Consider the following 114525-nt stretch of genomic DNA (forward strand, 5'->3'; position numbering starts at 1 on the left):
CCCCCCCCCCCCCCCCCCCCCCCCCCCCCCCCCCCCCCCCCCCCCCCCCCCCCCCCCCCCCCCCCCCCCCCCCCCCCCCCCCCCCCCCCCCCCCCCCCCCCCCCCGCGTCGGGTCACTGCGCCGGGGGACCCAGCGGGACGGGCTCCGGCCCCCCGACGATCGGCGCGGTCACCGTGCCGATCCGCTCGACCGTCACCGTGACCTCCACGCCCGGCCGCAGCCACGGGTGCCGCTCCTCGCCGTGCAGCGACCGCAGCTCCAGCAGGCACCCGCTGCCGACCGTGCCGCTGCCGACGACGTCGCCCGGCCGCAGCTCGGTGCCGCGCGACGCGTAGGCGAGCATCTGCCCGAACGACCAGCGGATGTCGGCCCAGCTGCCGCCGCCCTGCTCGACGCCGTCGACCGCGGCCGCCATCCGCAGCGCGTAGCCGGCGCCGGAGCGGTGCGGCTCGAGCTCGTCGGGCGTGACCAGGACCGGACCGAGCGTCGTCGCGCCGTCCTTGCCCTTGGCCGGGCCGAGGCCGACCTGGGACTCCACGCCCTGCACGTCGCGGGCGCTCCAGTCGACGAACACCGTGTAGCCGGCGATCGCGGCCTCGGCCTGCTCCGGCGTGAGGTCCGACCCGCCCCGGCCGACGACGGCCGCGACCTCCACCTCGTAGTCGAACGCCGCCGAGCCGGGGGAGACCGGCACCGGCTCGCCGGTCCCGCGCACCGCCGCCGGGTTGGTGAAGTAGAAGACCGGCTGCCGGAACCAGACCGGCGAGACCTCCCGGCCGAACGCGGCGGCGGCGTTGCGCGCGTGCTGCTCGAAGGACAGGAAGTCGCGGACCGACGGCGGCCGCGGCACCGGCGCGCGCAGCACCAGCCCGTCCTCCGGCACCACCTCGGCCGGGATGCGCCCGGCCGCCGCGGCGAGGTCGGGGAGCAGGTCGGCCAGCGCGGCGTCGAACCCGTGCACCTGCCCGTCGCGCAGCAGCCCGGCCCGCTCCGCGCCGTCGGACGGCGAGACGTAGGTGACCCAGCGCATCAGCTCTCCTCCCTCACGCCCGGCAGCCGATGGGACCGCCGTGGAACGCCACCATGTCCGGCCAGATCCCGGTCAGCGGCAGCCGCTCGCCCGGCGGCCGCCCGTCGAGCTCGGCGTAGGCGCGGTGCAGGTTGCCCACCAGCCGCTCGGACTCCTGCCACCCGGCGTAGGGGTTGTCCGCGTGCCGCCGCGCGGTCTCCAGCGGCGACCACCCGGCCGCGTGCCCCTCGCGCGCGGTCGCGTCGACGAAGGCGGCGTAGCCGGCCAGGTCGTCGAGCAGCCGGGGGACCTCCTCCCCGCGGCACACCGGGCCGTGCCCGGGCACCAGCACGTCGGGCTGTAGCGCGCGCAGCGCCTCGATCGCCCGCGGGTAGCCGGCCACGCTGCCCTCGGCGAGGAACGGCTGGCCGCCGGCGAAGGCGATGTCCCCGGCGAAGGCCACCCGCTGCGCCGGCAGCCACACGACGACGTCGCCGCGGGTGTGCGCCGGCCCGACCGCGTGCAGCTCCACCGCCCGCTCGCCGAGGTGCAGCGTCAGCGCGCCGGTGAACGTGACGTCGGGCGGGCGCACCTCCAGGTGCCCGTAGTCCGGGCCGGTGAGGACCTGCGCGGCCAGCAGCCCGGCGGCGAGCTGGTCCTCCCGCGCGTGCACGTGCCCGACCACCGGGGTCTCGGCGGGCACCAGCCAGTTGCCGAAGGTGTGGTCGCCGTGGTGGTGGGTGTTCACCAGCGCCCGCAGCCGGCCCGGCGCCACCGACCCGACGGCGGCCAGCAGCGCACGGTTGCGGGCCTCGGTCGAGGTGGTGTCCACCATCAGCCCCGTGCCGTCGTCGCCGGTGACCACGCCGGTGTTGTTGATCATCCAGCTGCCGTCGGGCTGCACGTAGGCGAAGACGCCCGGTGCCACCTCCTGCAGCGCCGCGGCCTCGATCGACGTCGTCACGCCGTCACTCTGCTGGAGCCCAGGTGGCACGGAAAGTCGGCGGGCTCCTCGGGTAGGTGCTCCAGCGTGCTCGTGCTCTGCCCACACCGGCGGGGCAGAGCACGAGCACGCGGCAGGGACTCAGTCGCCCTTGACGTTCACCACCTGGCGCAGCGTGTGCCGGATCTCGACCAGGTCGGCGGCGTCGGCCATGACGACGTCAATGCTCTTGTACGCCTCGGGGTGCTCGTCGAGGAAGGCGTCCGAGCGGCCCCAGGCGATGCCGCTCATCCGCCGGTCGAGGTCGGCCCGGCTGAACCGCTTGCGCGCGGCCGACCGGGAGAACGCCCGCCCGGCACCGTGCGGCGCGGAGGTCAGCGACGCGGCGTCGCCCCGCCCGACGACGACGTAGGACGCCGCGCCCATCGAGCCCGGGATGAGCCCCCACTGGCCCGGGCGCGCGGCGATCGCGCCCTTGCGGGACAGCCACACCTCGCGGCCGTAGTGGGTCTCCCGCTCGGTGTAGTTGTGGTGGCACTGGACCACCTGCTCCCGCCGGACCTCCTCGGTCAGGCCATGTCCACTCATGAAGCGGGACACCTGGTCGGCGACGCGGTCCATCATCTCCTCGCGGTTGAGCGCGGCGAACCGCTGCGCCCAGCGCAGCGCCTCGACGTACGCGTCGAACTCCGGCTCGCCCTCCTCCAGGTAGGCGAGGTCGCGGTCGGGGACGGCGGCGCCGCGGGCCCGCGTGCGCTCCTGCGCCACCCGGATGTGCTTGGACGCCAGCTTGTTGCCGACGCCCCGCGAGCCCGAGTGCAGGAACAGCCACACCCGGTCGGCCTCGTCGAGGGACACCTCGATGAAGTGGTTGCCCGAGCCGAGCGAGCCCAGCTGCAGCGCCCAGTCGCGCACGACGCCGTCGGCCTGCTCGGCGCCCGGCATGCCGCGGAGCTCCTCGACCCGCGGCGCGGCCGTGTCGCGCACCTTCCGGTTGGCGCGGCCGGCCGACAGCGGGACGGCCCGGGCGATCTGCTCGTGCAGCACGGCCAGGTTGCGGCCGCGGACGTCGTCGCCGGTGAACTGGGTGCGCACGGCCATCATCCCGCAGCCGATGTCCACGCCGACCGCCGCCGGGATGATCGCGCCGTCGGTCGGGATGACCGAGCCGACGGTCGCGCCGAGCCCCAGGTGGGCGTCGGGCATGAGCGCCACGTGCGGGTGGATGAACGGGAGCGAGGCGGTGCGCTCGGCCTGCTCGCGGGTCGCGTCCTCGAGTATCGAGGCCCAGCTGAGCAGCCTCTCGCTGATCTTCTCCATCGTCCTTTCTCTCTGTGGGTGCAGGGCCCGGTCCCCGCGGTGGAAGGGAGGGCCGGAGCAGTCAACGCGCTCGGCTCGCGCAGCGCGACCGCATTACCCGGGGACCCCGCGGCGGGGAACTCCCTCGGCTTCCGGGCGGCACGGCACTAGCCTCGGCACCCTCGCGCGACCACCTCGCCGTGGCGCGCGGCGGCCCCCGTCCGCGCCGCGGTGCCCCGCCCACCGTCCGAGGGGAGACCGGGATGACCACGACACTCGGCGCCGCCGAGCTGGCCGAGCGCTACCTGCGCGGCTGGCAGGACCACGACGGGGACGCCGTCGCCGCGACCTTCGCCGACGACGGCGTCTACACCGACCCCTCGTTGCCGGAGCCCCTGCCGAAGGGCGCGGTCGCCGGGTTCGTCTCCGGCTTCCTGGCGGCCTTCCCCGACCTGACGCTGACCGTCGAGGACGTCGTCGGCGAGGGCTCCCGGGCATACGTCCGCTGGCGCCTGCAGGGCACCAACAGCGGCGTGCTGCCGGGCCTGCCGGCGCCGACCGAGCGCCGGGCCGACCTGACCGGGGTCGACCTGATCGAGACCGGGCCGGCGGGCATCACGCGCGTGGTCGGCTACTTCGACCAGCTCACCCTCCTGCAGCAGCTCGGGCTGCGGCTCGACGTCGTCCCGGGCTGAGCCGGGGAGGCGCCTCCCGGACCGCCGGCGGCGGCGGTCCGGGACCCCGGCGTGCCGTTTCCGTTCCGCGGGCCCCGGGCAGCCCTCGTGCGACCGCTGGACCCGACAGTGAGGACGCACGCGATGCAGGTCGGACTGAAGCTCGCCACCGAGGCCTTCCCGCCCGAGGAGATCGTCCGCCAGACGGTGCGGGCCGAGGAGGCGGGCTTCGACTTCGTCGAGATGAGCGACCACTACCACCCGTGGCTCGACGTCCAGGGGCACAGCGGCTTCACCTGGTCGATGCTCGGCGCGATGGCCGCGAAGACCGAGCGGATCGGCCTGGTCACCGGCGTGACCTGCCCGATCATCCGGTACCACCCGGCGGTCATCGCCCAGGCCGCGGCCACGGTGCAGATCCTCGCCGAGGGCCGGTTCACCCTCGGCATCGGCGCGGGGGAGCGGCTCAACGAGCACGTCGTCGGCACCGGCTGGCCGGCGGTGCACGTGCGGCACGAGATGCTCCGCGAGGCGCTGCAGATCATCCGGCAGCTCTGGCAGGGCGGCTACCAGACCTTCGAAGGGAAGTACCTGCAGCTCGAGGACGCCCGGGTGTTCGACCTGCCCGACGAGCTCCCGGTCATCGCGGTGGCCAGCGGCGGGCACAACGCCTCGGAGCTGGCCGCCGAGTACGGCGACGGGCTGTTCGCCACCGAGCCGCGCGAGGACCTCGTCGCCGCCTTCCGCGACGCCGGCGGCAAGGGCCCGCTCTACGCCGAGGTGCCGATGGCGTGGGCGCAGGACGAGGAGTCCGCCGTCGAGGAGGCGCTCCGGACCAGCCGCTGGGCGCTCACCGGCTGGAAGGTCATGAGCGAGCTGCCCAACCCGGTCAACTTCGACGCCGCCAGCCAGACGGTGAAGGCCGAGGACATCCGCGGCCAGTTCTCCGTCGGGCCGGACATCGAGAAGCACCTGCAGCAGGCGCAGCCCTACGTCGACGCCGGCTTCGACCACCTCGTCCTGCAGAACGTCGGCCCGGACCCCGACGGGTTCATCGACGCCTGCGCCGGCGGGCTCATCGAGCGGGTCAGGGGACTCGCGGCGTCCTGACGCCGTCGTCCCTGCCGGGTTCCGCAACGGACCTGCCAGGGTGCGCGGCGGGCGGGGCGGGAGGACGCGACGGCGGTCCCGGTGGCGGCACACTCGCCGGCCGTGACCGCCTCCCTCCCCGCCCTGCCCGACACCACCGCCTGCCGCCTCGCGCGGGAGGTGGTGCAGGAGTTCAGCTCACCGGCGCTGGTGAACCACTGCCTGCGCTCCTACCTGTGGGCCGCCGACCACGCGGCCCGGCACGGCATCGCCTTCGACGAGGAGCTGCTGTTCGTCGCGGCGATGGTGCACGACATCGGCCTGGTTCCGGTCTTCGACAGCGCGACCGTGCCGTTCGAGGAGGCCGGCGGAGCGGTCGGCTGGGTGTTCGCCGCGGGCGCGGGCTGGCCGGCCGCGCGGCGGCGCCGGGTGGCGGAGATCGTCGTCGCGCACATGGCGCCGGAGGTCGACGCCGCCGCCGACCCGGAGGGGCACCTGCTGGAGCTGGCCACCGGCCTCGACATCTCCGGCCGCGACCCGGACGCCTGGCCCGCCGACCTGCGCGCCGCCGTCCTCGCTGAGTACCCGCGGCTGGACCTGATCGGCGAGTTCGTCGCCTGCTTCGAGGACCAGGCCCGCCGCAAGCCGGACTCGCTGGCCGGCCGGTTCTCGGCGAACGGCTTCGCCGCCCGCGCCCGGGCCAACCTGCTGGACACCCAGGGCCTGTCCTGCGGATCGTGTGCGCCCTGACTGCTGCCGGTGTCCCTGAGCGGCCCACTTAGGGACATGGCTCCGCGTGCAGATTGAGAGTTGAACACCACGACGGTTGACCGTCGTCGCGCCCCGGGAGGCGCCGTCGTGTGCGGACGTGTCCCACAGGGCCGCTCCCCCATGCCCTTGCCGCCCTCTGCGATCAAGCCGGCGTGAGGGACTCACCCCACCGACGTGGACCGCCTCCCGCCGCATCGAGTGGAAGCGGGTCGGGTGACCCCGTCACTGTCGCGGTCGCCGGCAGCCGCGCCCGGATAACGCGACAGACAACGACCTTCGACTGCTACAAGCCCGTGGCTTTGGTACGCCCCTGCAGAGCCCGCAGGACCGCAGGGGCGTCATCCGCGTCTGACTTAGTCGCCGCGGAGCACGGCACACGCCTCCTCGAGGTCGTCCTCCGTGTTGTGCTGCGGCTCGAAGAGCACCTCGCCGGTGTCCGGGTTGACCCGGAGGATGCCGGTGAAGCCGAAGGGCACCTGCCCGATGACCGAAAGGACGAGGGTGCCGTCGGCTTCCTGCCGCAACAGGTCGGCACCGACGTCCTTGAGCCGGTAGGACCCGTTCGCCGACGTCGCCGTGACGGTGAGGTTCACGGTCGACAGCTCGAGGGGGCTGTTCCCGCCGCCGTTGAGTTCGCGGGTGATGATCTGTCCGCGGATCGTGGTGGTGACGTCCACGCCGCACTCTCCGCTGAGGAAGTCGTCGGCGAACGTGTCGTCCACCGGGATCCGCTCGATGACGGGAGGTGCCGCCAGGGCGGGCGTCGCTCCGCCGACGACTGCCGCCGCGATGCCGACCGTCACGGCGATACGCCTGGTGAGCTGGGACATGTCGACCTCCCAATCCCGGGGCCGGGTCCGGCCCGCGCGAAGGGGACTGTGGCCCTGCCCTCCCCGACGCGGGACGGGTCGGATCCGGCCTCCACGACGGAGCGTCACGAGACTCGGCGCGCCGTCGCGCGGAGTGCCCCTGGCGGTCGGCGTCGCGGTCGGTTCCGAGGGCTGATCAGCCGGTGGCGCCGTCGTGTCGGCAGTGTTCAGCGGCACCACGACCCCACCCGGTGACGATTGGCTCCTCGCGGATGGTCACGAAGCTGCCATCCGCTCGGTAGAGGTGACCGCCTCCCTCCCGGTACGCAGCCAAGCGCGGATCGAAGTCCTCGGGCGGCGCTGAAGGCGGAGTCGCGAACAACCGCCGTGATGCTGCCAGCACTTCACCCCTTCGGCGTTGATGGCTCTCAGGTGTCTCTGAAGCCGCCTTCAGGGACAGGGCCGGCGGCGCACGAAATCCGCAGGGCAGGCCCTGGTCCCCGCGCGAGCTCGTGCTCTGCGCACAGGTGTGTGCAGAGCACGAGCGTCCGCAGGAGCGGTGGGTCCGTCCTCAGCCGCGGTCGAGCAGGCGCAGCGACGGGCGGCTGGTCAGCCGCTTCTCCAGGCTGACGCAGTGCCGGCCCTCGGGGTCGAGGCGGAAGTCCAGCCGGTCGACCAGCGCCTGCATGAGCGTGAGCCCCGCGCCGCGCTCGCCGTCGAGGCCCGGCCGGGTGGCCGCCTCCGCGTGGTCGAAGCCGGTGCCGTCGTCGACCACGGTGATCCGGCACAGCGCCCGGTCGATCTCCACCGACACCTGGTACCCGGCGTGGTCCCCGGCGTGCTGGACGACGTTCGCGCAGGCCTCGGTGAGCGCGAGCGTCGTCTCCTCGACGACCGTCTGCTCGATCCGCAGGTGCTGGAGAGCCTGCCGGCACAGGCCGCGGACGAAGGGCACGCTGTCGACGTCGACGGGCAGCCGGACGGTGAACGCGATGTCCATGCCGAGCCCCCTCCCGTGACGGCGCGTACGCTCCTCGGGTCCGTTCCGGGTACCGAGGGAGCCTGATCGTGCTGTTCGCCGTCGACCGCGTGGCGGTGAACGGGCGGCCCGGGCTGAGGGTACGCGGTGAACTCGACATCGCCACGGTGGCGCTCCTCGCCGCGTACGTCGACGACGAACTGGCAACCCACCCGCGGTCCCTGGTCATCGACCTGACCGGCACCGTCTTCATGGACTCCTCCGGCGCCCGGCAGCTGGTCCGTGCCGCCAAGCAGGCCGCCGCGGCCGGGACCGCGCTGCAGGTCGTCTGCCCGCGGGACAACCAGCCGGTGCGCATGGTCATCGACCTGCTGGACCTGTCCCGCCTGGTGCCGGTGGTCGAGACGGCGAGCCTGACCGACGGGGAGGTCGGGTCGTAGGGTCGGCCGCGATGACCGCGACCGAGAGCCCCGCCGCGACCCCGCCGTCCCCGGGTCCCGACCCGCTCCGCAGCCGGGTCGACGACGAGGCGCTCGCCCGCTGCGCCGAGGAGCCGATCGCGGTCCCCGGCGCGATCCAGCCGCACGGCGCGCTGCTCGCCGTGACCGAGCCCGACCTCGCCGTCGTCGTCGCCTCGGCCAACGCCGCCGACGTCCTCGGCACCGACCCGACCGGCCGCACGCTGGCCGACCTGCTGACCTCCGCCCAGCTCGACCGGCTGCGGGCGGCGCTGGCCGCGGACCTCGCCGAGGCCGGCCCGCTGCGGGTGGCGCCGGCCGGCAGCGAGCTGGACCTGGTCCTGTCCCGCAGCGGCGACCTGCTGGTCACCGAGTGGGAGCCGGTCGCCGGCGCCGGGCAGGCCGGCGCGGCCTGGCACCGGCGGCTGCCGACGGTGCTCCAGCGGCTGTCCGCGCCGACGTCGCTGGAGGGGCTGACCGCCGTGCTGGCCCGCGAGGTGCGGGCGCTGACCGGCTTCGACCGGGTGATGGTGTACCGCTTCGACACCGAGTGGAACGGCGAGGTGGTCGCCGAGGACCGGCGGGCGGACCTCGAGCCCTTCCTCGGCCTGCACTACCCGGCGAGTGACATCCCCGCCCAGGCCCGCGCGCTCTACGCCACCAACTGGATGCGGCTGATCCCCGACGCCACCTACACGCCGGTGCCGCTGGAGCCGCCGCTGGTCCCGGGGACGGAGCGGCCGCTGGACCTGTCCGGCGCGATGCTGCGCAGCGTCTCGCCGGTGCACCTGGAGTACCTGGCCAACATGGGCGTCACCGCGTCGATGTCGGTGTCGCTCATCGACCGCGGCAGGCTGTGGGGGCTCATCTCCTGCCACGGCTACAGCGGTGCGCACCGCCCCTCCTACGCCGACCGCACCGCCGCGGAGTTCCTCGGCCGCACCGCCTCGCTGCTGCTGCACACCACCGTCGAGGCCGGCGAGCGTGACCGGGTGGTCGCCGTCGCACAGCGGGAGGCGGGGCTGGTGGCCGCGATCGGCCGCACGCCGCGCACCCCCGCGGCCGCGCTCGTCGACGGCGACCTCACGGCGCTCGACCTGCTGCCCGCCGCCGGCGCCGCGGTCCGCCTCGACGGGCGGCTGCACCTGCTCGGGCGCACCCCGCCGGCCGACCGGGTCGCCGCCGTCGTCCCCGCGGTGCTGCGGGCCGGCGGCGCCACCGACCGGCTCACCCTCGCGCTGCCCGGCTTCGACGACCTCGCCGACGACGCCAGCGGCGTGCTCGCCGTCGAGGTCGGCGGCGGGCGCGGCGACTTCCTCGCCTGGTTCCGCCCCGAGACCCCGCGCGAGGTCAGCTGGGGCGGCGACCCGGCCACGTCGAAGGTCACCGACGGGCGGCTGTCCCCGCGCCGGTCGTTCGCCCGCTGGACCGAGACCGTGCGCGGCACCGCCCGCCCCTGGCACGAGCACGAGGTCGCCGCCGCCCGCGCGCTGGCCACCCACCTCGGCGAGGCGGTGCTCGCCCGCGCCGGCGAGGACGACCGGCTCTCGGCCGCGCTGCAACGCACCCTGCTGCTCGAGGAGCTGCCCAAGGTGCCCGGCGTCGCGCTCGGCGCGCGGTACCGGCCGAGCGAGGCCGACGTCGTCGGCGGCGACTGGTACGACCTGGTGCCGCTGCCCAGCGGGCGGCTGGCCGTGGTGCTCGGCGACGTCGCCGGGCACGGGCTGACCGCCGCGTCGGTCACCGCCCAGCTGCGGCACGCGCTGCGCGCCGCGCTGCTGCGCGACGAGGGCCCGGCCGCGGCGCTGGCCGAGCTCAACCGGCTGGTCGCCGCGCTGCTGCCGGGGGAGATGGCGACCGCGCAGGTCGTCCAGCTGGACCCGCGCAGCGGGGAGCTGGCGCTGGCCAACGCCGGCCACCTGCCCGCCGTGCACGCCCGCGCCGGTGCGGCGCGGCTAGTCACCGACGGCCGCGGGCCGGCGCTCGGCATGCTCGACGACGCCGACTACCCCGAGGTGGCGCTGCGGCTGGACGCCGGCGACCGGCTGCTCCTCTACAGCGACGGCCTGGTCGAGCGGCGCGACCGCCCGCTGCCCGAGGGCATGGAGGCGGTGCGCGCGGCGGTGGCGGGAATCGCCGGGGAGCCGCAGGAGGTCGTGGACGGCGTCGTCGCGGCGCTGGACCCGGCGGGCACCGACGACGTCACCGTGGTGGGGCTGGCCCGGGTCTAGCCCGGGCCGCCGCCGCGGACCAGGTAGCGGTAGGCCGGGGAGTCCGGCGTCAGGTGCTGGATGCGCAGCGGGCTGGCGGCGATCCGGTCGAGCAGGCCGGGCAGCGCGGACGCGGTGCCCAGCTCGATGCCGGTGAGCGCGGCGCCGGTCTCCCTGTTGTCCCGCTTGACGTACTCGAACAGCACGATGTCGTCGTCGGGGCCGAGGACGTCGTCGAGGAAGCGGCGCAGCGCGCCGGGCTCCTGGGGGAACTCGACGAGGAAGTAGTGCTTGAGGCCCTGGTGGACCAGCGAGCGCTCGATGACCTCGGCGTACCGGCTGACGTCGTTGTTTCCGCCGGACAGCACGCAGACCACCGTCTGCCCCGGCTCGACCCGCACGGTGCCGCCGGTGAGCGCGGCCGAGGCCAGGGCGCCCGCGGGCTCGGCGATGATCCCGTCGACCTGGTACAGGTCGAGCATCTCGGTGCAGACCTGCCCCTCGGGGACGGCGACCAGCTCGGCGCCGCAGTCGCGCACCAGCGGGTGGGTGACCGTGCCGGCCCGCCGGACCGCCGCGCCGTCGACGAAGGTGTCGATCTCCGGCAGCTCGACCGGCCGCCCGGCGGCCAGGGCCGCGGCCATGCTCGCCGCGCCCGCCGGCTCCACCCCGACCAGCCGGGTGCCGGGGGCGGCCTGCGCGAGCCAGGTGCCGCAGCCGGCCAGCAGCCCGCCGCCGCCGAGCGGCAGGACGACGACGTCGGGCGCGCTGCCGCCGAGCTGGTCGAGCACCTCCACCGCGACGGTCGCCTGCCCGACGACGACCGGCCAGGCGTCGAAGGCCGGGACCAGCGTGGCGCCGGTCGTGCGGGCGTGCGCCGCGGCGGCGGCCGCGGCGTCGTCGTAGGTGTCGCCGGTGACGACCAGTTCGACCGTGTCCCCGCCGAGGGCCTGGATTCGGGCGCGCTTCTGCCGCGGCGTCGTGCCGGGGACGAAGACCGCGCCGCGCACGCCGAGCGCCCGGCAGGCGTACGCGACGCCCTGGCCGTGGTTGCCGGCGCTCGCGCAGACGACCCCGGCGGCGCGGGCGGCGTCGTCGAGCCGGCTGATCGTGTTGTAGGCGCCGCGGACCTTGTACGACCGGCCGACCTGCAGGTCCTCCCGCTTGAGCCGGACGTCGGCGCCGGTGAGCGCGGACAGCCGCTCGTTGCGCTGCAGCGGCGTGCGCTCGGCGACCCCGGCCAGCCGGCCGACCGCGTCGCGCACGTCGGCGGCGAAGTCCCGGATCACGGCCGCCTCGGTCGTCCCGGAGGTGCTCACGGTGCTCCATCCTGCTCCGGCGGCAGACATGGCCATCTCTGCCGCCCTCAGGCGGTGAGGCGGCCGTCGTCGCCGGCGGTGACGCGGCCGGCGGCGGTGACGCGGGCCAGCGCCCCGGCCAGCAGCGGCGCCAGCGACGGCGTGCGGCGGCGGTAGCCGAACACCTCGGCGGTGCGCAGGAACAGCTCGTCCTGGGTCAGCCCGCCCGACGCGCGGCACAGCGCGACCATCGCGTTGCCGACCTCCTGCACCGGCACCTGCTCGAGCGGGCGCGCGGTGCTGGTGGCCTGGCGGCGGAACGCGGTCCAGGTCTCCCGGTCCAGCGTCTCGGGCCAGACGACGTCGCCGTCGAGCGAGCCCTCGGGCAGCAGGGCCAGCAGCGCGTCGCGGCGGGCCTCGCTCACCCGGGTCAGCCCGAACGCGCCGGCGGCCAGCCGGACGAGGCGGTCGCGGTGCACCGGCCCCTCGGCCCTGACCCCGGCGGTCAGGACGCGCTTGACCAGGCGGGCGTTGCGCGGGTCGGCCAGGCCGTCGAGGACCTTGCGGTCGCCCGCGGGCTTGGGCGCCCACGCGCGGAAGCGCAGTTCCTGCGTGGGCTCCTCGACGGGGTCGGGGACGACGGTCAGCGGCACGGGCGTCACCGGCGTCGTCACCACCGGGGCCTCGACCGGCGCGTGCCGCGGCACCGGCAGCGCGGTGACCGCGGCGGACACCATCGAGCGCAGCGTCGGCAGCCCGCGCGGCTCGGGGTCGGTCTCCGGCTCGGCGGCGGGCTCCGGCTCCGCCTCGGCGACGGGGAGCTCGACGACGGGGGCGGCGACGTCGTCCACCACGGTCAGCGCGGCGGCCGGGGGAGCGGGCGCCGGCTCGGGGACCGCGGCCACGGCGGCGACCAGGCGGTCGAGGACGGCGTCGCGTTCGCGCAGCCACGAGGGCAGCCACACCCGCTCGACCGCGGGCCAGCCGAGCATCCCGGACAGCACCTCGACCGGGAGGCCGTCGCGGTCGCCGACGGTGCGGCGGCGCGCCCACTCGGGGCCGTCGAGCAGCACCGCCACGACCGGGCTCTCCGGCGCGGAGGGCCGGGCCACGGACAGGTCGACGCGGAACTCCGACAGCCCGACGTCGGTGCGCACCGCCAGCCCCCGCTCGCGCAGCGCCGCGGCGATCTCCTCGCGGTGCCGGTCGGGAACGGACGGCCGCCGGGCCTCGCGGGGCAGCGCGTCGGTGCCGAGCGCGGCCAGGTCGAGGTAGGCGCGCAGGTGCTTGATGCCCAGCGACGACGTCTGCTCCGCGCGCAGCGCCGAGGGGTCGAAGGAGGAGAAGACGACGACCTGCCGCCGGGCGCGGGTGATCGCCACGTTGAGCCGGCGCTCGCCGCCCACCCGGTTGAGCGGGCCGAAGTTCAGCGGCAGCACGCCGCGGTCGTCGGGGCTGAAGCCGGTGGAGAACAGCACGACGTCGCGCTCGTCGCCCTGCACGTTCTCCAGGTTCTTGACGAACAGGCCCTCGCCGTCGGTGCGGTCCAGCGCCTCGGCCAGCCGTTCGTCGCCGGCGTCGCGCAGCAGCGACTCGATGTAGGCCCGCTGCTGGGCGTTGAAGGTGACCACGCCGATCGACGGCACCGCGTCCGGCGAGGCGTCGAAGCGGCGGCGGACCTCGGCGACGACCGCCTTGGCCTCCATCGGGTTGGTCCGCAGCAGCCGGCCGGCGCCGGCGCGGTGGAAGGTGCCCTGCACCCGGACCAGCGAGATGCCGCGGCCGTCGACGTCGGCCGAGGGCCGCCCGTGGGTGGGCGCCGGGAACGACGACAGCCGGTTCTCGTAGTAGTGCGCGTTGCTGAAGGCGATCAGCGACTCGTCCTGGCTGCGGTAGTGCCAGGACAGCCAGTGCCGCGGCACCCGCGCCTGCACGCACTCGGAGAGGATCGACTCCTCGTCCTCGACGGCGGTGCCGAGCAGCTCGGCGAGCTCGTCGTCGAGGACGGAGACCGGCTCGGCGAACGATGTCGGGGGCATCTGCTCGCTGTCGCCGACGACCACGGCCGCCTTCGCCCGGCCCAGCGCGCCGACGGCGTCGGCGACGCGGATCTGCGAGGCCTCGTCGAAGACCACCAGGTCGAACAGCCCGGCCTTCGCCGGGAAGAACCGCGCCACCGAGTCGGGGCTGACCAGCACGCACGGCATGACCCCGGTGACCAGGTCGCCGTACTCGGCCAGCAGCGCGCGCACGCCCGGCCCGCGGCGGGAGCGGCCGAGCTCGCGCTGCAGGGCGCCGAGCCGGTCCTCGGCGTCGCCGAGGTCCCGGCCGGCGAGCACCTCGGCGGGCAGCGCGGCGGTCAGGTGCCGGCGCACCGCCCGGGAGGCGGCGGTGAACCGGGTGATCGCCTTGCCGTGCGCGGCCTCGTCGAAGCCGTCCAGCCCGGTGGCGGCGCGGCGCTCGGCCGTCGACGCGGCGGCCAGGCCGTGCTCGAACGCGCGCGGGGCGTCCTCGGCGGGCAGCCGGCCGGACACCAGCGCGGCGCGGGCCTCGGTCAGCCCGGCGGCGCGCAGCGGCTCCAGGGTGTCGAGGAACTCCGCCCAGCGGCGCAGCGAGATCAGGCCGCTGTGCTCGACGCCGCGCTCGGGGCGGGTCATCGCCCAGCGCAGCACCACGCCGTCGTCGCCGCACCAGGCGGCCAGCGCGGCCGGGGTGCTGGAGCAGACCCGCAGCAGCGCGTCGAGCCCGTCGCGCAGCCGGCGGACGGCGGTGGCCGCGGCGGCGTCCGGACCGGGACCGGCGACGACGTAGCGGCGCAGCGCGACGGCGAACTCGCGGGCGCTGTCGACGACCGCGCCGGCACGGCGCAGCCCGGCGACCTGCCCGTCGAGCAGCGTGGGGTCCAGCAGCGGGTTCCAGCCGGCCGGCACCGACAGCCCGGGGATCACCGAGGCGCGGGCGGCGATGCCGGTGGCGGCGGTCTGCAGCCGCCACAGCGAGGCGGTGAGCTCGGCGACGTCGCGCAGCTTGACCGTCACGCCCGGGCGCAGCACCGGCGCCAGTTGCGCCCGCACCGCGCGCAGCCCCTGCCGGCGGGCCCACCAGCGGGCGGCCTGCGCGGTCTGGGCGGCGACGTAGAGGTCGGCCAGCGGCAGCGCCAGCGCCTCGGGGGTCGCGAGCTCCAGCCCGGGGTGGACGGCGGAGGTGAAGGCGGCGACCTCGCCGAGCACCGTCGTCGTCGCGGTCGTCCAGCGCTCGGTCGGCACCTCGTCGAGGACGTCGAGGCCGACGGCGGGGCCGGACAGCAGGTGGGCGAGGTCGTCGAGGTCGCCCGGGGTGCGCACCTCGCGCAGCGCCCGCGCCAGGTGCTCCTCAGCCGGCAGCGCGCGCATGGCGGCGTCGACCTCGGCGGCCGCGGACTGGGCGGCGCGCAGGTCGACCCGCGCGGTGTCGACGAACGCCCACGGGTGCCGCGGCGAGGGGCGGACCAGGTCGGCGACGTCGGGCAGCAGCGCCAGCGCGCGGCGCACCTCGGCCAGCGTCGCGGCGGGCGCGGCGGCGGCGAAGGTCTGCGGCACCGGCAGCTGCGGGACGTCGCCGCCGAGCGCGAGCTGCGCGGTCCGCGCGGAGTAGTAGGACAGCCCGGCGGCGTTCGGCGCGTGCAGCCGGTAGGCGTAGCGGGCCAGCGTGCGGCGGGCGGCGCGCAGGTCGTCGCCGTCGGCGGCCAGGCCCTGCTCGTCGACGGCGACCGCGTGGTCCAGCGCCGCGCGCACCCGGGCGCGGACCTCCGCGGCGCGGGCGCCCCGGTCGTGCAGGTCGAGGGCGAACGGGCCCATGCCGACCGCCTCGAGCCGCCGGGCGACGACGTCGAGCGCGGCCCGCTTCTCGGCCACGAACAGCACCCGCTTGCCGTCGGCGACCGCGCGGGTGAGCAGGTTGGTGATGGTCTGCGACTTGCCGGTGCCGGGCGGGCCCTCGAGCACGAACGTGCGCCCGGCGACGCCCTCGGCCACCGCCCGCAGCTGCGAGGCGTCGGCGGGGACGGGGCAGCGGGCGGCCAGCTCGTCGAGGTCGACGTCGGCGGCCGCGGCCGGCACCGGGTCGGTGAACGCCTCGGTCGGGGCGTGCACGAGGTGGTGCACCAGCGGGTTGGCGGTGAGCTCGGCCCAGTGCTCGTCGAGGTCGCGCCACAGCCGGTACTTGGCGAACTGCAGGACGGCGAGGTCGGCGGTGGCCTCGACGCGGAACGGCAGCCCGGCGTCGGCCAGCGCCTGGCGCACGGCGGTCAGCGCGGTGTCGACGTCGATGCCCTCGCCGTCCAGCCCCGGCACCGTCAGGCCGTGCACCTGGCGCAGCTTCTCCAGCAGGCACCAGTTGGGGCTGGCGGCGGAGGACTCGTCGGCGGTGAGCCGGTAGGCGCCGGTGCGGCCGGCGGGGGAGAGGACCACCGGCAGCAGCACCAGCGGCGAGCGCAGCGACCGGCCGTCGAGCTCCCAGGCCAGGCTGCCGATCGCGACGTGGAGGTTGTTGGCGCCGGTCTCCTCGCGGACGGTCCGCGCCCGGTGCGCCAGCCCGCGCAGCCGGGGCAGGTAGCCGCCCTCGGTGACGTCGGCGTGCACCGTGCGGCGCTCGACCAGCGCCTCGCCGAGCAGGCCGACCGGTAGCTCGCGGGCCGAGCGCACGCCGCGCTCGACGTGGACGGCGGCCAGCCGGTCGCCCGGCAGCAGGGTGACGGCGTCGTCGCCGGCGAGCAGGTCGGCCAGGCCCGCGAGGTAGGCGTCGGGGACGACCAGCGGCAGGCCGGCGCCCTCGGTGTAGTTGATCAGCCGGTTGCGCAGGCTGAGGTCGAGCAGGCTGTTCTTCCACTGCTGCACCCGCGGCGGCACGCCGGGACGGCCGCCGGCGACCGGGGCGGCGTGCCGGCCGGCCGGGCGGGCGGCCGGGTCGTACTCGGCGGCGCGGTACTCGATGACCTGCACCGAGCCGTCCGGGCCGCGGGTGCGGGCGGGCAGCGGCAGGATGCCGTCGCGGCGGGCGCGGTGGACGTCGGTGACGCCGACGACGCGGTCCAGCGCCCCGGGCAGCCAGGCGTCGTAGGCGGCACGGTGCAGCCGCTCGGGGTCGGGGTCCTCGGCGCTGCGGCTGGTGAGCAGCGTCGTCTCCACCAGCCGCACCAGTCCGAGGTCGACCAGGTTGACCAGCGGCGCGACGTCGGTGGTGGCCGCGCTCTCCGCGGTGCGCTCCTCGCGCCAGTAGCCGAGGAAGGCGTGCCCCTCGGCCACCCACAGCAGCGGCCGGACGCCGGCGGCCTCGAGCGCGGCGGCGAGCACGACGACGGTGTCCAGGCAGGTGCCGACCCGGCCGTCGAGGACGTCGCCGGGGGTGCGCACCTTCTGGCCGATGTCGGCCCAGCTGGCCGGGGGCTCGCTGTAGCGGATGCCGCGGGCGCGCACGGCCGCGGCGATCGCGGCGACGATCTCGTCGACCCGCTCGGGCCCGGCCTGGTAGCCCTGCACCGACGGGTCGTCGGTGCGCTCCTCGAGCACCGCGGCGGCCTCGGCCAGCAGCGCGGTCACCGCGGGGTGGTTGGGCAGGACGTGCGCGGCGAGCATCTCCAGCGCCAGCGGCACCGGGGTGGCCAGCCACTGGCTGGCGGCGAGCACCTGCACCGGGACGGCGGTGCCGGCGACGTCCACGCCGTCGACGGCGACGTCGATCTCGATCGAGCCGGGCCGCTGCTCCTCGATCTGCAGCATCGCGGCGGGGTCCATGACCAGGCCGACGTCGCTGAGCACGGTGGTGGTGCCGGCGTCGAGGTCGACCAGCAGTTCGACCGGGCTGCCGATGGGGCCCTCGGCGTCCTGGACGCCCAGGCGCACGGTGGCGCCGCGGACGGCCGCGCCGTGGTTGGTGAACGCCAGCCGCGACACGACCGGGACGCGGTTGTGCGCGAGGGCGTAGGAGAGCACCGGCGTGCTGGTGGCCGAGATCGCCACGGCAGCCCGGACCCCGTCGTGCGGATGCGGGCGGGTGTCCGTGGTGCTCATGCCGTTCTGTCTACCGGTCCGGACGGACCGGTCCGGTCATCCGCGTGGAGCGTCTGGGGCGGGTGTGACGGGAGGGCCGAGACGTTGCCGGGCGGGCACGGGGGAGCGGGTCGGTGGCCGGAACGGGGTCGTCCCGTCCGTACGTTCGGCCGGGTGCGCACCGCTCCCGAGCCCCCGCCCGACGGTCCCTCCGACGGCCTCTCCGGGGACCTCTCCGGCGGGCTGCTCGACGGGCTCTCCGACGGGCTGGACACCGACCGGCTGCCCACCTCCTCGCGGCACCGGGCGGCCCGGTCGGCCGCCCGCCGGCGCTGGCTCGCGGTGGTCGGCGCGCTCGCGGTGCTGCTCGCCGTCGGCGGCCTGGCGGTGCTGGTCGCGCCCGCGGTGAGCGGGACGGCGGTGGACGCCGCGCCGCCGGTCGTGCGGACGCCCGCGCCGACCGCCCCCGTCGCGCGCCCGGCGTCGCCGACCCCGTCGTCGGCCGTGCCTCCGCCGTCCCCGACCTCCCCGGCCGCCGTCCCCGAGGTGGTCGCCGAGGTGGTCGCCGAGGTGCCGGCCGCCGTCCCGTCGGCGGCACCCGCCGCGACGACGACGGCCGTACCCGTCCCGGCCGCGGAGCCGCTGGTCCCCTGCGACGACCCGCCGGGCCGGGGCCAGGACGGCCGCGGCAACGACCGGGGCAACGGCGACCGGGGTCCGCGCTGCCCGTGACAGGCTGAGCCGGTGCCGAGACGGAGCGCGGGGGTCCTGCTGTACCGGCGCACGTCCTCCGTGGAGGTGCTGCTCGGTCACATGGGCGGGCCGTTCTGGGCGCGCAAGGACGAGGGCGCCTGGTCGTTCCCGAAGGGCGAGTACGCCGACGGCGAGGACCCGCTCGCGGTCGCGCACCGCGAGTTCGAGGAGGAGCTCGGCAGCCCCGTGCCGGCGGCGTCGCTGGTGCCGCTCGGCGAGCTGCGGACGAGCGGCAAGGTGCTCACCGTGTGGGCCGGCGAGGGCGACCTCGACGCGGACGCCGCCGTCAGCAACACGTTCACGATCGAGTGGCCGCCGCGGTCGGGGCGGCTGCAGGAGTTCCCGGAGATCGACCGCGCCGCCTGGTTCGGCGTCGACGAGGCGCGCAGCAAGCTGGTGAAGGGCCAGGTGCCCTACCTCGACCGGCTGCTGGACCTGCTCGCGGGCTGACCCCGCGCCGCTCGTCGGCCTGCTGCTGTCTCCCGTCCCTCGAGACGACGTCAGGTCGACGTCGTGCGCTCGGTCCCACGTCGCATCGGGCGGGGAGCCGGCACACGGCTGGGGTCGGCGTGACTGCTGTGCCCGTGTCGCCGGTCGCGTCCCGACGTTCCGGTACGGCGCTGCCTAGCTTGCTGCGACGCCGACGGAGACACCGCCGGCCCTTCCGAATCAGGGGACCATGACCACCTCTCCGTTCCCGGGTGCGCATGCGCAGCAGCCCGGCTACGCGGCCACGCCGTACTCCCCGTACGGCCAGGCTCCCTTCGGCCAGGCGCCGGCCTTCCCCGGCTACACCGGCCAGCCGATGCCGCCCGTCCCGGTGAGCGCGCAGTACCCCCAGTCCGGTCCGATCGGCAAGGTCCGCAGCACCGGCATCGCCATCCTGCTGCTCATCGTGACCTTCGGGATCTACAGCCTGGTCTGGTTCTACTGCGTGCACGACGAGATGAAGCGGCACAGCGGTCAGGGCCTCGGCGGCGGCCTGGCCCTGGTCATCGCGATCTTCTTCGGCATCGCCTCGCCGTACGTCGTCAGCAGCGAGGTCGGGAACCTGTACGCGCGGATGGGCCGCCCCAAGCCGGTCAGCGGTGCCACGGGGCTCTGGTACTTCCCGGGCATCTTCCTGGTCGTCGGCCCGATCGTCTGGTTCGTGAAGACCAACGGCGCGCTCAACGCCTACTGGCGGTCCCTCGGCGCCGCCTGAGCCGGACCGCTCGTCGTCGGCGGCGCCGTCCGCACCCGCGGGCGGCGCGGCCTACGCGTGACGAGGCGCCCCCAAGGCCCGAGGGCCGGTCACCACATCCGCGGGACCGGTGACGGCCGGCGCTTGACGGAGCTCACCCGGCGGGCCCAGGTGAGCGCGTCATCCCGCCAGGCGTCCTCGCGCTTCCGGCTGTCAGGTGCCTTCTTGAGCGGTACGCACGGTGTCTGCTCGATGAGGACCTTCACCGGGGCAAGAAGGTCTACTCGCGGATCCCCGCGGAGCAGCAGCCGCGCGGCGACCGTCTCGGCCCATGTCGTGCGCCGCTCTTCGCCAGACCCGGTCAGCCAGTCGGCCGCCCAGTCCTCACGCGGCCATGAGCGAGCGCGGGCCCCTCGGCAGAGCAGGTTGGCTGCAAGCTTGGTGCGCGCGGCGGGGTCGGTCTGCCCAGTGTCGAGGCGGGCCCAGCCGTCCCCCCATGGCATAGAGCCATCCCAGACGGACGCCGGCAGTCCCTGTAGTGGCAACACCCGGACGTCGACCCGCAGTAGCGCCTCGGCAGCCGGGATCAACGCCGAGCGCGACCGCGCGGCGGACATCTTGATCAAATCGGGGAACAGTTGCTTCAGTGACTTCACCAGCACCTCACCTGATGCGCCACCAGACTCACCCTTCCACGGGCCGGACCGCAGTGGGCACTTCCTCATGCTGGTGCCGCGCAAAGAGCCTCTCCAGCGTGCTGGGGATCGTCTCCCGCGAGTAAAGCCGCTCGACCGCCGCCCGGGTCATGACGCTCGGCGGAGTCCGTTGCAACACCCCGGCGAGCGTGGCGGCGAACGCCAAGTCCGGGGGAAGTACGTCCATGAGCACGAGGGCGGTGGGGAGGTCGAGCGGCGGGCGCCGATAGATCTCATCGATGGCCCTTCCAACCCAGCGGTCCATCCCAGTGCCCTCGTTCACCGCAGCGCAGTGGACCGTACGGAGGAAGGCCGCCGCCCGCTCCAGCGGCGTGATGTCCTGGTCCCGGCGCACGTACAGCCGGTAGGCAGCGCGCTCCCACTCAACCGGTCCCGTCCTGCGCAGCGCCTCGGCCGTCAGCTCCCCGGCCGGCAGCGACAGCGACCCGAGCCACTCGTGCATGGCCGTCGACAGGTTCTCTCCCGGCAGCGCGATGCCGTGTTCCAGCTGTGGTGTCGTGGCCAGTTCGGGGACCACCGAGTCCCACAGCCAGGCTGGTATCGGCGGCCAGCCGCTCCTAGCTGGGTCGGTGGCCGATTCGAGGAGCTTGGGTACGAGCAACTCTCGCGCCAGCTCGACCGCCCGCAACCGCAGGTCCAACGGGCTCGCGGCGCCGTCCATCAGACCGGTGATTTCCAGAAGTGCGCGCGCCGAATCGGCCGCCGCCATCACCCACTCCAGGGCACCGCCGAGCACCTTGTCGAGCTCTCGGCGCGCCGCGGGGTAAGTCATCGCCAACAGCTCCGGCAGCGTGTGCTGGTGCCGGTCCAAGACAGCCGGCGAGGTCAGCGCGGCGTGCAGCCGCTCCAACGAGGCCACGTATGCGACCACGTTCGATGGATGTGACCTCTGGAAGATCAGCTCCGTTACCTGCGACGGGGGACTGATGTGACGGCGCAGCCGCTCCAGCAGCCGTTCGGCTGTCTTGCTCCCCATCTGAAGTGCCGCGGGCCAGTGATCGAGCACCAGTGCAGCTGCGTCTCTTCCGAGGTCTCCAAACTCGTCCACGTCGTCGAGCAGTAGGACGGCTGCTGCGAGAGCCCAGGCTGGTCGATCAGCGGTGGAGTCCCCAACCTCGACGGCCAGCCGCTCAATACGTCGTGTCACCTCCGGCAACAGATCGGCGACAATGACCGTCTCGGCCAGGCGTGCCCATGGACCGGGGATTGGGGCGGGACCCGACCGCAGAGCCCACTCGTCCTGGCCGTTCCGTATCGGCTCCTCGTCGTCCGCCAGGACGGTGTAGCCCTGTGCGGCCAGCGCTCGCGGGGCGACCCTTCCCAACACTGGTACGCCTACGATGGCGGACGGCTCTGTGATTCCGAGGGGCCGGGCATCGAGTCGCTCGTACGTACTGAACGGCAGACGCCAGGCCGCGGACGGCAGCAACAGCCGGCCGACCAGGAACGCCCAGTGGGCCGGTGCCGAGACCTCCGTACCGACCACAGCCAGCGGGGCTCCACTGGTGAGGTAGCGCTCCACCGCGGCCAGGACCATCTCGCGCTGCCCAAGGTGGGCCCTGTAGAAGGCGGTCAGGCCGTCGTCGTCGAGTGGTCCGCGGTGGAGCGATGTGGCTGGATGGGGGCCGGATGCGGCTGTCCATACCTCGGCATCCCACAGGTCTGCGGGACGCAGGCCGTTGACGCCGACCGAGGACGGGTTGACCAGGAGGGCCGCCATCCGCAGACGCACCACGCTCGACGGGTCCGGAGGTGCTGCCGTCATCGCTCGCAGGCAGACCAGCCCGCCGTCACCCATGGGCGAGAGGCGCAGCCGGTACGGGCGAAGCACGCCACCGACCGGTCGGGGGGAGATCGACGCTGGGGGCACAGCTGACGCGGGGTCGTTGAGGACCTCACGCACGACTTCGACAGGCAAGTCCCGTGTGCCCTGTTCCAGCTCCCACTGGAGCGGAGCCTGCGTCCCCGGCCGCCAGTCGGCCCTGGCGACGACGTAGCCGTGTAGGGGATCACTCATCGATGTCGCTTCACAGGTGACGGCCGGTCGCGCTGCTCGGCGACAAGTCGACGGATCCGCTGGACGGCATCTCGGCGCCATTCCTCCTCATGGCGCTCGGAGTCGGAAGCAATCTCGGGTGGCTTCTTGGGTGTCTGTTCGATGAGTGCATGCACCAGGGCCACGACGTCAATCCGCGCGTCTCCCGGCAATAGAAGTTTGGCTGCCACGGCCTCAACCCGGAGCCTGTGCCGCTCTCTGCCGGTCTGCGTGAGCCAATGCGAAGCCCAGTCCTCTCGCGGCCATGCCCGTGCGCGCGCACCACGACACATGAGGTGAGCCGCCAGCATTGTCCTGATACCAGGATTGGTCTCGTTGCCATCAAGACGGGTCCATCCGTCCTCCCATGGCATGTCCCTATCCCAGGTGTACTGCGGAAGATGGGTCATCGGCAGCGCCCGGACATCTACTCGCAGCAACGCCTCGGCGACAGGTGCCCGTGCGGACTGCGATGGTGACGCAGATGCTGCGATCAAGAGTGGCAATAGCTGCTTAGGAGTGGCGACCAACACTTCGTCAGGGGCGGTCCTCGCCTCGGTTAGGGCAAGGGAACGCTTGGGAGCGGCAACCGGCGCCTTCGTTAAGAGAATCGGCACTGCGACGGCCCTCATCTCTGGATTGTCGACGCGCTGATGCCGCTCCAGCAGCTTTTCGAGCGTCTTTGGCGCCGCTTCACGCTGGCTCAGTCGCTTGACGGCATTCTGTGTCGTAGCGTCGGGGATGGGGTATCGCAGCAGCACCGCGCCAAGAACGGAGGCGAACGGAATGTGGGAGGGGAGCGCCTCCATGAGTATCACAGCTGTAACTGCGTCGAGCGGTGACGACCGCGGATAGGCCATCTCAGCCGCTTTATGAGCCCATCGGTCGATCGACATGTTCTCATTGATCGCCGATGAGTTGACTGTGGCGAGGAAGGCCGCGGCGCGCTCCAGCGGCGTGATGTCGGCTCGTTGGACGAATAGTCGGTAGGCAGCGCGTTCCCGTTCAACCGGACCCGTCCTGCGCAGCGCTTCGACGGTCAACTCGCCAACCGGCACAGACAGCGAGGCAAGCCACTCGTGCGTGGCCGCCGAGAGATTCTGCCCGGGCAGCTTCATGCCGTGCTCGAGCCGCGGCGTCTCGGCCAGGGTCGGCACCAGCGCGTCCCACAGCCAGGTCGGCACCGGAGGCCATCCTCGGCGGGCGGGCTCGGTGGTAGGGGCGAGCAGCCTCGGTACCAGCAACTCCTGCGCCAGCTCGACCGCCCGCAACCGCAGGTTTACCGAGCTCGCGCCGACGTCCACCTGGCCGGCAATCTCCAGCAGCGCGCGCACTGGGTCGGCCGCCTGCGTCACCTCCTCCAGTGCACTGTCGGAAACCTCGTCGAGCTCGCGGGGCGCCGCGGGGGGTGCCCCCGCCAGCGGCCCTTGAAGTGGATGCTTCGCGAAGTCCACGGGTGGTGTCAGCGCCGTCCGGACTGGCTTCACCCATGCCTGCTGAGCTACCACGCCGTCGGGACGACCGTCGGCATGCTTCAGGAGCTGCTCCGCGGCCCGCGACCCAGAAGCGGCGAGCTCTCGGACCCGTTCCAGCAGCCTGTCGAAGGTCGTCCCGGCGTCGAGGCCGGTCGGCCAGTGGTCGGCAACGACGGCGGCAGCATCAAAGCCGAAGGACTCGGGCAGATCTTCGTCCAGCAAGACCGCGGCTCCGAGGGCCCACAGTGGCTTGTCGACGGCCGTCGCGCCAACGTCCTCTGCCAGGGCCTCCACTTGTTCGGCCACCACGGGCAGGAAGTCAGAGGTGATGACCGACTCTGCTAGCCGCGCCCACGGTCCCGCGGCCAGCTCCGTGCCGTCATGCAGAGCCCAGCCGCCGTGGCTCGTGCGTACGGGCTGCTCAGTGTCATGGACGACGGCGAACTTGCTGCCGGGCAGAGTTGTGGCGACTCCGGCGTCAGCCGGCGGCACCCCGACGATGACAAAGGGCCAGCCGTTCGCCGTGCGGGCGTCGCGGAGTCGCTCGTAGGTGCTGAACGGCAGCCGCCAGGCTGAGGCCGGCAGGAGGAGCCTTCCAATCAAACCCACCCAGGTCGCCACCGAGGAGAACGACTCGTCTCCGACGATGACCAGCGGGCCGGCGTCACCGCGCAGATGTCGCTCGACCGCGGCTAGCACGAGTTCAAGTTGGTTCCGGTGAGCGCGGGTGAAGGCGTCCAGGGCAGCGTCGTCGAGCGGCCCGCGGGTCAGGTCTTGCAGCCGCTCGTCGAGCTGACTCTCCTCCGCTGCCCGAGTCCCCAAGGGCCGGAGCCACAGGTCGGCGTCCCACAGGTCCGCCGGCCGGATGGGCTTCTCCCGCTCATCGGTCAGTCCTCCGCTCGAGACCACCAGCCCGTGGGCGAACAGGTTGGGCCGCCCCGAGTAGTCCGGCCCGGCCGCAACGATGGAGCTCAGGCAGACGAGGCGCTCGGGACCGTCGAGCAGGTCGAGCCGGAGGCAGTGCGGCAGTGCGTCGACGTCGGCCTTCGACGCGAGCTCTGGCAATGCCGGCGGCACAAAGCCGCCGACATTGCGGGCCGCCCGACGGATGACGTCGTCGGATACCGAGTCGTCCTTGGCGACGGCCGACACCTTCCAGCCGGCGCCGATGTCGAAGGGGCCACGCCGGCTGGAGGCCGTGTAGGTGAACTGGGCGTGCAGCATTTCCGCGGCCTCAGCGCCCCGGCCAGCGGCTGGCGACCAGCCAGCGCAGCGGATCGGGCACGCGGAAGGAGGACACGCCTGCCTCCGACAGGGTCGCGCCGGCGGGCGAGTGACCCAACGCGGACAGCGCGAAGTACTCGACGCGCGCGAAGGACCCCTCGGCCAGGGCGAGGAACTGCATTGCACTGAGCCGCAGCAGGAGGCTGCGGGTCTCCTCGTGCACCTGGTACCGGTCGAACGGGTCAAAGGCCAGGGAGTCACCCGGCGTCCCGTCGCGCATCAACGCGGACCCACCGTTGAGGAGCCCGGACAGGTCGGTGCCGGGGGTGTCCACCGCCTCGTGGATTCCGTCGAGCTTGCTGACCGCGACGAGGAGCGGCATATGTAGAGGTCCTGGGTGGTTCGTGCGGCGCCGGATCTCTGTGATCACGTTGTTCAGGACGGTCAGCGGGTTGCCGGCCACGGGTGGCAATGGGATCTGTCCCTGGAGGAAGTCTCGGACGTCGGGGATCTGCAACGGGTCGAGCAGGAACAGCAGGGCATCGGTCCGTGACATGGTCGGCCCGTAGTCCGACAGGGCGCCTGGCCGCTCGACGTCCTCGCCGGCGACGTCGTAGAGCGCGAGGGTGCGTGCGCGGCCGCCCCAGTGGTCGAGGGTCATCAACATCGGAGCCAGCAGCTCGGGATTTGCCTCCACGGTGACCGTCGAGGGAAGGGCACGGCCGTCAGTGAGGAACTCGCGCATGGCGTGCAGGCGACCGATGGTGTGCGAATCCAGCGGTGTTGCCGGGGCGCCGGTCGCCGGACCCCAGACCTTCTCGATCCAGTCGCACAGCCGGACCAGGAACGTCGTCTTCCCCGTGCCGCGCGCGCCCACGACGGTGACGCTGACCGGGTCGGTGGCCGCCGCGTGGGATTGCAGCGGTGAGTGGCAGGCTCTGCAGACGACCTCGCGAGAGGGTGTGGCGCAGGTCGGGCAGGCCACGCTGTCCATCCCCGGTGCCGAGGAGGGGAACAGCGGCCGGTCCTCGGTCGTCTCGCCAAGGAAGCCAGACAGCACCGGGTCGAGCGCGGGCCGACAGGTCCCCGTACAGCGGAACAGCGCCGGCTGTGCGTCCTGGGTGGCGCCGCACGTCACGCAGCGCACCTGACCCGGGTGCAGGGGCATGGATGCGGCGGCGGGCAGTCGCGTCGCGATCGGCGGCGGGACGACGGCGGGCCAGCCGACCTGTGAGTGCTGGGCGAACAACCGGGTGTAACCCGGCACCTCGGGCGGAAGATCGGCGTCCACGGGCGTCCACTGGTGCGGCACCAGGGTGTTGGCCCGGATCCCGATGAGGTGCGGCGGGCGTTCCAGGTCCTCCCCATTGAGCGGCATCCGGTCCTGCCGGGTCACGAAGGCGACCCGGGCGTCGTCCTGCCACGGTCGCTCGACATACAACGACAGCTGGCGGCGACGACTCATCCGGCCGACCCGGTCGACTCGGTAGAGGAGAACCCAGCGGCCGGGATAGGTGACCACTGTCGTCGGGCCGTGCGTCCAGGCACCGCCGGACCGTACGGAGCCGCGCAGGTGCAGGTCGCAGCCGCCGACGGGCAGGTGATCCAGGCGCATCCCGCCCAGTCGCCGGTACTCCTGCTCGGAGATGCGCATCGCCGGTGTGCCTTCCGGGGGACCGCCGATGCCGCCGCGCTCCACCTCGACGAAAGTCGCGCCGACCGGCCAGGCAAAACGCAGGAGCTGCCAGCCGACTCGCTCGGTGAGCGTGACGTCGCGCGGCGCGCCGAGCAGGTCGACGACCGCCGCCGGCCCGACCGCCGCCTGGTCACCGATCAGCGTGACCGGCGTGTACGCGCGGCGGGCGCCCTCGGCCTGCCGGAACGGGATTCCCGGCACCATGGACACCGGCCCCTCTGCGAGCACCGGCTCACCCACCGGCCGTCCCAGGGGCAGCACGTCGAGCTGGCCGCGGCTGATGACTCGTCCGGTGGCGGCGTGCTCGGGCTTGTCACCGGCCTCGTAGACGACGACGGTGCCCAGGTCCGGAGTGGTCCACCGCAGCTCGACCCGCGCCATCGCCGTCTCGCCGGAGACGGTCGCGGCCAGGTCGGTCACCGGCTGCGGGACTGCCGGGATGGTGGCGACGGCCTCGATGCCCGTCGACAGGTGGGTGGCGGAGCCCTCCGTGAACTGGGTGAGGACGCGGTACTCGTAGCGGCGGCCGGGGAGCACGCCGGTGTCGCGGGCATAGGCGGGGGTGCCGACGATCTCCCGCGCGGCGTCGAAGGTGGGCGGCAGCGCCTCGTCGGGGAGGCTGCGCAGCACCCGCACCCGGCTGACGCCCTGGGGGGCGGTCCAGCTCAGCACCACCGCGTCGTTGTGGACGCTGACGTGCAGGTCGGCGACCTCGGGCACGACCCGGCCGGCGGCGTGGTGCACCGCCTGCACCGTCGGCAGGCTCCCGGGGGCGTCGGCCGAGTAGCTGAACACCGAGACGAACGGTCCCGTGCCGGCCGGGACGGACGCGCGCGGCTCGGTGGTCACCAGCACGCGGGTGCCCGCGCTCGGCCGGGGCGGGATGCCGGTGGAGGAGGCGACGAGCAGGTAGACGACGGACCGTCCCGAGGCGTCCACCACCGGCCAGGAGATGTCGACGGTCTGGTCGTCGATGCGGTGGGTGGACACCTTGTCGCCGCGGGTCGCCCACTGGTCGACGTCGTCGGAGAACGCCTCGGGGCCGGGCAGGCCCGGGTCCTGGGCCACCGGCGCGGGCTCGGGCTCCGGGGCCGGGACGGGAGCCGGGGGCGCCGGGGCAGCGGCGGCCGGGCGTTGCGGAGTGGGAGCCGGCTCGGGGGCGGCAACGGGCGCTGTGGCCGGCGCCGGGTAGGCGGGCGGCGGGAGCGTGCCCGCGGCGCTGCGGGAGGCCGCCTGCTCGGGGGACGGCCCGCGGCGGTGGCGCCGCGCCGTGGGAGGCGGAGGCGTGGCCGGCGCCGGCGGGATGCTGTCGACGACACGGCCGGCCGGCTGGTCGTCGACGCGGGTCAGGAAACCCATGGCGCCGCCGGACGCGGGCGCGGCGGCCGGGGGCGCGGGGGGCGTCCCGCCACCGTTCTCGCGGACCAGTCGGGCCAGCTCGTGCACCGACGACGGCGCGAGCGTGATGCCCTTGTCCCTCAGCAGATCGGCGAGCTGGTCGGGGTCCCCGACGCGCGACCGGGCGATGAGCAGCAACACGCCGTCGCTCGCATCGGGAGCGACGCCGTGCTGGTCACGCGCGGTGCGCAGCGCGCTATAGAGGGCTGACGCCACGGGGACTCCTCGTGTGGTGCGGGGACGGGACGGCGGGGGAGGCCGCCCCTGAGGGGACGCGCGGATGGGCCGGCAGCGAGCCCAGGCGGGCCGGCGCTCTGTCACACTGCGGCGGCGTCCGGCCGGGTGGCCGGGACACGGACGATCCGGATCCGGAGGGGGAAGCTACCCGATGACGGTGCTCATGACGGTCAACCAGCGCGAGCCGCTGCCGGGCGCCCAGTGCCTGGTCGAGTGGCAGGGGCTGCGGCCCGGCGACGAGGTCGCTGCACACCTGGTGACCGGCTCCGGACAGCACCTGCGCTTCCCCGACGCCGAGGTCCCCGGTCTGCGCCGCCAGCCCTGGGCCGACAACACCTGGCTGCTCGACGCCGGCGCGCTGCCCACGGGGTGGCAACGGCTGGACCTGGTGGTCACCGCGCCGGCGGCGCACCCGCTGTCCCTGTCGCTGGTGGTGCGCACCGGCCCGGGCGCCGGCGCGGAGGAGGCCTTCCAGCACCCCGGCCTGGACACCGTCGGGGGCACCGCGACCGTGGCGCTGAGCCTGGCGCCGACCGACACGGGCTACGCCGTCCTGCCGCAGCAGGTGCCCTACGTGCCCACTCGCGACCCGTGGCTGCGCGGCGGCGGACCCGCGCCCACGCACGTCGAGGTCCCGCAGGCCCTGCGCGAGGCCACGGCGCTGGCCGGTCACGCCGGCCTGGTCGCCAGCGGCGTCCCGGTGACCGCGGTGCTCGACCTGTCCGCGTCCATGCGCCCGCGACTGGTGGCCGGCACCGTGGCCAGCGTCCTGGGCGCCGTCCAGGCCCTCGCCGCGGCCGCCGACCAGCCCGCCGTCACGGTGGTGGCGGTCAGCGACCGCTCTGAGCCGCCGCGACAGCTCGGCCTGGCTGACGACCCCGAGGAGTTCCTCCGCGCCTGGACCGCCGAGATCGGCCTCCGCACCGGGTCCCGTGCGGTCACCACGGTCGGCGACGGTCGACCGGGTGTCGTGGTCACGGTGACCGACCAAGAGGGCGGGTCCGCGGCGTCCGGCTACCGCGTGGTGCTGGCCGCGCCCGAGCCGGGTCGCACCGTGGCCGCGAGCGGCCTGGGCACCGTCGTCGTCCCGGAGCCCCGGCCCGACGCAGCGGCGGTGGTCAGGGCGCTGGCGCACGCCTCACCAGCCTCCTGAGCCCGGCCGCGGGCCGGGACCGGCGAACGGGTCGGCCGGACCGGCGAAGGGATCCGGCGCCGCGAACGGAGCGCGCGGCGCGAACGGGTCCGCGCCGGCCCGCGGCTGGGGCAGGCCCGGCTGGGGCAGGCCGGGCGTCAGCGGCTCCGGCACCCGGCCCCGGACGCCGGTGACGACCAGCGCGGTGCTCCAGGCGAGCAGCGCGACCGCGACGCCGAGCAGCAGCCACCACGACGTCCCGACCTCGACCGCTGCGTCGAGGGCGTCGGCCAGGCCGGTGGAGTCGGCGAGCACCCGCAGGGTGTCGCCGACCAGCAGCGCGCCGACGGCCCACAGCAGCCACCAGGAGGCGCACCAGGCGACCGCGACGGCGGCGACCCGGCTCGGTCGGCGCCAGGCCAGCACGGCGGCGCCCAGGAGCACGAGGACGGTGACCCCGGTGACAGTGGCCAGGCCGAGGTCTCGGACGGTGAAGGACACCTGCCCGGTGACGACGGCCAGCCGGGTGTCGCGCAGGCCGGTCACCACGACGACCGCGACGGCGCCCAGGACGGCGAGGCCGGCGGCCGCCTCCCGGGCGCCGCGCACCCGCCACGGCGCGGCCGGCCGTGCGCGCACGCCGGCGGTGCCGCCGTGGCGGACGACCTCGACCACCAGCAGCACGACCAGGCCGACGCCGGGCAGCACCGCCCCAAACAGCAGGCCCTGCCAGGCCGGCCGGCCCAGCGCACCGGCCACCGCGACGCCGGCCAGAGCCCAGAAGACCGCGGTGGCCAGCCACATGAGCAGGAAGAGCTGACCGGTCAGCGCCAGCAGGTCCCACAGCACGCCGGTCAGCTCCTCGTGCCGATGCCGCGCGACACCGGTGCCGGCGGCTCGGGCTCCTGGGGCGTGGACGGGGTGAAGTGCGCGACCTGGTCCAGCGTGAGCTGGCGGGTGAGGTCGAGCCGGGCGACGAAGCGGTCCATGCTGCGGCGGCCGGCCGCCGGGACCACCCGCAGCTGGGTGGCCGTACCGGGGGGCACCGGGACGCCCACGGCGGCGAGCACGGTGGACTCGACCTGGTTGGCCAGCATCACCGCGCCGGTGGAGCTGAAGCCCTCCCGGTCGAGGTGGGTGGCGCTCCCGAGCACCGGGGACAGGAACGCCGGGCCGGACACGGTCTCCTCGCGCATGCCCGCAGTCACCGCCACCGTCGGGTGGACGACGGCCAGCGACCACTCCAGTCCGCGCTCCGCACCCAGCCGGGTGAGCCAGTCGACCAACCGCGCGTCGGCGGCGGCCGCGGCGGCGTGCCGGTCCCCGGGCGTGCCCAGTGTCCGCACCAGCTCGGTGAGCGGTCCCTGGTCGGAGTAGCCGGTGTCGCTCCAGACGGTGGTGTGCTCGGCTCGCCCGTACCGCTGCGAGCGGGCGGCGAGTGCGGCCTCGATGCGGGCCTGCAGCTGGGCGCCGAGCCAGCCGACGTGCACCTGGGCCCGGCGCGCCTCGTGCACCAGCTGCACGTGCTCGTCGGCCGAGAAGCCGGCCGAACCGACTGCCAGCGACAGTGGCAGCGTCCCGGACAGGCCGGTCGGGTAGGCGGACTCCTCGTCAGCGGTCCCGGCCGCGCCGAAGGGGTCGTGCACGACGCGGGAGAGCACCCGGGTCCACAGCCGGCTCTGCCGGTACAGCACGCCCAGCCGCTGCACCTCGCGTGCCACGTGGGCGACGTGCTTCTGGGCCCACTCCCGGCGTGCCCGCTGCTCGTCGCGCTCGTGCAGCCAGGTGAACAGCTCCTTCTGCCGGCGCATGAACACCAGCGCGGAGCTGGTAAACCACACGACCAGCAGGCCGACGCCGACGAGGCTGCCCACGAGGACGGAGAGCACCTCGCCGACGACCAGCCCGACGACCAGCAGCAGGGCGGCCACCACCGCGGCCAGGGCCCCGAGCACGAACCGGCGGGTGCGCCGCTGGGTCTCCAGGATGCGCGCCGGCGGCTCGTCGCCGCCGGTGTCCCCGGCGGTGCCGATCGCCTCGCTCAGCGTCCGGCGGGCCTGCTCGAGCTCCCAGGACAGCGACGAGCCCAGCGTCCACGTGAAGCTGCGCTGCTTGGCCATCCAGGTGCCCAGCGACCGCAGGGTGCCGTCGAGGACGGCGTAGCGGGACGGGTCGTTCGTCCCTGCGCCGGGCCGGTCGCGCTCGCCGGTCAGCAGCCGGTGGGCCTGGGCGGCGAGGTAGGGGTCGTCGGGGTGCACCTCGACGGCGCCGGCCTCCGGCAGGGCACCGACCGGCAGCCGGTGCACGGGCTCGGCCGGTGGCGGGACGATGAGCTCCGGCCGGTCGAGCACCTGCCGGTCCTGGCCGAAGTGGGGCATCCGCACGCTGGGGTGCACCGCCGACCCGTCGGCCAGACTGACGCCCACCGCCGTGACGTCGTTCCAGAACGCGCCGGCGTCGACCGTGGCGACCTCGCTGCCCGGGGACACCTGGGCCGACAGCCGCGTCGCCTCGTCGATGAGCACGCTGATGTCGTCCTCGTCGGCCGACTGCGGCGGACGGTTGGCCGGCCGGACGCCGAGCACCAGCACCTCGTAGCCCGACCGGTCGCCGAAGAGCCGGTCGTTGGCCCACCCGGCGATGGCGCCGGCGGTCCGGTGCACGAGCCCTTCGACCCACGCCCTCGGGGCGTTCCGGATCGCCGCCCACAGGAAGGAGAGGAACATCCGCACCGCCTGCAGCAGCCCGACGCCGGTGCGGGGAGCGGGCGTGAACGGCGGCGGGGCGGCGAACCGGGTCAGGCCGCGGTGCAGCTCCAGGACGGCGGTCGCCGCGGCCTCCGCGGCGGGCAGCGCCTGCACGTCGGGGACGTCGGTGAGCCGGTCCCCGCGGGGCGTGCGCGCCCGGGGGAGCGCCCCCTCGGCCCGGTACACCTGCTCGGACAGCCCGGTGAACACCGCCTGGGAGTCCAGGGTCCGGGCGAAGGCGCGGGCGACGGTCACCTGCGTGCCCGGCCAGACCTGGGTGCCGTCGAACGGCGCCTCGGCCATCGCGGTCCACAGCCCGGCGACGGTGGCCAGCCCCGAGGCGGCGTGCGCGGCGAGCTCCCCGGCCGGCACCGGCCGGCTCACCGCGGTCGGGCTCTGCCCGTCGCGCGCCTGCAGCAGGACGTTGGGCCGGGACCCGACGACGGCTTCCTCGGGGACGGGTGTCGCGCCGGTGGCGGGGACGAGCAGGTTGACCAGGGGCGCGTGGCCCAGGCCGATCCGCTCGAGGAGGGCCAGGGCCGCGGTCGTCGCCGGGACGGCGGGCCGCGGCGCGGTGCCGGCGTCGTCGGTGAAGACCTGCACCAGCACCACGCGCGCCCCCGTGATGCCAGAGACGGCCAGCCACTGCTCGGCCGGGGACGTGCGCGCGCCGTCCCGGTCGACGACGGTCAGCTGCGGCGGCCCGGACGGCTGGTCCAGGTCGATCCACACCGACGGGCCCAGCAGGTCGGCCGCCGTCCAGTCGCGGACGACCTCGCGGACGTCCGCCGCCGCGCCGCCGCCGAACCGGCCGAGGACGACCGTCGTGGGGCCGGAGCCGGGGGCGGTCACGCGCGCGTCCGGGTGATGCCGCTGGCCGCCTGCGGCGCCAGGGCGAGCCCGGTGTAGTCGGGGAGCTCCAGGTTGGCCAGCAGCTGGGAGCTCGCGGTGAGCAGCTGCGGCGCGATCTCCCAGTCCCGGGGCACCTTCCAGAAGTTGTGCGGGCTCACGGTGCTGAACTCCCCGCGCGGACCCGGCACGGACGCGTCCGGCGGCAGCAGGCTCGTGGCGTCCTCACCCAGCGACGCGCACCACTCCCGGGCCTCGGCCAGCCGCTGCTCCGGCGTCGCCACGACCGGGGCCTCCCCCCAGGGCAGCGCGCCGCTGCGGGTCCGGCCGTCCCGGATCCAGGTGAGCAGCGCGTCGTTCGGCTGCCGCTCGTCGGCCGACTGCAGGAACCGGCCGAGCTGGAAGAGGGCCTGGTAGGGCTGCAGCGCCGGCAGCTGGGTGTTGCCGTCGCACAGGGCGATCGCCAGGGGCAGGGACTCGACGACGGCGGCCAGCAGGCCCCAGCCGGGCGCGTCGCGGGCCGGGTCCTCGGCGCCGAGCAGCGGGTGCGGCAGCCGGGTGAAGGCGCGCAGCTCCTCCGACCAGACGGCGACCCCACCGTCGAGGATCGGGCCCTCACCGGGCACGAGCACCTCGCCGGTGAGCCGGCCGACCAGCCAGCCGGTGATCATCGACTGCAGCCAGGTGCGGGAGACCGGGGCGTAGTCGGTCAGCGACCGGCCGCGGCGCCAGCGCCAGAAGCTGCCGCGCAGCTGCGGCGAGTTCGACTCGGTCCACTGCTTGCGGATAGGCCGCTGCAGCGACGAGAAGACGACCGGGTTGTAGATGCCCGCGTAGTTGCCCAGGATGTCGATCCGGCTGCGGGACACCTCGGTCACCGCGCGGTGGAGCCGCTCGACGGCGTCGTTGTCGCTGGCGCCGCGGCGCAGCGCGTCGGCCATCCGCTCGACGACGTCCCGGTGCCCCGCCAGCGGCACCTCGCCGAACTGGTAGGTCACCTCGACCCGGACGTCGTGCACCGCCTGGACCATGCTGGTGTCCACGGCCACGAGCGGGGCGGCCAGCTGCAGGGCGGCCTCGAAGCGGTCGACGAAGTGGCGGGCGAGCGCCTCCCGCTCGTGGACGCCGGCGCCCTCGCGCTGGAGGTAGGCGTCGAGGCCCTGGGTGATGAACTTGCCCATCACCTCGTCGGCCCGGTTGACCCATGCGCGGGCGCCGTCGAGCACGGCCGTGTGGTCCAGCTCGACGCGGTAGGTGGCCCGGCGGGACGGGTTGACCGAGGCCAGCGCCTGCGGCCACCACTCCGAGCGGCGGCCGATGCGCACCGGCGAGCCGTTGGTGTCGATCCCGGTGAGCCGGTCGGCGGAGCGGACCCGGGTGCGGACGTCGGCGTGCAGCCACGTCAGCACCTCGAAGACGGCGAGCTCCTCGGCGCGCTCGGCCGAGGGGGCGCCACCGCCGGGGGCGAAGCCGTTGTAGTTCTGCACCAGCTGGTCGGCGAAGGACCGCGGGTAGGTGGCGATGTCCTCGAGAAGGACCTCGTTCTGCGCGGTGGCGAACCGGCCGGGGACGTCGTCACCGACCGGCCACTGCTGCACCTCGGTCGTCGCCACGGTCGACACCGGGGCGTTGCCGACGGTCGCCCGCTCGGCGGCCTCGAGCGCCTCCCGGGCGTGCTGCAGCCCGGTGCGCAGGGGCGGCAGCAGGTCGGTGCCGAGCTGGGCGAGCAGGTCGCCGGCCAGGGCTGCGCCCTTGCGGACGAACAGGTCGGCGAAGTGCTGCCGGATGCGGGTGGTCGCGCGGCCGACGACGCCGTGGTTGGCATCGATGGCGGAGGTGACCGTCTGCAGCTCGCCGGTGACGTCGGCGGCGATCTCCTGCGGGTGCAGGGTCGTGGCCGAGTTCCGGGTCAGCTGGTCGGCGGCGGCCTGCAGGTCGCCGGCCAGCGTCTCGAGCACCCGCTCGGCCACCGGCAGCCCGCGTTCGCCGGCGACCCGGAGCGCGGCCGTCTCCAGCCGCGCCTGGACGGCGGGCACCCACCGCACGGCGGCCTCGCGCAGCTCGGCCTCGGCGTCGCCCACCACCTGGTGGAAGGACGAGCTGATCAGGCCGGCCAGCTGCTGGGCGAAGTGCGCGCCCTTGGCCGCGTAGCCCGGCGCCATCGCCGGCGCCACGGTGGACTGGGTGGAGGTGGCCGCCAGGTTCTCGCGCGCCTCGGCGGCCCACACGTCGTCGACGAGGAACCGCAGGTAGCTGGTGTCCCGCAGGCGCAGGTCGGGCAGCCCGGCCCACTGCAGGAACTGCGGGTAGTACTCGGCCGCGGTGGCGGCGACCGCCTGCTGGGGGCTGCGCTCGCCGGTGTGCACGGTGACGTCCCAGTGGCCGCGCAGCAGCCGCTCGAGCCCGCGGCGGGCCAGCCGCTGGGCGGCGTACTCGGCGTACCGGTCGCGACCCAGGCCGAGGGAGGCGAAGCCGATGGAGCCGAAGACCAGCGGCTCCGTGGTCTCGCCCTCGGCGCCGTGGCGGGCGGGCTGGACGCTGAGCTGGGTGCGGTCCTGCAGCGAGGTGGCCGCGGACTCCAGGTTGCCGATGGCGTAGGCCTTGAGGCTGGTCTGCTGGGACTCGGAGACGAACAGCGAGGACAGCGACCGGGCGAACCCGCGGTAGACCGTGTCCGAGGCGCCGTCACCGAACCGGGCACCGGTGATGCCGTTGTAGGCGCCGACGGGGAAGGCGAGCAGCGGCCCGCGGCCGGGCTTCACCGGCTGGGGGACGCCGCCGTAGACCGACCACTCCTGGGGGGTCCACGGCGTCTGCCGGGCGGCCATTGACGACATGAGCTCGGCGACCGTGCCGAGGGCGTTGGCGTTCACCCCGGCGCGCCGGTTGGCCTGCAGCCGCTCGAACACGTCCGGCGTGTAGAGGAAGGCCAGGGCCTGCTCGGCGGGGAAGTTCGGCACCTGCCCGGCGACGGCGCGCAGCAGGTTGCAGACGTCGAGCGTCATGGACGCGCCGGTGCCGCCGGCCAGCGACGAGACGACGAAGACCAGCGTCCCCTGGGACGGCTTGTCGTCCAGCTTGAGCAGGTTCGTGAGCGCGCGCAGGTCGCTGTCGGCCGCGCCCTGGTTGAGCCGCTCGGCCACCGGCACCAGCCGGTCGTAGACCAGGCCGGCCCGGGCCAGGGTCAGCAGCCGGCCGACCGCCCGGTACTGGCCGGCGCCCTCGGTGATCGGCGTCGTCACCTTGCCCGGGTCGGGCCGCCAGCGGGCCAGCTGGCGCAACTGGCTGCCGGTGGGCTGGGACGACAGCGTGGTCTGCAGCGCCGAGTCGAGGACGGCGTAGCTGTCGGTGGGGTTGCTCACCGGGATGTACGTCCCGCCCTGCGCCGGCACGGTCTGCGGCAGGCCGGGGCCGACGCCGTCGGGCGCCGAGGGGACGTCGATGTGCACGAACTCCCAGCAGCGCGGGAGGTGGTCGGCGGTCCAGCCGACCGTGCTCAGCTCCGAGCGCAGCTGGTCCATGAGGAACTGCAGGGTCTTGCCGCCCGAGCCGCCCAGGCCGACGACGCAGATCTTGTACACGGGGTCTCCAGGTCAGTGCGTGGTGCGCGGCGCCGTCAGCGCCGGAATGGGTCGGAGGAGGGGGACGGCCACGGGGAGCCGTCCCCGCCGGCGAAGGGGTCACGCGCCGGCGCTGCCGGCGTCGCCGGCGGCCACGAGCTGCCCCCGCCCGGCCACGCCGGCGCGGGGCTGCCGCCGAACGGGTCCGGCGCCGGGCCGCCGCCGGGCGGGGTGCTCCCGCCGGAGGGGCCGCCGAACGGGTCCGGCGGGGGTGGGGGAGCCGTCGGGGCGTCGGCGCTCTCCTGGGCCGCGGCCCGCAGGCTGTCGACGGCGCCGGCGCCCTCCGCGCGGGCGCGGGACAGCAGCGCCTCCCGCTGCTCGCCGGTGGCCGCCGCGTCGACGACGAGCAGCAGCCGGGCCGGCACCTCGGCGGCGTCGGAGGCCGCCGTCGCCCGGTCCAGCAGCACCGTCCAGCTGCCGGCCAGCGCGAGCGGCAGCCGCGCGGCGAGCGACTTCGGCGCCCTCCCGCCCGGCGCGCCGGACACGCCGACCCGCGCCGGGTCCTCGACCTCGGCGTAGCCGGCCTCGGTGATCTTCACGCCGGCGCGGGCCCGCACCGGGACCCCCGAGAGCACGGCCTGCTTCCGGCCGCCGGCCGGCGGCGGGACCGGGTCCCACGCGCGGTCGAGCGCGGCGCCGGACAGCCCGCCCGGGCCCACCCGCACGTCGAGCAGCGTCGACTGCAGCGGCTTGTCGGGCAGCTTGGCGGCGATCCGGCGGCCGAGGAGGAACACCAGCACCGGCAGGCCAATGCCGAGCACCAGCGCCCCGATCAGGGCGCCGAGGAACACGCCGGTGTCGGCCCGCCGGACGAGCTCGGCGGCGTAGGCCACCCGGACGTCGACCGCGCGGTCCTCGCGCTCGGCGCCGTCGACGCCCTCGGGCGCGGCGCGCAGCACCAGGTCACCCTGCAGGTCACCGGCGTCCGCGACGGCGCTCGAGAGCTGCACGGTCAGCTCGGCGGTCTCGCCGTCGGCCACCTCCAGGCACTCCGCTGCGCTGCGGTACGGCGAGATCACGGTGACCCCGTCGACGCCGGCCGGGTGGACGTCGAGGGTCGCGGACTCCACCCACACGCAGCCGGGGCCGGTGACCGGGATCCTCACGGTGTCGCTGGGCCCGGTGCCCTCCAGCCGGCCGAAGTCGACCGGGTCGGCGGCGACGGTCGGGAAGCCCAGCGGCGGGAGGACGTCGACCTGCGCGGTGCGTACCTGCGGCTGCAGCACCTGGCCGCTGACCGTGGTGACCGCGAGCGAGGTGCGCAGCTCGGCGGGGCCCGGCGGGAAGTCCGCGGGCACCGTCAGCAGTACGAGGCCCAGCTGGGGACCGGGGACGGCGGTGGCCAGCACGGCCTCGGTGCCGTCGTCGGCGCGCAGCGCGACGTCGAGCGCCAGGGTGGGGGCCGGGTCGCCGAGCGTGGCCGATGTGCCGTCCGACCGGACCAGCGCGAACGACAGCGGTCCGACGTCCTCGCCGACCCGCCACTCGACGGGGTCGCCCGGGCCGACGACCGCGGCCAGGTCCGCCTGGATGGTCAGCTGGGTGCGGGTGACGGCGTCGGGGTTCTGGCCGGTCGGGTCGACGAAGACCACCTGCCAGGGGCCTGACCAGTTGGCGCCGTCGGCCGGGATCGACGCGTCGACCGAGAAGGCGCCGTCGGCGTACCACGTGTAGTCGAGGCCGACCGCACCGGCGGGGAGGACGCCCGCGGGCCGGGCCGCGTCGTAGCGCAGCAGCTGTGACTGCGGCACGCCGGGCGGCTGGACGTAGACGTCGATCCCCGCCGCGTCGGACGTGCCCACGAGGTGGATGGAGGTGATCGAGGCGTCGAGGGTGAAGGTGTGCGCCTGCTGCGGGCAGGCCGTGCCCACGCAGACGCTCTTCTCGACCGGCGCCTGCGGCGGGTTGGCCGGGTCGCCCACGGCGTCGAAGGCCAGCACCAGGTCCTGGACGTCGTCGGCGGGGAGGAACAGGCCATAGGGGGAGGCCTGGCCGCACGGTTCCGGCCCCGCCGACTCGGCGATGCGCCCGAGCAGGCCCAGGTCGACGCCGTCGCCGGACAGGCCCAGCGCGATGAGCAGGATGCGCTCCTCGCGGAGCTGATCAGCGACGCCGCCGGGCCGGCAGAGGTCGGTCCGGCCGGCCTCGGCCACCTGGGCGGCGGCCTCGTCGGAGGTGATCGGGACGGTCTCCGCGCCGGGGATCGGCAGGGTCTCGCCGTACTGCCGGCGCTCGGCGTCCGTCTCACGGGCGGACAGCTCGTACTGCCCGTCGGTGAACAGCACCAGCGCCTGGCAGGGACGGGCCGACCCGGGGTCGCGGTGGTCGACCAGCTGCTGGCGGGCCGTGGTCAGCGCCGTCCAGTAGTCGGTCTCGAAGCCGTCGTCGCGGCCGGCGAAGTCCGCGACCGCAGCCGACGCGTCGGGCAGGGAGCCCTCGGTCAGCGGCGACCAGTCCAGCGCGCCGCGGACCCCGGCGGAGAAGCCGCTGACGGCGAGGTCGATGGTCGCGCCGCTACGGGCGGCGGTGTCGGCGAGCCGGGCCAGCAGCAGCTGCGCCGCGGCGACCCGGGTGTCGTCGGGGTCGGTGCGGCCGAGGCTGCCGCTCTCGTCCACGAGCAGCAGGACGTCGGCCTGCTGCTGGTCGGCGAGGCAGGCGCCGAGGTCCTGCAGCGCGGCGGTGCCCACCGGGGACGGCGCGGCCGCCGCCGGGCCGGCGAGGCCGGTGAGCGCGAGGACGGTGCCGACGCAGACCAGCAGGAGCGCGGCCGCCCGGCGGGGGAGTGCAGCGGTCACGCGAACACCTCGAGGCGGGAGAACCAGTCGGCGAACAGCCAGGCGTGCGCACCGGCGGCGAGCAGGGCGAGGACGACGGTGCCCAGCCGCAGCGCGCTGACCAGGCCGTCGCGGCCGAGGTACCAGGCGGAGGCACGGCGCCGCGTGTCGGCGAGGGTGGCGGCGATGAGCAGTGCGGCGGCGCCGAAGGTGGCGACCGCCCAGCCGAGGACGTGCCAGCCCCACCCGTCGAGGAACAGCAGCGGCACGGTCACCAGCGGGGCGAGCAGCGCGGCGCCCAGCAGGGCGACCGGCGGCGTCGCCCGCTCGGCCGGCGCTCCGGCGGGCGTCGGACCCCACGGGGAGCCGGTGCTCCCGAGCGGGCCCGGGGCGGGTGCGTCGGGGGACGGGAACCCGCCAGGGGACGGAAAGCCACCCGTCGACGGGAATCCGCCGGGCGAGGGGAACCCGCCCGGCGTGGACGCGCCTCCCGTGGGTCCGGACGGCCACGCCCCCCAGGAGCCGGCCCCACCGGGGCCGGTCACGCGGCGCCCTCGGCGGTCGGCCGCGGGCCTGTGGGCACGCGAGGGACGAGCATCGGTTCCCCCCGTCGGTGGACCCCACACGGGGGTCCGGGTCGGTCGAGTATCGGTATCGGCCCTGACGGCGACCTCTGAAGTCGTCCGCGGCCGTGGTCTGTGCCGGTCAGCTCGGGAGGCCCACCGAGCGCAGGAGTCCTGCGCGGCCCTGAGCGAGGCCCTGGCCGATCGCGCGGACCTTCCACTGGCCCGAACGGCGGTACACCTCGGTCACCAGCAGGCCGGGGGCGTCGGGAAGGTCCTCCACCGGGTAGGCGGCGAGCGGCTCGCCGGACGCGGTGCGCACCGTCGCCGTCAGTCCGGTCAGCGCCCGCGCGCCGGGCCCGGGCGCGTCCAGCGCGAGGACGACGCTGACGACGTCCTCCGGGGTGGCGCGCAGGTCCACGAGCACCTCGAAGCGCTCACGGTCGCCGGTCGGCGTCGGGCGCTGCCAGGTGACCTGGTGCGCCGGGCTCAGCGCGCGGCCGCGGTCGTCGCAGGCGACCGCGGTCAGGACGGCGGGCACGCCGGCACCGCGCCAGGCGAGCTCGACCCGGACCTCGGCGGTCGGCTGCTGCGTTGCCGAGCGCAGCGGTGCGTTGGCGCCCCGCACCAGCGTGGTCGTCATGCGCGGCGTCCTCCTGTGCAGTGCCGGGCGCTCTCCGCGCCGGCCTCGGGGAGAGTAGGTCGGGAACCAGCCGGTGTCGCTGATCCCGCACGCGCCGTGACCCTCTGGTGTCAGATGGTGAGACAGGTGGGGTGGAGGAGGGGCGCGCGACAGGAGGGGACCGGAGCGTCCGTAATCCCACCCCCTGTCGGCAGGCGCTCGTAGCTTTCCGGCGTGCTGGAAGCCGGAGCCGTCCCCGTCGCACTGTCCAAGGGCCAGAACGCCGCCCTCCCACCGGAGGTGCTGCGACTGCGCGTCGTCGTCACCTGGGACCAGCAAGAGGAGGACGCCGACGTCGACGCCTCGGCGTTGCTCCTGGCCGCCGACGGGCGGGTGCGGTCCGACGACGACCTCGTCTTCTACAACCAGCCGGCCTCGCCCGACGGCACCGTGCAGTACCTCGGCCAGACCAGCACGGACGCCGGTGTCCAGGCCGGTCTCGCGCTGGACCTGGAGGGGCTGCCCGAGGACGTCGTCCGCGTCGCGGTCACCGCGAGCGTCGGCACCGGCACCCTGGGCCGGCTCTCCGGGCTGCGGATGCAGGTGCTCGACGGGACCGGCGTGCCGTTGTTCGGCTACGCGGTCGGTGACGTGGGAGCCGAGGCCGCGCTCGTGCTCGGTGAGGTGTACCGGCGCGACGGCGCGTGGAAGGTGCGCGCCGTCGGCCAGGGCTGGGACTCGGGACTGGCCGGCCTCGCCGAGAGCTTCGGCGTCACGGTCGAGAAGGAACCGCAGGCGGAGGAGTCCGTCCCCGAGGTCCCTGCGGAGGAGGCGCCGGAGCCTCCCGTCGAGGACGAGCCGGTGGCGGACGAACCCGCCGACGAGACCGCCGAGGAACTGGTCGAGGTCCAGGAGATCGAGGCCCCCGGCGCGGACCGGCCGCTGGCCGTCGTCATCGACCTGCCCACACCCCGCGCCACGCCGGTCGCCTCGGGAGCCGCGCCGCGTCCCGCGCCGGCCGCGCGCGGCGTGCGGACCCGCAAGCGGGCGACGCCCGCGGTGACCAAGCCCGCGCTCAAGCTGGCCGGCGACGAGTCCTGGCAGCCGGCGCGGCTGTTCTCGGTGTCGGGCGTCGGCAACGCGGAGGAGCAGGAAAAGCGCGCCACCTCGGCGCTCATGGCCACGATGATGGGTGTCCGGGCCTTCGGCCGGGGCATCACCGCCCGGCTCGGAGCACCGGCCGGGACGGTCGAGACCTACCTCGAGGTCGGCTTCCCGCGCGGCGAGACCACGGTGTTCCCCGACGGGGTCATCCGGGTCGCCCGGGGCAGCAGGGTGTGGACCTGCCTGCTGGAGACCAAGACCGGCAGCGGGCAGCTCCGCCGTGACCAGGTGGAGAACTACCTCGACGTCGCCCGTCAGCAGGGGTTCGACGCGGTGGTCACCCTCTCCAACGAGATCCCGCCGGGCGTGGGGGAGCACCCGGTCGTCGTCGACCGCCGCAAGCTGGCCAAGGTCGCGCTGTTCCACCTGTCGTGGGCGGAGGTGCTGCACGAGGCCCAGATGGTCCTCGACCACCGCGGGGTCGACGACCCGCTGCAGGCCTGGGTCCTCTCGGAATTCGTGCGCTACCTGGAGCACCCCCGGTCGGGTGCGGCCGGCTTCGACGACATGGGTGCGTCCTGGGTGCCGGTCCGCGAGGCGGTGTCCGCCGGCACGCTGCGGGCCAACGACCGCAAGGTGCCCGGCGTCGTCGACTCCTGGATCCGGCTCATCCGCCACCTGAGCCTGCGCCTGTCGGCGGAGCTCGGGGTCACCGTCACCCACGTCCTCCCGCGCAAGCTGGCCACCGACCCCGTCGCCCGGACGCGGGCCGGGATCGAGGCGCTGGCATCCACCGGGTCCCTGAGTGCCACGGTCAAGGTCCCGGGAGCCATCGGCCCGCTGACCGTGGTGGCCGACCTGCGGACCGCCCAGGTCCGGGTCAGCACCCGGGTGGCGGCGCCACAGGAGGGCACCGGCCAGCGGCGCATCTCCTGGCTGCTCCGCCAGCTCAAGGACGCGCCCGACGACCTCCTCATCGAGGTCGCCTTCGCCGGCGCCCGGGAGACGACCTGCGAACAGCTGCGCGACGTCCGCGAGAAGCCCGCGGCACTCACCGGCTCATCGGGTTCGGAGGTCTCCACCTTCACCCTGACGTGGACCCAGCCCATGGGCGCCAAGCGGTCGGGTGTGCGCGGGGCCTTCATCCCGAGCGTCACGGGCACCGTCGAGGGCTTCTACGGCCAGGTGGTCCAGCCGCTGCGGCCGTGGGTCGCCCCGGCTCCCCAGCTGCCCGACGACGTCGCCCCGCGCGTCACGGCGGAGGACGAGGGCCGGGCCGTGGAGGACGCCGGCTGACGTGAACGGGTGTCGACCTGCTGCTGTCTCCCACCCGCTGAGGCGGCAGCAGGTCGACATCCGGCGCCGAGTGGTCGCTCGTCGGGGTCGTCGAAGTGCGGTGACCCCGACGTGCGACCACTCGCCGGCGTCAGAACGGAGGACGCAGGCTGACCCAGCGCCCGTCGTCGACCTGCTGCGGTCTCCGGCCCGCTGGGGCAGCAGCAGGTCGACACGCGGCGCACGGCGTCCCCGGGGGCCGGACGGTGCCGGACGGGGGAACGGGGTGGGTCGATCGTGTGACGTCTCGTCCCAGCGTCGCGCCGGGTCTCGCGCCGCGGGCGGGGCGCCGCCATCCTCGGCGGACACCGTCCCGGGAGGTCCCGTTGAGCACCTCGCACAGTGGCCCTGACCAGGCCTGCGCGCCCACGTCCCGCCCCGTCGCGACCACCGTCCTGCGCCGCCGCCCGGGGTGGGGGAGCGGTCCCGCCGCGCCGTCGTCGCCGGCTTCGGTGACGGATCGCTGACGAGACGTCACACCCGTCCCACGGGCGGGCGCGACGTCGCAGGTGGGTGGCATCTTCTGGCTCCCGAGTCCTGACGGACTCCCGAGCGAGGAGACCCGCGTGCTGTGTGACACCTGCGCCGCCGAGACCCACCCCGGCCCGGTCTGCGCCCGCTGCGCCGCGCTGGCGCAGCTGACCCAGCCGGTGCTGCGGCTGGAGACCCGCCGCCGGCCCCCGGTGCCCCCGGCCCCGGCGCGCTGAGACGCCGCACCGGCTCCGCGGCGGTCCCGCGGAGCCGGTGCGACCCGCACGTCAGCCGACCCCGGCCGGCTCCGGCACCCGCGGCCGCGGCGACGGCGAGGCGTCCGGCTCCGCGCCGTCGGACTCGCGGATCCCGTAGCGGGCGTAGAGCCGGCCCAGCGGCCCCGGCGCCCACCAGTTGGCCCGGCCCAGCAGCCGCATCGTCGCCGGCACCAGCAGGGTCCGGACGACGGTCGCGTCCACCACGATCGCGATCGCCATCGCGACGCCGATCATCTTGATGAAGGTGATCCCCGAGGTGGAGAACGCCCCGATCACCACGAGCAGCAGCAGCGCCGCGCTGGTGATGATCCCGCCGGTGCGCTGCAGCCCGGTGGCGACGGCGGTGGTGTTGTCGCCGGTCAGGTCGTACTGCTCGCGGATGCGGGACATGAGGAAGACCTCGTAGTCCATCGACAGCCCGAACACGATGGCCAGCACGAGGATCGGCTGGGTCGCCTCGATGAACCCGGTCGGCGTGAAGCCCAGGACGCCGGACAGGTTGCCGTCCTGGAACACCCACACCAGCGCGCCGAACGAGGCGCCCAGCGACAGCACGTTCATCAGCACCGCCTTGACCGGCAGCACCACCGACCCGAAGGCCAGGAACAGCAGCACGAACGTCGCCGAGACGACGATCAGCGCCATCCACGGCAGCAGCGAGCCGAGGCTGTCCAGCAGGTCGGTCATCACCGCGCTCTCGCCGCCGACGAGCACCTCACCGCCCGGCGGGGCGGGCACGGCGCGGACGTCGGCGACCAGCGCGCGGGCGTCGGCGTCGACCGGGTCGCCGTCGTAGGCCACCGACACCCGCGCGGTCGTGCCGGCCGCGCCGGTCACCGTCGCGCCGTCCACCTCCGGGAGCGCGGCGACGTCGGCCACGTAGCCCTCGAGCGCGGCGGCGCCGGCGGGGGAGTCGACCGGGTCGGCCAGGCCGACCACGGCGGTCACCGGGCCCGACGGGGCGGGCGGGAAGTCCCGGTCGATCGTCTCGGCCACCACCCGGCTCTCCGTGCCGGCGGGCAGCGCGCGGACGTCGATGGCGCCGAACTGCACCCGCAGGAACGGCAGCGCGAGCACCAGCAGCAGCCCGACGACGGCGACGGTCACCAGCACCGGCCGGCGCATGACGCCGCGGGCGATCCGCTCCCACGCGCCGCGGCCGGGCTCCGGGTCCCGCACCCGCCGGCGCCACGGCACCGCCAGCGCGTCCACCCGGGTCCCGAGGACCGCCAGCAGCGCGGGCAGCAGGGTCAGCGCGGCGAGCATGGCGACCAGCACCGCGCTCACCCCGCCGAAGCCCATCGAGCGGAGGAACACCTGCGGGAACACCACCAGCCCGGCCAGCGACAGCGCCACGGTGATCCCGGAGACGGCGACCGTGCGGCCCGCCGTCGCCATCGTGCGGGCCAGCGCGTCCTCCACCGTCGCCTGCCGGCGCACCTCCTCGCGGAACCGGCTGACCACGAACAGGCCGTAGTCGATCGCCAGCCCCAGCCCGAGGATCGTCACGATGTTGACGGCGAACACCGACACCTCGGTGAACAGGCTGACCGCCCGCAGCGCGGTGAACGCCCCGAGGATCGCGGTGACGCCGATGGCCAGCGGCAGGCTCGCGGCGGCCAGGCTGCCGAACACGACGACGAGCAGCACCGCCAGCACCGGCAGCGAGATCATCTCGGCGCGGGCGATGTCGGCGCTGACCCGCTCGTTGATGTCGCGCTCGACCGTGGTCGCGCCGCCGATCGACGTCTCCAGGCCCGGCGCGGACAGCTCCTCCTCGACGACGTCGACGGCGTCGGTGCGCGCGTCGGCGTCCCCGGCCAGCTGCAGCACGGCGTAGGTGGACCGGCGGTCCTCGCTCACCAGCGGCTCGGCGCCGGTGTCGAACCAGGTCGTGGCCCGCTCGACCACGCCGTCGGGGAGCGCGGTCAGGGACGCGGCGACCGCGTCCCGGTAGGCCGGGTCGTCGACGGTGAGGCCGTCGCTGCGGTACAGGACGACGACGTCGGAGGCGTCGCGGCCCAGCTCGCGGACCGCCAGCTCGGCGGCCCGGGCGCTCTCGCTGCCCGGGTCCTCGAAGCCGCCGCTGGTCAGCCGGCCGAAGACGCCCGTGCCCCACACACCCGCGACGACGACGGCGACGGCGCTGAGCGCCAGCACCCACCGTCGCCGTCGGTACACCACTCGGCCGAGGGCCTCGAACACGGCAGCCCCTCCCTCTCCCGGTAAGCTGGGTGAACAGCGTTAGCGAACGGCGATAACTCTGCATACGCCGTTCACTGACGTCAACCCCGGGAGGTGGTCGGCCGTGGCGGAGCCGGTGAGCAGGCGCGAGCGGCTGCGCGCCGAGACGCTGCGTGACATCCGGAGTGCGGCCCGCCGCGTGCTGGTCGAGCACGGGCCGGACGGGCTGGCGCTGCGGGCGATCGCCCGCGAGGTCGGGCTGACCGCGCCGGCGCTGTACCGCTACTACGCCAGCCGCGAGGAGCTCGTCGAGCACGTGGTGGCCGACCTCTACGACGAGCTGTGCGACCACCTGGAGGCCGCCCGCGACGCCGTCGTCCCGCCCCGGCCCGGCGCGCAGCTGCTGGTCACGGCGCGCGCCTTCCGCGCGTGGGCGGTCGGCCACCCGGCCGAGTTCGGGCTGCTCTTCGGCTCCGCGGCCGACGGCGTCGTCCCGGACGAGACCGGCGAGGGGCCGGCCGCGGTCGCCGCCCGCCGCTTCGGCGGGGTCTTCGCCGCCCTCCTGGCGGCCGTGTACCTCCGGCGGCCGTTCCCGGTCCCGGCCGACGCCGATCTCGCCCCCGACTTCGAGGAGCAGTTGCGCGCGTGGTGCGCGAAGCTCCCGGTCGAGCTGCCGCTGGGCGTGATGGCGGTCTTCCTCTCCTGCTGGGTGCGGCTGTACGGGCTGGTCTGCATGGAGGTGTTCGGGCACCTCAAGTTCGCCCTGATGGACGCCGCGCCGCTGTTCGAGGCGGAGATGCGGGCGATCGGGGAGCAGCTCGGCATCTCGGCCGAGTGGGTGCCGCCGGCTACGTGACCCAGCTCACTGCTAGCAATCCGCTTGCTGTTGTTAGCAGTACCCGGTGGCGGGGCAGGAAGGGGGCGTCAGGTCGTCCCCGATCGTTGGAGTCCCCGCCGTGACCGACAACGAGAACGCCAAGATCGTCAACCAGCTCCGTGCGCTCGTCCTGCTCAGCCAGACCGAGGAGCAGATCGCCCGCACCCGGGTGCTGCAGGCCCGGACCGACGCCGTCCGCCGCGAGCTGACCCAGAACGCCGACAACGCCGCCGAGCGCACCCGCCTCACCACCGCCGTGCTGCGCGACCTCGGCGGCGTGCCCGACGTCGTCACCCCGGCCCTCGGCCGGCTGGCCGCCCTCCTCAAGGCCACCTTCGAGCAGGCCGCGCCCATCGAGGAGGCGCTGCTGCAGGACCTCACCCTCGAGCACCAGCTGCTCGACCGCGCCCTCTACCTCAAGGTGCTCGGCCAGAAGGCCGGCCTGGAGGAGGTCGTGCGGCTCGCCGAGGGCCTGGTCACCGCCCACGAGGCGACCGTCGACTGGCTGCGCGTCGTGCTGGCCGAGGAGGCGCTGGGCGGCCCCGCCGCGCTGCGGCCCACCCCGTTCCAGCAGGTCGCCGGCGCCGCCAGCCGGGCCGTCGTCGCGCCGTACCGCTTCGTCGCCAACCGGGTGAACGGGGCGCTCGACACCGCCGAGCAGCGGCGGCAGAAGATGGGCGAGGAGCTCGGGCAGGCCGCGGACAGGGCGAGCGGCCTGGCCGGCGCCGTCCGCGAGACCCTGGGGGCCGGCCGGAGCGCCGCGCTGCGCCGGGCCGAGCGGGTCGCCGGCCGGGAGGGCAACCGCGAGGCCGCCGACGCCGCCCGGGCCGCCCGCGAGGAGCTCGGCGACGTCTCCGCCGACGAGCTGCCCGTCAAGGGCTTCGACTCGATGTCGACCCCGGACGCCGCCGAGGCCGCCAAGGCCCTGCGCGACCCGCGCCAGATCAACGTGCTCATCCGGTACGAGGAGACGCACAAGAACCGGCCGGACGTGATCAGTGCCGCGCAGGTGGCGCTGGCCGCGGTGGCCAAGGAGGCCGTGGGCGTCGAGGACGAGTGACGCCCGGCTGACACGCTCCGGAGGGCCCGCACCCACCCTGGGTGCGGGCCCTCCGCCGACCGGGGGAGATCCGCGTCGCAGCGGGTCGCGACCGTCCGCCTCCTCGGGGAAGGTGGGGGGCATGCAGATCACTCCCGAGGCCCTGGAGCAGGAGTTCTCGCTCCAGACGGCCGCCACCCGCCTCGACTTCCTCAGCCGGCGGGACTCCGGGGCGACGACTCTCAACACCGTCCGGGACCGGGACGACGACGACTGGACCTCGCTGCTGAGCCAGCAGACCTCCCTCGACGTGCCGGAGTCCCTGGAGATCCTCGCGCTCGGCGAGGTCATCGCCCGCAAGGCCCACGACAGCCAGCTGACCGGCTTCCGCGCCGCGCTGCGTGGCGGGGCGAGCTGGGAGCAGATCGCCACGGCGCTGGGCGTCTCCCCGGACGAGGCCTGGGAGGCCTACCACCGGGCCATCGAGCGCCAGGAGCGCAGCGCCGCCCTCGCGCCCGACGAGGCCGCCTCCGCCCGCGAGCTCGCCGGTGGACGCCCCAGCTCGTGACGGACCGACGCGAGGGCCCGGCCGCCGCGGCGGCCGGGCCCTCGTCGTTCAGCGGACCTCGACGCCCCGCCAGAAGGCCACCCGGCCGGTGATCTCCCTCGCCGCGTCCCTGGGCTCGGGGTAGTACCAGGCCGCGTCGGGGTTGGTCTGCCCGTCGACCTCGAGGGAGAAGTAGGACGCCCGGCCCTTCCACGGGCAGGTGGTGTGCGTCGACGACGGGCGCAGCACGTCCGCGCGCACCGACTCACGCGGGAAGTAGGCGTTGCCCTCGACGGTGACGATGTCGTCGGACTCGGCGATGACGGTCCCGTTCCACGTGGCTGTGGTCATGCGGCGATCGTGCCGCCCGCCGCCGTGCCCCGCAGGCGTACCGGCGGGCGCGCTGGGCATGTGTGGGGAGAGAGGGCGCAGCACACGCGGCCCCGTCCGTCCTGCACGAGGAGCCCGCCCATGTCCCAGGCCGCCCGCCCGCCCGACCCCGACGACCCGCGGCGGGGCATGCAGCCGCGGCCCAAGCGCGGCCGGGCGGTGCTCCTCGGGACCTTCCTCGGCCTGATCGTCCTGGTGTTCGCCTTCATCCTCCTGGTCAGCCAGTGCGGCACGGGGGACGACGACGAGGTGTACGAGGACGACCCGGCCGGCGCCCCGGCGAGCGTCAGCGTGGTGCTCGACGACCCCCTCCCGGCCCCGCTTCCGACCTGACCCGCGCGGGGGAGGCTGCGGCGCGTCCTCCTGACCTGCGCGTTCGCCGTGTGTGAGGGTGCCCGTCGGACCGCGTGCCATCCCGGCGCCGGTCGGAGCACCGAGGAGCACGTGATGACGAACCCGGGACAGCCCGGCACCCCGCCGCCGGCAGGGGGCCCGCAGCCCGGCCGGCCCGTTCCGCCGCAGGACACCCCGCAGCCGGGGAGCTGGCAGCCGCCCGCCGGTGACCAGCCCGGGCAGCCCGGCGCGTGGGGTCAGCCCCAGCCCGGCCAGCAGGGGTACGGCCAGCCCGGTCAGCCGGCGTTCGGTCAGCCGGCGTTCGGTCAGCCGCAGCCCGGTCAGCCGCAGCCCGGTCAGCCGCAGCCCGGTCAGCCGCAGCCCGGTCAGCCCGCGTTCGGCCAGCCCGGCGCCCCGGGGCAGTTCGGTCCCGGCCAGCCCGGTCAGCCGGGGCCCTTCGGCGGCCCCGCGCCGGCCGGCAAGCCCGGCAAGGGCAAGAAGATCGGCAGCGTCGTCGCCGCGGTCGCCGTCGCCGGCGGCCTCGCCGCGTTCCGCTTCATCGACTTCGGCGCCCCCGAGGTCGGCGACTGCGTGCAGCGCACCAGCGGCACGGACGTCGACGTCGTCGACTGCGACGACTCGGCGGCCGAGCTGCGGGTGGTCGGCATCGAGGAGGAGGAGCAGACGGAGAGCGAGTACCTCGCCGACCCCGACACCTGCATCGACTTCGCCTCGGCCACCGACGCCCTCTGGTACGGCAGCACCGGCGACGAGGGCACGGTCTACTGCCTCGAGCCGGTCGCCTGATCCGGCCTGCACACGACGAGCGCCCCGCCGGCCCGGCCGGCGGGGCGCTCGCGCGTTCTCAGCGCTCGAGCAGGGCGAACGTCGCGACGGCGTGGGCCAGCGCCTTCCCCTCCTGCTCGACGTCGGCCTCGCAGATGGTCAGGTGCTCGCCGCGGGTGCGCACCCGCCCGCGCACCTCGAGCGGGCCGGGCCTCCCCGGGCGCAGGTAGGTGACGGTGAGCTGGCTGGTCGCGGGCACCTCGCCGTCGCCGGTCGTGCTGCGCACCGCCTGGCCCATGACCGTGTCCACCAGCGTCGCGACGACGCCGCCGTGCAGCGTGCCCGCCGGGTTCAGGTGCTCGTCGCGGACCTCGAACGCCAGCGTCGCGGCGCCGTCGGCGGCGTCCTGCACCGTCGCCCCGAGGCGTCCGGCGAACCCGCCGGGGATCCCGTCGTCTGCCATGCGACGCGCGGTACCCGCCCGCCGGACAGCCACGCTCGCGGAACCCCACGGGCGGCACACCCACGGCTAGGGTCCGCCGCCGTGTCGACGCGGCGGAGGACCGGGATCTGGCTGGCGGCGGCGGTCGTGGTGGTGGCGCTGGCCGCCGTCACGCTCGTCTGGTTCCAGCCGCAGAAGCTCTTCTACGACGAGCGGGTGGACGAGAGCCTGCCGTCGGCGGCCGCGGAGGAGACCCCGGAGACCGGCGACGGCGGGGGAGCGGTGATCACCGTGGCGCCGCCCGGGCCGGTCGACCTCGCCTCCGGCACGTTCGTCTCCCGCGAGCACGAGACCGTCGGCACCGCGCGGGTCGTGCGGCTCCCCGACGGGCAGGTCGTCGTCCGGCTGGAGGGCTTCGAGACCTCCAACGGCCCGGCGCTGTACGTGTACCTGTCGCAGAACCCGGCCACCGGCGAGGAGGCCGCCTTCGACGAGGAGTTCGTCGACCTCGGGCCGCTCAAGGGCAACGTCGGCGACCAGAACTACGCCGTGCCCGCGGGGGTCGACGCGACCGGCTGGACGAGCGTCGTCATCTGGTGCGACCGGTTCGACGCCGCGTTCGGCGCCGCCGACCTGGGGCCGGCGACGGCGGCCTGAGCGCGGGTCAGGCCGGCTCGCGGCGCATCGGCACGTGCGGGATCCCGTCCTCGACGTAGCCGGGGCCGCTGAGCCGGAAGCCGAAGCGCTCGTACCAGCCCTGCAGGTGCGCCTGTGCGCCCAGCGTGATCGGGGCGCCGTCGCACAGCTCGATCCCGGCCTCGATCAGCCGCGCGGCCAGCCCCCGCCCGCGCGCGGTGGCGGCGGTGGCGACCCGGCCGATCGCCCGGGTCGCGCCGTCGTCGAGGACGCGGATGGTGGCCAGCACCTCGCCGTCCTCCTCGAACCACAGGTGCCGCGTGGCCGGCTCGGTGTCCCGGCCGTCGAGCTCGGGGTACGGGCACTCCTGCTCGACGACGAAGACGTCGACCCGCAACCGGCAGAGGGCGTAGACCTCGAACGGGGTGAGCTCGGCGAAGGGGGCGGTGCGGAGGGTCGGCTGCGAGGCGGGCACCTCCCCGTTGTAGCCGACGTCAGTTCCGGGTGCGGTAGCGGCGCATCGTCAGCGGGCCGAGGACGGCGACCAGCGCGGCCGCCCACACCAGCACGAGGACGACGTCGGAGCCGGCGACCGCGCCGTGCACCAGCCCGCGCACCGCGCTGACCAGGTGGCTGACCGGGTTGACCTCGACCACGGCCTCCAGCCAGCCCGGCATCGTGGCGGGGTCGACGAAGATGTTGCTGCCGAACGTCAGCGGCGTGATGACCAGCATGCTCCAGCCCATGACCGCGTTCGGCGTGCGCACGACCAGCGCGAGGTAGGTCCAGATCCAGCCGAGCGCGAAGGCGAACACCAGCAGCAGCGCCACGGCCGCGAGCACCCCGCCCGGCCCGCCCCGCGGCCGGAACCCGAGCGCGAGGCCCAGGCCGATGACCACCGCCGAGGCGAGGGTGAACCGGACGACGTCGCCGAGCAGCGCGCCGACCAGCGCGCTGGGCCGCCAGACCGGCAGCGAGCGGATGCGGTCGAAGACGCCCTTCTCGATGTCTGTGTTGAGCGCCACCCCGGTGTACATCGTGATCATGAGGATGCTCTGCACGAGGATCCCGGGCAGGAAGAACTGCAGGTAGCGGTCGACCGAGCCGGCCAGGGCGCCGCCGAACAGGTACGTGAAGATCAGCGTGAGCATCACCGGGAAGACGGTGACGTCGAACAGCTGCTCGGGGACGTACTTGATCCGCAGCAGCGTGCGCCGGCCGAAGGTCGCCGACGCCGCCAGCGGCCTCTGCGGCCGCGGGCGCTCCCCCGAGCCGAGGGCGGCGAGGACCGCGTCGGTGTCCGGGGCCGCGACCTCGGCGGGGGCGGTCGTGGCCGGCGGGCTGTCGAGGGTGGTCATCGCGGGTCCTCCGGATCGGGGGCGGACGGAGCGGCGGTCCCGGCGGGCCGGCCGGTCAGGGCGAGGAAGACCTCGTCGAGGCTCGGCTGCCCGAGGGCGAACTGGGCCAGCGGGATGCCGGCGGCCTCCAGCTCGGTGAGCGCCCGGGCGGCCGGCCCGGCGTCGGGCACGGAGGCGGTGAGGGCCGCCGGGTCGCCGTCCTCGGTCACCGGCACGGCCAGCACCCGCTCGAGCAGCTCGCGGGCCGCCCCCCGGCGGGCCGGGTCGCCGACCCGCACGTTCAGCGTGCCCGACCCCACCGACGCTTTCAGCGCGCCCGGCGTGCCCTCGGCGATGACACGGCCGGCGTCGATGACGGAGATGCGGTCGGCGAGCTGGTCGGCCTCGTCGAGGTACTGGGTGGTGAGCAGCACCGTCGTCCCGCCGCGGACCAGGGCCCGCACGACGTCCCACACCTGGGTGCGGCTGCGCGGGTCCAGGCCGGTGGTCGGCTCGTCGAGGAAGATCAGGTCGGGCCGGACGACGATGCTCGCGGCGATGTCGATCCGCCGCCGCATGCCGCCGGAGTAGTTCTTCACCTGCTTGCCCGCGGCCTCGGTGAGACCGAACGCCGACAGCAGCTGGTCGGTGCGCTGGCGGGCGGCGGCCCGCGAGTAGCCGAGCAGCCGGGCGAGCAGCAGCAGGTTCTCCGCGCCGCTGAGCACCTCGTCCAGGGAGGCGAACTGGCCGGTCAGGCTCACCCGAGCGCGGACGGCGTCGGCGTCGGTGACGACGTCGTGGCCGAACACCCGGGCGGTGCCGCCGTCGGGCGGGAGCAGGGTCGCCAGCATCCGGATCGTCGTCGTCTTGCCGGCCCCGTTGGGGCCCAGGAAGCCGTGGACGCCGCCCTGCGGGATCAGCAGGTCGACCCCGGCGACCGCCGTCGTGGTGCCGAACCGCTTGACCAGCCCCACGGCCTCGATCGCCGGGACCCCGTCGCCCCCGGCCGCCTGCCCACCGGCCGGCGCCGCATCACCGACGTACGCCGTCACGTGCCCCACCCCCTGCTCCCGAGTCGGGTGCCCGCACGGTCCCGCGCGGGTCTGACGCCTTGACCGGGCAGGGGGCGCGGACTCATCGGTCCCCGGCCTCGTCGGCGCTTCTGGTTAGGTGTGCCTACCCTGGCTGTCGAGATCAGCCGTGCACGTCTCCTGGAGGACCCGTGACCACGCCCGGGCGGGCGACCGCCGCCGTTCTGACCGCCGTCTGCCTGTCCGGCGCGCTGGCCGCCTGCGGGAGCGCCGGTGCGTCGGACGCGGAGACGCTCACGGTGTACAGCGCCCAGCACGAGAGCCTGGTGCGCACGATGCTCGAGGGCTTCACCGAGGAGACCGGCATCGAGGTGGAGTTCCGCGACGGCAACGACGCGGAGCTGGCCAACCAGATCGTGCAGGAGGGCGACGCCTCGCCCGCCGACGTCTTCCTCACCGAGAACAGCCCCTCGGTCGCCGTCCTCGACCGGGAGGGGCTGCTCGCGCCGCTGGACCGGGCCACGCTCGACCAGGTCGGCGAGCGGTTCCGGCCGTCCTCGGGGACCTGGACCGGCTTCGCCGCCCGCTCGACCGTGCTGGTGTACGACCCCACCGCGCTGCCGGAGGACCAGCTGCCGGCGTCGATCCTGGACCTGGCCGACCCGGCGTGGGCCGGCCGCATCGGCATCGCGGCCGGCGGTGCGGACTTCCAGGCGATCGTCGCCGCGGTGCTGGCGCTGCGCGGCGAGGACGCCACCCGGGCGTGGCTGGAGGGGCTCGAGCGCAACGCCGGCGTCTACCAGAGCAACACCGCCGTCATGGTGGCCGCCGACGAGGGCGAGATCGACGCCGGCGTCATGTACCACTACTACTGGTACCGCGACCAGGCCGAGGGCGGCCTCAAGGGCGACGACGCCCGGCTGCACTTCTTCGGCGGGCAGGACCCGGGCGCCTTCCTCAGCGTCTCCGGGGCCGGCGTCCTCGCCTCCTCCGACCAGCCCGAGGACGCCCAGCGGCTGGTCGCCTGGCTGACCGGACGGGAGGCGCAGGAGCGGCTGGCCGAGAGCACCGCCCTGGAGTACGCGGTCGGCACCGGGGTCGCCTCCGCCGAGGCGCTGCCCCCGCTGGACACCCTCGACGCGCCCGCGGTCGACCCCGGCTCCCTCGACCAGGAGCGGGTCACCGAGCTCATGCAGGAGGTGGGCCTGCTCTGAGCACCTCCCCGGCTCCGGCCCCGGCCCGTCCGCGCCCCGCGACGCCCACCCCTCCGGCGTCGCGGGGCCGTCGCGCGCCCCGGGCCCGGCGCGCGCCGGTGACGGTGGCGCTGGCCGTGGCCGTGGCGGCGCTCGCGCTGCTGCCCCTGGCGCACATCGCGGTGGCCGTCGTGGAGGTCGGCTGGAGCGGCGTCGCGGAGCTGCTGTTCCGGCGCCGCGTGGCCGACCTGCTGGGCAACACCCTCCGGCTGGTCGCCGGCACGGTGGTGGTCTGCGTCGTGCTCGGCGTGGGAGCGGCCTGGCTGGTGGAGCGCACCTCCCTGCCCGGACGCCGGGTGTGGCACGTGCTGATGGTCGCGCCGCTGGCCCTGCCGGCGTTCGTCACCAGCTCGGCGTGGATCTCCCTGCTGCCCGGGCTCGACACGTACGGCGGCGCGCTGCTGGTCGTCTCGCTCGCCTACTTCCCGTTCGTGTACCTGCCCGCGGTCGCCGCCCTCCGCGGCACCGACCCGGCACTGGAGGAGACCGCGCGGGGCCTGGGCCTGTCGGGCTGGGCGGTGTTCCGGCGGGTGCAGCTGCCCCAGTTGCGGGTCGCGGTGCTCGGCGGGGCGCTGCTCGTCGCCCTGCACGTGCTGGCCGAGTTCGGCGCCCTGGCGATGCTCCGCTACCCGACCTTCACCACGGCGGTCTACGACCAGTACCGCGCCACCTTCAACGGGCCGGCCGCCACCGTGCTCGCCGGCGTCCTCGTGCTGCTGTGCCTGGTGCTGCTGGTCGCCGAGATCCGGCTGCGCGGCGCCCGCGGCTACGCACGCACCGGGGCCGGCGTCGCTCGCCGGCCGCGCCCGGTCCGGCTCGGGCTGCTCACCTGGCCGGCGCTGCTGGTCCTCGCCGCGGTGGTGGGGCTCTCGCTGGTCGTCCCCGTCGCCGCGCTGGTGTCCTGGTTCCTCACCGGCACCTCGGCACGGGTCGACTGGGCGGCCCTGGCCACCACCACCGGCACGACGCTCGCGCTGGCCACCGCGGCCGCGGCCGTCACCACCGCACTCGCCCTGCCGACCGGCTGGCTCGCGGTGCGCCGCCGCGGGCCGCTGGCCACCCTGCTCGAGCGCACCACCTACCTGGGCAGCGCCGTGCCGGCGATCGTCGTCGCGCTGGCGCTGGTCACGGTGAGCATCCGGGTGCTGCCGGCGGTCTACCAGACCGTCCCGGTGCTGCTGGCCGCCTACGCGATCCTCTTCCTGCCCCGGGCGATCGTCACGGTGCGCGCGGCGGTGGAGCAGTCACCGCCGGTGCACGACGACGTCGCGGCCTCCCTGGGCGTCTCGGCGCCCGCCCGGCTGTGGCGGGTGACCCTCCCGCTGCTGGCCCCCGGGATCGGCGCGGGCGCGGCGCTGGTGTTCCTCGCGGTCGTCACCGAGCTCACCGCCACGCTGCTGCTGGCCCCGACCGGCACCGAGACGCTGGCGACGGCGTTCTGGTCGGCCAGCAGCGCGCTGGAGTACGGCGCCGCCGCGCCCTACGCCGTCGTCATGGTCCTGCTCTCGGCACCGGCCACGGTGCTGCTCTCCCGAGACGTCCGACGAGGTCTGACCACATGAGCGCGCTGACCGTCACCGGCCTGGCGAAGTCCTACGGCCGCACCCCCGTGCTCACCGGGGTGGACCTGCACGTCCCCACCGGGACGATGACCGCGCTGCTGGGCCCCTCCGGCTGCGGGAAGACGACGCTGCTGCGCATCGTCGCCGGGTTCGACGACCCCGACGCCGGCACCGTCGAGCTCGGCGGCCGCGTGGTGGCCGGCGCAGGCCAGGGGGTGCCCGCCCGCCGGCGCGGCATCGGCTTCGTCCCGCAGGAGGGCGGGCTGTTCCCGCACCTGAGCGTGGCGGGCAACGTCGCCTTCGGCCTGCCCCGCCGGCTGCGCCGCGACCGGACGCGGATCGCCGGGCTGCTGGCCCTCGTCGGCCTCGACGCCGCGCTCGCCGACCGCGCGCCGCACCAGCTCTCCGGCGGCCAGCAGCAGCGGGTGGCGCTGGCCCGGGCCCTGGCGCCCGAGCCGTCGCTGGTGCTGCTCGACGAGCCGTTCTCGTCCCTCGACGCCGCGCTGCGGGAGGACACCCGGCGGGCCGTCGTCGAGGCGCTGCGAGCCACCGGCGCGACCGCCGTGCTGGTCACGCACGACCAGGCCGAGGCGCTGTCGACCGCCGACCAGGTGGCGGTCCTGCGCGGCGGGACGCTCGCCCAGCTGGCCGATCCGCGCACGCTCTACCGCGAGCCGCGCGACCTGGACGTGGCCGCCTTCGTCGGGGAGGCCGTGGTGCTCGACGGCGTCGCCGCGGGGGGCCGCGTGGCCTCCGAGCTCGGTGAGCTGGCGCTGGGCCGGCCCTGTCCGGACGGCCCGGTCCGGGTGATGCTGCGGCCCGAGCAGCTGCGGCTGACGGCCGGTCCGGGCGCCCGGGTGCGCGGCGTCGACTTCTACGGCCACGACGCCCGCGTCGAGCTGGAGCTGCCCTCGGGCCGGCGGGTGAGCGCGCGCACCGAGGGCGGGGACCTGCCGCTCCCCGGCGCGGAGGTGACCGTCACCGTGCACGGCCCGGCAGCGCCGTTCCCGGCGGACCGGATCCCGCCCTCGCCGTCGCGCGAGCAGGCCCCGGCGCCCGCCTGACCCTGGACGTCTGCTGTGGGTTAGGTGTGCCTAAGCTCACCGCGTGGACCTGTTCCTCTTCACCGTGGACGCCGCCTGGGGGCGTGACGTCGTCGCGGCCGGTGCGGCCGGGATCGTCGTCGACTGGGAGCGCCGCGGGAAGCACCGCCGGCAGGCCGGCGAGGGCACCCAGATCAACGCCGACACCCTCGCGGACCTCGTGCGCGTGCGCGCGGCCACCGACGGGCGGCTGCTGTGCCGGATCAACGCCGCAGGCCCGTGGACGGCGCGCGAGGTGGCCGACGCGGTGGCGGCGGGCGCCGACGAGGTCCTGCTGCCCATGGTCCGCACGGCCGAGGAGGTCGACCGCACGCTGGACCTGGTCGCCGGCCGCTGCGGGCTGGGCATCCTGGTCGAGACGCAGGACGCCGTCGACCGGGTGGCCGAGCTGGCCCGGCGTCCGCTGTCGCGGATCTACGTCGGGCTCAACGACCTGCGCATCGACCGGCGGTCGCGGGAGCTGTTCCGGCCGCTGGTCGACGGGACCGTCGAGGCCGTGCGCGCCGCCGTCCCGGTGCCCTTCGGCGTCGGCGGACTGACCCTGCCCGGCGGCGGGTTCCCGGTCCCCGGGGACCTGCTGGCCGCCGAGCTGCTGCGGTTGCGCACCGACTTCACCTTCCTGCGGCGCTCGTTCACCGCGGACATGGCCGGGCGCGACCCCTTCGTGGAGGTGCCGCGCCTGCGCGCCGCGCTGGCCGGGCTGTCCGCCGCGGATCCGCTCGCCGTGGCCGAGCGCCGGGCGGGGTTCGTGGCGGCGGTGGAGGCCGCCGCGGTCGACCTCCCGGTCGCGCTGCCCGCGTGAGCGGCCGGGCGCTGGTCACCGGCGCCGGCGGCTTCGTCGGGCGGCACCTGGTGGCGCGGCTGCGGGCCGACGGCTGGGACGTCACCGGACTGACCCGCGCCGCCGTCGACCTCGCCGACCCGGTCGCCGCGGCGGCCGCGGTCAGGGCCGCCGATCCCGACGTCGTCTTCTCCCTGGCGGCCGGACGGGCCAAGGCGACGCCGGCGGAGCGGGCCGCCACGGTCACGGTCAACACCAGCCCCTGGCTGGTGGACGCGCTGCCCGACCGCTGCCGTGCCGTCGTGCGGCTCGGCTCGTCGACCGAGTACGCGGCCGGCCCGGCGCCGCTGACCGAGGACGCCCCGCTGCGGCCGCGCGGGTTCTTCGGCGCCACCAAGGCGGCCGGGTCGCTGCTGCTGCAGGCGGCCGCCGCGGAGCGCGGCGTGCGGGCGGCGGTGCTGCGCGCGTTCCAGGTCTACGGACCGGGCGACCACCCGACCCGGCTGGTGCCGGTGGTGCTCGCCGCCGCCCGCACCGGCGCGACCGTGCCGCTGCCGGCCGGGGTCAGCCGGCGGGACTGGGTGTGGGTCGGCGACGTCGTCGACGCCTGCGTGCGGGCCGCGGCCGACGACACCCTGCCGCCGGGCGCGGTGGTGAACGTCGGGACCGGTGTGCAGACCGACGTCACGGAACTGGTCGCGACCGCGGAGCGGGTCACCGGCCGGCCGATCGCGACCGCGCCGGGCGCGCACCCGGGCCGGCACTGGGACACCGCCGACTGGGCGTGCGACCCGGGCGCCGCCCGCGCGCTGCTCGGCTGGACGCCGACGGTCGACCTGGCGGAGGGGCTCGCGCGGACGTGGGCGGCGGAGTGAGCCCGCCCCGCGTGGCCGTCGTCGTCCCGGTGTACGGCAACGAGGCGACCCTGCGGCCGCTGGCGCAGCGGCTGGCCGCGGCGCTGGCCGGGCGGGACTGGCGGCTGCGGCTGGTGGTCGACGCCTCGCCCGACGGCAGCCTGGCGGTCGCCCGGGAGCTGGCGGCCGACCCGCGGGTGGGGGTCACCGCGCTGGAGGTCAACGTCGGCCAGCACCGGGCGCTGGCCACCGGGCTGGCCGCGGAGGACGCCGACGTGTGGGTGTGCCTCGACGCCGACCTGCAGGACCCGCCGGAGGCGGTGCCGGTGCTGCTCGACCGGCTGGCCCGGGGCGACGTCGGCGCGGTCTTCGCGGGGCGCCGGGGCCGCTACGAGTCGCCGGTGCGCCGGCTGACCGGCGAGCTGCACCGGCGGGTCGCCGCGCGCCTCACCGGCCTGCCTCCCGACGCCGGCGCGTTCCTCGCGCTCGGGCCCGCGGTCCGCGACGCCGTCGTCGCGGCCGTGCTGGCCGGCGACGCGCCCAGCGTCGTGCTCGCCGCCGGGCTGCCCGGCGCCCCGCTGACCAGCGTGCCGGTCGCGCGCGATCGCCGGCCGGAGGGCACCTCCGCGTGGACCGCCCGCGCCCGGCTGCGGCAGTCGCTGCGGTCGCTGGCGTGGGCCGCGACGCGCGGGGTCAGCGCTCCCAGAGCTGGACGACCAGGTCGGTCTTCACGGCCGGGAACTCCTCGGTCCGGCTCAGCGACAGGCCGGCGTCGCTGAGGACCGCGTCGTCGTCGGTGGGCACCGGCTCGCCGTCGATTAGGCGTCGCACCAGCCAGACCCGGCCGGCACCGGCGGGGGCGTCCTCGGGCGGCAGGACGACGTCGGGGCGCAGCCGCGGGCCCAGCGTCCGCACGAAGTGGTCGAGCCCGAGCGCCGCGCGCTGGTCGGCGGCCACCACCGGCTCGCCCGCCCGCTGCTCCCGCAGCAGGAACGCGACGACGTCGTCCGACCGCTCCCGCGGGTCCCGCGTGGCGAGCGGCGCGCTCGCCACCAGCGACAGGCCCACCAGGACCGCGGCCACCGGCGCCCGCGCGCCCCGGGGGAGGGCGGTGACCCCGGCCGCGGCGAGCACGCCGAGCCCGATCAGCCCGGCCAGCAGGTAGCGGGGCAGGTAGACCGGCCGGACGGTCTCGGCGGCCAGCAGGAGCAGCAGCGGCACCAGCACCCAGCAGACGCCGACCACCCGGATCCCCGCGCCGCGCAGCGCGCCCACCACGGCCAACCCGACGGTGAGGTACAGCAGCGGCGTGCGCCCGCCGGCCCACGCCTCGACGGCCAGGTTCGCCAGGGTGCCGCCGGTGTCGCGCAGGTGCTCGGCGTTGCGCGCGCCGGTGCCGTTGAGCAGGTTGACGCCGACCAGGCCGGCGGCCGGCAGGGCGGCGAGGGTCCCGACGACGGCGACCCGCAGCGCCGCGCGGCCGCGGAGCAGCAGGGCCGCGGCGACGAACGCGGCCAGCACCGTCACCGCGTACCAGTGCATGAGGCCCATGCCGGCGCCGGCGAGGCCGAACAGCAGCAGCCCGCGCCCGGTCTGCAGCCAGCGGGTCAGGCCGAGCAGCGCGCCGCCGGTGGCCAGGACGGCCAGGCCGTAGCTGCGCGCCTCCACGGCCTGCTCGAGCAGCAGCGGCGCGGCGGCGGGCACCAGGCCGGCCAGCACCCCGGCCGCCCGCCCGGCCAGCCGGGTGACCGCCCGGGTGACCAGCGCGAGCCCGCCGGCGGTGGCCAGCACGGACAGCACCCGCAGCGACGTGTCCCCGCCCGGCCCCGGCAGCGACACCCACAGGTGCACGACGAGGTAGTAGGGCGCGTTGTAGGAGGGCGGGACGTCGGCGAGGTAGCCGGTCACGCCCTCGCCGGTGACGACCGCCCGCAGGATGTCGGCCAGCGGGCGGCGGGCGACCTCGGCGGTGAACGCCTCGTCGAACCAGAGCCCGTGCCCGGGGGCCAGCAGGACGCCGCACAGCAGGGTGAGCGCCGCCGGCGGGAGCAGTTCGACGGGGGACCAGCGGAGGGGGCCGCGGACCGGTCGCGGCGGGGCGTCCGTCGTCACCGCCGTCTGCACGGGACGCCAGCCTAGGGGAGCGGCGCCGCGGACCGTCGGTGCCGGCGGTCAGGATGCGCGGGTGACCGCCCCCGACCCGACGACCGGTCCCGGGCCCGCACCCGTGCCGTCGTCGGAGGTGGTGGCGGCGCGCTTCCGGCGGCAGGGCCGGCGCGACACCGCCCTCGAGCTGGCGGTGCGGCGGCGGCTGCACGCCCGCGGCGTCCGCTACCGCGTCGACGTCCGGCCCCGGCCCCGTCCAGAGGCTCGCCCCGAGCTTGCGAGGGGTGAGGGGGACGGGGTCCTTACCGGCTGCTTCTGGCACGGCTGCCCCGAGTGCGGGCACCTGCCGAGGGCCAACCGCGACTGGTGGGCGGCGAAGCTCGCGGGCAACGTGGCGCGCGACCGCCGGGCCGACGCGGTCCTCACCGGACTCGGCTGGCGGGTGCTGCGGTTCTGGGAGCACGAGGACCCGGACGACGTCGCCGACGCGGTGTGCGCCGCCCTGGGCAGGTCGGCTCGGCCGGGCGGGTGAACACCGGTGGCCCACTCCGGGACCCGACGTGGGCCGCCCGGGTTCGACGGTCGGTCGCGACGGCCGTGCGCCCCCGGCGGGTCAGTCGTGGGCGGGGCCGCTGCGTGCCCGCTGGACGGCCGGGCTGCCGATCCACAGCCAGCCGAGCAGCAGCGCCACGACGCCGCCGGTGATCAGCGCCTGCGGGAGGGCGAAGAGGAAGTCGACCACCAGCACCACCGCCGAGACGATCGCGACGGCGAGCACGCACAGGCCGAGGAAGGCGTTGCGGTTGCTGCGCCGCAGCAGGTCCTCCTTGTCGTGCTGGCGGAACAGCGCCCGGTGCTGCGCCGCTGGGGCGATCAGCAGGGCGGTGGCCACCACGGCGGCGACCAGCGTCACGAAGTAGACGTCGCGCTGGAAGTCGGTCGCGCGGGACGTCGCCTGCTGGAACGGCACGATGAGCAGGAAGGCGAAGAGGAACTGCACCCCCGGCAGCGCCACGCGCAGCTCGTTGAGCAGCTCCATCAGCTCGCGGTCGATCCGCTCGGCGCGGCTCTCCCGCCGCCCGTCGTCCGCGCCGTCCATCCCGTGCTGCGCGGGGACCGGCCGGGCGTCCCGTCGTGCCCGCTGACCAGAGCCCGTCGTCGTCATCGTCGCGTGCTCCCTCCGTGACAGGCCGCCCCGTGGATCTCGTGATCCCGGCCGTTTCCAGGCCGTGTACCCGGCGGACGCCCGGTGATCACCTGCTGGTCACCCGAACGGCCGACGGAGGGAGCTGCGCGGGGTAGGGGAGGGGCATGTCGATGTGGGAGCCGATGACACCGAACCGGTACCGCCCGGACGACGAGGTCGCCGCCGCCGACCCGGGCGCCGGCGCACCGCCGCCGGCCGAGGGGTTCGGCGTCGGCGGCGAGGAGCCCGACCGCCCCGAGGAGGCCGGTACGTCGCCCGCGGACGCCGAGGGGCAGGCCACGGTCTTCCGCACGCCCGACCCCGGCGACGTCCGGCGGGGGACGGACGCCGGCTAGAGCAGCGGGCTGGGCGCCGTCGCGGGGCCCTCGTCGGGCTGATCGGGCTCGCGCAGGTCGTGCACGGCGCGCACCCGGTGGGCGGGGTAGACGTCGATGCTGCCCTCGGAGGTCTCCACGTAGCACCAGCCCTCGGTGAACAGGACGTGGCAGCGCTCGTGCACCTCGCGCGCCGTCGGGAGCCCGCCGGGCTCGGTGATCTCGACGCGCGCGGCCCGGTGCCACTGCCCGGGCCTGACCCTCCGGAAGTCCATGGCGGTCACCGTGGCACCGGCCGGGCGGCGCGGCCAGCCGTGCGCCGGGCGTCTCGTACCGTCGAGGGCGTGGACATGACCGTGCTGCCCCCGCGGACCCCCGACGAGCTCGATGCCATGCGCGAGGCCGGGCGCGCGGTGGCGCGGACGCTGGCCGCGGTGCGGGCGGCGGCGGTCCCCGGTGTGCGGCTGCGCGAGCTCGACGACCTCGCCAAGACGACGATGTACGAGGCGGGCGCGACGTCGTCGTTCCTCGGCTACAAGCCGGCGTGGGCGCCGACGGCCTACAACGGCGTGCTGTGCCTGTCGCCCAACGAGGTCGTCGTGCACGGCCGGCCCAGCGGCCAGCGGCTGAAGGACGGCGACCTGCTCAGCGTCGACTGCGGCACCGTCGTCGACGGCTGGAACGGCGACGCCGCGATCTCGCTGCTGGTGGGGGAGCAGGCCTCCGACGACGACGCGCGGCTGGTCACCGCGACCGAGGAGGCGCTGGCCGCGGGCATCGCCGCAGCGGTGCCGGGCGCGACGCTGCAGGACGTCGCCCGCGCCGTCGACGACGTCGCCCGGCGGTACGGCTACGCGCACCTGCCCGACCACGGCGGGCACGGCATCGGCCGCTCGATGCACGAGCCGCCGTTCGTGCCCAACCGGCCCTCCGCCGGCCTGGACCGGGTGCGCCTGCACGCCGGCAGCACCCTGGCGATCGAGCCGATGCTGCTGGCCGGGGGTGACCGCTACAAGCACAAGAAGGACGGCTGGGCGGTGGTCACCGCCGACGGCCGGCGCGCCGCGCACGTGGAGCACACCGTCGCGGTCACCGACGACGGCCCGGTGGTGCTCACCGCTCCCTGAGGTCAGCGGCGCCGGCGCCAGGTCATCGCCCGGCGGACCGCGCGCCGCTGTGCCGCGGCCAGCGGGGGCGGCGCCCACGACGCCGTCGGCGGCTGCAGGGCGGTGCCCAGCTCCACGCGCAGCAGGTCCAGGGCGTCGAGCAGGGCGCCGTGCTGCGACCAGGCGGCGGGGTCGGCCCGGGGGTCGACGAGCAGCGCCTCCGCGAGCCGGGCGCGCAGCGCGAGCAGCGTCTCCAGGCAGGCGGGGTCGATGCCGGCGGCCGGCCCAGTGCCGACCGCCACGGCCGCGACGTCGCGCAGGGTGGTCGCGACGGCGCCCAGCAGGTCGGCCAGCGCCTCCCGCGCCGGTCGCGACCACGCCCGGTCCGCGTCGTCCTCGGGCAGGAAGTAGGTGCGGTCCAGCAGCACGCGGGCGACGTTGCGCAGGGTGACGTGCACCCGCTCGAGGGCGGTCAGCGTGTTCCGCAGCCGCGGCTGGGCCTCCCGCGCCGCCCGCCCGCGCGGGTTGAGGCGGGCGCTCTCCTCGGTGCGGGCGAGCCGGCGGTCGGCGCGGGCCACCTCCGTGCTCACCGCGCGGGCGCGGGCCAGCAGCTCGTCGGTAAGGCGGCGCGACCACGGGCCGCGCAGCGCCGCGGCGAGGTCCTCGCAGAACCCGGCCATGCGCTCGGCGAGCTCGGCGATCGCCTCGCCGGCGGGCTGGACGTAGAGCGGCGGCGCGACCGCCAGGTTCACCAGCACCCCCACCGCCGCGCCGATCAGCGTCTCGTTCACGCGGTCCAGCGCCGCGCTCTCCGCCCCGCCGACGGCCAGCACGAGCATCGCGCTGATGGGCACCTCGGCCAGGTGCGGCCCCAGCCGCAGCAGCCGGCCGACGACCAGGGAGAGCCCGACGACCAGCCCGAGGCTCCACCAGGACAGGCCGACGACGGAGGCGAACAGCGCCGCGATCAGGACGCCGGCGGTGACGCTGGCGATCCGCTCCCAGCCGGTCGCCAGCGTCTCGTACATGGTCAGCTGCACGACCAGCAGCGCGGTCAGCGGCGCGAGGACCGGCGAGCTGCTGGTGTCCAGCCAGGTCGCGATCTGGAACGCCAGCACCGCGGCGAGCACGGTCTTGCCGGTGCGCAGCCCGGGGGTGCGCCCGCGCCGGACGAGCTGGGGCAGCCGGCGGGGCAGGGCGTGCGGTCCCGTCACGGGGGTCGGTGTGCCCGCGCACCGGGCCCGGACACGCGCCGGCCGCCGTCCGCGGGGTGCGGACGGCGGCCGGGGACGGGCGGGGTCAGCCGAGGCCGAGCGCGGTCGTGGCCCGGTCGACCAGGGAGAAGTGGCCGACCGCCCAGAAGACCAGCGCCGCGCCCGCGAGCCCGCCGACGGTCACCACCGCGGAGCTGACCGGGTGCTGCCTGGCGTGCTGCCACGCCGCGACCGCCTTGCGGCGGAAGGCGGCGAAGAACCGCCGCGCCCAGTCGAACTCCGTCGACCACACCCACAGCCCGACCAGGATCGGCGGGATCGTGAGCGGCCCGGGGAGCACCGTGAGCGCGAGGCCGAGCAGCACGAACAGCAGTCCGGCGACGAACACCGCGACCCGGTACGCCAGGTGCACCGGCGGGTTCTGCCGGATGCGGGCGCGCCACGAGTCCGGGGGGACCTCCCGGGGCCGGCCGAGGCCGTCGGTGCAGTCGGGGCAGACCGTGGCGCCGTGGCCGCCGGGGGACCGGTCGGCCACGGTGTTGCCGGAGAACGTCGTCGTGCGGGTGTCGGTCCGGGACACGGGTCCCCTTCCGGGTCGGTGCGGGCGGTGCGGGCGGTGGGTCGGGGCCGCGGTCAGCGGCGGGCGACGCCCTTCGCGACCTCGCCGGGCCGCTGCTGCTCGCCTGCGTAGGAGCTGACGGCGACCAGCGCGCCGGTCAGGGCCGGGATGACCCACTGCAGCGAGTCCAGCTGCTGCTGCGCGTGGGCGATCTCCGCCTTGGTGCGCTTGGTCGGCTTGGTGCCGGACTTCGCCGACGGGTTGTCCTGGCTGTTGACGACCTGGCCCAGCGAGCGGCTGTAGGCGGTGACGCCCAGCGCGGCGGCGGTGAGCAGGGTCTTGACGGCGGACATGCCCGCCACGCCCTCCTGCTGGGCCACCCGGCCGCGGTTGCCGATGAGCTGGCCGACGCTGCCCACCAGGTGCGCGCCGATGGCCAGCGCGTTGACCGGCGTCCACCGGTTCCAGCCGGTGTTGGCGACCCGGCCGGCGTCCCCGCCGGCGTCCGCTGCGGCGGCGTTGAGGGCCACGGCGTTGGCCAGCGTGCCGCCGAACCAGGCGGACAGGCCGAGGTCGTGCAGGGCGCGGGACAGGGTGTTGCGGGCCATCGGGACTCTCCTGGAGGGGAAGGGGTCGGGAGACCGCCCCCTACCCGCTCCGCCGGAGGCCATGCCCGGTGTCGACAAGTGGATCGTGCACGACCCGCTGGGGCGTCAGGTCCCGTAGCGGACCGCGGCGCGGGCGCGCGCCTTGGCCGCCTCGACCTCCCGGTCCTTCGGTGGCGCCGTCGTCACCAGGGACCCCAGCAGCCGGGTGGACGCGGCGGCGACCTCCTCGACGGCGCGCTCGAAGGCCTCGGCGTTGACCCGGGACGGGTGCGTGGACCCGCTGATCTTGCGGACGTACTGCAGCGCCGCGGCCCGGACCTCGTCCTCGGTGGCCGGCGGCTCGAAGTTCGACAGGGGGCGGATGTTGCGGCACATGCGGCGGAGCGTATGGCCGGGGTACGACCGGGGGCCCCGGTCCGCGACCGGGGCCCCGCGGTGGTGAGGGACGGGAGCGGGCCCCGTCCAGAGGCTCGCCGCGAGCCTGCGAGCGGTGAGGGGGACGGGGTCCTCTCAGAAGCCGGCCCGGTCGACCCGGCGGTGGTAGCGGGTGCCGAGCTTGCCGCCGAGCAGGGCGCCGACCAGCGTAGCGACCAGGACCGCCGCCAGCGTGACGATCCCGGCGGTGGTCGCGGTGCCCTCGTCGATCGGGATGCGCGGCAGGTTCAGCTGCTGGAGCACGTTGTACTGGGCGCCCAGCACCGTCCCGGCCACGGCCAGCAGCACGACGACGAGCAGCCCGACCAGCCACACCGCCAGCCCCTGCCGGGCGCCGTCGAAGCGGGCCATCCGCCCGGCCACGTAGCCACCGGCGAGATAGGCCAGGAACAGGACGGCCAGCAGCGCGATCCCGCCCGCGACGCCGAGGGCGCTGGTCGGGTCGGACGGGACGTCCTCGACGCCGTCGACCTCGGCGAGGCTGAGCCCCACCCCGGCGGCGGCCAGCAGCGCGACGAGGACGACGGCGAGCCCGTTGGCCGACAGCCAGCCGAAGAACGCCGCTCCCCACTTGATCCCGCCGAAGCGGTCCCGCTGCGCGTCGATCGCGTCGCGGGCGGCGCCGCGGGTCGCGTGCGCGCCCTCAATGGTCGCCGTCGCGTCGTGGTCGTGGTGGGTACGGTCGGTGCTCGCCATCGGACCTCCTCGTCGTGGGGGAGTGCTGGCCCGCCCGGTACCCCCGTCCGGACCTCCGCGAACGGGGTCACCCGCAGGGAGGACACGTGACCGTCCTGCTCGTCGACGCCGCCAACGTCGTCGGTGCCCGGCCCGACGGCTGGTGGCGCGACCGCGCCGGGGCGACCGCCCGGCTGCTGCGGCGGCTGGCCGGCGCGTCCCTCCCGGAGGACGTCGACGAGGTGGTGGTCGTCGTCGAGGGCGCCGCGCGGGAGGTCCCGGCCCCCGACGGCGTCCGCCTGGTGCGCGCGGCCGGCAGCGGGGACGACGCCCTGGCCGCGGAGGCCGCCGCGCTGGCCGGCGCCGGCCGGGCGGTGCTCGCCGTGACCGCGGACCGGGGCCTGCGCGCCCGGCTGCCCGGGGGCACCGACGTCCGCGGGCCGGGCTGGCTGCTCGGCGTGCTCGATCGCATGGCGGGCAACCGACCGGGGTAGCCGGGGGACGACCCCGAACCGAGGAGACGTCCCCGCATGCCGCAGACCGTCCTGATCACCGGTGCCTCGAGCGGCATCGGTCGCGCCACCGCCCGCCTGTTCGCCCGGCGGGGCGCGTCGCTGGTCCTGCTGGCCCGGGGCCGCCAGGCGCTGGAGGAGACCGCGGCCGAGGCCCGCGCGGAGGGCGCGGCCGACGTCGTCGTCTGCCCGGCCGACGTGCTCGACGAGGACGCGCTGCGCGACGTCGTCGAGGGCGCCGTGGTCCGCTCCGGCCGCCTCGACGTCGTCGTGCACGCCGCGCAGGTGATCGCCTACGGGCGGATCGAGGACGTGCCGAAGGCGGTGTACGAGCGGGTCGTCGACACGGCGCTGCACGGCACCGCCAACCTGGCCCGCGTCGTGCTCCCGCAGTTCCGCCGCCAGGGCGCGGGGCACCTCGTCGTCGTGAGCTCGCTGCTCGCCTCGGTGACCACCCCGCTCATGGGCAGCTACGTCACCGCCAAGTGGGGCCAGCTCGGGCTGGTCCGCGTCCTGCAGCAGGAGACGCGCGACGCCGCGGGCATCCACGTGTCGGCGGTGGCGCCGGGCGGGGTGAACACCCCGATCTACTCGCAGGCCGGCAGCTACATCGGCCTCAAGGGCCGCCCGCCGATCCCGGTCTACTCGCCGGAGCGGGTCGCCCGCTCGGTCGTCGCCCGGCTGGACCGGCCGCGCCGGCTGGTCCAGTCCGGCTTCGCCAACCCCGTCGTCATCCTCGGCTTCCGGCTGTTCCCGGCGGTCTACGACGCCCTCGTCGGCCCGCTGCTGCGCGTGTTCGCCCTCGCCGACGACCACCGGACGGAGCCGACGGAGGGCAACGTCTTCGAGTCCCGGCCGGCCGGCAACGCCGAGGAGGGCCGCTGGCACGGCATCCCGTGAACGGCGTGTTCCGTCTCGTCCCACCCCGTTGACCCGGCGGGCGGCGCCGGGCCACGCTGACCGGGCCGCCGACCCGGGGAGCCGCCGTGACCGTCCGCCGCACGACCCTCGGCGGCCACACCCACGAGTTCCCGACGCTCGTCGAGCTGCTGGCGAAGGCCACCCCGCTGCGCTCCGGGGACGTGCTCGCCGGGTGCGCGGCCGGGTCGGCCGCCGAGCGGGTGGCCGCCCAGACGGTGCTCGCCGACCTGCCGCTGGCCACCTTCCTCGACGAGCAGGTGGTCGGCTACGACGAGGACGACGTCACCCGGCTGGTCCTCGACACCCACGACGCCGCGGCGTTCGCGCCGGTCGCGTCGCTGACGGTGGGCGAGTTCCGCGACCGGCTGCTGGCCTGGGCGGCGGCCGGTGACGAGGCGTCGATCAGCGCGCTCGCGCCCGGCCTCACCCCGGAGATGGTCGCGGCGACGTCGAAGCTCATGCGCAACGCCGACCTGGTCGCCGTCGGCCGGCGGACGCGGGTGGTGACCGGGCTGCGCAGCACCATCGGCCTGCCCGGCACGCTCGCCTCCCGGCTGCAGCCCAACCACCCCACCGACGACCCGGTGGGCGTCACCGCCTCGATCGTCGACGGGCTGCTGCACGGCTCGGGCGACGCGGTCATCGGCATCAACCCGGCCACCGACTCCCCGGCCCGCACGGTGGCGCTGCTGGAGCTGGTCGACGCGGTGATCGACCGCTACGGCATCCCGACGCAGTCCTGCGTGCTCGCCCACGTGACGACGACGCTGCGCGCGCTGGAGCAGGGCGCGCCGGTGGACCTGGTCTTCCAGTCGGTCGCCGGCACCCAGGAGGCCAACCGCGGCTTCGGCGTCACCCTCGACCTGCTCGCCGAGGCGCGCGCCGGGGCGCTCGCGCTGGGCCGCGGCACCGTCGGGGACAACGTGACCTACTTCGAGACGGGGCAGGGGTCGGCGCTGTCGGCCGGCGCGCACCTCGGCGTCGGCGGGCGGCCGGTGGACCAGCAGACGCTGGAGGCCCGCGCGTACGGCGTCGCCCGGCACTTCCGCCCGCTGCTGGTGAACACCGTCGTCGGGTTCATCGGCCCGGAGTACCTCTACGACGGCAAGCAGGTGCTGCGCGCCGGGCTGGAGGACCACTTCTGCGGCAAGCTGCTCGGCCTGCCGATGGGCGTCGACGTCTGCTACACGAACCACGCCGAGGTCGACGGCGACGACACCGACTCCCTCGTGCTGCTGCTCGGCGCGGCCGGCTGCTCGTTCGTCATCGCCGTCCCGGGCTCGGACGACGTGATGCTGCACTACCAGTCGCTGTCGTTCTCCGACGTCCTCACCACCCGCCAGGTGCTCGGCCTGCGCCCGGCGCCGGAGTTCGAGGCGTGGCTGGCGCGGATGGACCTGCTCGACGACGCCGGCCGGGTGCGCGAGCTCGCCCCCGACGCCCCGGCCGCGCGGGCGCTCCTCGCGGCGGCGTCGTCGTGAGCGCGCCGGACCTCGTCGGGAAGGACCCGTGGGCGGTGCTGCGGTCCGCGACCCGGGCGCGGGTGGCGCTCGGGCGGGCCGGGGACGCGCTGCCCACGCACCGCGAGCTGGAGTTCCGCGCCGCGCACGCCGCCGCCCGGGACGCCGTCCACTCGCCGCTCGACGTCGACGCGGTCCGCGCGGCGCTCGGCGGGGAGGTCCTGACCGTCGCCTCGGCCGCGCCCGACCGCGCCACCTACCTGCAGCGCCCCGACCTCGGCCGGCACCTGGCGGAGGGGACGGCGCTGCCGCGGACCGTCGCCGACCTCGCGCTCGTGCTGGCCGACGGGCTGAGCCCCCGCGCGGTGCAGGCGCACGGGCCGGGGCTGGCCGCCGCGCTGCTCGAGCGGCTGCCCGGCTGGTCGGTCGCGCCGCTCGTCGTGGCCACCCAGGCGCGGGTGGCGCTGGGCGACGTGGTGGGGGAGGCCCTCGGCGTGCGCGCGGTCGTGGTGCTGGTCGGCGAGCGGCCGGGGCTGTCGTCGGCGGACTCCCTCGGCATCTACCTCACCTGGGACCCGCGACCGGGGAGGGTGGACTCCGAGCGCAACTGCGTCTCCAACGTCCGCCCGCCGCACGGGCTGTCCTACGCGCAGGCCGCCGACACCGTGGCCGCCCTGCTCACCTCCGCCCGCGAGCTCGGCGCCTCCGGCGTCGCGCTCAAGGACGAGGGCCCGGTCCTGCCGGCCGGCTAGCGGCTCTCGGCCCCGGTGGGGGTGGCCTCGGGGATGTCGGGGGCGAGCTCGTCGTCGTGCGGCGGGCGCTTCCACTCGACCAGCAGCAGGGAGGCGTCGTCGCTGGTGCGGCCGTCGCGCGCGGCCATGAGCGCGTGCGAGAGCCGGCGCACCGTCTCGGGCGCGGCGAGCCCCTCGCGGGTCGTCTGCTCGATGAGCCGGCGCAGCCGGGCCTCGCCGAACTGCTCCCCGCCCTCCAGCCGCTCCTCGACGACGCCGTCGGTGAAGAACAGCAGCCGGTCGCCGGGCTCGAGCCGGACGGTGTGCACCTCGGGGTCCTCGCTGCCGAAGCCGATCGGCCGGCTGGCCCGCCCTGCCAGCTCGCCGACCACCCTGCCGTCGCGCACCCACAGCGCGGGCGGGTGCCCCGCGTTGACCCAGCTCAGCTCGCCGGTCCCGGTGTCGAGCCGGCCGAGCTGGCCGGTGGCGAACCGGCCGGGGAACGCCCGCCCGACGACCCGGTCCATCTCGGCGTACACCTCGGGCAGCGGGACGTCGCGGCGGCGGCCGTGGCGGTAGGCGGCGAGCACGACGGTGGCCATCGTCGCCGCCGTGAGCCCGTGGCCCATGGCGTCGAAGACCGCCAGGTGCAGGAGGTGCTCGTCCAGCGCGTAGTCGAAGCTGTCGCCGCCGACCTCGTAGGCCGGCTCGAGGATGCCCGACAGGTCGACGTCCGGGGTGGTCATCGACAGCGGCGGGAGGCTCTGCCACTGCAGCTGGGCGGCCAGCGTCATGGGCCGGCGGGTGCGCACCCGCGCGAAGGTGTCGGTGTACTCGTTCTTCGTCACGAGCAGGTCGGCGACCAGCCCGGCGACTCGCTGGGCCAGCTGGAGGTCGGCCGGGGTGGGGCCCTGCAGCACGAGGGACAGGACGCCGACCCGGTCGGAGCCGTCGAGCATCGGCAGGTGCAGACGGACCCGGCCGCCGGGCAGCGGCTCGTCGACGGGCTCGTCGGTGGCGAAGGCGGTCCCGGGTGGGCTGTCGGCGATCGGGACCGGCTTGCCGGACAGGCCCGGCCCGGTCAGCGGGTGCAGGTCGACCTGGTCGACGTCCTGCAGGCGGATCGCCACCTCCTCGACGCCGGCCCGGTGCAGCTCCTGGGCGACCAGCGGCCCCACCAGGCGGGGCGGGATGAGGTGCGCGCGGTCCAGGAGCGAGCCGAGCAGCCGCTCGCCGACGCTCTCGACCGTCGGGTGCCGGCCCTCGGCGTCGCGGAAGCCGCGGTACGTGCCGTCCTCGCGGTCCTCTGCCACCTCCGTGCCATGCGCGCCGTCCCCGGCACTCAAACCCGGCGCCGGGGGTCAGCCGAAGAACGCGTCCATCGCGGCCTGGTCGGTGTGCGCGTCCCAGAACTCGGCGATCCGCCCGTCCTCGAAGCGGTTCAGGTGGGCGGCGAGGACGTCGAGGTGCCGGTCGCCGCGGTGGGCGGTCATGCGGACGATCGCCACGCCGTCGGTGTCGTCGGCGAAGGCGGATCGCACCTCGACCCGGAAGCTGCCCCCGGTGACCTCGAAGACCAGGCCGAAGAGGCCGACGACCTCCTGCGGACCGGTGTAGTCGCCGGCGAGCGGGTGCGTCCCGGGCTCGTGCCACCGGACGTCGTCGGTCCACAGCTCGGGGAGGCGGCCGAGGTCGCCCTTGCCGAAGGCCTCGTAGCCCTCCAGCAGCACGGTGAGGTGGGGGTGCGGGGAGCCGGTCACGTCGCCTCCTCGTCGTCGGCCGGCCAGGTGAAGAACGCGTCCATCGCGGCCTGGTCGGTGTGCGCCTCCCAGAACTCGGCGACCAGCCCGTCCTGGAACCGGACGAGGTCGGCGGCGAGCACGTCGAGGTGCCGGTCGCCGCGGGAGGCGGTGATCCGCACGATCGCCGCGCCGTCGGTGTCGTCGGCGAAGGCCGCCTGCAGCTCGACGCGGAAGGTGCCCTCGCTCAGCACGAACACCCGGTTGAAGAGCTCGAAGACCTCGTCGATGCCGGTGTGGTCGCCGCTGAGCCGGTTCTGGCCGGGCTCGTGCCAGCGGATGTCCGGGCGCCACAGCTCCTGCAGCCGGTCGAGATCCCCCTTGCCGAACGCCTCGAACGCCTCGTGCAGGCGCGCGACGTTCGGGTGCGCGACGTCGGTCACGCCTGCTGCCCGTCGAAGAAGGCGTCGACGGCGTCCGGCTCGGTGAGGGCGTTCCAGAACTCGGCCAGCTTCCCGTCCCCGTCGAAGCGGACGACGTGTACGCCCAGCGTGTCCATGTGCCGGTCGCCGCGGTGGGCGGTGACCCGCACCAGTGCGGTGCCGTGCTCGTCGTCGGCACAGACGAGCAGCGGCTCGACCCGCAGGCTGTTCTCGGTCAGCTCCATGAGCCGCGCGAACATGCCGAAGACGGCCTGCGGTCCCTCGTAGTCGCCGGCCAGCTGGTCGTTGCCCTGCTCGTGCCAGTGGACGTCCGCGCGCCACAGCTCCGTCAGGGTGCCCAGGTCCCCCTTGGCGAACGCCGCGTAGCCCTCCCGCATGCGTGCGAGGTTGGGGTGCTCGGTGGTCACGACTGCCTCCTCCAGGAGTGACGGGCTCAGCGCAGGAAGTCCTCCATGACCTGCGGCTCGGTGGGCGCGTTCCAGAACTCGGCCACCCGGCCGTCCCCGTCGAAGCGGAAGACCTGGGCGACCAGCGTGTCCAGGTGCCGGTCGCCGCGGTGGGCCAGGAACCGGACCAGGGCGACGCCGTGCTCGTCGTCGGCGCACACCTGGACCGGCTCGACCCGGAAGCTGTTCTCCGTCAGCTCCATGGACCGGGCGAACATGGCGAACACGGCCTGCGGCCCCTCGTAGTCACCCGACAGGGGGCCGTCGCCGGGCTCGTGCCAGCGGATGTCCTCGCGCATCAGCTCGGTCAGGGCGGCGAGGTCCCCCTTGGCGAACGCGTCGTAGCCCTCACGGATGCGGGTGGCATTGGTGTGGTCGGACACGGTGCTCTCCCTCCCGAGGACGGGTCCCCCGTGGACGGCGGGAGCAGTGTCGACCCGGCGCGGGAGAGGGAGGAGGGGGTGCTGCGCGGCCCGGTGTGGCGGTCGCCGTCCGTCCGTGCGGGGGTGACCTGGGTCAGCGGTGACGGCGGCGCGGCGTGCCCGCCGGGAACGACCCCGCCGGCGCGGTTCCCGGCGCTGCCACGGGGTAGCACGGGAGGACTGTCAGACCCCGGCGGTAGGCATGACCTCGTTCCCCCCGGCGTTGTACGGAGCACGGGGGAACCGCCCACGGAGGCTCGTCATGGCCACCACGACCCTCACCGTCGTCCCTCTCCCCGCGAGCACGCACCCAGGCCCGTCCGACGCCGCCGGGGACCTGCTCGCCGTCGCCTGGGCGCCCGGCGCGGCGCCGCCCCGCGAGATCGCCGTCCGGCCGGAGCTCTACGAGCGCCTGGGCGCGCAGCTCGGCTGGCACGGCACCGGTCCGCGCTCGCTCGGCGAGCCGGCCGGCGTGCCGGTCGTCGTCGACCCGCGGCTGCCCGCCAGCCCCGGCTTCGAGGTGCGCCGGGTCCGGCCCGCCGTCCGCCGCTGGTCCGGCGCCGCGGCCGCCTGAGGAAGGACCCCCTCCTCCCCGCCCCTCGCGGGCTCGGGGTGGGCCCCCGGAGGGGGCCGGCGACGCCGGGACGTGCGCTGCCGGGTCCCGTCCTCAGGCGGTGAGCGCCACCCGGTCGCCCAGGTCGAGCACGGTGTCACCGGCCTGCTCGACGCCGTCGTCGTGGGTCACGCAGACGACGACCCGGCCGGCCAGCGCGGCGCGCAGGTCCCGCACCAGCGCGGCCGCCGTCGGCGGGTCCAGGTGGGCGGTCGGCTCGTCGAGCAGGACGACGTCGCGGTCGGCCAGCAGGGCCCGGGCCGCGGCCAGCCGCCGCCGCTCCCCGCCGGACAGCGCGGTGCCGCCGGCGCCGACCGGCGTGTCCAGCCCGTCGGGCAGCCCGGCCAGCAGCGGGCCGAGGCCCGCGGCGGTGAGCGCGGCGGTCATCCGCTCCTCCCCGCCCGCGCCGGCCAGCTCGCCGCGCGGTGCGGCCAGGGCCAGGTTGGCGCGGATCGTCGAGGCGAACACGTGCGCGTCCTGCGGCAGCCAGGCGGTGCGGGCCCGCACGGCCGCGCCGGTCAGCCGGGCGGTGTCGATGCCGCCGAGCGCGTAGCGCCCCGCCCGCGGGCGCAGCGCCGCGAGCAGCACGGCGAGGAAGGTGGACTTGCCGGCACCGGACGGGCCGCGGACCACCAGCCAGCCGTCGCCGTCGGCGGCGGCCCGCGCGGTCAGGCCGCGCAGCACGTCCGGACCGCCGGGCCAGCCGGCGACGAGGTCGGTGACGGCGAGGTCGCGCACCGGCGCGGGGGCGGGCAGCGGGTCGGCGGGGTCGGCGGGCACCGGGGCGGTGAGGACGGCGTCGAGGCGGGCGCGGGCGTCGGCGAGCGCGCCGCGCCGCTGCAGCGCGGACACCAGCCCGGCCAGCGGCTCGGCCAGCGCCAGCGGGGCCAGGCCGAGGACCGCGACCACCGGGCCGCCGAGACCCGACGCCGCCCCGGCCGCGGTGGCGGCGACGGCGGCCAGCCCGGTGCCGAGCACGACCAGCCCGGTGCCCAGCGCGCCGGCCCGGGCGCCGGCCGCGGCGACGGCGGACCGGCTGCCCGCCACCGCGGCGAGGTCGGCGGCGGTGGCGGCGGCGAGGCCGTGCGCGCGCAGGTCGGCCGCGCCGTCGAGGGCGGTGGTGACGTCGCGCAGCGCGGCCACCCGCAGCGCGCCCTCGGTGCGGGCGGCGCCGGCGTCGACCCGCCGGTGCACCAGCAGCACGCCCGCGGCGGTGAGCGCGAGGACGAGCGCCGCGGCGCCCGCGGCGGCCGGCGAGAGCAGCGCCAGCGCGGCCAGCGTGAGCACCGGGACGGCGCCGGCGACCGCCGCGGGCGGCACCACCCGCACCGACAGGTCCTGCACCAGGCCGACGTCGCCGACCACGCGGGCCAGCGCGCCGCCCGGCGTCCGGTCGGCGGCCACGCCCTGCGCGGCCAGTGCCCGCCAGACGCGCACCCGCAGGTCGGCGGCCATCCGCAGGGCGGCGTCGTGCGCGGTGAGCCGCTCCACCCAGCGCAGCGCCGCGCGGCCGAGGCCGAAGGCGCGCACGCCGACGATGGCGACCATCAGCGTGAGGATCGGCGGCATCTCCGCCGCCCGGACGATCAGCCAGCCGCTCACCGCGGTGAGCGCGACGCCCGCGCCGGCCGAGGCAGTGCCGGCCGCGACCGCCCGCAGCAGCGCCCGCCGCGGCCAGCCGAGCCCCGTCGTCGGGGTGGTGGTGGCGGGAGCGGCCGGCTCCGGTCCCGCGAGATCGGCGGTCTCGGGGCCATCAGCCGCCGATCGCCACGAGACCGCCGATGTCGCGCCGGGGGGCGCCGGGACCGCAGGGCCCGGCAGCGGCACCGTGCGGTCGGCGAGCGCCGCCAGCGCCGGGTCGTGGGTGACCAGCAGGACCGTGACCGTGCCGCGCAGGCCGGCCAGGACGGCGGTGACGCGGGCCGCCGAGGCCTCGTCGAGGTGCGCGGTGGGCTCGTCGAGCAGCAGCAGCCGGGCGCCGCGGCGCACGCGCACCAGCGCCCGCGCGACCGCCACCCGCTGCAGCTCGCCGGGGGAGAGGGTGGTGCAGTCCCGCCCGGCCAGCGCCTCGGCGCCGACCCGCTGCAGCGCCTCGACGACGAACGCCTCGGCCACCACCGCGTCCACGCCCGGCGAGGCGGCGGCGTGCCGGCGCAGCTCGTCGGCCACCGTGCGCGCCGTCGTCCGGGGGTGCTGCGGCACCAGCGCGACCGCGCCGGCGGGGACGCCGGTGACGGTGCCGGCGACGTCCGCGGCCGGGTCGAGCGCGCCGGTGAGCGCGGCCAGCAGGGTGGACTTGCCCGAGCCGCTGGGGCCGCGGAGCACGACGAGCTCGCCCGGGCGCAGCGCGAGGTCGACCGGCGGGAGGGCGGGCAGCGCGCGGCCGGGGTGGCGCACGGTCAGCCCGGAGACGGCGACGTCGGCGCCGCGCGGGTCGTCGTCGGCCGCCGCCGGGGGGACGGGGGCGACCGGGGCGGCGGGCACGGCGCGCGCCTCGGCGGCGGCCAGGGTGGCGGCCTCGCCGGCGTGGTGGGCGGTGCCCAGCGCGCGCAGCGGGGCGAAGGCCTCGGGGGCGAGCAGCAGCGCGGTGAGCCCGACGGCGAGCGCGAGGTCGCCGTGCACCAGCCGCAGGCCCACGGTGACCGCGACCAGCGCCACCGACAGCGTGGCGATCAGCTCCAGCACCAGTGCGGAGAGGAACGCGAGGCGCAGGGTGGCCAGCGTGCGGCGGCGGGTGGCCTCGCCCAGCCCGGCGAGCGCGGTCACCTGGTCGGCGGCGCGGCCGAGGCCGACCAGCACCGGCAGGCCGCGGACCAGCTCGGCGACGTGCGCGGCCAGCCGGTCCAGGGCGCGGGCGGCGCCGGTGGTGCCGTCGCGGGTGGCCAGTCCGACCAGCGCCATGAACAGCGGCACCAGCGGCAGGGTGGCCGCGACCAGGCCGGCCGAGAGCAGGTCGGTGGCGGCGAGCACGACCAGCAGCACCGGCGGGACGACGGCGGTCTGCGCGAGCGCCGGCAGGTAGGTGGCCAGGGCGGGCGCGAGGTCGGCCAGCCGGGTGGTGGCCAGCACCGCGGCCGGCGCCGGGCCGCCCGCGGCGGCGACCGCGGCGGGGGAGGCGGCCAGCCGGTCGAGCAGCGCGCGGCGCAGCGCGTCCTCGGCGCGGCGGGCGTCGCGGGCGGCGGCCCGCTCGCCGAGGGTGCCGGCCAGCGCCCGCAGCACGGCGCCGGCGGCGGCGACCGCGAGCGGGCCGGTCAGGGCGCCGTCGGCGTACCCGGCGGCCCGGGCGACGGCGTGCGCGAGGCCGGCGGCGAGCAGCACGAGCCCCGCCGTCGAGCCGAGGGCCGCGGCCGCCGCCCGGGCCAGCGCGCCGGGCAGCCCCGGCACGCCGGCCAGCGGGGCCAGCGGCCCGCGCGGCTCGCCTCCCGCGCGTGGACGGCGGGTCACGCGACCACCGGCTCGGACTGCGGCTCGGCGGTCAGGCGGCGGCGGAACACCCAGTAGGTCCAGGCCTGGTAGGCGAGCACCACCGGCAGGCCGACCGCGGCCACCCAGGTCATCACGGTGAGCGTGTAGTCGCTGACCGAGGCCTCGGCGATGGTGACGTCGAAGGCCGGGTCGACCGTCGAGGACACGACCACCGGGTAGGCCGAGCCGAACAGGGTGGCCGCCGAGGCGAGCAGCACGGTCGCCCAGCCCGCGAACGCCTGCCCCTCGCGGTCCAGCCGCACCCGGGTCCAGGTCACGACGACGGCGAGCGCGGCCACCAGCCACAGCGCGCCGGTGAGCGCCGTGCCCGAGCGCAGCTGCACCAGCCCGGCCCACGCCAGCAGCGGCAGCGCGGCCACCGGCGACCAGCGCAGCGCGAACGCCCGCGCCCGCCGCCGCAGCGGGCCGTCGGTCTTGAGCGCGAGGAACAGCGCGCCGTGCACCAGCGAGTAGCCGACCACCGCGGCCGCGCCGAGCAGCGCGGACCAACCGAGCCCGGCGAACGCACCGCCGACCCGGTTGCCGTCGGCGTCGATCGGCAGGCCGAGGGTGGTGGCGGCCAGCGCCGCGCCCACGCCCGCCGCGGCCACCAGCGAGCCGCCGGTGATGACGCGGGTCCAGGCGGCGTCCCAGCGCGGGTCGTGCGAGCTGTGCCGCCACTCGAAGGCCACCGCCCGCACGATCAGGCCGAGCAGCACCAGGACGAAGGGCAGGTACAGCGCCGGCAGCCAGGTGGCGTACCAGCCGGGGAAGGCGGCGAACACCGCGCCGGCGGCTGTGATCAGCCAGACCTCGTTGCCGTCCCACACCGGGCCGATCGTGCGGAGCATGAGGTGCCGGTCGGCGGTGCGCCGGCCGAGCACCGGCAGCAGCGCGGCGACGCCGAAGTCGAACCCCTCGAGCAGCAGGAAGCCGGTCCACAGCACCGCGACGGCGGCGAACCACAGGGTCTGCAGGTCCATGTCAGGCACTCCGGTCAGTACGCGAAGGAGAGGACGTCGTCGTCGGCCCGGTCGTCGCCCGGACGCGGGTCGTCGTCGTCCCTGCGGGACGACCCGACCGCCGGCGGGGTCGGCGTCGTGTCCCCGGTGGTGACGCCGCGGCGGGCCAGCCGCACGAGGAGGAACAGTTCGACGACGGCGAGCGCGCCGTAGAGCAGGCCGAGGCTGATCAGCGACGTCCAGACCTCGGCGGCGGTGATGCCGGGGGAGACGGCCTGGGCGGTGAAGAACCACACCTGCTCGTCCACGGGCACGTCCGGGTTCGGGTAGACGACGAAGGGCTGCCGGCCCATCTCGGTGAACACCCAGCCGGCCGCGTTGGCCACGAAGGGCGCGCAGACGGCGAGCAGCGCGCCGTAGACGCCGATCCGCGACGTCGGCACGCGGCCGCGGCGGGTGACCCACAGCGCGTAGGCGGCGACGCCGGCCGAGACCGCGCCCATGCCGATCATGAGCCGGAAGCTCCAGTAGGTGACCGCGAGCACCGGGGTGTAGTCGATCTCCTGGCCGGCGCGGTCGCCGAAGGACGGGTCGTCGGGGTAGGTCTCGCCGTAGACGGCGGCGTACTCCTCCTGCAGCTCGTTGACGCCGGGGACGGCGGTCTCGAAGTCGCTGTGCGCGAGGAAGGAGAGCAGGCCGGGGACGGTCCAGCTGTGGACGTCGTCGCACTCGTTGGAGCCGAGCTTGCCCCAGGCGAAGACCGAGAACGGCGCCGGCGCCTCGGTCTCGCACAGCGCCTCGGCCGAGCTCATCTTCAGCGGCTGCTGCGCGTACATGAGCTTGCCCTGCCAGTCGCCGGTGACGGCGACCAGGACGAAGGCGGCCAGCGACACGTACCCGCCGAGGCGCACCGAGCGGCGCCAGACCGTGTCGTCGACGTCCGTGGTCGGGGCGCCGGCCAGCTTCCGCTTGCGCAGCCGGTACAGGCCGATGCCGACGAGCAGGGCGCCGGCGACCATCAGCGCGGCGACGATCGCGTGGCTGAACGCGGCCAGGGCGGTGTTGTTGGTCAGGACGGCGAGGAAGTCGACCTGCTGCGGGCGGCCGTCCTCGCCGACGGTGACGCCGACCGGGTGCTGCATCCACGAGTTGGCCGCGATGATGAAGTACGCGCTGACGATCGAGCCGATCACCGCGGCCCACAGTGCCGCCAGGTGCAGCTTCTTCGGGATGCGGCCCCAGCCGAAGATCCACAGGCCGAGGAAGGTCGACTCGAGGAAGAAGGCGAGCAGCGCCTCCATCGCCAGCAGCGAGCCGAACACGTCCCCGACGAAGCGCGAGTACTCGCTCCACGCCAGGCCGAACTGGAACTCCTGGACCAGGCCGGTGGCCACGCCGAGCACGAAGTTGACCAGGTAGACGCGGCCCCAGAAGCGCGTCATCCGCAGCCACTCCGGCTTGCCGGTGCGCACCCAGAGGGTGTGCATGACCGCCACCAGGATCCCCAGTCCGATGGTCAGCGGGACCATCAGGAAGTGGTAGACGGTCGTGATGCCGAACTGCCACCGGGCGATGTCGAGCACGTCCACGCGCGCTGCTCCTCGTCTGTGCCGCTCTCGAGCCGACACACTATTTCTACGCCCTGTAGAACTCGTTTTCTACGCCGCGTAGACGATCGGCGTGTGAGGTCGCGGACAGGCAGGGACGTTCGTCCCGCCGGGCAGGGACCAGGGGCACGACCGGCCCGCGGGGCGCGTTCTACGCTGGGTAGAGAAACCGAGCCGGGAGGAGTCGTCGTGGCGTCGCTGGGGGACCTGGAGCGCACCGTCATGGACGTGCTGTGGGCGGCCGACGGTCCGGTGGCCGCGGCCGGGCTGCGCGACGCGCTGGCCGACCGCGAGCTCGCGCTCACCACCGTGCACACCGTGCTGTCCCGGCTGGAGGCCAAGGGCTTCGTCGAGCACGACGACGCCCGGCCGCGCCGCTTCCGCCCGCGGGCCAGCCGCGCCGACCACGCCGCCGAGCTCATGCACGAGGTCCTCGGCCAGGCCGGCGACCGGCAGGCGGTGCTCGCCCGGTTCGTCGGCGGCGTCGACCCCGAGGAGGCCCGCCTCCTGCGGCAGCTGCTCAGCGAGACGGCGCCGGACGCCCGCTGACGTGCTGCCCGCGACCGCCGCGGCGCTCGCGGTCCTCGCCGCCCTGCTCGCCTGGCCGGTGCCGGCGCTGCTCGGCCGCGCCCGGTGGCCCCGGCGCGACCCGCTGGTGGCGCTGGTCTCCTGGCAGGCGATCGGGCTGGCCGGCGGCCTGTCGATCATCGGCGCGCTGCTCGTGCACGGGCTGGCGCCGTGGGGCCACTCGCTGCCCGAGGCCGGCTGGGCGGTGCTGACCGGGCACCCGGCCCGCGACCCGGTCCGCGGCGACCACTGGGTCACCCTCACCCTCGCCGGCGTCCTCGCCGCCGAGCTGCTCGGCGTCCTCGCGCTGTCGTGGGTGCGCACCGCGCGCACGCGGCGGCGGCACCGGGCGCTGCTGGAGCTGGTCGTGCAGCCGTCCCCGGCCGCCCCCGACGCCCGGCTGCTCGAGCACCCCGCGCCGGTCGCGTTCTGCATCCCCGGCGCCCGCCCGCTGCTGGTGCTGTCCTCGGGCATGGTCGCCGAGCTCGACGACGGGCAGCTGGCCGCCGTCGTCGCGCACGAGCGGGCGCACCTGGCCGAGCACCACCACCTCTACCTGCTGCCGTTCGTCGCGTGGGAGGCGGCGCTGCCGGTGCTGCCCGCGGCCGCCCGGGCGCACGCCGCCGTGCGCGAGCTGGTGGAGATGCGCGCCGACGACCGCGCGGTGGGCTCGCTGGCCGGGCCCGACCCGCGGCGCACGCTGGCGCAGGCGATCGTCGTCACGGCCGGGGGCGCGGGCGGGGGCGTGCCGAGCGGGGCGCTGTCGGTGACCGGCAGCGCGGTCGCCGCCCGGGTGCTGCGGCTGGTCAGCCCGCCGGCCCCGCTGCCGGCCGCCGCCCGGGCCGCCGTCCTGCTCGGCGCGGGCCTGCTCCTCCTGGTCCCGACCGTCCTGCTCCTGCTCCCGGCCCTGTAGGCCCCCTCCCGCGCGCGAGGCGGGTCAGCGGGTGGGCAGGGCCGCCGGGAAGTCGACGCCGGTGAGCCGCGCGGACGCCGTCCAGAGGCGGGCCGCGAGGTCGGCGTCGCTGGCCGCGGCCGTCCGGCCGACCAGCGTCGGGTACCCGCGCAGCTCGCCCAGCCCGTCCGGCCCGGCGTAGCTGCCGCCGGGGAGGTCAGCGGTCGCGGCGAACAGCGTCGGCAGCGCGCCCTGCTCCGCGGACTGGGCGACCACCCGGTTGCCCAGGAGCGCGAACGCGTCCTTCAGCCGGTTCCCGGTGCGGCCCTGCAGGTTGGTGGCCGACCAGCCCGGGTGCGCCGCCATGGCCCGCACCGGCGAGCCCGCGGCGGTCAGCCGGCGCTGCAGCTCCAGCGTGAACAGCAGGTTGGCCAGCTTCGAGGCGCCGTACGCGCGCTCGGCGGAGTAGCGCCGCCGCTCCCAGTCGAGGTCGTCGAGGTCGATCGCGCCCATCCGGTGCGCCCCCGACGACAGGGTCACCACCCGGTCGGTGACGTGCGGCAGCAGCAGGTTGGTCAGCGCGAAGTGGCCGAGGTGGTTGGTGCCGAACTGCAGCTCGAAGCCGTCGGCGGTGCGGCCCTCGGGCACCATCATGATCCCGGCGTTGTTCACCAGGACGTCGAGCGGGCCGTCCCACGCCCCGGCGAAGGCGCGCACCGAGGCCAGGTCGGCCAGGTCCAGCCGGCGCACCTCGACGTCCCCGGGCAGCCCGGCGGCCGCCGCCTCCCCGCGGGTGGTGTCGCGGACGGCGAGCACCACCCGCGCGCCCCGCTCCGCGAGCGCCCGCGCGGTGGCCAGGCCCAGCCCGCTCGTGGCGCCGGTGACGACGGCGGTGCGCCCGGTCTGGTCGGGGACGTCGGCGGTGGTCCAGCGGCGGCTCGTCATGCCGGGTCCAACGCGGGTGCGGGCGCCGGCGTGCCGGAGGGCACCGCCGTGGTGTCGTTGCCCGGCAGCGGCCGGAACCGGCGCAGCCGCAGGCTGTTGGTGACGACGAAGACCGAGCTGAACGCCATCGCGGCCCCGGCGATCATCGGGTTGAGCAGCCCCGCCATCGCCAGCGGCAGCGCGGCGACGTTGTAGGCGAACGCCCAGAACAGGTTCCCCTTGATCACCGCGAGCGTGCGACGGGCCAGCCGGACGGCGTCGGCGGCGGCGCGCAGGTCGCCGCGGACGAGGGTGAGGTCGCTGGCCTGGATGGCGACGTCGGTGCCGGTGCCCATCGCCAGCCCCAGGTCGGCCTGCGCCAGCGCAGCCGCGTCGTTGACGCCGTCGCCGACCATCGCCACCGTCGCGCCCCCGGCCTGCAGCCGCCGGACGGCGTCGACCTTGTCCTGCGGCAGCACCTCGGCGACGACGTCGTCGATGCCGACCTCGGCGGCGACCGCGCGGGCCGCGGCGGCCGAGTCGCCGGTGAGCAGCACCGGCCGCAGCCCGAGCGCGCGGAACTGGCGGACGGCGGCCGCCGACGTCGGCTTGACGGTGTCGGCGACGACGAGCACGCCGCGCGCGGCGCCGTCCCAGCCCACGGCGACCGCGGTGCGCCCGGCGGCGTCCGTGTCGGCTGCCGCCGCGGCCAGCTCCGGGGGCAGCGGGCCCACCAGCGCGGGCCGGCCGACGACGACCGGCACGCCCTCGACGGTGCCGCGGACGCCCAACCCGGCCTCGCTGCGGAAGCCGGTGACGGCGGGCAGCGCACCGGTGCGCTCGCGGGCGGCGGACGCCACGGCCGCGGCGATCGGGTGCTCGGAGGCGTCCTCCAGCGCGCCGGCCCGGCGCAGCACCTCGGCCGCGTCCTCGCCGTCGGCGGCGACGACGTCGGCCAGGCTCATCCGGCCGGTGGTGACGGTGCCGGTCTTGTCGAGCACGACGGTGTCGACCCGGCGCGTGGACTCCAGCACCTCCGGGCCGCGCACGAGGATGCCGAGCTGCGCGCCGCGGCCGGTGCCGACCATGAGCGCGGTCGGCGTGGCCAGCCCGAGCGCGCAGGGGCAGGCGATGATCAGCACGGCGACGGCGGCGGGGAACGCCCCGGCCACGCCGGCGCCGGTGCCGATCCAGAAGCCCAGGGTGGCCAGCGCGAGCGCGAGCACGACCGGCACGAACACCCCGGACACCCGGTCGGCCAGCCGCTGCACCTGCGCCTTGCCGTTCTGCGCCTCCTCGACCAGCCGGGCCATCTGCGCGAGCTGGGTGTCCGCGCCGACCCGGGTCGCCCGCACGACCAGCCGGCCGCCGGCGTTGACCGTGGCCCCGACGACGGCGTCGCCCGGGCCGACCTCCACCGGCACCGACTCGCCGGTGAGCATCGAGGCGTCGACGGCGGAGGAGCCCTCGACGACCTCGCCGTCGGTGGCCACCCGCTCGCCGGGCCGGACGACGAACAGGTCACCGGCCCGCAGCTGCTCCACCGGCACGCGGACCTCGGCGCCGCCGCGCAGCACGGACACCTCCTTGGCGCCCATCTCCAGCAGCGCCCGCAGCGCCGACCCGGCCCGCCGCTTGGCGCGCGCCTCGGCGTAGCGGCCGGCCAGCAGGAAGGTGGTCACGCCCGCGGCGGCCTCGAGGTAGACGTCGCCGCTGCCGTCGCCGCGGGTGACGGCCAGCGAGAACGGGTGGGTCATCCCGGGCTCGCCGGCGGTGCCGAGGAACAGCGCGTACAGCGACCAGCCGAACGCGGCGAGGGTGCCCAGCGAGACGAGGGTGTCCATGGTCGCCGCGCCGTGGCGGAGGTTGGTCCAGGCGGCGCGGTGGAACGGCCGGCCGCCCCAGACGACGACCGGCGCGGCCAGCGTCAGCGAGGCCCACTGCCAGTACTCGAACTGCAGCGCCGGGACCATCCCGAGCAGGACGACCGGCAGGCTGAGCACCGCCGAGACGAGCAGCCGCCGCCGCAGCCCGGCGTCCGGATCGGCCTCGGGGGCGTCCTCCTCGGGCGGCGCGGGGAGGGCGGCGGTGTAGCCGGCCTTCTCCACGGTCGCGACCAGGTCCCCGGGCGCGACGCCGTCGCCGAAGGTGACCCGGGCCTTCTCCGTCGCGTAGTTGACGGTGGCGGTCACGCCGTCGAGCCGGTTGAGCTTCTTCTCGATGCGGGCCGCGCACGACGCGCAGGTCATGCCGCCGATCGACAGCTCGATCTGCGTGGGGGTGCTCACGGGGCGCTCCGGGCGGTGAGGGTGAAGGCGGCGGTGCGGACCACGTCGCCGTGGCGGAAGTCGAGGAACAGCCGGTGCGCGCCGGCCGCGGGCACCTCGACGGCGAAGCGGACCTGCCCGCCGGAGTCCCCGGTGGGGTGGACGTGCAGGTAGCCGAGGTCACCGGCGCGCAGCGCGACCAGGTGGCCGCGGGCGCCGAGGTACGGCTGCAGGTCGGTCACCGGCACGCCGTCGCGGCTCACGGTGAGCACGACCTCGGACTCCCGGCCGGCCACCAGGTCGCCGTCGAGGCTGACGGTGTAGCCGTCCACCTCCGCGGTCGCCGCGGGGTCGGGCAGCGGCGCGGGCTCCCAGGCGCCCCCCACGGCGAGGTCGGCGCCGAGCACGAGGTCCTCGCCGAGGTCGGTGGGCGTGGCGTCGGCCAGCACCCGCCAGGCGCCGGGCTCGAGCGCGACCGTCGTCGTCCAGGTGCCGTCGGGGGACATCTCCGGGTGCACGTGCTGGTAGCCGGTGAGGTCCCGGCGGACGACGACCAGGTGCAGGTCCTGCTCGTGCACGGTCTCGTAGGCGGTCACCGGGGCGCCGTCGGGACCGAGCAGCCGGAACGACAGCGGGACGGCGGCGCCGGCGGGCAGGGCGTCGTCGGCGAGGTCGAGGGTGTGGCCCTCGGCGGAGACGGCGAGCCCGGCGGGCAGGTCGTGCTGCCCGGCGGGAGCCGCCGCCTCGTGCCCGCCGTCGCCCGCGTGCTCCTCGACGGCGGCCGGGGGCGCGCCCACCGGTCCGGCGAGGGCGCCCACGCCCCAGCCGGCGCCGAGGACGGCGGCCGCGGTGCCGAGGACGGCGGCGACCCGGGTGGCGGTGCGCACGACGGCTCCCTCCCGACCGGCCGCGTCAGCGGCCGGCGACCTCGTAGCCGGCCTCCGCGACGGCGGCGCGCACGGCGGCGTCGTCGACGGGGGCGTCGCTGGTGACGGTCAGGCCGCCGCTGGCCAGGTCCACCTCGACGTCGGTGACGCCGGGGATCTCGCTGACCTCCTCGGTGACCGAGGCGACGCAGTGCTGGCAGGTCATGCCGGTGACGGTGTAGCTGGCGGTGCTCATGGCGGGGTCCTCCGGGGTGGGGGCGGGGATCAGGAGCGGACGAGCCGGGCGATCGCGGCGGAGGCCTCGCGGACCTTCGCGTCGGCCTCCGGGCCGCCGGTGGCGACGGCCTCGGCGACGCAGTGCGACAGGTGCTCCTCGAGCAGGCTCAGCGCCACCGACTGCAGCGCGGAGGTCATCGCCGAGACCTGGGTGAGGATGTCGATGCAGTACTTCTCGTCCTCGACCATGCGCTGCAGCCCGCGGGCCTGCCCCTCGATGCGGCGCAGCCGCTTGAGGTGGTCGTCCTTGCGGTGGATGTAGCCGTGGACGTGGCCGGGGGCGTTCTCCGAGTCGGTCACGCGGCCGACTGTACCCCTACCCCCAGGGGGTATCAACTGCCGTCCTGCTCCGGTTCCTCCGGGCGGCCGGCGCGCAGGCGGGCGACGGTCTCGCGCAGGCGGACGGTGGCGGCGCGGGCGTCGGCGAGCTCGTCCTGCAGGCCGAGGATGACCTCGGCGGAGGCGAGCGTGTGGCCGTCGTCGAGCAGGCCGCGCAGCCGCGCGGCGAGGACGAGCTGGTGGCGCGAGTAGCGCCGGTGGCCGCCGGGGGAGCGGTGCGGCTGCAGGACCCCGGAGCCGTCGAGGCTGCGCAGGAAGGCGGCCTGGACGCCGAGCAGCGCGGCGGCCTGGCTCATCGTCAGCGCCGGGAAGTCGGGGTCGTCGAGCCGGCGCACGGCGTCGGCCGCGGGGTCGGCCTGCTGCGGGTCGCCCTGCTGGCGGTCGACGGGGCCGGCCACGGGACCTCCTCCTCCCTGCGGTGCGGGGCCCGGCGGGCCCCGGATGCGGCGCGGGGGCCGGGCCGCACCGGCCCGGCCCCCGCGGACGGGACGCCGATCAGCCCTCGACGGCCCGGGTCTCGCCCTGGGCGGGCCCCTGCTCGCCCTCGATGGTCCGGCTCTCGACCGCGGCCGGCACGTCGGCGCGGGTCACGGTGATCTTGCGGGACCGGGCCTTCTCCGCGACCGGGATGCTCACGGTGAGCACGCCGTCGTGGTAGCTGGCCTCCAGCCGGTCGGTGTCGAGGCTGCGGCCGAGGACCAGCTGCCGGGTGTAGGCGCCGTAGGGGCGCTCGGCGACGGCCCACTCCGCGCCCTCCAGCTGCGGGATCGAGCGCTCCGCGCTGACGGTGAGGGTCGTGCCCTCGAGCGACAGGTCGATCGAGCCCGGGTCGACGCCGGGCAGGTCGAAGTGGGCGACGAACTTGTCCCCGACGCGGTAGGCGTCCATCGGCATGCCCGACAGGGCACGGGCGGTGCCGGTGCGGCCGGTGAGCTGGTCCAGGGCGCGGAAGGCGGCGGACGCGGTCGGGAAGGGGTCGTACGCGGTCAGCACCATGGCTGGTGAACCTCCTGGGAGATCCGGTGTGGAGTTCGCTGCCCGAGGATGAACCTCCAGTGGCAACTGGAGATTACCTCGTCCGGGCACCCGTGTAAACGTCTCTCGTCGGCTGGTGTTCCCGGCCGCGCATGGACGGCGGGCAACGGGGGCAGACCCCGGGCATGGACGAGCACCGAGAACCCGGTGGACCCGCGGCCGAGGACCCCGGCGCCGCGCCCCACGAGGGCGAGCCCGAGGTCGACGCCCGGCTCGACGGCGACGTCAGCTGCATCACCGTGACCGGCGAGCTCACCGAGGCCGCGCGCCGGCCGCTGGTCCGCGTAGTCACCGACCAGCTGCTGTCGGTGCCCACGCTCTCGCGGGTGGAGCTGGAGCTGAGCGGCGTCTCCTACATGAACTCCGCCGGGATGGCCGTCCTCGTGCAGCTGCAGCGGATGACCCAGCCCCGGGCGGTCACCGTGGCGCTGGTCGAGCCGCCGGCCGCCGTCGCCCGGCCGCTGCAGCTGACCGGCCTGTGGCGCCGCTTCGAGGTGGTCGGCGAGGGCGCCGGGCCGGCCGACGCCGGCGGCGCACCGCCGTCGGGGGGGCCGTCGCGGCGCCCGGACGGGCCGGACGGCCGCAGCGCCTGACCGGCAGCGCGCGACCGCGGTGTCGGGCGGTCCCGGGCCGGGGGCTGCTCCTAGCCTGGCCGGGTGCCGCCCCACACCCACAGCCACGGGCCCGACCCCGACGCGCCCCCGCCGAGCCCGGAGACGCTGACCCGGCGACGGCGCGCGGTCACGCTGATGCTCCTGCTGCTGGTGCCGGTCGGGCTGGCCACCGTGGTCGGCCTGGTCGTGCTCTGGCCCGGCGGCGAGCCGACCCGCGCCGAGCAGGTCGCGGCCACCTTCCTGCCGGCCGGGACCACCTACGCCGACGCGCGGGTGGTCTCCCTGCAGACGCTGCCCTGTGGGGAGACCGGCACCGGGCAGGCCACGTGCGCCACCGCCGTCGTCGAGGTGCTCGAGGGCGAGGGCACAGGCGACTACCAGCAGGTCGACCTGTCGGCGGAGGTGGTCGCCAACGGGGTGGGCGAGGGCGACACCCTCGTGCTCACCCGCGACCCCGGCGCCGAGGGCGGCCCGAACTACCAGTTCGCCGACTTCGAGCGGACCACGCCGATCGTCGTCCTCGCGGTGGCGTTCGCCCTCGTCGTCGGGGCGGTCGCGCGGCTGCGCGGGCTCGCCGCGCTGGTCGGCCTGGCCTTCGCGTTCTTCGTGCTGCTGCAGTTCGTGCTGCCCGCGCTGCTCGAGGGGTCCTCGCCGACGCTGGTCAGCCTGGTCGGCTCGTCGGCGATCATGTTCGTCGTCCTGTACCTCGCGCACGGCTTCTCCGCCCGGACGACGACGGCGCTCGTGGGCACGCTGTTCGGCCTGGCGCTGGTGACCGTGTTGGGCTCGGTGGCCGTCGGCGTCGCGCGGCTGACCGGGCTCACCAGCGAGGAGACCATCCAGCTGCTCACGTTCGACCCGACGCTGGACTTCTCCGGCCTGGTGATCGCCGGGGTCGTCGTCGCCGGCCTCGGCGTGCTCAACGACGTCACGATCACCCAGGCCTCGGCGATCTGGCAGCTCAACGAGGTGGACCCGGCCATGGGGTGGCGGCAGCTGTACCGCCGCGGCATGGCCGTCGGCCGCGACCACATCGCCTCGACCGTCTACACGATCGTCTTCGCCTACGCGGGGGCCGCGCTGCCGCTGCTGCTGCTGTTCGAGGTCTACACGCAGCCCGCCGGCGTCACGCTCACCAGCGCCGCGGTGGCCGAGGAGGTCATCCGCACGCTGGTCGGCGCGATCGCGCTGGTGCTGGCGGTCCCGGTGACGACGGCGGTCGGCGCGTTCTTCGCCACCGCGGCCGGGACGGCGGCCGGCGCGGCCCCCGAGCGACGTCTGTCGGGGCTGCGTGCGAGGTTTGCCCGATGAGTGATCTGCTGGCGGCCGCCGAGGCCGCGCCCGGGTTCATGCCCGCCGACGAGGGCCGCGCCCTCTACGAGGCCGCCCGCACGGTGGCGGTGCCCGGGCCACTGCTGGAGATCGGCTCGTGGATGGGCAAGTCGGCGCTCTACCTCGCCGCCGCCGCGCGGGAGACCGGCCGGCAGGTGGTCACCGTCGACCACCACCGCGGCTCCGAGGAGCACCAGCCCGGCTGGGAGTACCACGACCCGTCGCTGGTCGACCCCGCCGTCGGGCGCATCGACACCCTGCCGCGGTTCCGCCGCACGATCGCCGACGCCGGCGCCGAGGACGTCGTCGTCGCCGTCGTCGCGCGGTCGGAGGTGCTCGCGCCGCTGTGGACGGCCCCGCCGGCGCTGCTGTTCCTCGACGGCAGCCACACCGAGGAGTCGGCGCGCCGCGACCAGGACGCCTGGGTGGGCAAGCTCGCCGTCGGCGGCACGCTGGCCATCCACGACGTCTTCCCCGACCCCGCCGACGGCGGCCAGGCCCCGTTCGGCGTCTACCGGCGGGTGCTGGCCTCCGGGGACTTCGAGGAGCTGCCGGGCACCGGCTCGCTGCGGCTGCTGCGCCGTGTCCGCTGACGCGCTGGGGGCCGAGCGGGCGGCCGCCCAGGCGCAGATCGAGGCGCTGACCCGCCAGTTCGACGAGATCGTCGCCGCGTCGCAGGCGTCCAACGCCGACGACGAGCACGACCCGGAGGGCGCGACGATCGCCTTCGAGCGGCAGCAGGTGGCGGCGCTGCTGGAGCAGGCGCGCCGCCGGCTGGCCGACGTCGACGCCGCCGTCACCGCCGTCGAGGCCGGCACCTACGGCCGCTGCGAGACCTGCGGCGGCGCGATCGCGCCCGAGCGGCTGGCCGCCCGGCCGACGGCGCGCACCTGCATCAGCTGCGCGCGCTGACCCCCGGGCGCACCGACAGGCGGGGCAGCAGCGCCTGGGTGAGCGGGCCGATGGCCAGGGCGTAGGCGACGGTCGCGACCCCGAGGGTGCCGCCGAGCAGCCACCCCGTCGCGACGACGGCGACCTCGATCGTGGTCCGCACCAGCCGCACCGACCCGCCGGTGCGCCGCACCAGCCCGGTCATCAGCCCGTCCCGCGGGCCGGGCCCGAGGTGCACCCCGACGTAGGCGGCCGTGGCCACGGCGTTGAGGACGATGCCCGACACCGCGAACGCCGCCTGCACCGCCAGGTGCGACGGCGCGGGCAGGACGGCGAGCGTGCCGTCGACGGCGACCCCGATGACGACCACGTTGCTCACCGTGCCGATCCCCAGCCGCTCCCGCAGCGGGATCCAGGCGAGCAGCACCAGCGCGCCCACCACCACGGTGACCAGCCCGAGCGACCAGCCCAGCCGCTGCGCGAGCCCCTGGTGCAGCACGTCCCACGGCGTGACCCCGAGCGAGGACCGCACCAGCAGGGCCATCGACGCCCCGTAGAGCGCGAGGCCGGCGTAGAGCTGGACGAGGCGGCGCGGGAGGCGGGCGGACACGGGAACCGGACGGTGCTGCAACACGACCGCCACTCTGCTGCGCGGCCGGCCCGCCTCCTACGGGCCAATCGGCCGGATTGGCCTGCTCCGGCGTCGCATGGAGGTCACACGGGGCGGACCGCCCGTTGTCGACCTGCGGTCGTCTCGCACCGCCCGAGACGACCGCAGGTCGACAACCGGCGCAGGCGCGGCCTCAGCTCACGTAGCGGCGGGCGGTGGAGCGGCGCTGGGCGGCGTCGAGCGCGGCGAACCGGGCCTCGGCGTGCGGGGGCAGCACCCGCCGCTCGCGCACCAGCCACGGGATCCCGCGGACGGCGGCCCACAGCCCCTGCGCGGTCACCCGGTCCCGCGGCAGCGTGGCCAGCAGGTGCACGGTGCGGCGCAGCGCGGGGCGCAGCGGGCGCCGCAGCCACGTCGTCCAGAGGGTGTTGCGGATGCCGTCGCGCCGGCGGCGGTGCCCGTCGCGGGCCTTCGACGCCTGGTGGTGCACGGTCAGCGCGGGCAGGTAGCACAGCTCCCAGCCGGCGGTGGCGAGGTCGCCGGCCATGAGCTCCTCCTCCCCGCCCAGCCACAGCCGCTCGCAGAAGCCGCCGACCTCGAGGAACGCCTCCCGGCGGAGGACGCTCGCGCCGGCGAGGAAGGAGCCGAGCGCCGGGCCGGGCAGCCAGCCGGCGCCGCGGACGGGGGAGTCGCGCAGCTCCGGCACGATCGGGTCCTCCCGGCCGCCGGGCTCGACCAGGATCCGCGCGGTCACCACGGCCAGCCGCGGGTGCGCGTCGAGGACGTCGGCCGCCCGCCGCAGCGAGCCCGGCTCCCACCACGTGTCGTCGTCGCAGAAGGCCACGTAGGGCGTGCCCACCCGGCCGACGCCGACGTTGCGGCCGGTCGCGCCCAGGTTCTCCGGGCTGGCGACGAGCTCGACGGCCGGGAACCGCTCGCGCACGGCCGCGGCGGTGCCGTCGGTGGAGCCGTTGTCGACGACCACCACGTGCGGCCGCTCGGGCAGCGCCAGCAGCCGGGACAGCGCCCCGAGCACCTCGTCGCGGCGCTGGTGGGTGATCACGACGACGGCGACCCGCGCATCGGTCCCGACCTCCTGCGGGGGTGCGGCGGTCGCCGTCACGCGGCGCTCCCCAGCAGGCGGAGGTCGGCCAGGACGTGCGCGGGCAGCCGGCGGCGGCGGCGCAGCGCGGCGGGCAGGTCCGGCAGCGCCCGCACCAGACCCCGCCGTTCCGGTGCCCCGGTCCGCAGCGCCGTGCCGACGGTGCGGACGACGTCGCGCAGCGGCAGCCGCATCACCGCGGTGAGCGCCTTCGAGCGCCAGATCGCCGCGCGCCGCCCGTCCGGGTCGGACCGGCGGACCGAGGGGTGGTGGTGCACGGTCAGCGAGTCCACGTAGGCGATGTCCCAGCCGGCGGCGGCGAGGTCCAGCGACAGCCGCTCCTCCTCGCCGGGGAAGCGCACCACCGGGTCGAAGCCGCCGACGGACAGGAACGCCTCGGTGCGCACCATCGCCGCGCACGCGATGAAGCCGAGCAGCCGCGGCCCGGGCAGGTGCGCCGGGGTGCCGAGGGGGCTCGCGGCCAGCTCCGGGCACAGCGGGTCCAGCCGCTCCTCCGGGCCGACGAGGACCCGGGCGTTGAGCACCGCCAGCCGCGGGTGCGCGCGCATGACCTCCGCGGCGCGGGCCAGGTCGCCGGGCGCCCACCACGAGTCGTCGTCGGCGAAGGCCACGAACTCGCTGCCCGCGTGCCCGGCGCCGATCGTGCGGGCGTGCGCCCCCGCGTTCTCCGCCAGCGGCAGCACGGTCACCTGCGGCAGCGCGGCGCGGACGGCGTCGACGGTGCCGTCGGTGGAGCCGTTGTCCACGAGCACGACCGGCGCCTCGTGGCGGGGCAGGGTGGCCAGCAGGTCCGCGCGCCGGTCGCGGCTCATCACGACGACGCTGACGCCGTCGGGGGTGGGGGTGCGGGGGGTACGGGGCCGTGCCGACGTGCGCGTCACGCAGAGGCACTGCCCGGCAGCGGCGCTGCCGAACCGGCGTCCTCGGTGCCCGGCGCGGGCAGCGCCGCGGGGTCGGCGAACAGCCCGCAGGCGGGCGTGGCGCCGGCCAGCGCGTCCGCGGCGAGCACCACCGCCGCCGCGGTCCACGTCGTCCGCTCGACCGGCCAGCGGGCGTCGTCGGGGTAGACGAACCCGGTCCAGTACGAGCCGTCGTCGTGCCGCAGGTGCTGCATCGCCGCCACCTGCTCCAGCGCCGCCTCGGGCTGCCCGGCGACGACGAGCGCCAGCGCCAGCTCGCAGGTCTCCGCGCCGGTCACCCACGGGCGGTCGGCCACGCAGCGGGCGCCCAGGCCCGGGACGACGAAGCGGTCCCAGTCGGCGGCCAGCCGGGCGCGGGCGGGCCCGCCGGTGACCGCGCCGGCCAGCACCGGGTAGTACCAGTCCATCGACCACCGGGAGCGGTCGGCGAAGGCGGCGGGGTCGGTGCGCAGCGCGGTGCCGAGGCCGGTGACCGCCAGCTCCCAGTCCGGCTGCGACTGCCCGGCCAGCCCCGCCAGCGCGATGCCGCAGCGCAGCGCCTGGAACAGGCTGGCGTTGCCGGTGAGCAGCGCGACGTCGTCCGGCGTGCCGTCGGGTCGCAGCGCCCAGCCGATCGCGCCGGAGGCCAGCTGCATGTCGACGACGAGGTCCAGGCCGCGGCGCACCGTCGGCCACAGCTCCCGGACCAGCCGCTCGTCGCCGCTGGCCAGCCACGTGTGCCACGCGCCGACGGCGAGGTAGCCGGCGTGGTTGCTCTCGACGGCGGGCTGGGTCTCGGCGCCGTCGCGGTACTCCGCGGCCCAGGAGCCGTCCGCGCGCTGCCGGGCGGCCAGCCAGCGGTAGGCGGCCGCCGCCCGCGCGTGCTCCCCGCCGACGTCGAGGGCCATCGCCGCCTCGACCGAGTCCCACGGGTCCAGCTGCCCGCCGCGGAACCACGGCAGCGACCCGTCGCGCCCCTGCTCGGCGGCGATGGCGGCCACGGTGCGCCGCACGGCGCCCCCGTCGAGGACGCCGGGCAGCTCGGGCAGCTCAGCGGACGGCAGCGGTCTGCTCCCGCTCCGGGCGGCTCCCCGCCGCCGGCACCCCCGGCTTGTCCGCGTAGACCACGAGGCTCTTGCCGATCAGCGGGTCGAGCACCTTCTCGGCCAGCCGGGTCACCCACGGCCGCTTCGTCAGGTCCCACACCAGCAGGCGGTGGTAGGCCCGGACGACGGCGGCGTCCCGGTCCACCCCGACGGCGCACTTGAGCCACCAGTAGGGCGCGTGCAGCGCGTGCGCGTGGTGGCTGCGCCCGGGCACCAGGCCCGCCACCGACAGCCGGGCGCGGAGCACGTCGCCGCGGTAGATGCGGATGTGGCCGCCCTCGTTGGCGTGGTAGGCGTCCGACAGCGCCCAGCACACCCGCTCGGGGCCGTACCGCGGCACGGTGACGGCGACCCGCCCGCCGGGCTTGAGCACCCGGGCGATCTCGGCCATCGCGGTGCCGTCGTCGGGGATGTGCTCGAGCACCTCGGAGGCGATCACCCGGTCGACGCTGCCGTCGGGGAACGGCAGGTGCCGCAGGTCGCCGCGGACCACCTCGTACCGCGCGCCCGCCGGCGCCTCCCCGGCCTCGGCGACCGCGCCGAGCCACCGCTTGGTCGTCTCCACCTCGGACACGCCCCAGTCGACCGCGACCACGGACGCGCCGCGACGGTAGGCCTCGAAGGCGTGCCGGCCCTCGCCGCAGCCCAGGTCCAGCACGGTCATGCCGGGGCGCAGGTCGAGCAGGTCGTAGTCGACGGTCAGCACGGACGACCCTTTCGTTCCAGCACCTCGGTGTACCAGGCCGCGGTCCGCTCCGCGGTCGACCGCCACGTGTAGGAGGCCAGCACCCGGCGGCGCCCGGCGCGGCCCAGCTGCTCCTGCAGCGACGGCTTCTCCAGCACCAGCCTCAGCGCCGCCGTCAGCTCGTCGACGTCCCCGGCCCGCACCCGCAGGCCGGCCTGAGAGCCGACCACCTCCGGCAGCGCGCCGGCGTCGGTGGTGACCAGCGGCGTCCCGCAGGCCATGGCCTCGACCGCGGGCAGCGAGAAGCCCTCGTAGAGGGAGGGGATGGCGGCGACGGTCGCCGTCTGCAGCAGGCGCACCAGATCGGCCTCGGGCAGCGGCCCGGTGAAGCGGACGGCGTCGCGCAGGCCGAGGCGGTCCAGCGCCGACTCGGCCGGACCGCCGGGCCGCGCGGTGCCGACGACGGTCAGCCGCACCGGCCGCTCGGTGCGCAGCTTGGCCACCGCCTCCAGCAGGTGCACCAGGCCCTTGAGCGGGACGTCGGCACTGGTGGTGACGACGATCGAGTCGGCCTCGCGCGGCCGGCCGGCCGGCGGCGGGGTGAAGACCTCGGGGTCGATGCCGACCGGGATGACCTCGACGCCGGCGGCCGGAACGCCGAGGTGGGTCTCGATGTCGCGCCGTGAGTTCTCCGAGACGGTGGTGACCGCGTCCAGCCGGGGCGCCACGCGGGCCTGCATCGCGGTGAAGGCGTACCAGCGGCGCAGGGTCAGCCGGCGGCGCAGCGAGGGAGCGGCGGCGAGCTCCAGCTGCCGGTCGATGGCGATCGGGTGGTGCACGGTCGCCACGGTCGGCACGCCTGCGCGGACCAGCCGCAGCAGCCCGTAGCCCAGGCTCTGGTTGTCGTGCACGACGTCGAACTGGTGCGCGCGGGGGAGCAGCATCCGGGCCGCGCGCAGCGTGAAGGTCAGCGGCTCCGGGAACGCGGCGGTGCACATCGCGGCCCACTCGGCGACGTCGATCCAGTCGCGGAACTCCGAGGGCCGCGGCGTCCGGAACGGGTCGGGCTCGCGGTAGAGGTCCAGGCTCGGCACGCGGGTGAGCGGGACGCCGTCGTCGAGCTCGGGGTAGGGCTGGCCGGAGAGGACCTCGACGTCGTGGCCGAGGACGGTCAGCTCGCGCGAGAGGGCCCGGACGTAGACGCCCTGGCCGCCGCCGTGCGGCTTGCTGCGGTACGACAGCAGTGCGATCCGCAGCCGTCGTCCCATGCGCCGGACCCTACCGACCCCGTCCGGTCCACTTTCCGGGCCCGCCTGACAGGGTGACCGGCGTGATCCGACACGTCGTGCACTTCACCTGGTCCGACGCCGCCGACGACGCCCGGCGGGCCGAGACGCTGGCCGCGCTGCGCCGGCTGCCCGAGCAGGTGCCCGGCTCGCTGGCGTTCACGGTCGCCCCCGACGCCGGCCTGGTCGAGGGCAACGCGCACACCGTCCTGGTCGCCGACTTCCCCGACGCGGAGGCCTTCCGGCGCTACGCCACCGACCCGGTGCACCTCGCGGTGATCGCCGAGCACGTGCGCCCGTACCTGGCCGCCCGCAGCGCCGTCCAGTACGAGGTCTGAGGCAGGTCCTCCCGGCGGTCCGGAGCCGTCCACAGGAGGCTCCCCCTCCACAGAGGACGGCTGCCCGGCCGGTCCGCGGTCTGCCGGCCCCAGGGTCGGCCGGGTGGACCAATCCCCGATCCCCGTCATCCGGCTCGGCGACACCGGCGAGGTCGCCGCCGCCCTGCCCCACCTGCTCGGCTTCCACCCCGCCGAGTCGATCGTGCTGGTCGGCCTGCGCGGGCCGGGCGGCAGCCGCGTCGGCCTCACCGTGCGCGCCGACCTCCCGCCGCCCACCGCGGCCCGCGCGCTGGCGGTCACGCTGGCCGGGAAGGTGCTCACCGACGACCCGGTCGCCGTGCTACTGGTCGTCGTGTCCGAGGCTCCCGACGACCGGTCGACCGCCGTCCTGGCGTTCGGGCCGGGGGAGCCGGCCCCGGAGCTCCCGCACCGCGACCTGGTGCACGAGCTCGTGCTCGCCCTCGACGCCCGGGACGTGCCGGTGCGGGAGGCCCTCCTGGTCCGGGCGGGCCGCTGGTGGGACTACGACTGCCCGTACCCGTGCTGCGGGCCCGGCGCCGGGACGCCGCTGCCCGCCGAGGCCAGCCCGCTGGCCGCCGCGGCGGTGGCCGGCGGCGCGGTCCTGGCCGCCGACCGCGCCGCGCTCGCCGCGCGGATCACCCCGCCCGACGGCGACCCGGGGGCGCCCGCCATGGCGGCGGCCTGCCTGGCGGAGGGCCGCGAGCACGCCGCCCGGCTCCGGGCGCTCGGCCGGGACGCGGTCGCCGCGGAGGCCGGCGCGGCGATCGCCGCGGCCCTGGCCGACTGCCGGCCCGGACCGGCCACCGCGGCCACCCGGCTCCCCGACGCCCGGGTGGCCCGGGTGCTGTGGGGGCTCACCGTCCCCGACGTCCGCGACCGCGCGCTCGGCCTCGCGCTGGGCGAGGACGCAGCGGCCGCGGAGGTGCTGTGGACCGAGTGCACCCGCCGCGCGCCGGTGCCGCTCGACGGACCGCCGGCCACGCTGCTCGCGGTCAGCGCCTGGCTGCGCGGCGACGGCGCCACGGCCAACGTGGCCCTCGACCGGGCCCTGGCCGCCGACCCCGGCGCCCGGCTGCCCCGGCTGCTCGCCGACGGCCTGGCGCAGTGCCTGCCACCCGCCCAACTCCGCGAGCTGATCAGCAGCACCCTCGAGGAGGCCGGGTGAGCGGGCTCAGACCAGCTCGGGGCGCTGCCACCCCTGCCCGAGGACGTGCTCGGCGAGGAAGGCGATCACCGTCTCGTACCAAACCGTCGCGTTCCCGGGCGTGAGCACCCAGTGGTTCTCGTCCGGGAAGTACAGGAACCGCGACGGGACGCCGCGCTTCTGCAGGTCGTACCAGAGCCGCAGGCCCTCGCCGATCGGCACGCGGTAGTCCTTGTCGCCGTGGATCACCAGCACCGGCGTGCGGATGGCGTCGGCGAACCGGTGCGGGGAGTTCTGCTCGTAGCGCTTGGGCTCGACCAGCGGCGCGCCCCACTCCCGCTCCCAGTAGTAGGCGGCGTCCGTGGTGCCCACGAACGAGTCGAGGTCCCACAGGCTCGCGTGGGTGACGATCGCCCGGAACCGGTCGGTCTGGGTGGCCACCCAGTTGGCCATGTAGCCGCCGAAGGAGCCGCCCATCGCCGCGGTCCGCTCCGCGTCCACCTCGGGCCGCTCGAGGGCGGCGTCCACGGCGGTCATCAGGTCGGTGTACGGGGCGCCGCCCCACTCGCCCCAGCCGCGGCGGACGAAGTCCTGCCCGAACCCCTGCGACAGCGCCGGGTTGGGCAGCAGGACGGCGTAGCCGCGGGCCGCCAGCACCCACGGGCACCAGCGCCACGACCAGGAGTTCCAACTCATCAGCGGCCCGCCGTGGATCCACAGCAGCAGCGGCGCCGGGTCCTCCGCGGTGGCGCCCTCGGGCAGCACCAGCCACGACTGCACCTCGGCGCCGTCGGCGGCGGTGGCGCGCACCTCGTGCAGGGTGCCCGGCAGCGGCCCCAGCGCGCCGGGGGCCGGCAGCGGCTCGGGGTGCTGGCCGGGGGCGCGCGGGTCCAGGCGCACCGGCGCCGGCGGCTCGTCGTAGGCCGAGCGCAGCGCGAACAGGGCGCTCCCGTCGCGGGCCACCCGCAGGTCGCTGTAGGCACCGTCGCCGGTCAGCCGGACCGGGGCGCCGCCGGCGACCTCCACCCGGAACAGCGCGTGCCGGCCGTCGTCGTCGGCGAGGAAGTAGACGGCGTCGCCCTCGGCGCTGAACTGCGGGGCGCTGGGCCAGCGGTCGAAGTCCGGGGTCAGGTCGCGGGCGTCCCCGGAGGCGACGTCGACCAGCAGCAGCGTGTAGTCCGGCGGCTCGGCGTAGGTGGTCATCGACTCGCGCACGCAGACCACCGCGGCGCCGTCGGGGGAGAACGCGGCGGCGTACACGTCGGCCAGCGGGTCGTCGACCAGGACCCGGGCGTCGCCGGTCGCGGTCTCGACGAGGACCAGCCGGTCCCGCCGGCCGGCCGGGCCGTCGGCGACGGAGTCCACGCGCACCAGCAGCCGGCCGTCGGGAGAGAGGGCCACCGCCTCCCCGGCGCCGAGCGGCGGGAGGGCGTCGGGGGTCAGGTCGCGCAGCGGCACCGGCCCGGCCGGCTCGCCGGCGGGGTCCTCCGCGGGCAGCGCGCCGGCCCAGAACAGGTGCGGCGCCGCCGGCCCGAGGTCGCTGTCCCAGTACCGGACCGGATAGGCCTCGTGCAGCACCGCCGACACCCCGGCGTCGGCGCGGGCCTTGCGGCGCTGCTCGTCCTCGTCCGCGTCGACGGCGCCGGGCATGGTCGAGGCCACGACGACGACCTCGCCGCTGTCGGCCGCTACGGCGAACCCGCCCACGCCGCCGGGCCGGGTCACCACCGGCCGGGCCTCCCCGCCGCCGGGCGGCAGCGCCCACAGCGCCGGCTTGGGGTCGCCGCCGTCCTTGCCCACGGCGGGGTCCGGGCGGGCCGAGAGGAACAGCAGCGTGCCGTCCGGGGCGAACGCCGGCGCCGCCTCCCCGGGCGCGCTGCGGGTCAGCCGGCGCGGCGGGCGGTACCCCTCGGGGTCGACGTCCCACAGCGCCGAGACCCACTTCTTCCGGTCGGCGTCGAGGGTCTGCACCGAGACCGCCAGCCGGCCGTCGCGGGCCAGCGCCAGGCCGGTCACCCGCGGGATCGCGACGAAGTCGGACAGCCGGACGAACGGGTGCGCCGGATCGGGGTCGGGAGCGGTCTCGGGCACGGCGTCGGACGGGCTCACCGGGGCTCCTCGCGAGGACGACGGGACGGTGCCGCCCACCGTAACCAGCAGCGCCCGGCCCCCCGCCGGAGCGGGGGACCGGGCGCTGCGACGCTCCGGGGGAGGGACGCCTAGAGCTGGACCGCGGCCTCGACCGGGGTCAGGTCCTCGTCCATCGCCGAGACGAACAGGTGCTGGGCCACGCCCTGCGGCAGCGGGTGCCCGTCGAGGCTGATCGTGCCGTTCACCGACTGCGCCACCATCGTGACGCCGGGGCGGATGCCCTGGTCGGCGAGCTGCCGCAGCAGCGCGGCGTCCTCCTGGAGCTGCTCGCTGATCCGCCGGATGGTCACCTGCCGGCCCTCGGCGGTCGCGGTGTTCGACAGCAGCGTCAGGGCGTCGAGGACGGCCGAGGTCTCCCCGCCGAGCGCGTCCAGGCCCGGGATCGGGTTGCCGAAGGGCGAGACCGTCGGGTTGCCGAGCAGGGTCAGCAGGCGGCGCTCCACCGCCTCGCTCATGACGTGCTCCCAGCGGCAGGCCTCCTCGTGGACCTCGGCGTAGTCCAGGCCGATGACGTCGACGAGCAGGCACTCGGCCAGCCGGTGCTTGCGCATGACCGCGGTGGCCAGCGCCCGCCCGGTCTCCGACAGCTGCAGGTGGCGGTCGCCCTCGACGGTCAGCAGGCCGTCGCGCTCCATGCGGGCCACGGTCTGGGACACCGTCGGGCCGCTCTGGTGCAGCCGCTCGGCGATGCGCGCCCGCAGCGGGACGATGCCCTCCTCCTCCAGCTCGAAGATCGTGCGGAGGTACATCTCGGTGGTGTCGATGAGGTCGTTCACTGGCACTCCTCCGTGTCTGACCCGATCGTACGGTGCGCGGGACCCCGCTCCGGGGATCGCGAACGGGGTTCCGGGGCGACCGGGGTCACGCGCACGGCGCCGTGGAGGGGACGGCCGGAGGGCGCGGCGGTAGCGTCCGGACCGGGCACCACCCGCGCGGGCACCGGCCCGGGCGGCGCGCCCGGCGGGGACGGCGACAGGGAGGGCTCGTGAGCGACTCGGTGGCCGTCGTCTGGGACGACGCCCTGCTCGGCTACACGATGGGCGGTGACCACCCGCTGCACCCGGTGCGGCTGGACCTCACCATGCGGCTGGCCGACGGGCTGGGCGTGCTGGCGCCGGGCCGGGTGGAGGTGGTCCGCCCCACCCCGGCCGGCGAGGACCTGCTCACCCTGGTGCACGACCCCGCCTACCTGGAGGCGGTGCGGCGCGCACCCACCCACCCCGACGAGGCGTTCGGCCTGGGCACCGCCGACAACCCGGTCTTCGAGGGCATGTACGACGCGGCCGCGCTCATCACCGGCGGCAGCGTGCAGGCCGCCGAGCTGGTGCACTCCGGCCGGGCGCAGCACGCGGTCAACATCTCCGGCGGCCTGCACCACGCCATGCGCGACCGCGCCTCGGGCTTCTGCGTGTTCAACGACGCCGCGATCGCCATCGCCTGGCTGCTCGGCCAGGGCTACGAGCGGATCGCCTACGTCGACCTCGACGTGCACCACGGCGACGGCGTGCAGGCCGCGTTCTACGACGACCCGCGGGTGCTCACCGTGAGCGTCCACCAGACCCCGCTGACGCTGTTCCCCGGCACCGGCTTCCCCGAGGAGACCGGCGACCCCGAGAAGGCGCTGGGCACCGCGGTCAACCTCGCCCTGCCCAACGGCACCGACGACTCGGGCTGGCTGCGCGCCTTCACCGCCGTCGTCCCCAGTGTCGTGCGCGCGTTCTCACCCCAGGTCCTGGTCACCCAGTGCGGCTGCGACGCCCACCACGAGGACCCGCTGGCCGACCTCGCGCTCACCGTCGACGGCCAGCGGGCCAGCTACCGGGCGGTGCACGAGCTCGCGCACGAGGTCTGCGACGGCCGCTGGGTCGCCCTCGGCGGCGGCGGGTACGGGCTGGTGCGCTGCGTGCCGCGGGCCTGGACCCACCTGCTGGCCGAGGCGTCGGGGGAGCGGCTGGACCCGGTGACGGCGATCCCGCAGTCCTGGCGCGACGACGTCGTCGCCCGCGGGCTGCGGGCCCGGCCGCCCACGCACATGACCGAGGGCGGCTACACCGGCTTCTCGGCCTGGGACCCGTTCACCGAGTCCCGCGTCGACCGGGCCATCAGCCGCACCCGCAAGGCGTCCTTCCCCTACTTCGGCCTGGACCCGGACGACCCCCGTGACTGAGCAGCAGACCGTCGAGCAGGCCCCCGCCGGGCCGGCGCCGCAGCCGCCCGCGCACTGGGAGGCCGACATCATCGCCGCCGACGGCGGCACGGTGCACCTGCGCCCCATCTGCCCGGAGGACGCCGAGGGGCTGACCGGGCTCATGGACCGCAGCTCCGACCAGACCCGCTACTACCGGTTCTTCGGGCCGATGAGGCGGCTGTCGGACCGGGACCTGCACCGCTTCACCCACGTCGACCACGACGCCCGCGTCGCGTTCGTCCTCCTCCTCGGCGACCAGTTGATCGGCGTCGGCCGCTACGACCGCCTCCCGGGCACCACCGAGGCCGAGGTCGCCTTCCTCATCGAGGACGCCCACCAGGGCCGCGGGCTCGGTTCGGTGCTGCTCGAGCACCTGGCCGCCGCCGCCCGCGAGCGCGGCATCACCACCTTCGTCGCCGAGGTGCTGTCGCAGAACGGCCGGATGGTCCGGGTCTTCCTCGACGCCGGCTACCAGGCCCGCCGCTCCTACGAGGAGGGCGTCGTCCACCTGACCTTCCCGATCGCCCCCACCGAGACCTCGCTGGCGGTGGCCTACGAGCGCGAGCAGCGCAGCGAGTCCCGGTCGATCGCGCGGCTGCTCACCCCGACGTCGGTCGCGGTGGTCGGCGCCAGCAACGACGAGGGCAAGATCGGCAACCTCGTCCTGCGCAACCTGCTCGACTACCGCTTCGACGGGCCGGTCTACCCGGTCAACCCCGGCACCCGGCACGTGCGCGGCGTCCCCGCCTACGCCTCCATCGAGGACGTCCCGGGCGACGTCGACCTCGCCGTCGTCGCCGTCCCCGCCGACGAGGTCGCGGACGTGGTGGAGGCCTGCCGGCGCAAGCGGGTCCGGGGCCTGGTGGTCATCTCCGGCGGGTTCGGCGAGACCGGGCCCGAGGGCCGGGAGGCCGAGCGGCGGCTGGTCGCCGCGGCGCGGGCCTCGGGCATGCGGGTGGTCGGCCCCAACTGCCTCGGCATCGTCAACACCGACCCGGCGATCCGGCTCGACGCCAGCCTCGCCCCGCGGGTCCCCGGCCGCGGGCGGGTGGGCTTCTTCGCCCAGTCCGGCGCGCTCGGGGTGGCCCTGCTGGAGCGGGCCGGCAGCCGCAACATCGGCCTGTCCAGCTTCGTCTCGGCCGGCAACCGCGCCGACGTCAGCGGCAACGACCTGCTGCAGTACTGGGCCACCGACCCCGGCACCGAGGTCGTGCTGCTGCACCTGGAGAGCTTCGGCAACCCCCGCAAGTTCGCCCGGCTCGCGCGCAGCGTCGCCCGCACCAAGCCGGTGGTCGCGGTCAAGAGCGGCCGGCACGGCGGGCTCACCCCGGGCCTGGCCGGCACGTCGGTCGCGGTGCCCGAGCAGTCGGTGGCGGCGCTGTTCGCCTCGGCCGGCGTCATCCGGGTGGAGACCGTCGCCCAGCTGTTCGAGGTCGGCATGCTGCTGGCCCACCAGCCGCTGCCGGCGGGCGACCGGGTCGCCGTCGTGGGGAACTCCACGGCGCTGGGCGTGCTGGTCGCCGACGCCGTCCTCGACCAGGGCCTGACCCTGGCCCGCGAGGCGCCGGTCGACATCGGCACCGCCGGCACCCCGGAGGCCTTCCGCGCCGCGCTGCAGGAGGCGGTCGACGACGACGGGGTGGACGCCGTCGTCGCGGTGTTCCTCCCGCCGCTGGTGCGCACCTCGCCCGACGCGTACGGCCGGGCGCTGCGCGAGGTGTCGCAGGCCTCGGACAAGCCGGTGCTCGCGACGTTCCTGTCCGCGGAGGGCATCCCGCCGGAGCTCACCGTGCCCGACGAGGAGGGGATGCCGGCCCGCGGCTCGGTCCCGTCGTACGCGACGCCGGAGCGGGCGGTCATCGCGCTGGCGCGGGTCGCCGAGTACGCCCGCTGGCGCCGCCGGCCGGTGGGCACCGTGCCCGAGCTGCCCGGCGTCGACGCCGCCCGCGCCCGGTCGGTGGTGCTCGGCGCGATGGCCGGGGCGCCCGGTGGGCGGCCGCTCACCGACGACGAGGTCATCGCGCTGCTGGGCGCCTACGGGGTGCCGCTGCTCGGCACGCGGACCGCGACCAGCGCGGACGAGGCCGTCCTCGCGGCCGACGCGATCGGCTACCCGGTGGTGCTCAAGTCGACGGCGCCGTGGCTGCGGCACCGCACCGACCTCGGCGGCGTGCGGCTGGACCTGCCCGACGCCGGCGCCGTCCGCGCCGCCTTCGAGGCCATCCCGGCCGGCGACCCGGTGATCGTCCAGGAGATGGCCGCGCCCGGCGTGGCCACCGTCATCGAGGTCGTCGACGACCCGTCGTTCGGCGCCCTGGTCAGCTTCGGCCTCGGGGGAGTGGCCACCGAGCTGCTCGGCGACCGCGCCTACCGCACGCTGCCGCTCACCGACCTCGACGCCGCCGAGCTGGTCCGCGCGCCCCGCGCGTGGCCGCTGCTCGACGGCTGGCGCGGGGCCGAGCCGGTCGACGTCGCGGCGCTGGAGGACCTGCTGCTGCGGGTGGCCCGGCTCGCCGAGGACCTGCCCGAGGTGCTCGGCCTGACGCTGTCGCCGGTGATCGTCGGCCCGGCCGACCCCTGGCACGGCGGCCGCTCGCTGGTCGTCGCCGGCGGCACCGTGCGGGTCGGCCCGCCGACCGCCCGCGTCGAGCCCGGCCCCCGCCGCATGCGCGACTGAGCGGGGTCAGCGGCGCCAGAACAGGTGGTGCGTGACCCCGCTGGAGCTGGGGACGACGTCCCGGTGGAAGCGGTCGAGCAGCTCGTCGGGCGACGTCCACAGCCGGGAGCCGCCGCCCAGCTCGACCGGCACGACGGCGACGTGCAGCGTGTCGACGAGGCCGGCGTCGAGGAACTGCCGGATCACGCTCGCGCCGCCCCCGAGCCGGACGTCGGCGCCGCCGGCCGCCGCGCGCGCCTCCTCCAGCACCGTGGCCGGGTCGGCGTCGACGAAGTGGAACGTGGTGTCCGCCAGCGTGAAGGAGGGCCGCACGTGGTGGGTCATCACGAACACGGGCGTGTGGAACGGCGGCTCGTCGCCCCACCAGCCCTGCCACTCGAGGTCCTCCCAGGGACCGCGGTGGGGCGAGAACTTGTTGCGGCCCATGATCTCGGCGCCGATGCCGTGCGCGAAGTCGCGGGTGAAGTAGTCGTCCAGGCCGCGGCTGCCGCCCGGCTCGGTGCGGCCGGGGAAGCTCGCGGTGGCGAGGGCCCAGGCCAGGAGCTCCCGGGGGTCGGCGTGCCCGAACGGCCGCTCCAGGCTCTGGCCCTCGCCGGCGCCGTACCCGTCGCTCGAGACGGTGAAGTCCTGCACCCTCAACAGCTGACCCACGGCTCCTCCTCGGTGTCGACGAGGGGGTGACCGCCGGCGGCGCCGGAACTCATCGGCACCGGCGTCGACACGACCGGCTCAGGGACGGCGGCCGGTGAAGGCGAGCAGCCTGGTCTGGTCGTCGGCGTCGTCGGGGACCGGGACGCGCGGACCGTAGTGCCCGCTGCCGCGCAGGGCGGCGTCCCACGGCTCGATGCCCGCGAGGAACGCCGACGCCTCCTCCTGGTCCATCGTCTCGTCCTGTCCGGTGGCGCGGGCGAGGTCCCAGGCGTGCACGAGCAGGTCCATGAGGCCGGTCATGGCGACGAGGTCCTCGAGCGGCATGTCCCCGGCGCGGGTGCTGGTCGGCCGGCGGGCGAGGTCCGGGTCGGCGAGCAGGGCCCGGATCGCGGCGTCGGTGGCCCGCCAGGCCCCCGCGGGGTCGTCGTCGACCGAGGGGTGTACGGGCACCGGCCGGTCGACGGCGGGGAAGTAGAGCGCCGGCATCCAGTCCACCAGGTGCCGGACGACGTCGCGGGCCACCCAGCCCTCGCACGGCGCCGGGTCGTCCCAGCGGCCGGGCGGGACGCCGTCGACCCTGCGGCCGAGGTCGTCCGCGAGCCTCGCCCACCGCTCCGCCGTGTCCGCCATGGCCGCCTCCTCAACCGATCGGTTGAGCACGAGCCTGGCCCGGGGTGCGGCCCCTGTCAACGCCGAGAGCCGGCCCCCCGCGAGGGGAGCCGGCTCTCGGGTGGCGGTGCTCAGGCCAGGTAGTCGCGCAGGGCGTCGGCGCGCTGCGGGTCGCGCAGCTTGGCCATCGTCTCGCGCTCGATCTGGCGCACCCGCTCGCGGGAGAGACCGAACTGCTTGCCGATCTGCTCGAGCGTGCGGGGCTGGCCGCCGTCGAGGCCGAAGCGCAGCACGACCACGTCGCGCTCGCGCTCCTCCAGCGTGGAGAGGACGTTGCGCACGTCGCCCTTCATCATCTGGAAGGCCACCGCGTCCTCGGCCACCGCGGCGTCGGCGTCCTCGATGAAGTCACCGAGGCGGGACTCCTCGTCGGCGCCGACGGTCTGGTCGAGGCTGACCAGGTCGCGGCTGTACTCGAGCAGCTCGGTGACCCGCTCGGGCGTCATGTCGAGCTCGAGGCCGAGCTCCTCGGCGGTGGGCTCGCGCTCGAGCTCCTGGTGCACCCGCCGGCGGGTCCGCACGACCTTGTTGACCTGCTCGGCCAGGTGCACGGGGAGCCGGATGGTGCGGCCGGAGTCGGCCATCGCGCGGGTGATCGCCTGGCGGATCCACCACGTCGCGTAGGTCGAGAACTTGAAGCCCTTGGTGTAGTCGAACTTCTCGACGGCGCGGATGAGGCCGACGTTGCCCTCCTGGATGAGGTCCAGGAACGTCATGCCGTGGCCGGTGTAGCGCTTGGCCACCGAGACGACCAGGCGCAGGTTGGCCTCGAGCAGGTGCCGCTTGGCGGCCTTGCCGTCGACCGCGAGGGCCTTGTAGTCGCGCTGCAGGGCGGGGGTGAGCTGCCGCTCGGTGAGCAGCCGCTCGGCGTAGAGGCCGGCCTCGATGCGCTTGGCCAGCTCCACCTCCTGCTCGGCGGTCAGCAGGGCGGTCTTGCCGATGGTGTTGAGGTACACGCGCACCAGGTCGGTCGACACCAGGCCACTGGTGTCCGGCTCGCGGCGGGGCGAGCGGACCTCGAGGGCGTCGCTGGGGGAAGACTGGAGGAGCGTCACGGGATGTCTTCGTCCTTGCTCGGAGTTCGGATGCACCGCCGGCTGTCCGGTGACGGTGGCGCACCCGCGTCGGGGGTGGGGCTCCGTTGTCCGGCGGGGCCCCACGGTTCGTTCGTCCGTTGTGGTCCGTTGTGTTTCGCCCCGTATAACGGTCCCGACGGGGCCAGGTGTTCCACGCGGCCCGGGTTCACAGGGAACGCACAGTCCGTGTGTTCGGTCACCACCCGTACCCGGTGCGTCGCCGGGTCAGACCTCCAGCAGCAAGGTCATCGGTCCCTCGTTGACCGACGCCACCGCCATCCGCGCGCCGAACACGCCGGTCGCGACGCCGGTCCCGCGCCGCCGCAGCTCCGCGACCACCTCGTCCACCAGCGGCTCGGCGACCTCCCCGGGCGCGGCGGCGTCCCAGGACGGGCGTCGGCCCCTCCGCGTGTCCGCGTAGAGGGTGAACTGGCTCACCACGAGCACCGGCAGGCCGAGGTCGCCGACCGAGCGGGCGCCGTCGGCGGTGGGGAACACCCGCAGCTCGTGGACCTTCCGGGCCAGGGTCCGGGCCCGGTCGGCGTCGTCGTCCCGGCCGACGCCGACCAGTGCGAGCAGGCCCGTGCCGATCTCCCCGACGACGGCCCCGTCGACGGTCACCGAGGCCGAGGACACCCTGCTCACCACCGCGCGCACCGGCCCATCCTGCGCGAGCGGTGCGCGGCGCCCGGACCCGCTCCGGTGGATCGGGTCAGCGGTCCTCCCCACGGGGCGACGCCCGCGCACCCGCATCGCTCGGGGCCCGGGGTGCGGGGACGAGGACCGCCGGCGCAGCGGAGACCCGGACGAAGCTCTCCTCCGACCACCAGCGGAGGTAGGTGTCCTCCCCCACGGCCTCCCGGAGGACGGTGGTCTGGGACGCGTGCGCCCGCAGCGCCTCGAGCTTGCGACGCGCGGTCCGCCCGTGCGCGCGGACCTGCAGGGCCACCTCCGCATCGGGCACGGACGGCGGATGCGCTCCGGGCATCCACACGGCGGACCGTTCCGTGAGCCGTCCCCAGCGGCGGTGGAAGCTCTCGGTGAGCGTGGCCTGCAGCAGCAGGGCGCGACACCCGTCCGCCCGCCAGGCCCACTCGACCCAGCCCGACACGGCCGCGTGGTCGGGGTGCCCGGTCAGGCCGTCGCGGCCGAAGGTGACCACGCTGTCCGGCCGCACGTCCTCGAGCACGGCGCGCACCACCCGGCCGCCGTCGTCCAGGGGGACGGCGGCGCACCGGCCGTCCCGGAAGCCGAGCCACCGGTGGTCGGTGACGCCGACCGCGGCCAGGCTGGCCACCACCTCCAGCCGCCGCAGGTCGGCGACCGGACCGTCGCCTCCGAGCTCACCGTCGGTGGCGGTGACCACGACGACGGTCTGCCCCGCGTCCCGGGCCTCGGCCATCAGCGCGGCCGACAGGTACGCCTCGTCGTCCGGATGAGCCCAGACCCCCATGACCGTCCCCAGCTGGGACACCGTCAGCGTCTGCGGCACGGCCGCCTCCTCGTCCCGCGCCGGTCGGGCTCGGTGCCTGGCCGGCCGGTCCGACCCGGTCCCTGGGTCGGCGAGGCAGCATCCCGCGTGCGGTGGCGGTCGCACCAGGGGCGGTCGGTCACCGTCGACCGGCGTCTCGACGCCCGGCGGCCCGGGTGGGAGGCTCGGCCGCGGGGCGGCAGCCGCCGCGCACCACGGCCAGCAGCAGCGTCGAGGGGCCGTCGTGGACGTCGTCGAGGCCGGCGGGTGGACCATCGCCTACCACCGTGCGGGTGCCGGGGCGCCGCTGCTGCTCCTGCACGGCGGGTGGAGCGACGGCCGCGAGTGGCGGCTGCAGCTGGAGGGGCTGTCGGACGGCTTCGACGTGGTCGCGTGGGACGCGCCCGGCTGCGGCGCGTCCCCCGATCCGCCGCCCGGCCTGCCCCTGGCCGGGTACGCCGACGCGGTGGCCGCGCTCGTCGAGGGGCTGGGCCTCGGCCGCGTGCACCTGTGCGGGCTGTCCTTCGGGGGCGGCCTGGCCCTCGCGGTGTGGCAGCGCCACCCGGAGGTGGTCCGCTCCCTGGTCCTCGTCTCCGCGTACGCCGGGTGGCAGGGATCGCTGCCCCCGGAGGAGGTCGAGGCCCGCCTGCAGCGGGTGCTCGCCGAGGTCGACCGCCCGCCGGCGGAGTGGATCGACGGTTACCTGCCCGGCTTCTTCGCCGGCCCCGTGCCGCGGGAGGTCCTCGACCTCGTCCGCGCGGTCATGCTCGACGTCCGCCCGGCCGGGACGCGGACGATGCTCACCGCGTTCGCCGACGCCGACCTGCGGGACGTGCTGCCGACCGTTGCCGTCCCGACGCTGCTGCTCTGGGGCGCCGAGGACGTGCGGGCGCCGCGACCGGTGGCGGAGGCGCTGCACGCGGCGATCCCCGGGTCCCGGCTGGTGCTCCTGCCCGGCGTCGGCCACGTCGTCAACCTGGAGGCCCCCGCGGCGTTCGACGCCGAGGTGCGCCGCTTCCTTGCGGCCGTGCCGTGAGCCGAGGGCACGGCGTCCGGCCGGCCGGTCCCGAGGACGCCGACGCGGTGGCCGACCTGCTGGCGCGCTTCTTCCGGGAGGAGGGGTTCACCACGCCGGAGGCCGACGTGCGGGCCCGCGCCCACCCGTTCCTCGCCGAGCCGGCCAACCACGTGCTGGTCGCCGAGGACGCGACGGGCGTCGTGGCGGTGGCCACGGTGACGACCAGCTTCGGTTTCGAGTCCGGCCGGAGCGCCGAGCTCGAGGACCTCTACGTGCTCCCGGAGCGCCGCCGACAGGGCTGGGCCGCGAGACTCGTCGACGCCGTTGCCGACTGGTGCCGCGCCCGGGGCTGCGCCGAGCTCGACGTCGTGGTCACCCCCGCCGGACAGCGGGCGCACGGGCTGGCGGGGTGGTACGGGGCCCGTGGGTTCACCCGGACCGGGCGGGAGGTCCTGACCCGGACACTGTGACACCGGTGACCCGCCGGCACCGGTGGCCCGGCACCTCGCGGCCGGGGCGTCGACGGGTGCCCCGGCCGGAGCACCACGTGCCACACTGCGCCGTGGCGTCGAGGACGCGCTACGCCTGGAGCGGGGACCTCGCCATCGCCTACCAGGTGGTCGGGGAGGGGCCCTTCGACCTGGTGGCCGCGCCCGGGTTCATCTCCCACCTCGACTGGAACTGGCAGGAGCCGTCGCTGCGCCGGTTCCTCGAGCGCCTCGCCGGCTTCAGCCGGCTGATCCTGTTCGACAAGCGGGGCACCGGCCTGTCCGACCCGGTGCCGGGCCCGGCCAGCCTCGAGGAGCGGGTCGAGGACCTCACCGCGGTGATGGACGCCGCCGGCTCCGAGCGGGCGGTCCTCTTCGGCGTCTCCGAGGGCGGGGCGATGGCCCTGCTGTTCGCCGCCCAGCACCCCGAGCGCACCCGGGCGCTGGTGCTCTACGGCGCGTACCCGCGGATCACCCGGGGGCCGGACTTCCCCTACGGGGTGGAGGAGCCGGTGATGACGGCACTGTTGTCCGGGCTGGTCGACCACTGGGGGGAGGGGGCCGGGCTGGGGGCCTGGGCCCCCGGGCGCCGGGGCGACACGGCGCTGCGCGCCTGGTGGGGGACGCTGCAGCGCCTCGGCGCCAGCCCCGGGATGGCCCGCCGGATGTTCGAGCTCTACCCGCACATCGACCTGCGCGACGTGCTCCCCACCATCCGGGTGCCGACCCTGGTGCTGCACCGCCGCGGCGACCTGATGATCCCGATCGGCATCGGCCGGTACCTCGCCGAGCACATCCCCGGCGCCCGGCTGGTCGAGCTCCAGGGCGACGACCACCTCTTCTTCCTCGGGGACACCGAGACCCCGCTGGCCGAGATCCAGGAGTTCCTCACCGGCAGCCGCCCGGCGGGGCAGCCCGCCCCGACCGTCCTCGCCACGGTGCTCTTCCTGGACCTGGTGGGCTCGACCGAGCTGGTCGCGCGAGTCGGCGACGCCGCCTGGGCCTCCATCCGCGACCGGTTCCTGACCCTGGCGCGGGAGGAGCTGGCCCGCTACGGCGGGTCGGAGGTCGACGTCACCGGGGACGGGCTCCTCGCCACCTTCGCCGGCCCGGCGCGGGCCATCCGGTGCGCGGTCGCGGTGCGCGAGGCCGCCGCGACCGTCGGGCTCCGGGTGCGGGCGGGGGTGCACGCCGGGGAGGTGGAGCGGACCGACGGCGGCGGGGTCAGCGGCCTGGCGGTGCACATCGGCGCGCGGGTCCTGGCGGAGGCGGCGCCGGGGGAGGTGCTCGTCTCCGGCACGGTCCGCGACCTCGTCGTCGGCTCGGGGCTCGCCTTCGGCGACCGCGGCGTCCACGTCCTGCGCGGCGTGCCCGGGAGCTGGCCGCTGTTCGCCGTCTCCGCCTGAGCGCGCCGCCGGCTAGGCCCCGCCGGCCCGCCGCTCGGCGAGCAGGCCGCGGCACACGGCCGAGATGTCGACCAGCCCGACCAGGCGGCGGTCCTGCACCACGGGCGCGTAGACGACGCCCGCCGCGAGCATCCGCTCCGCGGCGTCGGCGATCGGGGTGTCCGGCGCGACCAGCACCATCTCCGACAGCGGCAGCTCGGTGAGCCGCACCTGCTCCAGGTCCCGCCCGTCGGCGACCACCTGGGCGACGTCGCTGTCGCAGACCAGGGTGACCGGCTCCTGCGTCGCGCCGTCGGTGACGACGACCAGCGCGTTGTCGTGGTGCTTCTTCATCAGCCAGGCGGCCGCGGCCACGTGGGCGTCGCGCTCGACCGTCGTCACCGGGGGTCGCATCACCTCGCCGACGGTGACGTGACCGGTGGTGGTCGTGGTCATCGGGTCCTCCTCTCGAGCGGCGCAGCCGCGGGAAGGGGAGCCCTCCAGGGGCCCGGCACGAGTCTGCTCCCGAGGACGGGCGCGGCACCAGCAGCACCGGGCCCGGCACCCCGCCGGCCACCGCCGCCACCCGGACCGCGCAGGAGCGGGCTCGGTCTCACCCCGCCCGGACGAGGCCACCCCAGCCGGGAGCCGGTCACGCTCGGGACCTCCCGGTGCCTCCGGTGCACACGGGTGGGAGGGGGTCGCCGTGGTCGAGGTGTCCCGCGAGCGCAGGCAGCGGATCGCGGCCCTCATCGAGCCGCTGCGGGTCCGGCCGGGGAGCACCGTGCACCTGGGCGAGGACTTCGATCCCGGCTACCGGTCGGACCTGGTGCACAAGGAGGACGGCCGGGAACTGCTGCGGTCCGGCATCGCCCTGCTGGCCGAGTACCAGGCCCGGCTCGCCGCCGATCGCACCCACGGGGTGCTCGTCTGCCTGCAGTCGCTCGACGCGGGGGGCAAGGACGGCACGATCCGCCACGTCATGAGCGGGGTGAACCCCCAGGGGGTGCGGGTCAGCTCCTTCAAGGTGCCCTCGTCGGACGAACTCGACCACGACTACCTGTGGCGCTACGCCCGCCGGCTGCCCGCACGCGGCGAGATCGGGATCTTCAACCGGTCGCACTACGAGGAGGTGCTCGTCGTGCGGGTCCACCCGGAGGTCCTGGCACGGCAGCGGCTGCCGGAGGTGGACGGCGGCATCTGGCACCGCCGGTACCGGGAGATCAACGACTGGGAGCGCCATCTCGTCGACAACGGGATCGCGGTGGTGAAGCTGTTCCTGAACCTCTCGAAGGAGGAGCAGCGGACCCGCTTCCTCAAGCGCATCGACGTCCCGGAGCGGAACTGGAAGTTCTCCGCCGCCGACGTCCGCGAGCGGCGGCACTGGGACGACTACCAGCGCGCGTTCTCGCAGATGCTGTCGGCGACCAGCACGGAGTACGCGCCCTGGTACGTCGTCCCGGCCGACCACAAGTGGTTCGCCCGCATCTGCGCCGCGGCGGTGCTGGCACACGCGCTGATCGCACTCGACCCGCGGTACCCGGTCGTCGGCCCCGACGCGCTGCGCGACCTCGCCGAGGCCGGGCGCGAGCTGCAGGCCGAGGCCCCGGACGGCGCGGCCCCCGATCCGTGGGCCGCGAAGCACGACGGGCACGGCGACGGGCGCCGGGGCCACGAACACGCACACGGACACGGGCACGGACACGGGCACGGACACGGGCACGGGCACGGGCACCGGCGCGACGCGGCGGCCGGGACCCCGGCGACGAAGGGCAGGCGGTAGCGCCATGGCCGCACCGGGACGAGGGGACACCGTGCCCGTGGAGGGCCTCCGCCGCGCGGGCACGACCGGCGACCGTGCCTGGTACGCCCGGTCGCCGGCCGACGTCGCCGCGGCCCTCGGCGTCGACCCGGACACCGGGCTCACCTCCGCCGAGGCCGCGCAGCGGCTGAGCGCGGACGGCCCCAACGCGCTCCCCGAGGAGAAACCGCGGCCGGGGTGGCTGCGGTTCCTCGAGGAGTACCGCAGCTACATGCAGGTCATCCTGGTCGCCGCCGCGGTCGTGTCCGCGTTCGTCGCGGAGTGGGGCACCGCCGTCCTCCTCCTGGCGCTCACCGTCCTGAACGCGGTCATCGGGCTCCGGCAGGAGGGGAAGGCCGAGAGCGCTATGGACGCGCTCCGGTCGATGCTCGTGGCCACCGCCCGGGTCCGCCGCGACGGCGACACCGCCGAGATCCCCGCCGACCAGCTCGTCGTCGGCGACGTCGTGCTGCTCGCCGCCGGGGACCAGGTGCCGGCCGACGGCCGCATCGTCGCGGCCAGCGCGCTGCAGGTCGACGAGTCGGCCCTCACCGGCGAGAGCGTGCCCGCCGCCAAGGACGCCCGGACCCTCGACGGGTCCGGGCTCGGTCCGGGCGACCAGACCGACATGGCGTTCATGAACACCCCGGTCACCCACGGCAGCGGCACGATGATCGTGACCGCCACGGGTGCGGACACCGAGCTCGGGAAGATCTCGGCCATGCTCTCGGCCGAGGGCCGCCAGAAGACGCCCCTGACCGCCGAGCTGGACCGGCTCACCCTGTGGATCGCGGCCGCTGCCGGGCTGACGATGGTCGTGATGTTCGCCCTCGGCCGCACCCGCGGCGAGGCGTGGGACGTGCTGTTCGTCAGCGCCGTGGCCCTGGCCATCGCCGCCGTCCCGGAGGCGCTGCCGACGGTGACGCAGATGATCCTGTCGCTCGGCGGGGTAGACCTGGCCAAGCGGAACGCCATCGTCAAGGAGCTCCCGTCCGTCGAGACGCTCGGCTTCACGTCGGCGATCAACTCGGACAAGACCGGCACGCTCACCATGAACCAGATGACGGTCGTCGAGGTCGTCGACGCCGGCGACCGCTGGACGGTCTCCGGCAGCGGCTACGACCTCGGAGGGCGCGTCCACCACGCGGCGGGGACGTCACCGTCGATCGAGGCGGCGATCGTGGCCTACGTCGTCGCGAACGACGCGGAGCTCGTCGACGGCCGCGTCGTCGGGGA

At 76.0% G+C, this 114525-nt stretch carries 106 protein-coding genes (1 of these 106 only partly in view); 46 read left to right on the forward strand and 60 right to left on the reverse strand.

Translation table 11 applies throughout. From position 1 onward, the window contains the following. Positions 1-113 precede the first annotated feature (113 nt). The 3 genes from ACI79B_RS08665 to ACI79B_RS08675 all read right to left on the reverse strand — a co-directional run bounded on the left by ACI79B_RS08665 (position 114) and on the right by ACI79B_RS08675 (position 3273). The gene (locus ACI79B_RS08665; RefSeq protein WP_456926875.1) at positions 114-1031 is read right to left on the reverse strand and encodes a fumarylacetoacetate hydrolase family protein; all 918 of its coding nucleotides are present in this window, start codon (positions 1029-1031) and stop codon (positions 114-116) included. A gap of 13 nt (positions 1032-1044) precedes the next feature. Further along, complete coding sequence (locus ACI79B_RS08670; RefSeq protein ID WP_456926876.1) at positions 1045-1974, reverse strand: MBL fold metallo-hydrolase; 930 nt, start codon at positions 1972-1974, stop codon at positions 1045-1047. A 120-nt stretch (positions 1975-2094) separates the two neighbouring features. Next, a complete protein-coding gene (locus ACI79B_RS08675; protein WP_456926877.1) occupies positions 2095-3273 on the reverse strand; it encodes an RtcB family protein in 1179 nt (392 codons plus the stop codon). A 242-nt stretch (positions 3274-3515) separates the two neighbouring features. On the opposite strand from ACI79B_RS08675, the gene ACI79B_RS08680 reads away from it, so the two are divergent. The 3 genes from ACI79B_RS08680 to ACI79B_RS08690 all read left to right on the forward strand — a co-directional run bounded on the left by ACI79B_RS08680 (position 3516) and on the right by ACI79B_RS08690 (position 5765). Continuing rightward, entirely contained in the window at positions 3516-3947 is a 432-nt protein-coding gene (locus ACI79B_RS08680; RefSeq protein ID WP_456926878.1) for an ester cyclase, read from the forward strand. A 123-nt stretch (positions 3948-4070) separates the two neighbouring features. Then, positions 4071-5036 carry a TIGR03557 family F420-dependent LLM class oxidoreductase gene (locus tag ACI79B_RS08685; protein WP_456926879.1) on the forward strand — a complete coding sequence of 322 codons (966 nt, stop codon included), beginning with the start codon at positions 4071-4073 and terminating at the stop codon, positions 5034-5036. Between the two features lie 102 nt (positions 5037-5138). Further along, positions 5139-5765, forward strand: a complete 627-nt coding sequence (locus tag ACI79B_RS08690) for an HD domain-containing protein (RefSeq protein WP_456926880.1) — start codon at positions 5139-5141, stop codon at positions 5763-5765. Positions 5766-6139: 374 nt separating this feature from the next. On the opposite strand, the gene ACI79B_RS08695 is transcribed toward ACI79B_RS08690, so the two are convergent. Both ACI79B_RS08695 and ACI79B_RS08700 read right to left on the reverse strand, forming a co-directional pair. Beyond that, the gene (locus ACI79B_RS08695; protein ID WP_456926881.1) at positions 6140-6616 is read right to left on the reverse strand and encodes a hypothetical protein; all 477 of its coding nucleotides are present in this window, start codon (positions 6614-6616) and stop codon (positions 6140-6142) included. Between the two features lie 550 nt (positions 6617-7166). Further along, positions 7167-7595 (reverse strand): ATP-binding protein, encoded by a 429-nt coding sequence (locus ACI79B_RS08700; RefSeq protein ID WP_456926882.1) that lies wholly within the window; start codon positions 7593-7595, stop codon positions 7167-7169. Between the two features lie 68 nt (positions 7596-7663). Here ACI79B_RS08700 and ACI79B_RS08705 point away from each other — a divergent pair, with 68 nt between their 5' ends. Together ACI79B_RS08705 and ACI79B_RS08710 are read left to right on the forward strand one after the other, a co-directional pair. After that, complete coding sequence (locus ACI79B_RS08705) at positions 7664-8014, forward strand: STAS domain-containing protein (RefSeq protein WP_456926883.1); 351 nt, start codon at positions 7664-7666, stop codon at positions 8012-8014. Positions 8015-8025: 11 nt separating this feature from the next. After that, positions 8026-10263 (forward strand): SpoIIE family protein phosphatase, encoded by a 2238-nt coding sequence (locus ACI79B_RS08710; RefSeq protein ID WP_456926884.1) that lies wholly within the window; start codon positions 8026-8028, stop codon positions 10261-10263. Here ACI79B_RS08710 and ilvA read toward each other — a convergent pair. Continuing rightward, positions 10260-11561: a threonine ammonia-lyase IlvA gene (gene ilvA, locus ACI79B_RS08715; RefSeq protein ID WP_456926885.1), complete on the reverse strand. Its 1302-nt coding sequence runs from the start codon at positions 11559-11561 to the stop codon at positions 10260-10262. The two genes, ACI79B_RS08710 and ilvA, sit on opposite strands and share 4 nt — an antisense overlap. A 47-nt stretch (positions 11562-11608) precedes the next feature. Further along, positions 11609-17587 carry a DUF4011 domain-containing protein gene (locus tag ACI79B_RS08720; protein WP_456926886.1) on the reverse strand — a complete coding sequence of 1993 codons (5979 nt, stop codon included), beginning with the start codon at positions 17585-17587 and terminating at the stop codon, positions 11609-11611. Between the two features lie 153 nt (positions 17588-17740). Between ACI79B_RS08720 and ACI79B_RS08725 the strand changes: the two genes are divergently transcribed. The 3 genes from ACI79B_RS08725 to ACI79B_RS08735 all read left to right on the forward strand — a co-directional run bounded on the left by ACI79B_RS08725 (position 17741) and on the right by ACI79B_RS08735 (position 19523). After that, positions 17741-18298 carry a hypothetical protein gene (locus ACI79B_RS08725; RefSeq protein ID WP_456926887.1) on the forward strand — a complete coding sequence of 186 codons (558 nt, stop codon included), beginning with the start codon at positions 17741-17743 and terminating at the stop codon, positions 18296-18298. Positions 18299-18310: 12 nt separating this feature from the next. Beyond that, complete coding sequence (locus tag ACI79B_RS08730; protein ID WP_456926888.1) at positions 18311-18769, forward strand: NUDIX domain-containing protein; 459 nt, start codon at positions 18311-18313, stop codon at positions 18767-18769. Between the two features lie 229 nt (positions 18770-18998). Beyond that, a complete protein-coding gene (locus tag ACI79B_RS08735; protein WP_456926889.1) occupies positions 18999-19523 on the forward strand; it encodes a DUF4234 domain-containing protein in 525 nt (174 codons plus the stop codon). A gap of 89 nt (positions 19524-19612) precedes the next feature. On the opposite strand, the gene ACI79B_RS08740 is transcribed toward ACI79B_RS08735, so the two are convergent. The 4 genes from ACI79B_RS08740 to ACI79B_RS08755 form a co-directional block, all read right to left on the reverse strand. Beyond that, positions 19613-20158 carry a hypothetical protein gene (locus tag ACI79B_RS08740; RefSeq protein WP_456926890.1) on the reverse strand — a complete coding sequence of 182 codons (546 nt, stop codon included), beginning with the start codon at positions 20156-20158 and terminating at the stop codon, positions 19613-19615. 28 nt (positions 20159-20186) lie between these two features. Then, entirely contained in the window at positions 20187-21938 is a 1752-nt protein-coding gene (locus ACI79B_RS08745) for a hypothetical protein (protein WP_457000111.1), read from the reverse strand. 293 nt (positions 21939-22231) lie between these two features. Next, on the reverse strand, positions 22232-24952 hold the full coding sequence (locus tag ACI79B_RS08750) for a GAP1-N2 domain-containing protein (protein ID WP_456926892.1): 2721 nt from the start codon (positions 24950-24952) through the stop codon (positions 22232-22234). Between the two features lie 10 nt (positions 24953-24962). Then, positions 24963-28262 carry a hypothetical protein gene (locus ACI79B_RS08755; RefSeq protein WP_456926893.1) on the reverse strand — a complete coding sequence of 1100 codons (3300 nt, stop codon included), beginning with the start codon at positions 28260-28262 and terminating at the stop codon, positions 24963-24965. Between the two features lie 172 nt (positions 28263-28434). On the opposite strand from ACI79B_RS08755, the gene ACI79B_RS08760 reads away from it, so the two are divergent. Next, positions 28435-29436, forward strand: a complete 1002-nt coding sequence (locus ACI79B_RS08760) for a hypothetical protein (protein ID WP_456926894.1) — start codon at positions 28435-28437, stop codon at positions 29434-29436. Here ACI79B_RS08760 and ACI79B_RS08765 read toward each other — a convergent pair. The 6 genes from ACI79B_RS08765 to ACI79B_RS08790 form a co-directional block, all read right to left on the reverse strand. After that, a complete protein-coding gene (locus tag ACI79B_RS08765; RefSeq protein ID WP_456926895.1) occupies positions 29422-30264 on the reverse strand; it encodes a hypothetical protein in 843 nt (280 codons plus the stop codon). The two genes, ACI79B_RS08760 and ACI79B_RS08765, sit on opposite strands and share 15 nt — an antisense overlap. A 5-nt stretch (positions 30265-30269) precedes the next feature. Beyond that, complete coding sequence (locus ACI79B_RS08770) at positions 30270-33014, reverse strand: hypothetical protein (protein WP_456926896.1); 2745 nt, start codon at positions 33012-33014, stop codon at positions 30270-30272. Next, a complete protein-coding gene (locus ACI79B_RS08775) occupies positions 33011-36592 on the reverse strand; it encodes a tubulin-like doman-containing protein (RefSeq protein ID WP_456926897.1) in 3582 nt (1193 codons plus the stop codon). Before ACI79B_RS08775 ends, ACI79B_RS08770 begins: the two co-directional genes overlap by 4 nt. A 35-nt stretch (positions 36593-36627) precedes the next feature. Continuing rightward, on the reverse strand, positions 36628-39426 hold the full coding sequence (locus tag ACI79B_RS08780) for a vWA domain-containing protein (protein ID WP_456926898.1): 2799 nt from the start codon (positions 39424-39426) through the stop codon (positions 36628-36630). Continuing rightward, complete coding sequence (locus ACI79B_RS08785; RefSeq protein ID WP_456926899.1) at positions 39423-39680, reverse strand: hypothetical protein; 258 nt, start codon at positions 39678-39680, stop codon at positions 39423-39425. The genes ACI79B_RS08780 and ACI79B_RS08785 overlap by 4 nt, the downstream gene beginning before the upstream one ends. Before the next feature lie 430 nt (positions 39681-40110). Next, positions 40111-40611: a TerD family protein gene (locus ACI79B_RS08790; protein ID WP_456926900.1), complete on the reverse strand. Its 501-nt coding sequence runs from the start codon at positions 40609-40611 to the stop codon at positions 40111-40113. 213 nt (positions 40612-40824) lie between these two features. On the opposite strand from ACI79B_RS08790, the gene ACI79B_RS08795 reads away from it, so the two are divergent. Together ACI79B_RS08795 and ACI79B_RS08800 are read left to right on the forward strand one after the other, a co-directional pair. Continuing rightward, a complete protein-coding gene (locus ACI79B_RS08795) occupies positions 40825-42990 on the forward strand; it encodes a TerD family protein (RefSeq protein WP_456926901.1) in 2166 nt (721 codons plus the stop codon). A gap of 605 nt (positions 42991-43595) precedes the next feature. Further along, the gene (locus tag ACI79B_RS08800) at positions 43596-43736 is read left to right on the forward strand and encodes a hypothetical protein (protein ID WP_387988812.1); all 141 of its coding nucleotides are present in this window, start codon (positions 43596-43598) and stop codon (positions 43734-43736) included. Positions 43737-43787: 51 nt separating this feature from the next. On the opposite strand, the gene ACI79B_RS08805 is transcribed toward ACI79B_RS08800, so the two are convergent. Continuing rightward, the gene (locus ACI79B_RS08805; protein WP_456926902.1) at positions 43788-45983 is read right to left on the reverse strand and encodes an MMPL family transporter; all 2196 of its coding nucleotides are present in this window, start codon (positions 45981-45983) and stop codon (positions 43788-43790) included. Positions 45984-46086: 103 nt separating this feature from the next. On the opposite strand from ACI79B_RS08805, the gene ACI79B_RS08810 reads away from it, so the two are divergent. From ACI79B_RS08810 to ACI79B_RS08820, 3 genes are all read left to right on the forward strand, one after another. Further along, positions 46087-46818: a TetR/AcrR family transcriptional regulator gene (locus ACI79B_RS08810; RefSeq protein WP_456926903.1), complete on the forward strand. Its 732-nt coding sequence runs from the start codon at positions 46087-46089 to the stop codon at positions 46816-46818. Positions 46819-46918: 100 nt separating this feature from the next. Then, positions 46919-47899 carry a ferritin-like domain-containing protein gene (locus ACI79B_RS08815; protein WP_456926904.1) on the forward strand — a complete coding sequence of 327 codons (981 nt, stop codon included), beginning with the start codon at positions 46919-46921 and terminating at the stop codon, positions 47897-47899. 121 nt (positions 47900-48020) lie between these two features. Beyond that, on the forward strand, positions 48021-48446 hold the full coding sequence (locus ACI79B_RS08820) for a hypothetical protein (RefSeq protein ID WP_456926905.1): 426 nt from the start codon (positions 48021-48023) through the stop codon (positions 48444-48446). A gap of 48 nt (positions 48447-48494) precedes the next feature. Here ACI79B_RS08820 and ACI79B_RS08825 read toward each other — a convergent pair whose 3' ends face one another. Then, positions 48495-48776 carry a DUF427 domain-containing protein gene (locus ACI79B_RS08825; protein WP_456926906.1) on the reverse strand — a complete coding sequence of 94 codons (282 nt, stop codon included), beginning with the start codon at positions 48774-48776 and terminating at the stop codon, positions 48495-48497. A 120-nt stretch (positions 48777-48896) separates the two neighbouring features. Here ACI79B_RS08825 and ACI79B_RS08830 point away from each other — a divergent pair, with 120 nt between their 5' ends. Both ACI79B_RS08830 and ACI79B_RS08835 read left to right on the forward strand, forming a co-directional pair. Then, positions 48897-49148: a hypothetical protein gene (locus ACI79B_RS08830; protein WP_456926907.1), complete on the forward strand. Its 252-nt coding sequence runs from the start codon at positions 48897-48899 to the stop codon at positions 49146-49148. A 114-nt stretch (positions 49149-49262) separates the two neighbouring features. After that, entirely contained in the window at positions 49263-49955 is a 693-nt protein-coding gene (locus ACI79B_RS08835; RefSeq protein WP_456926908.1) for an LppU/SCO3897 family protein, read from the forward strand. Positions 49956-50013: 58 nt separating this feature from the next. Here ACI79B_RS08835 and ACI79B_RS08840 read toward each other — a convergent pair whose 3' ends face one another. Continuing rightward, entirely contained in the window at positions 50014-50397 is a 384-nt protein-coding gene (locus tag ACI79B_RS08840; RefSeq protein ID WP_456926909.1) for a PaaI family thioesterase, read from the reverse strand. A gap of 81 nt (positions 50398-50478) precedes the next feature. On the opposite strand from ACI79B_RS08840, the gene ACI79B_RS08845 reads away from it, so the two are divergent. Next, entirely contained in the window at positions 50479-51033 is a 555-nt protein-coding gene (locus ACI79B_RS08845; protein WP_456926910.1) for a DM13 domain-containing protein, read from the forward strand. Between the two features lie 7 nt (positions 51034-51040). Here ACI79B_RS08845 and ACI79B_RS08850 read toward each other — a convergent pair whose 3' ends face one another. From ACI79B_RS08850 to ACI79B_RS08860, 3 genes are read right to left on the reverse strand one after another with little or no spacing between them, the layout of a single operon-like run. Then, positions 51041-51487: a GNAT family N-acetyltransferase gene (locus ACI79B_RS08850; protein WP_456926911.1), complete on the reverse strand. Its 447-nt coding sequence runs from the start codon at positions 51485-51487 to the stop codon at positions 51041-51043. Between the two features lie 19 nt (positions 51488-51506). After that, positions 51507-52370: an ABC transporter permease gene (locus ACI79B_RS08855; protein WP_456926912.1), complete on the reverse strand. Its 864-nt coding sequence runs from the start codon at positions 52368-52370 to the stop codon at positions 51507-51509. Further along, positions 52367-53401, reverse strand: a complete 1035-nt coding sequence (locus ACI79B_RS08860; protein ID WP_456926913.1) for an ATP-binding cassette domain-containing protein — start codon at positions 53399-53401, stop codon at positions 52367-52369. Before ACI79B_RS08860 ends, ACI79B_RS08855 begins: the two co-directional genes overlap by 4 nt. Before the next feature lie 170 nt (positions 53402-53571). On the opposite strand from ACI79B_RS08860, the gene ACI79B_RS08865 reads away from it, so the two are divergent. From ACI79B_RS08865 to ACI79B_RS08890, 6 genes are all read left to right on the forward strand, one after another. Beyond that, positions 53572-54594, forward strand: a complete 1023-nt coding sequence (locus tag ACI79B_RS08865) for an iron ABC transporter substrate-binding protein (protein ID WP_456926914.1) — start codon at positions 53572-53574, stop codon at positions 54592-54594. A 98-nt stretch (positions 54595-54692) separates the two neighbouring features. Continuing rightward, entirely contained in the window at positions 54693-56195 is a 1503-nt protein-coding gene (locus tag ACI79B_RS08870) for an ABC transporter permease (RefSeq protein ID WP_456926915.1), read from the forward strand. Further along, positions 56192-57259 carry an ABC transporter ATP-binding protein gene (locus tag ACI79B_RS08875; protein WP_456926916.1) on the forward strand — a complete coding sequence of 356 codons (1068 nt, stop codon included), beginning with the start codon at positions 56192-56194 and terminating at the stop codon, positions 57257-57259. Before ACI79B_RS08870 ends, ACI79B_RS08875 begins: the two co-directional genes overlap by 4 nt. Before the next feature lie 43 nt (positions 57260-57302). Then, the gene (locus ACI79B_RS08880; RefSeq protein ID WP_456926917.1) at positions 57303-58100 is read left to right on the forward strand and encodes an aldolase/citrate lyase family protein; all 798 of its coding nucleotides are present in this window, start codon (positions 57303-57305) and stop codon (positions 58098-58100) included. Beyond that, complete coding sequence (locus tag ACI79B_RS08885; protein WP_456926918.1) at positions 58097-58954, forward strand: NAD-dependent epimerase/dehydratase family protein; 858 nt, start codon at positions 58097-58099, stop codon at positions 58952-58954. Before ACI79B_RS08880 ends, ACI79B_RS08885 begins: the two co-directional genes overlap by 4 nt. Further along, positions 58951-59712, forward strand: a complete 762-nt coding sequence (locus ACI79B_RS08890; protein WP_456926919.1) for a glycosyltransferase — start codon at positions 58951-58953, stop codon at positions 59710-59712. The genes ACI79B_RS08885 and ACI79B_RS08890 overlap by 4 nt, the downstream gene beginning before the upstream one ends. On the opposite strand, the gene ACI79B_RS08895 is transcribed toward ACI79B_RS08890, so the two are convergent. Further along, positions 59627-61057, reverse strand: coding sequence for a hypothetical protein (locus tag ACI79B_RS08895; RefSeq protein ID WP_456926920.1), 1431 nt, complete (start codon positions 61055-61057; stop codon positions 59627-59629). The genes ACI79B_RS08890 and ACI79B_RS08895 overlap by 86 nt on opposite strands. Before the next feature lie 61 nt (positions 61058-61118). Here ACI79B_RS08895 and ACI79B_RS08900 point away from each other — a divergent pair, with 61 nt between their 5' ends. Further along, positions 61119-61571 (forward strand): very short patch repair endonuclease, encoded by a 453-nt coding sequence (locus ACI79B_RS08900; protein WP_456926921.1) that lies wholly within the window; start codon positions 61119-61121, stop codon positions 61569-61571. A gap of 81 nt (positions 61572-61652) precedes the next feature. On the opposite strand, the gene ACI79B_RS08905 is transcribed toward ACI79B_RS08900, so the two are convergent. Then, positions 61653-62204, reverse strand: coding sequence for a DUF6328 family protein (locus ACI79B_RS08905; protein WP_456926922.1), 552 nt, complete (start codon positions 62202-62204; stop codon positions 61653-61655). A gap of 164 nt (positions 62205-62368) precedes the next feature. On the opposite strand from ACI79B_RS08905, the gene ACI79B_RS08910 reads away from it, so the two are divergent. Next, positions 62369-62581, forward strand: a complete 213-nt coding sequence (locus tag ACI79B_RS08910) for a hypothetical protein (protein WP_456926923.1) — start codon at positions 62369-62371, stop codon at positions 62579-62581. Here ACI79B_RS08910 and ACI79B_RS08915 read toward each other — a convergent pair. Next, positions 62578-62835, reverse strand: a complete 258-nt coding sequence (locus tag ACI79B_RS08915) for a hypothetical protein (RefSeq protein ID WP_456926924.1) — start codon at positions 62833-62835, stop codon at positions 62578-62580. The genes ACI79B_RS08910 and ACI79B_RS08915 overlap by 4 nt on opposite strands. 75 nt (positions 62836-62910) lie before the next feature. Here ACI79B_RS08915 and map point away from each other — a divergent pair, with 75 nt between their 5' ends. After that, positions 62911-63687, forward strand: a complete 777-nt coding sequence (gene map, locus ACI79B_RS08920; protein WP_456927102.1) for a type I methionyl aminopeptidase — start codon at positions 62911-62913, stop codon at positions 63685-63687. Positions 63688-63689: 2 nt separating this feature from the next. Here the strand turns inward: map and ACI79B_RS08925 are convergent, their stop codons facing one another. The 5 genes from ACI79B_RS08925 to ACI79B_RS08945 all read right to left on the reverse strand — a co-directional run bounded on the left by ACI79B_RS08925 (position 63690) and on the right by ACI79B_RS08945 (position 67178). Then, the gene (locus ACI79B_RS08925) at positions 63690-64880 is read right to left on the reverse strand and encodes an FUSC family protein (RefSeq protein WP_456926925.1); all 1191 of its coding nucleotides are present in this window, start codon (positions 64878-64880) and stop codon (positions 63690-63692) included. An 85-nt stretch (positions 64881-64965) separates the two neighbouring features. Continuing rightward, the gene (locus ACI79B_RS08930) at positions 64966-65460 is read right to left on the reverse strand and encodes a PGPGW domain-containing protein (protein ID WP_456926926.1); all 495 of its coding nucleotides are present in this window, start codon (positions 65458-65460) and stop codon (positions 64966-64968) included. Positions 65461-65513: 53 nt separating this feature from the next. Continuing rightward, positions 65514-66047, reverse strand: a complete 534-nt coding sequence (locus tag ACI79B_RS08935; protein ID WP_456926927.1) for a hypothetical protein — start codon at positions 66045-66047, stop codon at positions 65514-65516. A gap of 105 nt (positions 66048-66152) precedes the next feature. Next, the gene (locus tag ACI79B_RS08940) at positions 66153-66422 is read right to left on the reverse strand and encodes a DUF2277 domain-containing protein (RefSeq protein ID WP_456926928.1); all 270 of its coding nucleotides are present in this window, start codon (positions 66420-66422) and stop codon (positions 66153-66155) included. A 135-nt stretch (positions 66423-66557) separates the two neighbouring features. Further along, positions 66558-67178 carry a hypothetical protein gene (locus tag ACI79B_RS08945; protein WP_456926929.1) on the reverse strand — a complete coding sequence of 207 codons (621 nt, stop codon included), beginning with the start codon at positions 67176-67178 and terminating at the stop codon, positions 66558-66560. Positions 67179-67264: 86 nt separating this feature from the next. On the opposite strand from ACI79B_RS08945, the gene ACI79B_RS08950 reads away from it, so the two are divergent. The 4 genes from ACI79B_RS08950 to eutC all read left to right on the forward strand — a co-directional run bounded on the left by ACI79B_RS08950 (position 67265) and on the right by eutC (position 70802). Next, positions 67265-67651, forward strand: coding sequence for a hypothetical protein (locus tag ACI79B_RS08950; protein WP_456926930.1), 387 nt, complete (start codon positions 67265-67267; stop codon positions 67649-67651). 36 nt (positions 67652-67687) lie between these two features. Beyond that, positions 67688-68569, forward strand: coding sequence for an SDR family NAD(P)-dependent oxidoreductase (locus tag ACI79B_RS08955; RefSeq protein WP_456926931.1), 882 nt, complete (start codon positions 67688-67690; stop codon positions 68567-68569). A gap of 86 nt (positions 68570-68655) precedes the next feature. Then, positions 68656-70071, forward strand: coding sequence for an ethanolamine ammonia-lyase subunit EutB (locus ACI79B_RS08960; protein WP_456926932.1), 1416 nt, complete (start codon positions 68656-68658; stop codon positions 70069-70071). Continuing rightward, a complete protein-coding gene (gene eutC, locus ACI79B_RS08965) occupies positions 70068-70802 on the forward strand; it encodes an ethanolamine ammonia-lyase subunit EutC (protein WP_456926933.1) in 735 nt (244 codons plus the stop codon). Before ACI79B_RS08960 ends, eutC begins: the two co-directional genes overlap by 4 nt. Here eutC and ACI79B_RS08970 read toward each other — a convergent pair. From ACI79B_RS08970 to ACI79B_RS08990, 5 genes are read right to left on the reverse strand one after another with little or no spacing between them, the layout of a single operon-like run. Next, positions 70799-72094 (reverse strand): PP2C family protein-serine/threonine phosphatase, encoded by a 1296-nt coding sequence (locus ACI79B_RS08970; protein WP_456926934.1) that lies wholly within the window; start codon positions 72092-72094, stop codon positions 70799-70801. The genes eutC and ACI79B_RS08970 overlap by 4 nt on opposite strands. A gap of 48 nt (positions 72095-72142) precedes the next feature. Further along, positions 72143-72541: a nuclear transport factor 2 family protein gene (locus ACI79B_RS08975; RefSeq protein ID WP_456926935.1), complete on the reverse strand. Its 399-nt coding sequence runs from the start codon at positions 72539-72541 to the stop codon at positions 72143-72145. Then, positions 72538-72963: a nuclear transport factor 2 family protein gene (locus ACI79B_RS08980; protein ID WP_456926936.1), complete on the reverse strand. Its 426-nt coding sequence runs from the start codon at positions 72961-72963 to the stop codon at positions 72538-72540. The genes ACI79B_RS08975 and ACI79B_RS08980 overlap by 4 nt, the downstream gene beginning before the upstream one ends. Beyond that, the gene (locus ACI79B_RS08985) at positions 72960-73370 is read right to left on the reverse strand and encodes a nuclear transport factor 2 family protein (protein ID WP_456926937.1); all 411 of its coding nucleotides are present in this window, start codon (positions 73368-73370) and stop codon (positions 72960-72962) included. Before ACI79B_RS08985 ends, ACI79B_RS08980 begins: the two co-directional genes overlap by 4 nt. A 26-nt stretch (positions 73371-73396) precedes the next feature. After that, entirely contained in the window at positions 73397-73792 is a 396-nt protein-coding gene (locus ACI79B_RS08990) for a nuclear transport factor 2 family protein (protein ID WP_456926938.1), read from the reverse strand. Positions 73793-74093: 301 nt separating this feature from the next. On the opposite strand from ACI79B_RS08990, the gene ACI79B_RS08995 reads away from it, so the two are divergent. Further along, entirely contained in the window at positions 74094-74405 is a 312-nt protein-coding gene (locus ACI79B_RS08995; RefSeq protein ID WP_456926939.1) for a hypothetical protein, read from the forward strand. A gap of 93 nt (positions 74406-74498) precedes the next feature. Here ACI79B_RS08995 and cydC read toward each other — a convergent pair whose 3' ends face one another. From cydC to ACI79B_RS09010, 3 genes are read right to left on the reverse strand one after another with little or no spacing between them, the layout of a single operon-like run. Beyond that, positions 74499-77888, reverse strand: a complete 3390-nt coding sequence (gene cydC, locus ACI79B_RS09000) for a thiol reductant ABC exporter subunit CydC (protein ID WP_456926940.1) — start codon at positions 77886-77888, stop codon at positions 74499-74501. Further along, positions 77885-78892, reverse strand: a complete 1008-nt coding sequence (cydB, locus tag ACI79B_RS09005; RefSeq protein ID WP_456926941.1) for a cytochrome d ubiquinol oxidase subunit II — start codon at positions 78890-78892, stop codon at positions 77885-77887. The genes cydC and cydB overlap by 4 nt, the downstream gene beginning before the upstream one ends. A gap of 14 nt (positions 78893-78906) precedes the next feature. Continuing rightward, positions 78907-80460, reverse strand: a complete 1554-nt coding sequence (locus tag ACI79B_RS09010; protein ID WP_456926942.1) for a cytochrome ubiquinol oxidase subunit I — start codon at positions 80458-80460, stop codon at positions 78907-78909. 207 nt (positions 80461-80667) lie between these two features. Between ACI79B_RS09010 and ACI79B_RS09015 the strand changes: the two genes are divergently transcribed. Both ACI79B_RS09015 and ACI79B_RS09020 read left to right on the forward strand, forming a co-directional pair. Further along, positions 80668-81027, forward strand: a complete 360-nt coding sequence (locus tag ACI79B_RS09015; RefSeq protein ID WP_456926943.1) for a BlaI/MecI/CopY family transcriptional regulator — start codon at positions 80668-80670, stop codon at positions 81025-81027. Between the two features lies 1 nt (position 81028). Next, a complete protein-coding gene (locus ACI79B_RS09020) occupies positions 81029-81958 on the forward strand; it encodes a M56 family metallopeptidase (RefSeq protein ID WP_456926944.1) in 930 nt (309 codons plus the stop codon). 24 nt (positions 81959-81982) lie between these two features. Here ACI79B_RS09020 and ACI79B_RS09025 read toward each other — a convergent pair whose 3' ends face one another. The 7 genes from ACI79B_RS09025 to ACI79B_RS09055 form a co-directional block, all read right to left on the reverse strand. Then, on the reverse strand, positions 81983-82882 hold the full coding sequence (locus tag ACI79B_RS09025; RefSeq protein ID WP_456926945.1) for an oxidoreductase: 900 nt from the start codon (positions 82880-82882) through the stop codon (positions 81983-81985). Continuing rightward, positions 82879-85110 carry a heavy metal translocating P-type ATPase gene (locus tag ACI79B_RS09030; protein ID WP_456927103.1) on the reverse strand — a complete coding sequence of 744 codons (2232 nt, stop codon included), beginning with the start codon at positions 85108-85110 and terminating at the stop codon, positions 82879-82881. Before ACI79B_RS09030 ends, ACI79B_RS09025 begins: the two co-directional genes overlap by 4 nt. Positions 85111-85145: 35 nt before the next feature. Continuing rightward, on the reverse strand, positions 85146-86015 hold the full coding sequence (locus tag ACI79B_RS09035; RefSeq protein WP_456926946.1) for a hypothetical protein: 870 nt from the start codon (positions 86013-86015) through the stop codon (positions 85146-85148). A gap of 25 nt (positions 86016-86040) precedes the next feature. Then, positions 86041-86250 carry a heavy-metal-associated domain-containing protein gene (locus ACI79B_RS09040; protein WP_456926947.1) on the reverse strand — a complete coding sequence of 70 codons (210 nt, stop codon included), beginning with the start codon at positions 86248-86250 and terminating at the stop codon, positions 86041-86043. Positions 86251-86279: 29 nt separating this feature from the next. Beyond that, entirely contained in the window at positions 86280-86591 is a 312-nt protein-coding gene (locus ACI79B_RS09045) for a metal-sensitive transcriptional regulator (RefSeq protein ID WP_456926948.1), read from the reverse strand. Positions 86592-86623: 32 nt separating this feature from the next. Beyond that, a complete protein-coding gene (locus tag ACI79B_RS09050; RefSeq protein ID WP_456926949.1) occupies positions 86624-87028 on the reverse strand; it encodes a helix-turn-helix domain-containing protein in 405 nt (134 codons plus the stop codon). Between the two features lie 97 nt (positions 87029-87125). After that, positions 87126-87626, reverse strand: a complete 501-nt coding sequence (locus tag ACI79B_RS09055) for an Hsp20/alpha crystallin family protein (RefSeq protein ID WP_456928706.1) — start codon at positions 87624-87626, stop codon at positions 87126-87128. 164 nt (positions 87627-87790) lie between these two features. On the opposite strand from ACI79B_RS09055, the gene ACI79B_RS09060 reads away from it, so the two are divergent. From ACI79B_RS09060 to ACI79B_RS09075, 4 genes are all read left to right on the forward strand, one after another. Continuing rightward, positions 87791-88258, forward strand: a complete 468-nt coding sequence (locus ACI79B_RS09060) for an STAS domain-containing protein (RefSeq protein WP_456928705.1) — start codon at positions 87791-87793, stop codon at positions 88256-88258. Positions 88259-88321: 63 nt separating this feature from the next. Further along, positions 88322-89590, forward strand: a complete 1269-nt coding sequence (locus ACI79B_RS09065) for a YibE/F family protein (protein WP_456928704.1) — start codon at positions 88322-88324, stop codon at positions 89588-89590. Continuing rightward, positions 89587-90204, forward strand: a complete 618-nt coding sequence (locus ACI79B_RS09070) for a class I SAM-dependent methyltransferase (RefSeq protein ID WP_456928703.1) — start codon at positions 89587-89589, stop codon at positions 90202-90204. The genes ACI79B_RS09065 and ACI79B_RS09070 overlap by 4 nt, the downstream gene beginning before the upstream one ends. Beyond that, positions 90194-90523 (forward strand): TraR/DksA family transcriptional regulator, encoded by a 330-nt coding sequence (locus ACI79B_RS09075; RefSeq protein WP_456928702.1) that lies wholly within the window; start codon positions 90194-90196, stop codon positions 90521-90523. Before ACI79B_RS09070 ends, ACI79B_RS09075 begins: the two co-directional genes overlap by 11 nt. On the opposite strand, the gene yczE is transcribed toward ACI79B_RS09075, so the two are convergent. The 6 genes from yczE to ACI79B_RS09105 all read right to left on the reverse strand — a co-directional run bounded on the left by yczE (position 90507) and on the right by ACI79B_RS09105 (position 96193). Next, positions 90507-91112, reverse strand: a complete 606-nt coding sequence (yczE, locus tag ACI79B_RS09080) for a membrane protein YczE (protein ID WP_456928701.1) — start codon at positions 91110-91112, stop codon at positions 90507-90509. The genes ACI79B_RS09075 and yczE overlap by 17 nt on opposite strands. A 193-nt stretch (positions 91113-91305) precedes the next feature. Continuing rightward, a complete protein-coding gene (locus ACI79B_RS09085; protein ID WP_456928700.1) occupies positions 91306-92235 on the reverse strand; it encodes a glycosyltransferase family 2 protein in 930 nt (309 codons plus the stop codon). Then, positions 92232-93047, reverse strand: coding sequence for a glycosyltransferase (locus tag ACI79B_RS09090; protein ID WP_456928699.1), 816 nt, complete (start codon positions 93045-93047; stop codon positions 92232-92234). Before ACI79B_RS09090 ends, ACI79B_RS09085 begins: the two co-directional genes overlap by 4 nt. Before the next feature lie 65 nt (positions 93048-93112). Then, complete coding sequence (locus ACI79B_RS09095; protein ID WP_456928698.1) at positions 93113-94147, reverse strand: prenyltransferase; 1035 nt, start codon at positions 94145-94147, stop codon at positions 93113-93115. Between the two features lie 37 nt (positions 94148-94184). Continuing rightward, a complete protein-coding gene (locus ACI79B_RS09100) occupies positions 94185-94946 on the reverse strand; it encodes a class I SAM-dependent methyltransferase (RefSeq protein WP_456928697.1) in 762 nt (253 codons plus the stop codon). After that, positions 94940-96193, reverse strand: a complete 1254-nt coding sequence (locus ACI79B_RS09105; protein WP_456928696.1) for a glycosyltransferase family 4 protein — start codon at positions 96191-96193, stop codon at positions 94940-94942. Before ACI79B_RS09105 ends, ACI79B_RS09100 begins: the two co-directional genes overlap by 7 nt. A 62-nt stretch (positions 96194-96255) precedes the next feature. Here ACI79B_RS09105 and ACI79B_RS09110 point away from each other — a divergent pair, with 62 nt between their 5' ends. Together ACI79B_RS09110 and ACI79B_RS09115 are read left to right on the forward strand one after the other, a co-directional pair. Continuing rightward, complete coding sequence (locus tag ACI79B_RS09110; protein WP_456928695.1) at positions 96256-96549, forward strand: Dabb family protein; 294 nt, start codon at positions 96256-96258, stop codon at positions 96547-96549. A 103-nt stretch (positions 96550-96652) separates the two neighbouring features. After that, complete coding sequence (locus tag ACI79B_RS09115) at positions 96653-97735, forward strand: DUF4192 domain-containing protein (RefSeq protein ID WP_456928694.1); 1083 nt, start codon at positions 96653-96655, stop codon at positions 97733-97735. Between the two features lie 6 nt (positions 97736-97741). Here ACI79B_RS09115 and ACI79B_RS09120 read toward each other — a convergent pair whose 3' ends face one another. Together ACI79B_RS09120 and ACI79B_RS09125 are read right to left on the reverse strand one after the other, a co-directional pair. Further along, positions 97742-99823, reverse strand: coding sequence for a S9 family peptidase (locus ACI79B_RS09120; RefSeq protein ID WP_456928693.1), 2082 nt, complete (start codon positions 99821-99823; stop codon positions 97742-97744). A gap of 110 nt (positions 99824-99933) precedes the next feature. Then, positions 99934-100641, reverse strand: coding sequence for a metal-dependent transcriptional regulator (locus ACI79B_RS09125; protein WP_456928692.1), 708 nt, complete (start codon positions 100639-100641; stop codon positions 99934-99936). 209 nt (positions 100642-100850) lie between these two features. Here ACI79B_RS09125 and ACI79B_RS09130 point away from each other — a divergent pair, with 209 nt between their 5' ends. Beyond that, the gene (locus ACI79B_RS09130; protein WP_456928691.1) at positions 100851-102032 is read left to right on the forward strand and encodes an acetoin utilization protein AcuC; all 1182 of its coding nucleotides are present in this window, start codon (positions 100851-100853) and stop codon (positions 102030-102032) included. Continuing rightward, positions 102025-104730, forward strand: coding sequence for a bifunctional acetate--CoA ligase family protein/GNAT family N-acetyltransferase (locus tag ACI79B_RS09135; protein ID WP_456928690.1), 2706 nt, complete (start codon positions 102025-102027; stop codon positions 104728-104730). Before ACI79B_RS09130 ends, ACI79B_RS09135 begins: the two co-directional genes overlap by 8 nt. A 6-nt stretch (positions 104731-104736) precedes the next feature. Here ACI79B_RS09135 and ACI79B_RS09140 read toward each other — a convergent pair whose 3' ends face one another. The 5 genes from ACI79B_RS09140 to ACI79B_RS09160 all read right to left on the reverse strand — a co-directional run bounded on the left by ACI79B_RS09140 (position 104737) and on the right by ACI79B_RS09160 (position 108618). Further along, positions 104737-105381: a dihydrofolate reductase family protein gene (locus ACI79B_RS09140; protein WP_456928689.1), complete on the reverse strand. Its 645-nt coding sequence runs from the start codon at positions 105379-105381 to the stop codon at positions 104737-104739. A 78-nt stretch (positions 105382-105459) separates the two neighbouring features. Further along, positions 105460-106011 (reverse strand): TIGR03086 family metal-binding protein, encoded by a 552-nt coding sequence (locus ACI79B_RS09145; RefSeq protein WP_456928688.1) that lies wholly within the window; start codon positions 106009-106011, stop codon positions 105460-105462. A gap of 110 nt (positions 106012-106121) precedes the next feature. Then, a complete protein-coding gene (gene sigB, locus ACI79B_RS09150; protein WP_456928687.1) occupies positions 106122-107105 on the reverse strand; it encodes an RNA polymerase sigma factor SigB in 984 nt (327 codons plus the stop codon). A 246-nt stretch (positions 107106-107351) separates the two neighbouring features. Next, positions 107352-107783 (reverse strand): D-aminoacyl-tRNA deacylase, encoded by a 432-nt coding sequence (dtd, locus tag ACI79B_RS09155; RefSeq protein ID WP_456928686.1) that lies wholly within the window; start codon positions 107781-107783, stop codon positions 107352-107354. A 55-nt stretch (positions 107784-107838) separates the two neighbouring features. After that, positions 107839-108618: a PIG-L deacetylase family protein gene (locus tag ACI79B_RS09160; RefSeq protein WP_456928685.1), complete on the reverse strand. Its 780-nt coding sequence runs from the start codon at positions 108616-108618 to the stop codon at positions 107839-107841. A gap of 223 nt (positions 108619-108841) precedes the next feature. Here ACI79B_RS09160 and ACI79B_RS09165 point away from each other — a divergent pair, with 223 nt between their 5' ends. From ACI79B_RS09165 to ACI79B_RS09175, 3 genes are all read left to right on the forward strand, one after another. After that, a complete protein-coding gene (locus ACI79B_RS09165) occupies positions 108842-109633 on the forward strand; it encodes an alpha/beta fold hydrolase (protein ID WP_456928684.1) in 792 nt (263 codons plus the stop codon). After that, positions 109630-110085 (forward strand): N-acetyltransferase family protein, encoded by a 456-nt coding sequence (locus ACI79B_RS09170; protein WP_456928683.1) that lies wholly within the window; start codon positions 109630-109632, stop codon positions 110083-110085. Before ACI79B_RS09165 ends, ACI79B_RS09170 begins: the two co-directional genes overlap by 4 nt. Positions 110086-110177: 92 nt before the next feature. Beyond that, positions 110178-111509, forward strand: coding sequence for an adenylate/guanylate cyclase domain-containing protein (locus tag ACI79B_RS09175; protein WP_456928682.1), 1332 nt, complete (start codon positions 110178-110180; stop codon positions 111507-111509). Between the two features lie 12 nt (positions 111510-111521). Here ACI79B_RS09175 and ACI79B_RS09180 read toward each other — a convergent pair whose 3' ends face one another. Beyond that, positions 111522-111944 (reverse strand): CBS domain-containing protein, encoded by a 423-nt coding sequence (locus tag ACI79B_RS09180; protein ID WP_456928681.1) that lies wholly within the window; start codon positions 111942-111944, stop codon positions 111522-111524. Positions 111945-112194: 250 nt separating this feature from the next. On the opposite strand from ACI79B_RS09180, the gene ACI79B_RS09185 reads away from it, so the two are divergent. After that, a complete protein-coding gene (locus tag ACI79B_RS09185) occupies positions 112195-113271 on the forward strand; it encodes a polyphosphate kinase 2 family protein (RefSeq protein ID WP_456928680.1) in 1077 nt (358 codons plus the stop codon). A 31-nt stretch (positions 113272-113302) separates the two neighbouring features. Further along, positions 113303-114525 carry the beginning of a cation-translocating P-type ATPase gene (locus tag ACI79B_RS09190; RefSeq protein ID WP_456928679.1) on the forward strand. Its footprint extends 1609 nt past the window's final position, so only the first 1223 of its 2832 coding nucleotides appear in the window; it begins with the start codon at positions 113303-113305; its stop codon lies off the right edge, out of view.

It is taken from the genome of Geodermatophilus sp. SYSU D00879, from assembly GCF_054050375.1.

Bases quoted from the DNA above. Each gene is read 5' to 3' on its own strand.
- ACI79B_RS08665 (WP_456926875.1), bottom strand. From the start codon at position 1,031: ATGCGCTGGGTCACCTACGTCTCGCCGTCCGACGGCGCGGAGCGGGCC.
- ACI79B_RS08675 (WP_456926877.1), bottom strand. From the start codon at position 3,273: ATGGAGAAGATCAGCGAGAGGCTGCTCAGCTGGGCCTCGATACTCGAG.
- ACI79B_RS08680 (WP_456926878.1), top strand. From the start codon at position 3,516: ATGACCACGACACTCGGCGCCGCCGAGCTGGCCGAGCGCTACCTGCGC.
- ACI79B_RS08685 (WP_456926879.1), top strand. From the start codon at position 4,071: ATGCAGGTCGGACTGAAGCTCGCCACCGAGGCCTTCCCGCCCGAGGAG.
- ACI79B_RS08695 (WP_456926881.1), bottom strand. From the start codon at position 6,616: ATGTCCCAGCTCACCAGGCGTATCGCCGTGACGGTCGGCATCGCGGCG.
- ACI79B_RS08700 (WP_456926882.1), bottom strand. From the start codon at position 7,595: ATGGACATCGCGTTCACCGTCCGGCTGCCCGTCGACGTCGACAGCGTG.
- ACI79B_RS08710 (WP_456926884.1), top strand. From the start codon at position 8,026: ATGACCGCGACCGAGAGCCCCGCCGCGACCCCGCCGTCCCCGGGTCCC.
- ACI79B_RS08720 (WP_456926886.1), bottom strand. From the start codon at position 17,587: ATGAGCACCACGGACACCCGCCCGCATCCGCACGACGGGGTCCGGGCT.
- ACI79B_RS08735 (WP_456926889.1), top strand. From the start codon at position 18,999: ATGACCACCTCTCCGTTCCCGGGTGCGCATGCGCAGCAGCCCGGCTAC.
- ACI79B_RS08745 (WP_457000111.1), bottom strand. From the start codon at position 21,938: ATGGCGGCCCTCCTGGTCAACCCGTCCTCGGTCGGCGTCAACGGCCTG.
- ACI79B_RS08750 (WP_456926892.1), bottom strand. From the start codon at position 24,952: ATGCTGCACGCCCAGTTCACCTACACGGCCTCCAGCCGGCGTGGCCCC.
- ACI79B_RS08760 (WP_456926894.1), top strand. From the start codon at position 28,435: ATGACGGTGCTCATGACGGTCAACCAGCGCGAGCCGCTGCCGGGCGCC.
- ACI79B_RS08790 (WP_456926900.1), bottom strand. From the start codon at position 40,611: ATGACGACCACGCTGGTGCGGGGCGCCAACGCACCGCTGCGCTCGGCA.
- ACI79B_RS08820 (WP_456926905.1), top strand. From the start codon at position 48,021: ATGCAGATCACTCCCGAGGCCCTGGAGCAGGAGTTCTCGCTCCAGACG.
- ACI79B_RS08825 (WP_456926906.1), bottom strand. From the start codon at position 48,776: ATGACCACAGCCACGTGGAACGGGACCGTCATCGCCGAGTCCGACGAC.
- ACI79B_RS08830 (WP_456926907.1), top strand. From the start codon at position 48,897: ATGTCCCAGGCCGCCCGCCCGCCCGACCCCGACGACCCGCGGCGGGGC.
- ACI79B_RS08835 (WP_456926908.1), top strand. From the start codon at position 49,263: ATGACGAACCCGGGACAGCCCGGCACCCCGCCGCCGGCAGGGGGCCCG.
- ACI79B_RS08840 (WP_456926909.1), bottom strand. From the start codon at position 50,397: ATGGCAGACGACGGGATCCCCGGCGGGTTCGCCGGACGCCTCGGGGCG.
- ACI79B_RS08855 (WP_456926912.1), bottom strand. From the start codon at position 52,370: ATGACCACCCTCGACAGCCCGCCGGCCACGACCGCCCCCGCCGAGGTC.
- ACI79B_RS08875 (WP_456926916.1), top strand. From the start codon at position 56,192: ATGAGCGCGCTGACCGTCACCGGCCTGGCGAAGTCCTACGGCCGCACC.
- ACI79B_RS08905 (WP_456926922.1), bottom strand. From the start codon at position 62,204: ATGACGACGACGGGCTCTGGTCAGCGGGCACGACGGGACGCCCGGCCG.
- ACI79B_RS08910 (WP_456926923.1), top strand. From the start codon at position 62,369: ATGACACCGAACCGGTACCGCCCGGACGACGAGGTCGCCGCCGCCGAC.
- ACI79B_RS08915 (WP_456926924.1), bottom strand. From the start codon at position 62,835: ATGGACTTCCGGAGGGTCAGGCCCGGGCAGTGGCACCGGGCCGCGCGC.
- map (WP_456927102.1), top strand. From the start codon at position 62,911: ATGACCGTGCTGCCCCCGCGGACCCCCGACGAGCTCGATGCCATGCGC.
- ACI79B_RS08935 (WP_456926927.1), bottom strand. From the start codon at position 66,047: ATGGCCCGCAACACCCTGTCCCGCGCCCTGCACGACCTCGGCCTGTCC.
- ACI79B_RS08940 (WP_456926928.1), bottom strand. From the start codon at position 66,422: ATGTGCCGCAACATCCGCCCCCTGTCGAACTTCGAGCCGCCGGCCACC.
- ACI79B_RS08945 (WP_456926929.1), bottom strand. From the start codon at position 67,178: ATGGCGAGCACCGACCGTACCCACCACGACCACGACGCGACGGCGACC.
- ACI79B_RS08955 (WP_456926931.1), top strand. From the start codon at position 67,688: ATGCCGCAGACCGTCCTGATCACCGGTGCCTCGAGCGGCATCGGTCGC.
- ACI79B_RS08995 (WP_456926939.1), top strand. From the start codon at position 74,094: ATGGCCACCACGACCCTCACCGTCGTCCCTCTCCCCGCGAGCACGCAC.
- cydB (WP_456926941.1), bottom strand. From the start codon at position 78,892: ATGGACCTGCAGACCCTGTGGTTCGCCGCCGTCGCGGTGCTGTGGACC.
- ACI79B_RS09025 (WP_456926945.1), bottom strand. From the start codon at position 82,882: ATGACGAGCCGCCGCTGGACCACCGCCGACGTCCCCGACCAGACCGGG.
- ACI79B_RS09030 (WP_456927103.1), bottom strand. From the start codon at position 85,110: ATGACCTGCGCGTCGTGCGCGGCCCGCATCGAGAAGAAGCTCAACCGG.
- ACI79B_RS09040 (WP_456926947.1), bottom strand. From the start codon at position 86,250: ATGAGCACCGCCAGCTACACCGTCACCGGCATGACCTGCCAGCACTGC.
- ACI79B_RS09055 (WP_456928706.1), bottom strand. From the start codon at position 87,626: ATGGTGCTGACCGCGTACGACCCCTTCCCGACCGCGTCCGCCGCCTTC.
- ACI79B_RS09060 (WP_456928705.1), top strand. From the start codon at position 87,791: ATGGACGAGCACCGAGAACCCGGTGGACCCGCGGCCGAGGACCCCGGC.
- ACI79B_RS09070 (WP_456928703.1), top strand. From the start codon at position 89,587: ATGAGTGATCTGCTGGCGGCCGCCGAGGCCGCGCCCGGGTTCATGCCC.
- ACI79B_RS09090 (WP_456928699.1), bottom strand. From the start codon at position 93,047: ATGAGCCGCGACCGGCGCGCGGACCTGCTGGCCACCCTGCCCCGCCAC.
- ACI79B_RS09105 (WP_456928696.1), bottom strand. From the start codon at position 96,193: ATGGGACGACGGCTGCGGATCGCACTGCTGTCGTACCGCAGCAAGCCG.
- ACI79B_RS09145 (WP_456928688.1), bottom strand. From the start codon at position 106,011: ATGGCGGACACGGCGGAGCGGTGGGCGAGGCTCGCGGACGACCTCGGC.
- ACI79B_RS09180 (WP_456928681.1), bottom strand. From the start codon at position 111,944: ATGACCACGACCACCACCGGTCACGTCACCGTCGGCGAGGTGATGCGA.